99 protein-coding genes and 6 tRNA genes (2 of these 105 running past the window's edge) are annotated in these 113,489 nt (G+C 72.8%); 43 read left to right on the top strand and 62 right to left on the bottom strand.

Annotation, left to right across the window (positions count from 1 at the left end; genetic code table 11):
* On the bottom strand, positions 1-719 hold the 5' portion of the coding sequence (locus AC1C2W_RS06950; protein WP_495389458.1) for an ABC transporter permease. The gene continues 244 nt to the left of window position 1, outside the view; 719 of the gene's 963 nt are visible here — the first part of the coding sequence; its start codon is at positions 717-719; the stop codon falls past the left edge of the window.
* A gap of 68 nt (positions 720-787) precedes the next feature.
* Positions 788-2,416 (bottom strand): ABC transporter substrate-binding protein, encoded by a 1,629-nt coding sequence (locus AC1C2W_RS06945; protein ID WP_495389459.1) that lies wholly within the window; start codon positions 2,414-2,416, stop codon positions 788-790.
* 876 nt (positions 2,417-3,292) lie between these two features.
* On the opposite strand from AC1C2W_RS06945, the gene AC1C2W_RS06940 reads away from it, so the two are divergent.
* Positions 3,293-4,174, top strand: a complete 882-nt coding sequence (locus AC1C2W_RS06940; protein WP_495412722.1) for a manganese catalase — start codon at positions 3,293-3,295, stop codon at positions 4,172-4,174.
* Between the two features lie 198 nt (positions 4,175-4,372).
* On the opposite strand, the gene AC1C2W_RS06935 is transcribed toward AC1C2W_RS06940, so the two are convergent.
* Positions 4,373-5,546 (bottom strand): IS3 family transposase gene (locus AC1C2W_RS06935; RefSeq protein ID WP_495389461.1). Its coding sequence is split into 2 segments (ribosomal slippage): positions 4,373-5,263 and positions 5,265-5,546, totalling 1,173 coding nucleotides; the frame shifts between segments, so codons are not numbered across the junction.
* A gap of 182 nt (positions 5,547-5,728) precedes the next feature.
* Here AC1C2W_RS06935 and AC1C2W_RS06930 point away from each other — a divergent pair.
* Complete coding sequence (locus AC1C2W_RS06930) at positions 5,729-5,878, top strand: hypothetical protein (protein ID WP_495389462.1); 150 nt, start codon at positions 5,729-5,731, stop codon at positions 5,876-5,878.
* A 404-nt stretch (positions 5,879-6,282) separates the two neighbouring features.
* On the opposite strand, the gene AC1C2W_RS06925 is transcribed toward AC1C2W_RS06930, so the two are convergent.
* The 9 genes from AC1C2W_RS06925 to AC1C2W_RS06885 all read right to left on the bottom strand — a co-directional run bounded on the left by AC1C2W_RS06925 (position 6,283) and on the right by AC1C2W_RS06885 (position 16,471).
* Positions 6,283-7,263 (bottom strand): alpha/beta hydrolase, encoded by a 981-nt coding sequence (locus AC1C2W_RS06925; RefSeq protein ID WP_495389463.1) that lies wholly within the window; start codon positions 7,261-7,263, stop codon positions 6,283-6,285.
* The gene (locus AC1C2W_RS06920; protein WP_495389464.1) at positions 7,260-8,405 is read right to left on the bottom strand and encodes a DUF4432 family protein; all 1,146 of its coding nucleotides are present in this window, start codon (positions 8,403-8,405) and stop codon (positions 7,260-7,262) included. Before AC1C2W_RS06920 ends, AC1C2W_RS06925 begins: the two co-directional genes overlap by 4 nt.
* Positions 8,402-10,513, bottom strand: coding sequence for a hypothetical protein (locus AC1C2W_RS06915; protein ID WP_495412721.1), 2,112 nt, complete (start codon positions 10,511-10,513; stop codon positions 8,402-8,404). The genes AC1C2W_RS06920 and AC1C2W_RS06915 overlap by 4 nt, the downstream gene beginning before the upstream one ends.
* Positions 10,510-11,349 carry an SDR family oxidoreductase gene (locus tag AC1C2W_RS06910; RefSeq protein ID WP_495389466.1) on the bottom strand — a complete coding sequence of 280 codons (840 nt, stop codon included), beginning with the start codon at positions 11,347-11,349 and terminating at the stop codon, positions 10,510-10,512. The genes AC1C2W_RS06915 and AC1C2W_RS06910 overlap by 4 nt, the downstream gene beginning before the upstream one ends.
* A gap of 33 nt (positions 11,350-11,382) precedes the next feature.
* Positions 11,383-12,210, bottom strand: a complete 828-nt coding sequence (locus AC1C2W_RS06905; protein ID WP_495389467.1) for a carbohydrate ABC transporter permease — start codon at positions 12,208-12,210, stop codon at positions 11,383-11,385.
* Positions 12,210-13,139 carry a carbohydrate ABC transporter permease gene (locus tag AC1C2W_RS06900; RefSeq protein WP_495412720.1) on the bottom strand — a complete coding sequence of 310 codons (930 nt, stop codon included), beginning with the start codon at positions 13,137-13,139 and terminating at the stop codon, positions 12,210-12,212. The genes AC1C2W_RS06905 and AC1C2W_RS06900 overlap by 1 nt, the downstream gene beginning before the upstream one ends.
* Before the next feature lie 28 nt (positions 13,140-13,167).
* Positions 13,168-14,421: an ABC transporter substrate-binding protein gene (locus tag AC1C2W_RS06895; RefSeq protein WP_495412719.1), complete on the bottom strand. Its 1,254-nt coding sequence runs from the start codon at positions 14,419-14,421 to the stop codon at positions 13,168-13,170.
* Positions 14,422-14,453: 32 nt separating this feature from the next.
* Positions 14,454-15,644, bottom strand: coding sequence for a DUF5005 domain-containing protein (locus AC1C2W_RS06890; RefSeq protein ID WP_495389470.1), 1,191 nt, complete (start codon positions 15,642-15,644; stop codon positions 14,454-14,456).
* Between the two features lie 113 nt (positions 15,645-15,757).
* Positions 15,758-16,471 carry a FadR/GntR family transcriptional regulator gene (locus AC1C2W_RS06885; protein ID WP_495389471.1) on the bottom strand — a complete coding sequence of 238 codons (714 nt, stop codon included), beginning with the start codon at positions 16,469-16,471 and terminating at the stop codon, positions 15,758-15,760.
* Positions 16,472-16,734: 263 nt separating this feature from the next.
* Here AC1C2W_RS06885 and AC1C2W_RS06880 point away from each other — a divergent pair, with 263 nt between their 5' ends.
* On the top strand, positions 16,735-17,442 hold the full coding sequence (locus tag AC1C2W_RS06880) for a GNAT family N-acetyltransferase (protein ID WP_495412718.1): 708 nt from the start codon (positions 16,735-16,737) through the stop codon (positions 17,440-17,442).
* Positions 17,443-17,735: 293 nt separating this feature from the next.
* Here the strand turns inward: AC1C2W_RS06880 and AC1C2W_RS06875 are convergent, their stop codons facing one another.
* The 3 genes from AC1C2W_RS06875 to AC1C2W_RS06865 form a co-directional block, all read right to left on the bottom strand.
* On the bottom strand, positions 17,736-18,254 hold the full coding sequence (locus AC1C2W_RS06875; RefSeq protein WP_495389474.1) for a gamma carbonic anhydrase family protein: 519 nt from the start codon (positions 18,252-18,254) through the stop codon (positions 17,736-17,738).
* Between the two features lie 231 nt (positions 18,255-18,485).
* A complete protein-coding gene (locus tag AC1C2W_RS06870; protein ID WP_495389475.1) occupies positions 18,486-18,863 on the bottom strand; it encodes a DUF4395 domain-containing protein in 378 nt (125 codons plus the stop codon).
* A gap of 91 nt (positions 18,864-18,954) precedes the next feature.
* A complete protein-coding gene (locus tag AC1C2W_RS06865) occupies positions 18,955-19,380 on the bottom strand; it encodes a thioredoxin family protein (RefSeq protein WP_495412717.1) in 426 nt (141 codons plus the stop codon).
* A 267-nt stretch (positions 19,381-19,647) separates the two neighbouring features.
* On the opposite strand from AC1C2W_RS06865, the gene AC1C2W_RS06860 reads away from it, so the two are divergent.
* Together AC1C2W_RS06860 and AC1C2W_RS06855 are read left to right on the top strand one after the other, a co-directional pair.
* Positions 19,648-20,430, top strand: a complete 783-nt coding sequence (locus AC1C2W_RS06860) for a GTP pyrophosphokinase (protein ID WP_495389477.1) — start codon at positions 19,648-19,650, stop codon at positions 20,428-20,430.
* A gap of 22 nt (positions 20,431-20,452) precedes the next feature.
* Complete coding sequence (locus AC1C2W_RS06855; protein ID WP_495412716.1) at positions 20,453-20,806, top strand: nuclear transport factor 2 family protein; 354 nt, start codon at positions 20,453-20,455, stop codon at positions 20,804-20,806.
* 21 nt (positions 20,807-20,827) lie between these two features.
* Here AC1C2W_RS06855 and AC1C2W_RS06850 read toward each other — a convergent pair whose 3' ends face one another.
* The 6 genes from AC1C2W_RS06850 to AC1C2W_RS06825 all read right to left on the bottom strand — a co-directional run bounded on the left by AC1C2W_RS06850 (position 20,828) and on the right by AC1C2W_RS06825 (position 27,409).
* Complete coding sequence (locus AC1C2W_RS06850) at positions 20,828-22,639, bottom strand: sugar phosphate isomerase/epimerase and 4-hydroxyphenylpyruvate domain-containing protein (RefSeq protein WP_495389479.1); 1,812 nt, start codon at positions 22,637-22,639, stop codon at positions 20,828-20,830.
* A 24-nt stretch (positions 22,640-22,663) separates the two neighbouring features.
* On the bottom strand, positions 22,664-23,524 hold the full coding sequence (locus AC1C2W_RS06845) for a shikimate dehydrogenase (RefSeq protein ID WP_495389480.1): 861 nt from the start codon (positions 23,522-23,524) through the stop codon (positions 22,664-22,666).
* Positions 23,521-24,537 (bottom strand): phosphotriesterase family protein, encoded by a 1,017-nt coding sequence (locus AC1C2W_RS06840; RefSeq protein WP_495412715.1) that lies wholly within the window; start codon positions 24,535-24,537, stop codon positions 23,521-23,523. Before AC1C2W_RS06840 ends, AC1C2W_RS06845 begins: the two co-directional genes overlap by 4 nt.
* Entirely contained in the window at positions 24,534-25,547 is a 1,014-nt protein-coding gene (locus tag AC1C2W_RS06835; RefSeq protein ID WP_495389482.1) for a DctP family TRAP transporter solute-binding subunit, read from the bottom strand. The genes AC1C2W_RS06840 and AC1C2W_RS06835 overlap by 4 nt, the downstream gene beginning before the upstream one ends.
* A gap of 69 nt (positions 25,548-25,616) precedes the next feature.
* A complete protein-coding gene (locus tag AC1C2W_RS06830; protein ID WP_495389483.1) occupies positions 25,617-26,891 on the bottom strand; it encodes a TRAP transporter large permease in 1,275 nt (424 codons plus the stop codon).
* Complete coding sequence (locus AC1C2W_RS06825) at positions 26,888-27,409, bottom strand: TRAP transporter small permease (RefSeq protein ID WP_495412714.1); 522 nt, start codon at positions 27,407-27,409, stop codon at positions 26,888-26,890. Before AC1C2W_RS06825 ends, AC1C2W_RS06830 begins: the two co-directional genes overlap by 4 nt.
* Before the next feature lie 144 nt (positions 27,410-27,553).
* On the opposite strand from AC1C2W_RS06825, the gene AC1C2W_RS06820 reads away from it, so the two are divergent.
* The gene (locus tag AC1C2W_RS06820; protein WP_495389485.1) at positions 27,554-28,576 is read left to right on the top strand and encodes a LacI family DNA-binding transcriptional regulator; all 1,023 of its coding nucleotides are present in this window, start codon (positions 27,554-27,556) and stop codon (positions 28,574-28,576) included.
* Between the two features lie 37 nt (positions 28,577-28,613).
* Here the strand turns inward: AC1C2W_RS06820 and AC1C2W_RS06815 are convergent, their stop codons facing one another.
* Entirely contained in the window at positions 28,614-29,927 is a 1,314-nt protein-coding gene (locus AC1C2W_RS06815) for a glycerophosphodiester phosphodiesterase family protein (RefSeq protein WP_495412713.1), read from the bottom strand.
* Positions 29,928-30,333: 406 nt separating this feature from the next.
* Between AC1C2W_RS06815 and AC1C2W_RS06810 the strand changes: the two genes are divergently transcribed.
* Positions 30,334-31,296 (top strand): NAD-dependent epimerase/dehydratase family protein, encoded by a 963-nt coding sequence (locus AC1C2W_RS06810; RefSeq protein WP_495412712.1) that lies wholly within the window; start codon positions 30,334-30,336, stop codon positions 31,294-31,296.
* 728 nt (positions 31,297-32,024) lie between these two features.
* Positions 32,025-32,720, top strand: a complete 696-nt coding sequence (locus tag AC1C2W_RS06805; protein WP_495412711.1) for an NAD(P)-dependent oxidoreductase — start codon at positions 32,025-32,027, stop codon at positions 32,718-32,720.
* 77 nt (positions 32,721-32,797) lie between these two features.
* Here AC1C2W_RS06805 and AC1C2W_RS06800 read toward each other — a convergent pair whose 3' ends face one another.
* The 5 genes from AC1C2W_RS06800 to AC1C2W_RS06780 form a co-directional block, all read right to left on the bottom strand.
* Complete coding sequence (locus AC1C2W_RS06800) at positions 32,798-32,959, bottom strand: hypothetical protein (RefSeq protein WP_495412710.1); 162 nt, start codon at positions 32,957-32,959, stop codon at positions 32,798-32,800.
* A 108-nt stretch (positions 32,960-33,067) separates the two neighbouring features.
* A tRNA-Val gene (locus tag AC1C2W_RS06795) sits at positions 33,068-33,139 on the bottom strand.
* Positions 33,140-33,221: 82 nt separating this feature from the next.
* A complete protein-coding gene (locus tag AC1C2W_RS06790; protein ID WP_495412709.1) occupies positions 33,222-34,088 on the bottom strand; it encodes an aminotransferase class IV in 867 nt (288 codons plus the stop codon).
* Positions 34,089-34,121: 33 nt separating this feature from the next.
* Positions 34,122-34,721 (bottom strand): dihydrofolate reductase family protein, encoded by a 600-nt coding sequence (locus tag AC1C2W_RS06785; RefSeq protein WP_495412708.1) that lies wholly within the window; start codon positions 34,719-34,721, stop codon positions 34,122-34,124.
* Between the two features lie 30 nt (positions 34,722-34,751).
* Positions 34,752-35,900 carry a chorismate-binding protein gene (locus AC1C2W_RS06780; protein ID WP_495412707.1) on the bottom strand — a complete coding sequence of 383 codons (1,149 nt, stop codon included), beginning with the start codon at positions 35,898-35,900 and terminating at the stop codon, positions 34,752-34,754.
* 126 nt (positions 35,901-36,026) lie between these two features.
* On the opposite strand from AC1C2W_RS06780, the gene AC1C2W_RS06775 reads away from it, so the two are divergent.
* The 7 genes from AC1C2W_RS06775 to AC1C2W_RS06745 all read left to right on the top strand — a co-directional run bounded on the left by AC1C2W_RS06775 (position 36,027) and on the right by AC1C2W_RS06745 (position 37,413).
* Positions 36,027-36,099 (top strand) — tRNA-Gly (locus AC1C2W_RS06775).
* 54 nt (positions 36,100-36,153) lie between these two features.
* A tRNA-Cys gene (locus AC1C2W_RS06770) sits at positions 36,154-36,224 on the top strand.
* A gap of 8 nt (positions 36,225-36,232) precedes the next feature.
* Positions 36,233-36,307 (top strand) — tRNA-Val (locus AC1C2W_RS06765).
* A gap of 167 nt (positions 36,308-36,474) precedes the next feature.
* Positions 36,475-36,547: transfer RNA gene (locus AC1C2W_RS06760), tRNA-Gly, on the top strand.
* Positions 36,548-36,600: 53 nt separating this feature from the next.
* A tRNA-Val gene (locus AC1C2W_RS06755) sits at positions 36,601-36,672 on the top strand.
* A gap of 101 nt (positions 36,673-36,773) precedes the next feature.
* Positions 36,774-37,100, top strand: a complete 327-nt coding sequence (locus AC1C2W_RS06750; RefSeq protein WP_495412706.1) for a DUF2277 domain-containing protein — start codon at positions 36,774-36,776, stop codon at positions 37,098-37,100.
* 67 nt (positions 37,101-37,167) lie between these two features.
* Positions 37,168-37,413: a hypothetical protein gene (locus tag AC1C2W_RS06745; protein ID WP_495390997.1), complete on the top strand. Its 246-nt coding sequence runs from the start codon at positions 37,168-37,170 to the stop codon at positions 37,411-37,413.
* On the opposite strand, the gene AC1C2W_RS06740 is transcribed toward AC1C2W_RS06745, so the two are convergent.
* Positions 37,346-38,104, bottom strand: a complete 759-nt coding sequence (locus AC1C2W_RS06740; protein ID WP_495412705.1) for an alpha/beta fold hydrolase — start codon at positions 38,102-38,104, stop codon at positions 37,346-37,348. The two genes, AC1C2W_RS06745 and AC1C2W_RS06740, sit on opposite strands and share 68 nt — an antisense overlap.
* A 97-nt stretch (positions 38,105-38,201) precedes the next feature.
* Here AC1C2W_RS06740 and AC1C2W_RS06735 point away from each other — a divergent pair, with 97 nt between their 5' ends.
* On the top strand, positions 38,202-39,002 hold the full coding sequence (locus AC1C2W_RS06735; RefSeq protein WP_495412704.1) for an AraC family transcriptional regulator: 801 nt from the start codon (positions 38,202-38,204) through the stop codon (positions 39,000-39,002).
* 15 nt (positions 39,003-39,017) lie between these two features.
* Here the strand turns inward: AC1C2W_RS06735 and AC1C2W_RS06730 are convergent, their stop codons facing one another.
* Positions 39,018-39,251 carry a hypothetical protein gene (locus AC1C2W_RS06730; protein WP_495390894.1) on the bottom strand — a complete coding sequence of 78 codons (234 nt, stop codon included), beginning with the start codon at positions 39,249-39,251 and terminating at the stop codon, positions 39,018-39,020.
* Positions 39,252-39,448: 197 nt separating this feature from the next.
* Here AC1C2W_RS06730 and AC1C2W_RS06725 point away from each other — a divergent pair, with 197 nt between their 5' ends.
* Positions 39,449-41,137, top strand: a complete 1,689-nt coding sequence (locus AC1C2W_RS06725; RefSeq protein WP_495412703.1) for an alpha-amylase family protein — start codon at positions 39,449-39,451, stop codon at positions 41,135-41,137.
* A gap of 46 nt (positions 41,138-41,183) precedes the next feature.
* On the opposite strand, the gene zapE is transcribed toward AC1C2W_RS06725, so the two are convergent.
* Positions 41,184-42,254 carry a cell division protein ZapE gene (gene zapE, locus AC1C2W_RS06720; protein WP_495412873.1) on the bottom strand — a complete coding sequence of 357 codons (1,071 nt, stop codon included), beginning with the start codon at positions 42,252-42,254 and terminating at the stop codon, positions 41,184-41,186.
* 113 nt (positions 42,255-42,367) lie between these two features.
* Here zapE and AC1C2W_RS06715 point away from each other — a divergent pair, with 113 nt between their 5' ends.
* Entirely contained in the window at positions 42,368-43,174 is an 807-nt protein-coding gene (locus tag AC1C2W_RS06715; RefSeq protein ID WP_495412702.1) for a dihydrofolate reductase family protein, read from the top strand.
* Positions 43,175-43,264: 90 nt separating this feature from the next.
* Positions 43,265-43,762: a hypothetical protein gene (locus tag AC1C2W_RS06710; protein WP_495390897.1), complete on the top strand. Its 498-nt coding sequence runs from the start codon at positions 43,265-43,267 to the stop codon at positions 43,760-43,762.
* Positions 43,763-43,834: 72 nt separating this feature from the next.
* Here AC1C2W_RS06710 and cuyB read toward each other — a convergent pair whose 3' ends face one another.
* From cuyB to gnd, 4 genes are read right to left on the bottom strand one after another with little or no spacing between them, the layout of a single operon-like run.
* The gene (gene cuyB / locus AC1C2W_RS06705; protein ID WP_495390898.1) at positions 43,835-44,575 is read right to left on the bottom strand and encodes a cysteate racemase; all 741 of its coding nucleotides are present in this window, start codon (positions 44,573-44,575) and stop codon (positions 43,835-43,837) included.
* The gene (locus AC1C2W_RS06700) at positions 44,572-45,891 is read right to left on the bottom strand and encodes a carboxylate--amine ligase (protein WP_495412701.1); all 1,320 of its coding nucleotides are present in this window, start codon (positions 45,889-45,891) and stop codon (positions 44,572-44,574) included. The genes cuyB and AC1C2W_RS06700 overlap by 4 nt, the downstream gene beginning before the upstream one ends.
* On the bottom strand, positions 45,888-47,261 hold the full coding sequence (locus tag AC1C2W_RS06695) for a carboxylate--amine ligase (protein ID WP_495412700.1): 1,374 nt from the start codon (positions 47,259-47,261) through the stop codon (positions 45,888-45,890). The genes AC1C2W_RS06700 and AC1C2W_RS06695 overlap by 4 nt, the downstream gene beginning before the upstream one ends.
* Complete coding sequence (gnd, locus tag AC1C2W_RS06690; protein ID WP_495412699.1) at positions 47,258-48,694, bottom strand: NADP-dependent phosphogluconate dehydrogenase; 1,437 nt, start codon at positions 48,692-48,694, stop codon at positions 47,258-47,260. The genes AC1C2W_RS06695 and gnd overlap by 4 nt, the downstream gene beginning before the upstream one ends.
* Positions 48,695-48,900: 206 nt before the next feature.
* On the opposite strand from gnd, the gene AC1C2W_RS06685 reads away from it, so the two are divergent.
* The 4 genes from AC1C2W_RS06685 to AC1C2W_RS06670 all read left to right on the top strand — a co-directional run bounded on the left by AC1C2W_RS06685 (position 48,901) and on the right by AC1C2W_RS06670 (position 54,484).
* Positions 48,901-49,557, top strand: a complete 657-nt coding sequence (locus AC1C2W_RS06685) for a DUF3000 domain-containing protein (protein WP_495390902.1) — start codon at positions 48,901-48,903, stop codon at positions 49,555-49,557.
* Positions 49,554-50,783, top strand: coding sequence for an HRDC domain-containing protein (locus AC1C2W_RS06680; RefSeq protein ID WP_495390903.1), 1,230 nt, complete (start codon positions 49,554-49,556; stop codon positions 50,781-50,783). The genes AC1C2W_RS06685 and AC1C2W_RS06680 overlap by 4 nt, the downstream gene beginning before the upstream one ends.
* Positions 50,784-51,048: 265 nt before the next feature.
* On the top strand, positions 51,049-52,326 hold the full coding sequence (locus AC1C2W_RS06675; protein ID WP_495390904.1) for a thiolase family protein: 1,278 nt from the start codon (positions 51,049-51,051) through the stop codon (positions 52,324-52,326).
* 4 nt (positions 52,327-52,330) lie between these two features.
* Positions 52,331-54,484 (top strand): 3-hydroxyacyl-CoA dehydrogenase NAD-binding domain-containing protein, encoded by a 2,154-nt coding sequence (locus tag AC1C2W_RS06670; RefSeq protein ID WP_495412698.1) that lies wholly within the window; start codon positions 52,331-52,333, stop codon positions 54,482-54,484.
* Between the two features lie 142 nt (positions 54,485-54,626).
* Here AC1C2W_RS06670 and AC1C2W_RS06665 read toward each other — a convergent pair whose 3' ends face one another.
* Positions 54,627-56,015, bottom strand: coding sequence for a pyridoxal phosphate-dependent decarboxylase family protein (locus AC1C2W_RS06665; protein ID WP_495390906.1), 1,389 nt, complete (start codon positions 56,013-56,015; stop codon positions 54,627-54,629).
* A gap of 179 nt (positions 56,016-56,194) precedes the next feature.
* On the opposite strand from AC1C2W_RS06665, the gene AC1C2W_RS06660 reads away from it, so the two are divergent.
* Entirely contained in the window at positions 56,195-57,307 is a 1,113-nt protein-coding gene (locus tag AC1C2W_RS06660; RefSeq protein ID WP_495390999.1) for a carboxylate-amine ligase, read from the top strand.
* 247 nt (positions 57,308-57,554) lie between these two features.
* On the opposite strand, the gene AC1C2W_RS06655 is transcribed toward AC1C2W_RS06660, so the two are convergent.
* The 4 genes from AC1C2W_RS06655 to dxs all read right to left on the bottom strand — a co-directional run bounded on the left by AC1C2W_RS06655 (position 57,555) and on the right by dxs (position 63,568).
* Positions 57,555-58,307 carry a PIG-L deacetylase family protein gene (locus AC1C2W_RS06655; RefSeq protein WP_495390907.1) on the bottom strand — a complete coding sequence of 251 codons (753 nt, stop codon included), beginning with the start codon at positions 58,305-58,307 and terminating at the stop codon, positions 57,555-57,557.
* A 115-nt stretch (positions 58,308-58,422) separates the two neighbouring features.
* Positions 58,423-59,283: a pyruvate formate-lyase-activating protein gene (gene pflA, locus AC1C2W_RS06650; RefSeq protein ID WP_495412697.1), complete on the bottom strand. Its 861-nt coding sequence runs from the start codon at positions 59,281-59,283 to the stop codon at positions 58,423-58,425.
* 1 nt (position 59,284) lies between these two features.
* Positions 59,285-61,555, bottom strand: coding sequence for a formate C-acetyltransferase (gene pflB, locus AC1C2W_RS06645; protein ID WP_495412696.1), 2,271 nt, complete (start codon positions 61,553-61,555; stop codon positions 59,285-59,287).
* Between the two features lie 120 nt (positions 61,556-61,675).
* Positions 61,676-63,568: a 1-deoxy-D-xylulose-5-phosphate synthase gene (dxs, locus tag AC1C2W_RS06640; RefSeq protein WP_495390910.1), complete on the bottom strand. Its 1,893-nt coding sequence runs from the start codon at positions 63,566-63,568 to the stop codon at positions 61,676-61,678.
* Positions 63,569-63,643: 75 nt separating this feature from the next.
* Between dxs and guaB1 the strand changes: the two genes are divergently transcribed.
* The 4 genes from guaB1 to AC1C2W_RS06620 all read left to right on the top strand — a co-directional run bounded on the left by guaB1 (position 63,644) and on the right by AC1C2W_RS06620 (position 67,377).
* Positions 63,644-65,101, top strand: coding sequence for a GMP reductase (gene guaB1 / locus AC1C2W_RS06635; protein ID WP_495390911.1), 1,458 nt, complete (start codon positions 63,644-63,646; stop codon positions 65,099-65,101).
* A 57-nt stretch (positions 65,102-65,158) separates the two neighbouring features.
* Complete coding sequence (locus tag AC1C2W_RS06630; RefSeq protein ID WP_495412695.1) at positions 65,159-65,860, top strand: NUDIX hydrolase; 702 nt, start codon at positions 65,159-65,161, stop codon at positions 65,858-65,860.
* Positions 65,861-65,973: 113 nt separating this feature from the next.
* Positions 65,974-66,894, top strand: a complete 921-nt coding sequence (locus AC1C2W_RS06625) for a phosphotransferase (RefSeq protein ID WP_495412694.1) — start codon at positions 65,974-65,976, stop codon at positions 66,892-66,894.
* 84 nt (positions 66,895-66,978) lie between these two features.
* Positions 66,979-67,377 carry an SRPBCC family protein gene (locus tag AC1C2W_RS06620; protein ID WP_495390914.1) on the top strand — a complete coding sequence of 133 codons (399 nt, stop codon included), beginning with the start codon at positions 66,979-66,981 and terminating at the stop codon, positions 67,375-67,377.
* A gap of 82 nt (positions 67,378-67,459) precedes the next feature.
* Here the strand turns inward: AC1C2W_RS06620 and AC1C2W_RS06615 are convergent, their stop codons facing one another.
* On the bottom strand, positions 67,460-68,137 hold the full coding sequence (locus tag AC1C2W_RS06615; RefSeq protein ID WP_495412693.1) for a TetR/AcrR family transcriptional regulator: 678 nt from the start codon (positions 68,135-68,137) through the stop codon (positions 67,460-67,462).
* A gap of 74 nt (positions 68,138-68,211) precedes the next feature.
* On the opposite strand from AC1C2W_RS06615, the gene AC1C2W_RS06610 reads away from it, so the two are divergent.
* Positions 68,212-69,072: an alpha/beta fold hydrolase gene (locus tag AC1C2W_RS06610; protein WP_495412692.1), complete on the top strand. Its 861-nt coding sequence runs from the start codon at positions 68,212-68,214 to the stop codon at positions 69,070-69,072.
* 266 nt (positions 69,073-69,338) lie between these two features.
* Here AC1C2W_RS06610 and AC1C2W_RS06605 read toward each other — a convergent pair whose 3' ends face one another.
* Together AC1C2W_RS06605 and AC1C2W_RS06600 are read right to left on the bottom strand one after the other, a co-directional pair.
* On the bottom strand, positions 69,339-69,755 hold the full coding sequence (locus AC1C2W_RS06605; RefSeq protein ID WP_495412872.1) for a helix-turn-helix domain-containing protein: 417 nt from the start codon (positions 69,753-69,755) through the stop codon (positions 69,339-69,341).
* A 540-nt stretch (positions 69,756-70,295) separates the two neighbouring features.
* The gene (locus AC1C2W_RS06600; RefSeq protein WP_495412691.1) at positions 70,296-71,447 is read right to left on the bottom strand and encodes a hypothetical protein; all 1,152 of its coding nucleotides are present in this window, start codon (positions 71,445-71,447) and stop codon (positions 70,296-70,298) included.
* Between the two features lie 514 nt (positions 71,448-71,961).
* Here AC1C2W_RS06600 and AC1C2W_RS06595 point away from each other — a divergent pair.
* Together AC1C2W_RS06595 and AC1C2W_RS06590 are read left to right on the top strand one after the other, a co-directional pair.
* Positions 71,962-72,960: a hypothetical protein gene (locus AC1C2W_RS06595; protein ID WP_495412690.1), complete on the top strand. Its 999-nt coding sequence runs from the start codon at positions 71,962-71,964 to the stop codon at positions 72,958-72,960.
* Between the two features lie 101 nt (positions 72,961-73,061).
* Complete coding sequence (locus AC1C2W_RS06590) at positions 73,062-76,814, top strand: YobI family P-loop NTPase (protein WP_495412689.1); 3,753 nt, start codon at positions 73,062-73,064, stop codon at positions 76,812-76,814.
* 215 nt (positions 76,815-77,029) lie between these two features.
* Here the strand turns inward: AC1C2W_RS06590 and acnA are convergent, their stop codons facing one another.
* Positions 77,030-79,801: an aconitate hydratase AcnA gene (acnA, locus tag AC1C2W_RS06585; RefSeq protein WP_495412688.1), complete on the bottom strand. Its 2,772-nt coding sequence runs from the start codon at positions 79,799-79,801 to the stop codon at positions 77,030-77,032.
* 253 nt (positions 79,802-80,054) lie between these two features.
* On the opposite strand from acnA, the gene AC1C2W_RS06580 reads away from it, so the two are divergent.
* Positions 80,055-80,816, top strand: coding sequence for a DUF5701 family protein (locus AC1C2W_RS06580; protein ID WP_495412687.1), 762 nt, complete (start codon positions 80,055-80,057; stop codon positions 80,814-80,816).
* 53 nt (positions 80,817-80,869) lie between these two features.
* Here AC1C2W_RS06580 and AC1C2W_RS06575 read toward each other — a convergent pair whose 3' ends face one another.
* Together AC1C2W_RS06575 and AC1C2W_RS06570 are read right to left on the bottom strand one after the other, a co-directional pair.
* On the bottom strand, positions 80,870-82,171 hold the full coding sequence (locus AC1C2W_RS06575; RefSeq protein ID WP_495390919.1) for a class I SAM-dependent RNA methyltransferase: 1,302 nt from the start codon (positions 82,169-82,171) through the stop codon (positions 80,870-80,872).
* 43 nt (positions 82,172-82,214) lie between these two features.
* Positions 82,215-84,215 (bottom strand): APC family permease, encoded by a 2,001-nt coding sequence (locus AC1C2W_RS06570; RefSeq protein ID WP_495412686.1) that lies wholly within the window; start codon positions 84,213-84,215, stop codon positions 82,215-82,217.
* A 115-nt stretch (positions 84,216-84,330) separates the two neighbouring features.
* On the opposite strand from AC1C2W_RS06570, the gene AC1C2W_RS06565 reads away from it, so the two are divergent.
* Together AC1C2W_RS06565 and AC1C2W_RS06560 are read left to right on the top strand one after the other, a co-directional pair.
* Positions 84,331-84,984 carry a potassium channel family protein gene (locus AC1C2W_RS06565; protein ID WP_495391000.1) on the top strand — a complete coding sequence of 218 codons (654 nt, stop codon included), beginning with the start codon at positions 84,331-84,333 and terminating at the stop codon, positions 84,982-84,984.
* On the top strand, positions 84,984-85,775 hold the full coding sequence (locus AC1C2W_RS06560) for a potassium channel family protein (RefSeq protein WP_495390921.1): 792 nt from the start codon (positions 84,984-84,986) through the stop codon (positions 85,773-85,775). Before AC1C2W_RS06565 ends, AC1C2W_RS06560 begins: the two co-directional genes overlap by 1 nt.
* On the opposite strand, the gene AC1C2W_RS06555 is transcribed toward AC1C2W_RS06560, so the two are convergent.
* The 4 genes from AC1C2W_RS06555 to dut all read right to left on the bottom strand — a co-directional run bounded on the left by AC1C2W_RS06555 (position 85,763) and on the right by dut (position 88,445).
* Entirely contained in the window at positions 85,763-86,536 is a 774-nt protein-coding gene (locus tag AC1C2W_RS06555) for a DUF3159 domain-containing protein (protein ID WP_495390922.1), read from the bottom strand. The genes AC1C2W_RS06560 and AC1C2W_RS06555 overlap by 13 nt on opposite strands.
* A gap of 65 nt (positions 86,537-86,601) precedes the next feature.
* Positions 86,602-86,970 (bottom strand): OB-fold nucleic acid binding domain-containing protein, encoded by a 369-nt coding sequence (locus AC1C2W_RS06550; RefSeq protein ID WP_495390923.1) that lies wholly within the window; start codon positions 86,968-86,970, stop codon positions 86,602-86,604.
* Between the two features lie 46 nt (positions 86,971-87,016).
* A complete protein-coding gene (locus AC1C2W_RS06545) occupies positions 87,017-87,790 on the bottom strand; it encodes a DUF3710 domain-containing protein (protein ID WP_495390924.1) in 774 nt (257 codons plus the stop codon).
* Between the two features lie 154 nt (positions 87,791-87,944).
* Positions 87,945-88,445, bottom strand: coding sequence for a dUTP diphosphatase (gene dut / locus AC1C2W_RS06540; protein WP_495390925.1), 501 nt, complete (start codon positions 88,443-88,445; stop codon positions 87,945-87,947).
* A gap of 52 nt (positions 88,446-88,497) precedes the next feature.
* Between dut and AC1C2W_RS06535 the strand changes: the two genes are divergently transcribed.
* Positions 88,498-88,968 carry a DUF3093 domain-containing protein gene (locus AC1C2W_RS06535; RefSeq protein ID WP_495390926.1) on the top strand — a complete coding sequence of 157 codons (471 nt, stop codon included), beginning with the start codon at positions 88,498-88,500 and terminating at the stop codon, positions 88,966-88,968.
* A 136-nt stretch (positions 88,969-89,104) separates the two neighbouring features.
* Here the strand turns inward: AC1C2W_RS06535 and AC1C2W_RS06530 are convergent, their stop codons facing one another.
* From AC1C2W_RS06530 to AC1C2W_RS06520, 3 genes are all read right to left on the bottom strand, one after another.
* Positions 89,105-89,404, bottom strand: coding sequence for a DUF4193 domain-containing protein (locus tag AC1C2W_RS06530; protein WP_495390927.1), 300 nt, complete (start codon positions 89,402-89,404; stop codon positions 89,105-89,107).
* A 274-nt stretch (positions 89,405-89,678) separates the two neighbouring features.
* Positions 89,679-90,518 carry an inositol monophosphatase family protein gene (locus tag AC1C2W_RS06525; RefSeq protein ID WP_495412871.1) on the bottom strand — a complete coding sequence of 280 codons (840 nt, stop codon included), beginning with the start codon at positions 90,516-90,518 and terminating at the stop codon, positions 89,679-89,681.
* Between the two features lie 53 nt (positions 90,519-90,571).
* A complete protein-coding gene (locus AC1C2W_RS06520) occupies positions 90,572-91,234 on the bottom strand; it encodes a trimeric intracellular cation channel family protein (RefSeq protein ID WP_495412685.1) in 663 nt (220 codons plus the stop codon).
* 161 nt (positions 91,235-91,395) lie between these two features.
* Here AC1C2W_RS06520 and sepH point away from each other — a divergent pair, with 161 nt between their 5' ends.
* A complete protein-coding gene (sepH, locus tag AC1C2W_RS06515; RefSeq protein ID WP_495412684.1) occupies positions 91,396-92,634 on the top strand; it encodes a septation protein SepH in 1,239 nt (412 codons plus the stop codon).
* Positions 92,635-92,780: 146 nt separating this feature from the next.
* Here sepH and AC1C2W_RS06510 read toward each other — a convergent pair whose 3' ends face one another.
* From AC1C2W_RS06510 to AC1C2W_RS06490, 5 genes are all read right to left on the bottom strand, one after another.
* The gene (locus AC1C2W_RS06510; protein ID WP_495390930.1) at positions 92,781-93,455 is read right to left on the bottom strand and encodes a thymidine kinase; all 675 of its coding nucleotides are present in this window, start codon (positions 93,453-93,455) and stop codon (positions 92,781-92,783) included.
* 66 nt (positions 93,456-93,521) lie between these two features.
* On the bottom strand, positions 93,522-94,157 hold the full coding sequence (locus AC1C2W_RS06505) for a DinB family protein (RefSeq protein WP_495390931.1): 636 nt from the start codon (positions 94,155-94,157) through the stop codon (positions 93,522-93,524).
* A 53-nt stretch (positions 94,158-94,210) separates the two neighbouring features.
* A complete protein-coding gene (locus AC1C2W_RS06500; RefSeq protein ID WP_495390932.1) occupies positions 94,211-95,431 on the bottom strand; it encodes an alkaline phosphatase family protein in 1,221 nt (406 codons plus the stop codon).
* Positions 95,428-96,027 (bottom strand): DUF5998 family protein, encoded by a 600-nt coding sequence (locus tag AC1C2W_RS06495; RefSeq protein ID WP_495390933.1) that lies wholly within the window; start codon positions 96,025-96,027, stop codon positions 95,428-95,430. The genes AC1C2W_RS06500 and AC1C2W_RS06495 overlap by 4 nt, the downstream gene beginning before the upstream one ends.
* A gap of 83 nt (positions 96,028-96,110) precedes the next feature.
* A complete protein-coding gene (locus AC1C2W_RS06490; protein WP_495412683.1) occupies positions 96,111-98,882 on the bottom strand; it encodes a GNAT family N-acetyltransferase in 2,772 nt (923 codons plus the stop codon).
* Positions 98,883-99,034: 152 nt separating this feature from the next.
* Between AC1C2W_RS06490 and AC1C2W_RS06485 the strand changes: the two genes are divergently transcribed.
* Positions 99,035-101,518 carry a DNA gyrase/topoisomerase IV subunit A gene (locus tag AC1C2W_RS06485; protein ID WP_495412682.1) on the top strand — a complete coding sequence of 828 codons (2,484 nt, stop codon included), beginning with the start codon at positions 99,035-99,037 and terminating at the stop codon, positions 101,516-101,518.
* Between the two features lie 15 nt (positions 101,519-101,533).
* Here AC1C2W_RS06485 and AC1C2W_RS06480 read toward each other — a convergent pair whose 3' ends face one another.
* Positions 101,534-101,902 carry a DoxX family protein gene (locus tag AC1C2W_RS06480; protein WP_495390936.1) on the bottom strand — a complete coding sequence of 123 codons (369 nt, stop codon included), beginning with the start codon at positions 101,900-101,902 and terminating at the stop codon, positions 101,534-101,536.
* A gap of 242 nt (positions 101,903-102,144) precedes the next feature.
* Here AC1C2W_RS06480 and sigJ point away from each other — a divergent pair, with 242 nt between their 5' ends.
* The gene (sigJ, locus tag AC1C2W_RS06475) at positions 102,145-103,089 is read left to right on the top strand and encodes an RNA polymerase sigma factor SigJ (protein WP_495390937.1); all 945 of its coding nucleotides are present in this window, start codon (positions 102,145-102,147) and stop codon (positions 103,087-103,089) included.
* Positions 103,090-103,111: 22 nt separating this feature from the next.
* Here the strand turns inward: sigJ and AC1C2W_RS06470 are convergent, their stop codons facing one another.
* Entirely contained in the window at positions 103,112-103,813 is a 702-nt protein-coding gene (locus tag AC1C2W_RS06470; protein ID WP_495412681.1) for an alpha/beta fold hydrolase, read from the bottom strand.
* 83 nt (positions 103,814-103,896) lie between these two features.
* Between AC1C2W_RS06470 and AC1C2W_RS06465 the strand changes: the two genes are divergently transcribed.
* Both AC1C2W_RS06465 and AC1C2W_RS06460 read left to right on the top strand, forming a co-directional pair.
* The gene (locus AC1C2W_RS06465) at positions 103,897-104,226 is read left to right on the top strand and encodes a GNAT family N-acetyltransferase (RefSeq protein ID WP_495412680.1); all 330 of its coding nucleotides are present in this window, start codon (positions 103,897-103,899) and stop codon (positions 104,224-104,226) included.
* The gene (locus AC1C2W_RS06460; protein ID WP_495412679.1) at positions 104,208-104,351 is read left to right on the top strand and encodes a GNAT family N-acetyltransferase; all 144 of its coding nucleotides are present in this window, start codon (positions 104,208-104,210) and stop codon (positions 104,349-104,351) included. The genes AC1C2W_RS06465 and AC1C2W_RS06460 overlap by 19 nt, the downstream gene beginning before the upstream one ends.
* Before the next feature lie 9 nt (positions 104,352-104,360).
* On the opposite strand, the gene AC1C2W_RS06455 is transcribed toward AC1C2W_RS06460, so the two are convergent.
* Both AC1C2W_RS06455 and AC1C2W_RS06450 read right to left on the bottom strand, forming a co-directional pair.
* On the bottom strand, positions 104,361-105,062 hold the full coding sequence (locus tag AC1C2W_RS06455; RefSeq protein WP_495412678.1) for a lysoplasmalogenase family protein: 702 nt from the start codon (positions 105,060-105,062) through the stop codon (positions 104,361-104,363).
* Between the two features lie 67 nt (positions 105,063-105,129).
* Positions 105,130-106,272: a GNAT family N-acetyltransferase gene (locus AC1C2W_RS06450; protein WP_495390941.1), complete on the bottom strand. Its 1,143-nt coding sequence runs from the start codon at positions 106,270-106,272 to the stop codon at positions 105,130-105,132.
* Positions 106,273-106,467: 195 nt separating this feature from the next.
* Here AC1C2W_RS06450 and AC1C2W_RS06445 point away from each other — a divergent pair, with 195 nt between their 5' ends.
* Positions 106,468-107,361 (top strand): SMP-30/gluconolactonase/LRE family protein, encoded by an 894-nt coding sequence (locus AC1C2W_RS06445; protein WP_495390942.1) that lies wholly within the window; start codon positions 106,468-106,470, stop codon positions 107,359-107,361.
* A 75-nt stretch (positions 107,362-107,436) separates the two neighbouring features.
* Positions 107,437-111,009, top strand: a complete 3,573-nt coding sequence (metH, locus tag AC1C2W_RS06440) for a methionine synthase (protein ID WP_495412677.1) — start codon at positions 107,437-107,439, stop codon at positions 111,007-111,009.
* 383 nt (positions 111,010-111,392) lie between these two features.
* On the opposite strand, the gene AC1C2W_RS06435 is transcribed toward metH, so the two are convergent.
* Positions 111,393-112,601 carry a serine hydrolase domain-containing protein gene (locus tag AC1C2W_RS06435; protein WP_495412676.1) on the bottom strand — a complete coding sequence of 403 codons (1,209 nt, stop codon included), beginning with the start codon at positions 112,599-112,601 and terminating at the stop codon, positions 111,393-111,395.
* A gap of 215 nt (positions 112,602-112,816) precedes the next feature.
* Here AC1C2W_RS06435 and AC1C2W_RS06430 point away from each other — a divergent pair, with 215 nt between their 5' ends.
* Positions 112,817-113,489: the 5' portion of a sensor histidine kinase gene (locus AC1C2W_RS06430; RefSeq protein WP_495412675.1), read on the top strand. The gene runs 557 nt beyond the window's last position; the window shows 673 of its 1,230 coding nt (coding positions 1-673); its start codon is at positions 112,817-112,819; the stop codon falls past the right edge of the window.

Raw genomic sequence — 113,489 nt, 5'->3', positions numbered from 1 at the left:
ACCGCCATCGGCAGCACGTGCCGGAGCGTGACGGTCTGCCGGTCGACGCCGCGCAGACGGGCGGCCAGGACGCTGTCCGACGAGCGCGCCTCGACCAGCGCGGTGTTCAGGTGCAGCATCATCCAGGGCACCTGGCCGAGGCCCACGGCGACGGCCGGCAGCAGCAGATGCGTGGCGACCGAGGCCGGGGTCAGGGGGTCGCCCGGGGCGGTGAGCCCGCCCGCGGGCAGCCAGCGCAGCGCCAGCGAAAACACGAGCATGAGCCCGAGGCCGGTCACCCAGGCGGGCAGGGCGGACAGCGTCCAGGCGGCCCCCCGGAGCACGGCGGCCGCCACGCCGTGCGGCCTGCGGGCGGCGGCCACCGCCATCGGCGCCGCGATCGACATGCCGATGACCAGGCCGGCGCCCATGAGCAGCAGCGTCCAGGGCAGCCGCGCGACGAGGACGTCCAGGACGGGGCTGCGCAGCGTGGTGGAGTCCCCGGCGTCCCCGCTGAGAAGGCCCTGCCACCACCCGAGCCAGCCCTGCCACCAGGTGCCGCCGTCGAGCAGGGCGGCGATCGCCGTGCGGGTGGCTCCGCCGGCGAACTCCTCCCGGGCACCGAGGAACCCCGTGGCGGCGGTGGCGGGGGCCAAGGAAGCCAGGAGGAACACGAGCGCGCTGACGCCGCCGAGCAGGGGCACGGACCATGCGAGGCGACGGGCGGTGACCTGCATCATGGTGCGCCTTCGCGACGCGACCCTTGGCGTGGCGCTCGACTCGGCCCTGGGCGCGCGGGCGGTCGTCGTCACGACTGCCCTGTCCACTGGTCGACGTTCCACCAGGGGCCCCACGCGACGCCGTGCTCGTGGGGCTCGACGACGTGCTCCACCCCGGCGTACCGGTCCAGGCCGGACGCGACGTAGGTGTGGTCGAGCACGGCGAGCGCGAGGAGCGGCGGGTCGTCGTGCAGCAGCTGCTGCACCTGCTGGTACATGGCGGCGCGGCTCGTCGGGTCCGGGGTGGTCCTCGCCGCGTCCAGCAGCGCGTCCACGTCGGGGTTGGCGTAGCCGGACGGGTTCGAGTACGGGTCGTCCGGGTCGTAGGCCGCGTAGTCCGAGTGGAGCAGGGAGTAGACCTGCGTGTCCGGGTCGTAGGGCTGGTCCCCTCCCCCGAGGACGAAGGCCTTGTCGTTCATCTGCGCCGCCGCGGTCGGCCGGTCGACGGCCTCGACGTCGACGGTGACCCCGATCTTCTCCAGGTCGGACGCGACGGCCATCGCCAGGTCGCGGCGCAGCGTGTCCTCCGCGAAGTACATCAGCGAGAACTGCAGCGGCTCGCCGTCCTTGGCGCGCACCCCGTCGGCGTCCTTCGCCCACCCGGCGGTGTCGAGGAGACGCTCCGCCTCCTGGGGCTCGTAGGCGTAGGAGACCGAGGCGTCGTAGGCCTCGCCCTGGGCGGGGGTGAAGGGGGTGGCGATCGGCGTCCCGTAGCCGCGGAGGATGCCGTCGACCATGTTCTGTCGATCGACGGCCAGGTTGAGCGCGTACCGCACGCTCGGGTCGGTGAAGGCCTCCACCCCCGGCGGGAGGGTGATGCCGCGGTAGTCGGCGGTCTCGTTCGTGTACACGGTCAGGTTCTCGTCGCCGTCGAGCGTCTGCGCGGCGCGGGGTGAGACCTGCGCGCCGTCGAACTCCCCCGCCACGAGCCGCTGGACCCGCGCGTTCTCGTCCGGCACGAAGGCGATGACGATGCGCTCCACCGCGGGGCTCTGCCCCTCGGGCCAGTGCTCCTCGTTCGCGGTGAGGACCAGCGAGTCCCCGTGCCGCCACTCGTCGAGCCGGTAGGGGCCGCTCCCGACGGGCTCCTGGTTCAGCGAGGAGTCCACGATCGTCCCGGACAGCTTCTCGCTCGGGGCGATACCGACGGTCAGGGTGCTGGGGAACGGCGCGTAGGGCTCGCTGAGCGTGAACTCGACCGTGGTGTCGTCCAGTGCCTCGACGTCGTCCACGAGATCGAAGGTCCCGGCGAGCGGCGACCCGTACTTCGGGTCGACGACGGCCCGGTAGGTCGCCGCGACGTCGTCCGCCGTGAGGTCGGTCCCGTCGTGGAACTGCACGCCCTCGCGGATCGTCACCGTCCAGCGGGTGAGGTCGGCGTCGGGCACCGGTTCGCCCGCGGCGAGGTCCGGCTCGATCACCCCCTCCGGGTCGATGTCGTACAGGCCGTCGTAGATCTTCGACGTGATCCCGAACATGTAGTCGAGAGGGTTGAGCGACTCGTACTCGTTCGTCTCGGCCAGCCGCAGCGTCGACCCGTCCCCTCCCGACGCGGCCTCGCCGCGAGGACCGTTCGGCGCGGCCGGGTTGGTGCAGGCGCCAGCCGCCAGGACGAGCGCAGCGGCCAGGGCGGTGACGGGCAGCCGTGGTGGTCGCATTCTGGGTGGGTCCTCACACTCGGTCGGGGTCGATCCGACGACTGACCCCGGGGGCCGTGAGCAGATGGGTCGAGCGCTCCGTCCAGGCCTTCGACGGTAAGCGAGGGCGGAGGCTCGCGCACTTGCGCCCGGCTGGGGCGCCCGTCGGTGACGTACAGGACGTCGGCCAGGCTGCAACGGAGTCGGCGTGCGCGACGTCGACCCACCAGCGCGACGTGCCGCGGCGCGGCGCGGCGGAGCCCACGAGGTAGCCGCCCGAATCTCTGGGCGTCCCTGACGGGGTTTCGAAACATCCAGAACCCGATTCTGAGCGACTCCAGAATAGGAGAGTTCTGACGAGCCGGGCGTTGTTGTCGGTATATTCGACGGATGCCGGATGAGCCCGCACCTGAACAACGGGCTTCCGCTGCCAGCAGCGACTGGGCCGTGGGTCACGGCATGACTACCCGCACGCGCCGGGTGCTGGTGACGAGTGCTGGCCGTGCCCTCCCGGCATGTGCCGAGGTCTTCTGCGAAGCGGGCCGGCACACCGTCGCCAATCCGCCGTCAGATGCGCCGTCACGGACTCATCCTCTGTCTCACACCTCTACATCGTTCCGAGGCGCCCGGGTGCAACATCGGTTCTTGTTGATCCTCGACAGGTCGGCGAGGCGGCGCAGAACTGATCGTTTGTGCACGTTGAGCCAGTGCAGGCCGGCCCAACTGCGGGACGTGGCGCAGCGGCGAGCTCGGGTGCCGAGGACGCAGGGTTGGCCGTCTGCCGGGTGCGGGCGGAATGGGTCCGGGTGAGGGTGGTGGTGTTCGCGTCGAGAAGTGGCGTGCACCCCTAGACCAAGGTCGGGAGTGCTCGTGCGCGCTCTCGGACGGGAGCGATCCATGTTCTTTCATCGCCAAGCGTTGCAGCACCAGGCCAAGCCCGAGAAGCCGGACGCCGTGTATGCCCGCAAGCTGCAGGAGGTGCTGGGCGGGCAGTACGGCGAGATCACCGTCGCGATGCAGTACGGCTTCCAGTCGTGGAACGTCCACCTGCCGGGCAAGTACCGCGACCTGCTGTTCGGCATCGGGGCCGAGGAGTTCGGGCACGTCGAGATGCTCGCCACGATGATCTCGCAGCTGCTCGAGAAGGCGCCCATGGGAGCCGTCGAGGGCGCCGTGCAGGACGACCCGACCGTCGCCGCGATCGTCGGCGGCACCGACCCGCAGCAGGCGATCGTCGCCGGCGCGGGAGCCCGCCCCGTGGACTCGAACGGCAACCCGTGGTCCGCAGGCTACGTGACGGCCAGCGGCAACCTGCTCGCCGACTTCACGGCCAACGCGAATGCGGAGATGCAGGGGCGTCTGCAGGTCGCCCGGTTGTACCACATGACCGACGACCCAGGAGTCAAGGACCTCCTGTCGTTCCTGCTCGCGAGGGACACAATGCACCAGAACCAGTGGCTCGCCGCCGCGCAGGAGCTGCGCGACGAGGGCGTCGAGGAACTGCCCGTGCCCAGCACGTTCCCCCTCGGCAAGGAGGACCGCGACGTGGCCTACCAGTACATCAACTTCTCCGACGGCGAGCACGCGTCCGAGGGGCGATGGGCGAGCGGCCCGACACCGGACGGCAAGGGCGAGTTCGAGTACGTGGCCGAGCCGCCCGCGGGCGTGCCGATGCCGCCTCCCACCAAGCCGGACGAGCGGCTGCACGGGACGACCGGCAAGCCGTCGGGTCTGGAGAAGGCTGCCGGCATCGTCAAGGACGCGTTCCACAAGGAGTAAGGACTACCACCACGCCCGGGTCCGGCCGGGGACTGCTTGCCGTGAGGAGGCGGGGTGTCGTCGCTCGCCGCTGCGGGCTGTGAGCTGTCGACGTTGCCCTTGCCCTCGCCCGCACGGTCGAGCAGATCCCCGGCCCACCACGCTGCCCGGCAGGTGGCTGTACGAGGGGTCTGCTGCACGGATAGGTGACAGCGGATCTCAGGCGGCGAGTGCGACCTGAGTGGTCATGATGGCTTCGTACTCGATGGGGGTCAATCGTCCGAGACGCTGCTGGCGGCGGCGGCGGTAGGTCCGTTCGATCCAGGCGACGATCCGGATGCGCAACTCGTCCCGGGTGGTCCAGCGACGCCGGTCCAGGACGTTTTTCTGCAGCAGCGAGAAGAACGACTCCATCGCCGCGTTGTCGCCCGCGGACGCGACCTGCCCCATGGACCCGACCAGGCCGTGGGCACGCAGCGCGGCGAGGAATTTCCTGGAGCGAAATTGCGATCCGCGGTCCGAGTGCACGATGCATCCGGCCACCTCGGCGCCCTCGGCGCGGCGCCGGGCGCCGGCGTTCTCGAGCGCTTGGACGGCCAGGCGCGACTTCATGCGGTCGCTGATGGAGTAGCCCACGATCCGGCCCGAGTACACGTCCTTGATTACGCACAGGTAGACCTTGCCCTGCGCCGTGGGGTGCTCGGTGATGTCCGTGAGCCACAGCTCGTTCGGAGCCGAGGTAGTGAAGTCCCGCCGCACGAGGTCGTCGTGCGCGGGAGGGCCCGGCTTTTTGCCGCCCTTGGACCCGCGCTTCTTGCCGAACACGCTCCACCAGCGCCCGTCGCGGCACAGCCGCCACATCGTGCGGTCGCACGCGCGGCGGCCGGCGTCGCGGGCCTCGTCGGCCAGCAGCCGGTAACCGTACTCCGGGTCGTCGGTGTGGGCGTCGAACAGGGCATTCGCGAGATGCGCCCGCCCGAGCTCTCGGTCGGTGATCGGGTTGGCGAGCCACCGGTAGTACGGCGCTCTGGCGAGGTTGAGCACCCGGCAGGTCACCGCGACGGGGATACCGTCGGCGGCGAGCTCACGGACCAGCGGATAGCTCATTTCCCGGCAGGTGCGCCTGGGCGAAGTACGCCGCCGCGCGGCGCAGCACCTCGTTCTCCTGCTCCAGCAGCCGCACACGCTTCCTGGCTTCGCGCAGCTCGGCCGACTCCGACGCGGTCACGCCGGGCTTGGAGCCGTCCTCGACATCGGCGGCGGCCTGCAGCCAGTTGCGCAGGCACGACTCGCTGATGCCGAAGTCTTTCCTGACCTGCTTGATCGGGGCCTCGCCCTTGCGGGCGATCGCCACGACGTCGTCGCGGAACTCCTTGGGATGGGGTCTGGGCACGGGACACATCCTTCCAGCAGCACCCGCAGGCACCACAGGTCAGGTGTCACCTATCCGTGCAGCAGACCCCGGGTCGCGCACCGGGCCAAGGCAGGCGATGTGCACTAAGCGCGCATTCTGTGGCAGAGTCCTTCGCCACAGCGGCACCGCAAGGGCGCCGCTCGATAGCAACGGAGGTCACTATGCCCGCATGGCTCATCCTCATCCTGGTCGGTGTCGTGCTCCTGATCCTGGGGCTCGCAGTCCAGGCCGCTCAGTTCCTCATCTGGGTCGGTGTCGCTGTCCTCGTCATCAGCCTCGTCCTCGGGCTGGTCCGCCGCAGTCGCACCTGATCCCGTGGCCACCCCGCGCCACGCCAGGCAGGCTTCGAGGCCCACACCTCGATCCACAGGGAGCCCGCCGCCGTCCTCGCCAGCCTCCATCGTCCGCCCGGAGGCCCAGTCGCAGGGGTAGCGCGGTCAGCCCACGGCCCGCAGCGGGGCACACGGCGCCCGGGGACCGCTCGTCGAGCGGTCCCCGGGCGCGCCGGGTTGAACACGTTGAGCTCAGGAATGAGCCTGGCGGCCATCCCGTCGCGCCCCGGCGGAAAACCTCTCCTGTGAGATCCCGTGCTCGTCCGTAAGGTCCCACAACTCCGCGTCGGACACTCCCATTTCGCCAGTCACTCGCGCATCCTCACACCTCGATCGTCGGGGCCAGACGCGCTGCTCGGTGACCAGCCCGGACTGCCACGACGTCAGTCGAGCAGGCGCGGCGCCGAGAGCGCCCGGGCGACGAAGGACCGCACCTCGGCAGCGAGTTCCTCGTCCTCGGGCGCGTCTCCCCCGAACCCGCCGTGCGGCATCCCCTCGAACACGTGCAGCTCGGCCTCGACGCCCGCGGCCCGCAGCCGACGGTGCATGCGCACGGTGTTGGACAGGAACAGGTCCCGCGTGCCCGTCTGCAGGAACGTGGGCGGGAAGCCGGCGAGGGCGCCGAACAGCGGCGAGAGGTACGGGTGCGCGAGGTCTGCGCCCGCGGCGTACAGGGCGTTGACCTCGCGCAGGCTCGCCAGGGCGAGGTCGTGCGGGGCGTTGGTGACGAACGAGTCCCCCGACTCGGTGAGGTCGACCTCGGGCGTCAGCAGCACGAGGGCGCCCGGCATCGCCAGCCCCTCGTCCCGGGCGCGCAACAGCAGCGCGGCCGCCAGGTTGCCGCCCGCCGACCCGCCGGCCACGACGACGTCGCCCGGGTCACGCTCGGTCAGCAGCGCCCGGTAGACGGCGATGGCGTCGTCGAGGGCGGCCGGGTACGGGTGCAGGGGCGGCATCCGGTAGTCAACGCCCCACGCGACGAGCCCGGTGCGGACCGCTGTGGTGGCCGCCGACGCACGGCACACCTCCCCGGCGCCGTACAACAGCCCGCCGCCGTGCAGGTCCAGCACCACCGGACCGTCCGGGTCCGCGCCGTCGGGACGCTGGAGGTACGTCGTCACGCCCGCGACGTCGCGCTCCCGTGTCGTCACCGGTAGGCCGTCGCGCACCACGGCGGTGCGGAACCATTCGTCCACCTCGGCCACGAGCCGCAGCCAGCCGTCGCGGTCGCCCGGCGCGGGGTACGAACGCGGCTCCGCAGGCCGGTTCGCGGCCAGCCCGGCGAGGTAGCTGCGTGCCTCGACGCTCACGCTGACGGGCAGCACCGTGCCCGGGGCGGCGTCCGGGACCGCCCGGCCGGTCACCGCTCGTCCTCGGCGTCCGCGCCCCCGTCGGCACGGACGCCGACCCGCACGCCGCACTCCCACGACTCCCCCGGCGCCAGCACCGGCGCGCCGCCGTGCGGCAGGCCGCGCTCCGGGCCCACCAGCGGCGCGTTGGCCGGCTCGACCCCGAGCACCCACGAGCCCGCCGCGGGCCACAGCCACGAGTACAGGCGCGGCATCGTGTCCGCGCGCCACTCGACCACGACCTCCGGCGCCCCCGTCGCATCTGCTCCCACCGAAGGTCCCGACGACGCCCCCGCCGGCAGCCCCGTCGGGCCCACGACCGCACGCGCAAGGCCACGGTCGGGCCGAACCCGCGGGTGCTCGGCGACGACGGGCACCGCCCCGGGTGCCGGCCCGGGGAACGTCACCGCGTCCCGGCCGGGCGGGAGCGGCTCCGCGGGCACCGGCTCGTCCGCGTCCGCCCGCAGCCGCGAGCCGGGCACCAGCACCGCCGCGCCGAGATTCACGTGGTAGAGCAGCGGCACGCCGACCGGAGCGTCGCCGACGTTGAGGACCACGTCACGCACCTCCACCCAGGGGCGTCCGGTGGCCACGACGATCTCCCGGCCCACCACCACCCGCGCGCCGTACAGCGTCGTGTGCGCGACGGTGCCGGACACGTGCACCTCCAGCTCGCCGCCCGCGTCGCCGTCGGCGCCGCCAGCACCGTCAGCGCCGTCAGCGCCGTCATCGCCGTCAGCGGACCGCTCGCGCCACCACCGCACGTCGTGGGCCGGCGTCAGGTGGTGGGTACCGTGCTGGCCGGCCTCGCCGCGCGGCGGCCCGATGTTGTCCGGCCCGCAGGTGGCGAGCAGCCCGCCCAGAAAGCGGTCCTCCCAGCCCCGCCCCGCGCCGGGGTCGCCCGGGTGCGGCGAGCGCCAGGCGATCGGCACGCCCGCCCACCAGGCTGCGCCGAGGTCCAGGCCCCGGTCGGGCAGCACGTCGACCGAGAGCCCGCCGGCCACCCGCACGACGAGCGCCCGCTCGCCCCCGGCCGTGACCGCCTCGTCCACGGACGCGAGCGCGTCGGGCAGGGCGGCGCGCCCGTCGTCGAGCAGGCGCGCCCAGCCGGCGGCGCGGTCCCCGCCCCCGCCGCTCGCGCGATCCCGCACGCTCATCGCTCCCGCACCTCCCCGCCCACGACGTCGTACGTGCGCCCCTGCACGACGAGCCCCTCCAGCCGGGCGTCCGGGTCGAGGTCGCCGACGCACCCACCGGCCGTGACCGTGCCGTCGAGGGCGACGTCGACGCCGAACACGCCCGCGAGCACCAGCTCGCACCACGCGCCCGCCGACGAGCAGGACCAGTCGATGAGGTACGGCGGCTGCGGGGGCGTCTTGCGCGCGCCGCCCGCGACGGGCTCGACCGCCTCCTCGACGAAGTGCGCCTGCCCGGGCGGGCCCTGGTTGGCGGTGCGGGCCAGGCCGGGCAGCCACTCGAGCACCGCCTCGGGGTGCCCGAGGGCGATCGCGGCCCGCGCCGAGTCGGCCGGCCACGCCGGGTACGCCCCGTTCCACTGGTGGTCGGCGCGCACGGACCAGCCGGCGTCGTCGTCGAACGGCGACAGCGCGCGCATCCACGACGGCGTGCGCAGCTCGCGGACGAAGAACTCGACCATCGCGTCGCGCTGCGCGGCCGGGACGTCGGCCGCGATGGTGGTGCCGACGGTCGCGAAGTCGTAGCAGTGCCGGGTGGCCACGAGCGACCCGTCGGGCTGCCGGGCGTGGAAGAAGCCCTCGCCCGGCACCGCGAGGTCGAGCACCCTGGGCAGCAGGTCCGCGGCCTCCGCGCGCAGCCGCGCGGCGTCGTCGTGGCGCCCCTGCAGCTCGCTGATCCGCGCGGCCGTGCGCAGGTTCCACACGTTGGCGGCGTTGAGGCTGGCCACCTCGTGCACGTAGGAGCTCACGCACTCGAGCAGGTTGTCGACGTCGCCGTAGTCGGCCAGCCCGGACCCGGAGGCCGAGCGCAGCCCGTGCCACGCCGTGGCCCACGCCCGCACCTCGTCGCCCATGGTCGACGTGCGCCCGTCGGGCGTGGTCACCTCGGCGTCCAGCAGCTGGTGGTCGCCGTGCAGGCGCAGGTAGTCGTGCACCAGCCGGGTCATGGCGTAGTGGTTCACCGAGTACCAGTAGCCGACGGGCCCGCCGGTGAGCCACTCGGTGCCGAAGTGCTTCTCGATGTCCAGGCCCACCCAGTGCTCCACCTGACGCCGCATCACCTGCGGGTCGAGCAGCGCGTGCACCATCGAGCTCAGGGAGTAGTCCCAGATGAACGTGGTGGTCTGCCAGTAGCGCGGCATGAGGGTGTCGTAGGTGCGCCCGAGGACGGACGCCGGGTTGTCGCGGCGGAACCACAGCACGCCGACGGCGCCCCACCAGTACAGGCGGCGTAGCGCGTCGTCGGTCGTGACGAGGCGCGGCAGGCAGCCGCCGAACTCGTCGTTGCCGGGCGTGAACAGCGCCTCGATCTCGGCGTCCCAGGTGCGCCTTGAGGCCTCGACGGCGCCGGGCACGTCGGCCGCGACGCGGTCGAAGGCGGCCGCCGCCTCGTCCGCGGTCCGCGCGATCGTGTGCACGTAGGCCAGCCGCACGGTGCCGCCCGCCGGGACCTCGCGCACCAGCTCGGCCACGCGCGGCGAGCCCCCGTCGTCGACGTCGGCGCCGTCCTCGTCGACCAGCCCCTGCACGCTGACCGCCGACCCGTCCTCGGGCCGGCCCACCCGCCGGGCGCCCTTGCGCCCGAGACCGTTCGTCGCCTGCGGCGGGGCGCCCGCCAGCCAGGGCTCGCCCGCGCAGGTCACGGTGGAGTCGAGCCACGCGCCGAGGCGCAGCCGCCGCGCTTCGCCGGTGGTGTCCGTGACCTCGACCCGCACGGCCACGCCCGGCTCCCCCGGCGGGCACACGGCCACGGTGCGCACGTCCCAGCCGTCCACGACGGTGCGCCGCTCCACCCGGTCGGGCCGCCACCGCACCTCCACCGGCCGCCCGAACGACCGCACCAGGCGCCCGCCCAGGTACAGCTGGCCGCTGATGCTGTCGCCCTGCGAGACGGGCGGCACGTTGAGCGAGCGGACGGCCAGGACGTCGTGGTCCACCTGGGCGGTGGCCCAGTGGTTCGTCAGCCCGGGCGGGTTGATCATGTCGTCGAACCGGTCGGTGACCAGGTCGGACGCGAGGTCCTCGACGGTCGGGACGGTGCGCGCGGTGGCGGGGGCGGCGGTGCTCATGCCGGCTCCTCGGGGAGCGCGGCGGCCAGGCGGGCGCTGAGCCCGCCGTCGACCTTGAGGTCCGCGCCGGTGACGAACGACGCCCGGTCGGAGAGCAGGAACTCGACCACCTCGGCGACCTCGCGCGGCGTGGCGACGCGGCCGAGCGCGTGCGCCCGACCCCACTCGGCCACGACGTCCTCCGCGGGCCGGTCGCCCGCGAAGAGGCCGGCGGCCCAGCGCAGCATCGGGGTGTCGACCGACCCGGGGCTCACGCTGTTCACGCGGATCCCCTCGGCGGCGTGGTCCACCGCCATCGCCCGGGCCAGCCCCAGCAGCGCCGTCTTGCTGGCGGTGTAGGCGGCCACGCCGGTCTGGGTGGCGTACGCCTGGGCCGAGGAGACGACGACGATCGCGCCGCCGCCGTTCGCCCGCACCAGCGGCACCATCGTGCGGCAGGTGTGGAACGCGCCGCCCACGTTCACGTTCATCACCTCGGCATACGTGCCGGGGTCGGTCTGGTCGACGGTGCCGTAGCGCTGCACGCCGGCCGCGCAGACGACGGCGTCGAGCGCGCCGTGGTCGGCGCCGACGACGCGCGCAGCCTCGTCGAGCGCCCCCGGGTCGGACACGTCCAGCGCGAGGCCGACGAAGCTGCCGGGCCCGGACGCGTGCCGCGCGGCGGCGGCGTCGAGCGCGTCGCCGTCCCGGTCGATCCCGACGACGGTGGCGCCGAGCTCCACGAGCAGGTCGGTGACGCCGCCGCCGATGCCGGCCCCGGCCCCGGTCACGACGGCGGTCCGGCCGGTCCAGGGGTCCGCGGCCCGCCCGGGTACGGCGGTGGTGAGGTCGGGCATGGTGGTGCTCCTCCGGCGGGTTGTGGTTGCGGGTCAGTACTGGCCGAGCGCGAGCCCACGGGTGAACGCGCGCTGGGCGAGCAGGAACAGGACGACGGTGGGAATGGAGACGATCAGACCACCGGCGAGCACGGTCGGCATCGTCGACCCTCCGTACGTGCTCTGCAGCGCGGACAGCGCCGTCATCACGGGCCGGGTCTCGGCGGACTGGGTGAGCGTGAGGCCCAGCAGCAGGTCGTTCCAGATGAGCGTGGACTGCAGGATGAAGATCGCCACGAGGGCGGGCACCGCCATGGGCAGGTAGATGCGCCAGAAGATCCGCCACGTCGAGGCGCCGTCCACCACGGCGGCCTCGAACACGTGATGCGCCACCCCCGAGAAGAAGTTGCGCATGACGAACGCCGCGAACGGAACCGAGATCACGGTGTAGACGAGGATCATCCCCGTGCGCGTGTCGTACAGGCCCGTCTCCACGTAGCCGAGGAACAGCGGCATCAGCAGCATCTGCATCGGGAACACCGTGGACGCGAAGATCACGACGAACCACACGAACCCGTGCTGCAGGCGCAGCGCGACGATCGCGAACCCGGCGGCGGCGCCGACGATCACCGCGATAGCGGGCGCCACGATCGCGTACAGGGCCGTGGACGCGATGCCCGCGGAGATGTCGCCGCGGGTCCACGCGGCGGCGGCGTTCTCCCACAGTCCGTCGAGCCCCGCGGGGCTCCACACGGACAGCACGCCGTACTGGTCGTTGGTCTTCGCGGCGTTGACGACCATGAGGTAGACGGGCGCGAGCCAGATCAGGCCCAGCACCACCAGGACGGTCTTGCGGACGCGGTCCGCCGTCACGGCTCTCATCACGACTCCCGGGCGCCCGACAGCTGTCGGCGCAGGTAGAGGACGGACGCCGCGACCGTGACCACGGTGAGGAACACCGCGACGGCGGCCCCCAATCCGTAGTCGTTCTCGACGAACGTGTCCTTGTACATGGTCAGGGCGAGCGTCTCGGACGAGATCCCGGGGCCGCCCTTCGTCATCGCCCAGATGATGTCGAACTGCTTGAGCGACCCGACGATCGACAGGCCCACGACGACGGTGGTCAGCGGCGTGAGCATCGGCCACGTCATGGTGCGGAACATCGTCCAACCCGACGCGCCGTCGAGCCGCGCGGCCTCCAGCGGCTCCTTGGGGATCGACTGCAGGCCGATCGTGAACAGCAGGGCGTTGACGCCGGCGCCCTGCCAGGTGGCCGCGCCGATCATGACGATCGTGTTCAGCGGGGCGTCGAGCAGCCAGCGCGGCGGGTCGGTCACGCCGAACAGGCCGAGCGCCTCGTCGAGGGCGCCGCCCGTCTGCAGCACGAACGTCCAGATGACACCCACCGCCACCCCGGAGATCGCGTACGGCAGCAGGAACGGCAGCCGGTACCAGAACGACCCCTTGAGGCCGTAGGCGAGGACGGCGATCAGCAGACCCAGGCCCACCGGCAGCACCAGGGTGCCGACCACCCACAGCAGGGTGTTGCGCAGCGAGCCCAGGAACCCGGCGTCGGTGAGCATCTCGGTGTACTTGGCCAGGCCCACCAGCTCGGGGTCGCCGAGCCCGTTGTACTCCGTGAGGCTCAGGTACGACGTCCAGACGAACGGCAGGTACAGCAGCAGCGCCACGACCAGCACGGCTGGCAGCGCGAACCCGCGCGCCGACCAGCGGTACGGGGCGCGCGTCCTGCGGTCCGGGCGTGCTGCGCTCGCCGGCGGCCGCGGGGGCGCGACGGTGGCGGCGGTCATGGGGACTCTCCTTTCTCCGCGCGCCGCATCAGCCCTGCTCGGCCCAGTACGTGTCGGCCTCGTCCTGGAGTCGCTGCAGCCCCTCGCCCGGCTCGGGCGCGTTGGTGACGAAGTCCCCGAAGATCTCCGTGGACAGCGTGTAGACGGGCAGCGGGTTCGCCTCGAGGTAGCGCTGCTGGACGGTGAGGTCGCCCGCGTCGACCTGGTCCACCAGGTTCTGCAGCTCGGGGTCCTCGACCTTCACATGCGGGTTGAACGAGGGCTCGCCCCGGTCGCCCGCCCAGGCCTCCTGCGCCTCGTCGGTCATCCACCAGGAGCTGTACTCGAGCGCAGCCTCCTCGTTCTCGGAGCCCGCGCCCACGCACAGCGGGCCGGTCTCGAGCACCATCTGGCCGTCCGACGCGGGGTTCATGCCCGGCATCGGGAAGATGCCGTAGTCCTCGCCGGACTTCGCCCCGACGTCGGTGAGCTGGCCGGTGAGGAACGTGCCGAAGTAGGCCATAGCCACGTCGCCGTTCTTCAGCATCGTCTGCGGGTCGGTGGTGATGCCCGGGTCGTTGAAGTAGCCGGCGTCGATCATCGACTTCCACTGGTCCATCACCTCGACCACCTCGGGGTCGAGGTACGAGGCGTCACCCGTCTGCAGGCCCTGGTAGACCTCCGGCGCGTTGCCGGCGAGGAGCGCCTGGAACCAGACGAACTCGAAGATGATGTTCATCTGGTGGAACGGCGTCACGCCGTCGGCCTGCAGCGTCTTCGCCGCCGTCATCAGCTCGTCGAAGGTGGTCGGCACCTCGAGGTCGTGCTCCGCGAAGACCTTTTTGTTGTAGTACATCGCCCAGTAGGCGACGTTGAGCGGCACGCAGTACTGCTCGCCGTCCACGGTGTAGTTGTCCTTCAGCCCCTCGGGCACGAGGCCGTCCGCCTCGGCCTGGGCCCACAGGTCGGTCGTCTCGGCGACCATGCCCTGGTCGACCAGCTCCGCCAGGGCCGGCCCTGTGTGCCAGGTGAACAGGTCGGGCACCTTCTTGGTGCGGAACGACTGCTTGATGAAGCTGTCGTACGCGGTGGAGTCCGAGTAGCCGGTGAACTCGAGCGTGCGCCCGTCGGCCGCCGACGTCTCGTTCATCGCGTCGAAGCTGGGCTCCCACGCGGCCTTGTCGGTGAAGAAGCCGAGCGTGACGTCGCCGCCCTCGCCGCCACCGTCGTCGTTGGAACAGGCCGCCAGGCCGAGGGCCAGGGCCGCCGCCGTGGCGCCGGCCAGGATCCGGGAACGCTTCATGGGTCTCACTCCGTCGTGATGGGGGTCGTGGGTCAGTGCCTGACGTCGAGCGTGATCTCGACGAACCGGGGCCGATAGATCGAGACGTCCGCGTACAGGTCGTCCGGATCCACCGAGTTGACGTTGTAGGTCACCAGGAGGGTGTCGTCGTCGCGCAGCTCCGGGTGCTCGTGGGCGTTGTAGGCGATGACGTCCGGGTCGCCGTACGTGCCGGCCGCCCCGACCTCGGGCATCCGGTGGATCGTCGTGCCGCCCGTGAACGGGCCGGTCGGCGAGCACGAGACGTACGCCTTGATCTCGTCGCTGAAGGGCACCGAGGTGTCCTGCGTGACCAGCAGCCAGCCGTCGTGGAACGGCGTCACGCTGTACTCGTTAGCGACGCCCGGCAGCACCCGCGCGGACGCGGACTCCTCCCGCACCCAGCGCTCGCCGTCCCAGTAGCGCCAGCGGTCGGTGTCCGCGAGGTCGCCGCCGAGCACGGTGGCGACGTGCATGAACTTCTCGCCGCCCTGGTCCTCGACGCCGTAGACGAGCACGTGTCCGCCCGAGCGCTGGTACCAGGAGGCCCACTGGATGCCGGCTGACGACGGCAGCGGGTCGATCGACGAGACCTGCCAGGTGTCGGTGTCTAGCGTCGCCACCGACGACCCGCTCCACCCCCAGTCCCAGGTGCCCTCGCCGAAGCGGGCGAACTCGAGCACGCCCACCTGTAGGTCGCCGGGGCGCGTGGTCAGGCCCGCGCCGAACCAGTGCCACGCGCCGTCCGGCTCGGGGCCCACGACGGACTCGGGAGCGTCGGGCGTGCCGCCCGTCACGGTCGACAGGTCGTCGCCGTCCTGCAGCACGATCGAGTTGTTGAGGAAGGGCGCGGTCTCCGGCCGGCTGCCGTCGGCGTGGACCGGGCCCAGGAACGTGTCGGAGAAGATCCACGCGAGCGAGCCGTCGCGCAGCGGCACCGAGTAGGTGCTGTCCGCGCCGGTCCAGCCGGCACCCGTGTCGGCGTAGGCGGTGAACATGTCGCCGAGCGGCGACGCCACCCCGGCCGTCGCCTCGACGCTCGCGCCGGCGAGGGAGCAGCCGTCCCGGCCGGCGGGCACCTGCCGCCCCTCGACCGGGGGCTTGGCGGTGGCGGCGGTCGCGCCGGCGCTCAGCACCAGCGCGCCGGCCACCGCCGCGGCGGCCAGGCGCCCCGTGCGGCTGGGTGCAGTTCTCGTTGTCGTCATCGTCCTCACTCCGTCGTGATCGCGTGGCAGGTCGTGCGCGCGCCGTGGGCGCTTGCGGGCAGATCTTGGGCAGTCGCAGCCCCGTACCCCGACCGGGAGCCGGGGCACCCGGTCTAGGGCTTGTCTAGGGCCGTTGGTTCCTCGATGGCGCCCACGACCTCGGTCAGGTGCGCGTGCATGAGGTCGGCGGCCGCGTCGGGCCGCCCCTCGGTCACGAGCCGGACCAGCTCGGCGTGCTCCTCGAAGTCCGACTCGGGGTCGCCGTGCAGGGCGAGGATCCGCCGCTGGTCCTCGGCGTGCAGGAGCAGGATCACGTCGAGCACCTCGGACAGGATCGTGTTGCCGGCGGCGTCGGCGATCGCCCGGTGCAGGTCGATGTTGACCCGCCACAGGCGGTCGGACCCGTTCTCCAGGCAGTCGCGCGCCTCGGCCAGGAGCACCGCCAGCCGGGTGAGGGCGACGGGCTCACGGACGACCGCCGCCTGCCGCGCGATCGCGGGCTCGATCACCGCGCGGGCCCGGACGAGCTCGACCAGCCGCCCCCGGTCGGCGGGCGGCGCGACCGCGTTCGCCAGGACGCTGCGGTGGTAGTTCTCCCCCACGTAGATGCCGGACCCGTGGCGGAACGACAGAACTCCCAGGCCCTCGAGTCGCCGCAACGCCTCGCGCATCGTGGGCACGGCGACGCCGAACCGCGCCGCCAGTTCGCGCTGCGGGCCGATGCGGTCGCCCGCGACGAGCCCTTCGTCCCCGATCATCCGGATCACCGCGTCGGCGAGGCTCCCGCTGAGCGTGGGGCGTGCGACGTGCCCCGACTCCGTCGTCATGAGAAGTGATCTAATCACTTACCGAGACGGATGTGAAGCCCGATCCGGAGCCCCACGCGCTCGCTGACCCTCACCGAGACGCAGCTGGCGAAGCTCGGCGAGGCCCTCGCCCCGTGGTTCGCCCGCTGGGCCACGCTGCGCGAGCACCTCGGGCTGCGGGCGCCGCTCACCCGCCGCGTCGCCGCCCGGAATCCCCCGGCCCACCGGAGCGTTCACGCAGGGCGCCCACCCGCGCACGCAACGACAGCACCCCAGGAGGCCCCGTGAGCATCACCCCCGACCTGTCCGTGGACGAGGTCCTCGACAACCCGCAATGGTCGTCGCTCACGGGCGCGCACGCGCACCTGGCGGAGGGCAACGAGCTGGTGCTGCGTTACCCGGTCGACGTGTCGCCCTTCGCCGCCGTCCGCTCGTGGGACGACCCCGAGGTGTGGGACGCGATCGTCGACGTCGCGGGCCGCGGCGCCGACTTCCCGGGCCCGCCGGCCGACGTGACGCTGCCCGCGGGCTGGGAGCGCCTCTTCCTGGTCGAGGGCGTGCAGCTCGTCGAGACGGACCGCCTGCGCACCGGCCCGGACACCGAGGCCGTCGAGCTGGGCGCCGACGACGTGCCGGACATGCTCGACCTCGTCGAGCGGTCGCGGCCGGGCCCGTTCCTGCCCCGCACGTACCTCATGGGCCGCTACGTCGGGATCCGGCGCGGCGGCCGCCTGGTGGCGATGGCCGGCGAGCGGCTGCACCCCGCGGGCTGGACCGAGATCAGCGCCGTGACCACCGACCCGGACCACCGCGGCCAGGGCCTGGCAACCCGCCTCGTGCTCGACGTCGCCCACCACGTCCGCGAGCGCGGCGACCGGCCGATGCTGCATGCGGCCGGCAGCAACACCCACGCGATCCGGCTCTACGAGAACCTCGGCTTCCGGCTGCGCAGCCGCACCACCTTCGGCGCGGTGCGCACGCCGGAGGCCTGAGACCGGCGTCCTTCCCGGAGAGCGGGCGTACCGCTCAGAACGCGTACCGGCTCACGTCCTCCGGGTGGATGACCAGGCGGGCCTGGTCCTCGGCCAGGATGCCGGCGGCGCGGGTGGGGTCGTCGAGGTCCCAGGAGCGGGCAGCCAGGCGAGAGGCAGGTCGTGGGCTCCGTCGAGCTCGACCTGGACGCTGCCCGCGACCGACACCCAGCTGGCGTCGGCGCTCATGTCGGTGCTCGTCCGGGTCCTCCCGGTCGGCGTCGGATCAGAGCGCGAGCACGTCGAACGACGGTTCAGCCGACCGACCGGCGGTGGCGCTCGGCGAGCTCCTGGTACTCGATCGCGTTGCGGCGCACGCGTTCGGCGCCCTCGGGGTCGAGCTCCCCGCGGTCCTTCGCCGGGACGCCGACGGCGAGGTGCCCGGCCGGAATCTCCTGGCCCTCGCGCACGAGCGCGCCGGCCGCGACGAACGCGCCCTCCCCGACGACGGAGTTGTTGAGCAGGGTGGCGCCCATCCCGATGAGGCTGCCGTCGCGCACGGTGGCGCCGTGAACGATCGCTCCGTGCCCGACGCCCACCCCCGCGCCGATCGTCGTGGGGACGCCGGAGTCGGTGTGCACCACGCAGTTGTCCTGGAGGTTGGACCCCTCGCCGAGCTCGATCGTGTCCATGTCGCCGCGCAGTACCGCGCCGTAGAACACGCTCGCGCGCGGCCCGATGCGGACGCGGCCGATGACCGTCGCCGTCGGAGCGACCCACGCCGTGGGGTCGATCTCAGGGGTATGACCGTCGAAAGGGAGCACCGTCGCCATGCCCGGGACCCTATACGTTCCGCGTGGGTGCGTACCGACGTCGCGAATTCTGCGCTTCGCAGCCCGTGACGCGAAGTGGTCACTACGTCGCCGAGGCGCGGTCGAGGGCCCGGCGGCCGGGGATGGCCGCGTCGAGCTCACGCATGTACTCCTCCTGCCGGCGTCATTCATGCTGGACGGGAAGGCGACGCGCGGGAACGAAGGTCGTCCCTGAGCGCCACCTGGCGGCCGTCAACGCGGCGGGGTCCGCAGGCGCGGGCCCAGCAGGTACAGCTCGCAGCCGAGGCACAGGCCCACGACGGCGTTGAGCGCGGCTGCGACGAACGCGATCGCCGCGGCCCACGGCACGGCGGCGAGCACGCCGGCCAGCCCGAGCACGACGCCCACACCGGCGACGACCAGTCCGACGAGCTGCGCGAAGCGCGGCGGGCGCGGGTCCTCGAGCTCCGCGGGCGGGGCGAGCCGGGGGCGCACCAGCGTGCGGAACAGCCAGCCCTGCACGGTGCCCTGCGCGCCGCGCACGGCGCCGAGCAGGAACCCGGCGGCCACGACGGCGAGCAGCACGAGGCCGGCCGTGGTGGCGCCGAGCAGCACGACCACGGCGAGCATCGGCTGCTCCTCAGGGACGGGGTTTCGACAGGCTCAACCAGCAGGTCCGGGTTTCGACAGGCTCAACCAGCAGGTCCGGGTTTCGACAGGCTCAACCAGCAGGGACGACGCCGTCGAGCGCGCGGCGCGCCTGGGCGGGCGACATGCCGCCGCCGCTGCGGGCGGCCTGGGCTCCGGCGGCGTCGAGCACCAGCACGGTCGGGGTGGTCAGGACGGTGAGCTCGCGCACGAGGTCGAGGTGCTCCTCGACGTCGAGCTCGTGGTGCACCACGCCGGGCTCCCGCCCGGCGAGGGTACCCAGCACGCGGGCGGTCGACCGACAGGAGGCGCACACCTCGGCGGAGAGCTGCACGAAGGTCGCGCGCTCCCCGAGCACGATGCCGCGGGCGGCCCAGTCGACCGCGGGCTGCCCGCGGTCCGGCGCGGTGCGCACCCGGCCCTGGCGCGAGCACCACCACGCGCCGAGCACGACGGTGAGCAGCACGAGCGCGCCCAGCTCGATCAACCGAGTCTCCACTGCACTCCCCCTCGCATCGCCCGGGCGGCTCCCGGGGGACATCCTCGCGCCCAACGGCGCCGACGTCGACGGGGTGGTCGGATCGCGGACAGCCCATCGACAGGCAGGCGCGGGCACCGTCTGCCCCGTCACCGGGCGCGACGGGTTGACGACGATGTCGAGCAGCCGGAACCGCATCGGGCCACCCGCTCCTCGGCAGCCGGCGCCGTGGATCCGACCGGATCAATCGGGAATGTTAGGGCGCCGATTCCGTCTACGGTGGACGTCGTGAGCCAGAACGCGGGTCCCGACCCCGAGCACCACTCCCCCGAGGCAGCCGAGATCCGGGCACTGGTCGACCAGCTTCGCCGCCTGGTGCTGACCTACAAGTTCGGCATCGACGAGGTCATGACCAAGATCTCGATCCTGCGCGACGAGTTCCGGCACATGCAGAACTACAACCCCGTCGAGCACGTGAGCTCGCGCCTCAAGTCGCTCGAGTCGATCGTCGCGAAGTCCCGCCGCAAGGGCATCCCGCTGACTCCGGACGGCGTGCGCGAGCACATGTTCGACGTCGCCGGCGTGCGCGTCACCTGCAGCTTCGTCTCCGACATCTACCGGGTGCGGGACATGCTGGTGGCCCAGGCCGACCTCACCGTCCTGGAGGAGCGCGACTACATCGCGCACCCCAAGCCCAACGGCTACAAGTCGCTGCACCTCATCGTGCAGGTCCCGGTGTACCTCTCGGACCGGGTCGAGCACGTGATCGTCGAGATCCAGCTGCGCACCATCGCGATGGACTTCTGGGCCAGCCTCGAGCACAAGATCTACTACAAGTACGCGCGGGACGTGCCGCGCCACCTGACCGACTCGCTCAAGCTGGCCGCCGACGTCGCCGCCTCCCTCGACAGCTCTATGGAGCGCATCCACGACGAGGTCACCGTCATCGCGGGCGCGGCCGAGCCCGTGGAGCAGCGCGACGCCCTCCTCACGCCCGAGGAGATGCTGCGCAACTTCTGGAGCACAGCCGAGGTGGAGGGCGACGCGCTGCGCGCGGCGCGCGAGGACTGACCGGTTCCGTCAGGCTGAGTGCATGCCGACCCCCGACCCGACCGACCTGCCCGACCTACCCGCACCGGTGGCCGCGCTCCTGGACGCCGCGAACCGCCACGACACGGCCGCGTTCCTGGCCACGTTCACCGACGACGGCGTCGTCGACGACTGGGGCCGCGAGTTCCCCGGCGCCGACGCGATCCGGGGCTGGAGCGATGCCGAGTTCATCGGCGTCGAGGTCACGCTCGCGGTCGCCGACGTCGCCCCTGCGGCCGGGGACCACGGCGCCGTGACGGTGCTCGCGGACGTGGGCGGCAGGGGGTTCAACGGCCCGTCCCACTTCACGTTCACCGTCGACGGCGACCGCGTGTCCCGGATGGAGGTCCGCGCCTGAGTCCCGGGCCCGCGGCGAGGGCTACGCCCGCTGCTCGCCGGCCCGGTCCATCCGGTCCTGGGCCGCGAGCAGCACCGGGGTGTTGTCGGTGGCGTAGACGTCGTAGGCCCCCACCCGCTGGACGATCTCGAAGCACAGCCGCCCGACGCGCGGGGTGTAGAAGTGCCAGAGCTCGCCGTCGTCGGCGCGGTCGAAGAGCAGCTGGTGCTCGCGCAGCGTGCCGAGCGTCTTGTCGTCGAGCCCGAACCGTGCGCGCAGGTCGTCGTAGTAGTTGTCCGGCACCGGCACCGGTCGCAGCCCCTGCTCGCGCGCCCGCCGCGCGACGGCGACGACGTCGTCGCACGCGAGGGCCACGTGGTCGGGATGGGTGACGCCGACCGGAGCGACGTTCAGCGAGATCCGCACCTCGCCGTCCGCCGAGCGCATCACCTGGCTGCGGACCAGGCCCTGCGGGCCTGCCGCCTCCGTCGCGGGCGGCGTCTGGAGGCCGAGCACGCTGGTGCAGAACAGGACGGCCCCGTCGTGCGAGTCCTGGCTGTGGGACACGTTGACGTGGTCGACCGTCCGGATCTCCTCGGGGCCCCGGGCGCGGCCGTTCTCGAACTCGGCGACCCACGCCGGCTCGTCCCCGAGGTCGCGGTCGTTGAGGAACACCTCCAGGCCGCTCGGCGCGACGAACCCCGGCATGTCCAGCTCGTCGGCCAGCGTGCGGCGCGTGGCCGGGCTCACCGCCAGGGCCCGCGCGCGGTCGCGGACCAGCGCCGCGTCCGTCACCCCGAACCCCACACCTGCCAGGTACGGCTGCTGGTCGCGCGCGTGCTGCTCGTTGAGGACGATCCGCGCGTCCCCGCCCGACCAGAGGCGCACCGGCTTCGTGCGGTGCTGGCCGCGGAACGTCATCCCGAGCTGCCCGAGCATCACCTCGACCTCGCCGGTGTCCTCCGCCTTGATCTCCACGTAGTCGTAGCCGGTGGGCACGTCGGGGTCGGCGATGCGACGGAGCGAGGGCGGGCTCCCCGGCAGCCGTGCCGCACGGTCCTCGAGCCAGACGAGCGAGCGCAGCGCGTGCTCGGCGGTCAGTCGCGTGTCGGCCTGCCGGAAGACGTCGTTGAAGACCTCCAACGACAGCGGGCCGGCGTAGCCGGCGCGCGCGACGTGCCGCACGAACCGCCCGAGGTCCCACGCCCCCTCCCCCGGGAACAGGCGGTGGTGACGGCTCCACGACAGCACGTCCATCGTCAGCGCGGGGGCGTCGGCGAGCTGGACGAAGAAGATCTTCTCCCCCGGGATCTCCTCGATCCCGGCCGGGTCGTGGCCGCGGGACAGGATGTGGAAGCTGTCGAGGCAGACGCCGACGGACTCGTGGTCGGCGCGCTCCACCACGCGCCACGAGCGCCGGTAGTCGTCGATGTACCGCCCCCAGGCCAGTGCCTCGAACGCGACGCGCACGCCGTGATCCGCCGCGAGGTCGCCCAGCCGCCGGAGCTGGTCGGCGGACACCTGGTCGGAGTCCGTGGTGGCGGTGGCCACGTTGCTGCACACGAGCAGCAGGTCGATGCCGAGCCTCTGCATGGTCGTGAAGCGCTCGCGGGCGCGGCGCAGGTTCTCCTCGAGGAGCTCCGGCGTGACACCCTCGAAGTCGCGGAACGGCTGGTAGAGGTCGAGGCTCAGCCCCAGCCTGTCGGCGAGCGCCCGGATCTCCTCGGGGCTCCGGTCGCTGACCACGAGGTCGGGCTCGAAGATCTCCACCCCGTCGAAGCCCGCGTCGGCGCAGGCGTAGAGCTTGTCCTCCAGGCTTCCGCTGAGACACACCGTGGCGATCGACTTACGCATGCCGGTTCTCCGTTCAGGGGCGGGTCAGGGCTGGGGCCGGGGCGCGACGAGCTGGGTGAAGTGGGCGCGCATGCGCGCCTCGTCGGGCTCGAGCCCGGTGATGAGCCGCAGGCTGTCCACCGCCTGCCCGACGGCCATCGCGCCCCCGTCGAGGGTGGCGAGCCCACGGGCGCGAGCGCGCCGCACCAGCTCCGTCTCCAAGGGCCGGTAGACGACCTCGGCCACCCAGGCGCCGGGGTCGAGCCGGTCCACGTCGAACGCGACGCCCGGATGGGTGGCCATCCCGACCGGCGTCACGTGCACGACGCCGTCGACGCGGGGCAGCCAGCCCTCCGTCGAGCCGCCGCCGGCGACGAGCCTGCCGTCGGACGCCTCGGCGAACCGGGCGAGGAGGGCGTCGACGGCCGCGGGCACGACGTCGTGCACGACGACGCGGTCGAAGCCCATGTCGACCAGGCCGGCCGCGGTCGCGAGCCCGGCACCGCCGGCTCCGACCTGCAGCACGGTGCCGGTGACCGGCCGCCCGACGAGGAACCGCTCGAGCGCCGCGCGGAAGCCGGAGCAGTCGGTGTTGTGCGCGGTCCGCCCTTCGGCGCCGAAGAGGACGAGGTTGGCCGACCCCAGCCGCCGCACGGTGGGGCTGAGGCGCGCCACGTGCTCGAGGACGGCCTGCTTGTACGGGTGCGTCACGTTTGCCGCATGGAACCCGGCGTCCTCGAGCCGCTGCAGCTCGACCGCGAGGTCGGCGTCGGGGCGGTCGATGAGGTCGACGGTCCGGTACTCGTAGTCGAGGCCGAGCATGCGCGCCTCCGCCATGTGCAGCGCTGGCGACAACGACGGCCCGATACCGTGCCCGAGGAGCGCCACCCGGTAGCGGGAGCTCATGGTGCGCCGGCAGAGTCGCCGGCTAGGATCCGTCGCGCGTTGCCGACCGTCATGGTCGCGACGTCCTGCGGGTCGACCCCGGCGGCCACGAGCCGCGGGACGACGTGTCGCGGCACGCGGTCATGGGTCCACGACGGGGCGTGCTCGCGCCGCCAGGACGGCGGCGTCACCCGGCTGAAGAACGCGCTGTCCTGCGAGAGGACGAGCTGGCCGGCGTACCCCCGGCGCAGCAGCGCGACGAGCGTGTCGAACCGCGCGTCGTCGTCGCCGGTGTGCGTCATCCCGAACCGGTCCATGCCGAGCGTCACGCCGGTGTCGAGCAGGGCGAGCAGGTAGTCCAGGTCGGTGCTGTCTCCGCTGTGCCCGATCACCGTGCGGCTCGGGTCGACTCCTCGACCCGCGAGGAAACGCACCTGGTCGAGCCCGCCCCGGACGGCGGGCTCGCTGTGCGTGACGACCGGGACGCCCGTCTCCCGGTGGACGAGCGCCGCGGCCTCCCACGCGCGGGTCACGTCGTCGGTGAACCCCGGCCGCCCCGTCACCACCTTGATCACGCCCGCACGCACCGCCGTGCCGCGGATGCCGGTCGTGACGTCGCGACGGAACATCTCGGCGAGCGGGTCCGGCCCGTCGACGAGCCTCCCCGGGCCCTGCGCCCGCAGCGCGAGCGGCAGCGCGTCGTCCGTATACCAACCGGTGGCCGCGACGACCCGGACCCGGGTCCGCTCCGCGACCCGGCCCACGAGGGACACGTCGCGACCGAGTCCGGGCACCGTGAGGTCGACGAGGGTGCGCACCCCGAGCTTGTACAGCTCGTCCAGGCCCGACGCGGCCGCCGCGACGGCCGCGTCGGCGTCCCACTCGGGATGCGGGTAGTCGGCGTCGAGCTCCGGCGCCCGCACGAAGACGTGCTCGTGGGTCAGGGTCCAGCCCAGCTCGGCGCCCGGGACGTCGCCCCGATAGGTCGGCACCAGGCCCGTCCCGACGCCGGCCGTGGCGGCCGGCAAGGTCATGACGCCGAGCCTCGCATCGCCTCGTAGACGGCCAGCGACTCGGCGTCGAGGTTCTCCTGGAACCAGGAGTCGGCCTGCTGCGCGAACGCCTCCCGGTCGACGTCGTCGACGATCTCGATCGCGCCGTCCTGCTCCCAGCGGTCGAGGATCTCCTGCTCCGCCTCCTCGACGCACCCCGGCATCTGCTCCACCGCCGCGGCCACCGCGTCGTCGAGGGCGGCGCGCTGCTCGTCGCTCAGCTCGTCGTAGGAGGGCGCCGCGACGATGAGGTTGGAGTTCTGCTGGTGGCTCGACATGCTCAGCACGTCCTGCACCTCGACGAGGTTGCTCGCGTCGATGTTGGTGAGCGGGTTCTCCTGCCCGTCGACGACCCCCTGCTGCAGGGCCAGGTACAGCTCCTCGTAAGCGACCTCCGTGGCCTGCGCCCCGAGCGCCTGGGCGTTGAGCAGGTACTGCGCGGAGCCGGGGAACCGCACGCGCAGGCCCTCGAGGTCGGCCGGCTCGCGGATCGCGGCGTTCGCCGTGAACTGGCGCGCGCCCGCCGACCACGCCCCGAGGATCGACACGCCGCCGGAGGCCTCCTTGAAGTCCTCGACCAGCGTGTCGGCGGAGCCGTCGGCGAAGAACTTGTCGAGGTGCGCGGCGTCGTCGAACCCGAACGCCGCGTCGAGCACGCCGGCCGGCTCGTACACCGCCGCCAGGGCGGACGCGCCCTGGATGTCGATGTCGACGTCTCCCGACTGCACGGACGCGATGCGGTCGGCGTCCCCGCCCAGCTGGCTGTTCGGGTAGATCTCGACCGTGAGGCCGACGTCGGCGGCCTCCGCCTCGTCCTTGATGACCTGCGCACCGCAGGTGTGCTGCGGCTGGTCCTCGGTGTAGCTGTGGGCGAGCGTCAGGGTGACGTCGCTTTCCTCGGGCTCGCCACCGCCGTCGCTGCACGCGGTGAGAGCGCCCCACGGCAGCGCGACGGCGACGACGGCCACGGTAGCGCGGCAGGTGCGGTTCATGGGAGGTCCTTTCGGTCGCTGCCGGACGTCGTCGTCGGCAGGTCGGACGGGTCGGGAAGGAGCAGCGGCTCAGAGGCCGAGCTGTGCGGGCAACCAGGTAGCGATGCCCGGGACGAAGATCACCGCCAGGCAGCAGGCGACCAGTGGGATGGTGAAGGGCAGCGCACCGCGGAACACCTCGCCGACGGGCACGTGCTGCGTCGAGCTCAGCACGTAGAGCACCGTGCCGACCGGCGGCGTGAGCAGGCCGATCATCAGCGACAGGATCATCACGACGCCCAGCACGATGGGGTCCACCCCGAGCTGCACGGCGATGGGCATGAGGATCGGCACCACCAGCACGAGGGTGGCCGTCGCGTCGACCACCGTGCCCAGCACCAGCATGAGCAGCATGACGAGGAGCAGGAACACCGTGCCGTCCTGCGTGAGGCCGAGCACCAGCTCCGACAGCGCCTGCGGCACACGCTCCCTGGCGAGGACGTACCCGAGCAGGGCCGCCGAGGCGACGATCAGCATGATGGCCGCGGTGGTCAGCGCAGTCTCGACGAGGATCCGCGGCAGGTCCCGCACCTTGAGCGTGCCGTAGACGAAGCCGAGCAGGATCATGTACGCCGCGCCGACGGCGGCCGCCTCAGTCGGCGTGAAGAGTCCGCCCAGGATCCCGCCGAGGATGACCACGGGGGCCAGGATCGGCAGGATCACCCGCTTGCTGGCCCGGGCGAGCCGCACCCGGGAGAACCCGACGTGCTCGATCCCCCGGCTGCGGCGCACGAGGACGAAGACGACCACGCACAGGCCGGCGGCCATGATCAGCGCCGGGATCACCGAGGCCGCGAAGAGCGCGCCCGTCGAGACGGAGGCCTGGCCCGCGAAGATCACCGCGGGGATGCTGGGCGGCATCACGGGGGCGATGAGCGCCGCGGCGCCGACCACGCCCAGCGCGAACCGCCGCGAGTACCCGTGCCTGAGCATGGGCGGGATCTCGACCTTGCTGAGGGCTGCGGCGTCCGCCACCGCGGAGCCGCTCATCCACGCGAACCCGAGGCTCACCCCGACGCTCACGTAGCCCAGGCCGCCGCGCACCTTGCCCATCAGGGCGAGCGCGAAGTCGAAGAGGCGGTCGGCGATGCCGGCATGGTTCGCGACCACGCCCAGGAGGATGAAGAGCGGCACCGCGAGCAGCACGAAGTTCCCGGTCGCGTTCGCGACCAGCCGCATCGGGAGCCCGAGCGACTGTCCCTCGATGAGCAGGTATCCCAGCCCCGGGCCGAGGAACGCGAACGCGACCGGCACCCGCAGCGCCAGGAGCAGGAGGATCGCCACCAGGAGGAGAAGGACGGTCATGCCTGCACCTTCCCCGCCGGGGTCATCGCCGCGGGCTCGTCGTACCGGGCGGGCACCGTGCCTCGGGCGATCCCGACGGCGCGGGCGAGCGCCCGGATGGTGGTGCTCACCAGGCCGACGAGGGTGATCGCGTACACCCACGACATCGGTAGGCCGAGCGCGGGAGACGTCAGGAACCCGGCCGACGACACCAGCTCCCAGCAGGCCCAGGCGAAGGCCGCGGCGATCAGGGCCACCAGCAGCATCGCGAGCACGTGGATGCACCGGACGACCGTGGCGTTCGGGATGCTGTCGACGAGCTGCAGGGCGATGTGCCCGTCGCGCGTCACGAGCACGCCCGCCGCGCCGAAGGTGAGCCAGATCAGCCCGAACTCCGCCAGCTCGCCGGTCCACACCACGTTCGGCACGGGCAGGTAGCGCTGCAGCGCCTGGTACAGCACGAGCCCGAAGATCATCGCCAGGGCCAGGCATGCGATGCCGAGCTCCAGTGCGGTCAGGATCCGGACCACGCGCTTCATGGAGTGCTCACGTCCACCGTGACGTGCCCCTTCCGGTCTGTCGCGCCACGCGTCGTCGGGTGGCGGGGTGTCGCACGCCGTCGTGCGACTCTCGTCCTCGCGGCAACCATATGAATCGGCCGACAATAGTGGCAAGCAGTTGCCATGGTTGCCATCGCGTGGCTTGATACGAGGGTGGAGCCGACCATCTACGACGTCGCCGATGCGGCCGGCGTGGCCGCGTCGACCGTCTCGCGCGCCTTCACCAAGCCCGGCCGCGTCAACGAGGCCACGCGCCAGCGGATCCTGGTCGCGGCGTCCGAGCTCGGGTACCAGCACCGGCCGCAGAGCCGCGCGCTCGCGGGCGGCCGACACCGCACCATCGCGATGGTGCTGTCCGACATCACGAACCCGCACTTCTTCGAGCTGATCCGCGGCGCCGAGCAGCGCGTCAAGGCGGCCGACGCGACGCTCGTCATCGTCAACGCGGAGGAGTCGCAGCGGATCGAGGAGAGCCAGGTCCGGGACCTGGCTCCCACCGTCGACGGCTTCGTCCTCGCGTCGAGCCGCCTTCAGGACGAGGATCTGCTGGTGCTGGCCGGGCACCACCGCGTCGTGCTGCTCAACCGCGAGGTGCCGGGGCTGGCGAGCGTCGCCCTCGACACGACGTCGGGCTGCCGCCAGATCCTCCAACACCTCGCCTCGCTGGGGCACCGGAGCATGACCTACTGCGCCGGACCGCCCGGGTCGTGGATGGGCGCCACCCGCTGGGCGGCGCTCAGCGCCGGCGCCGAGGAGCACGGCCTGACCGCCCACAGGGTCGGCCCGTACACCCCGAACGTCGCCAACGGCGGCGCCGCGGCCGACGGCGCCCTGCGCACCGACGCGACCGCTTTCGTCGCGCACAACGACCTGCTCGCGATCGGCATCGCCCGCCGCCTGGCGCAGCGCGGCGTCCGGATCCCCGACGACGTGAGCGTGGTCGGCTTCGACGACATCTTCGCCGCGGAGTACGTGCACCCCTCGCTGACCACCCTCGGCGGCCCCGGCTCGCACGCCGGCCGCCTCGCGGTCGAGCTGCTCATCGACCAGTTCGCCGGCCGCGCCGCGCGCGAGGCGGAGCAGATCCGGCTCCCCACCGAGCTGGTGCTCCGGGAATCCTCCGGCCCCGTGCCCGGCGGGCGCTGACGCCGGCGAGCACCGGGACCGGGGTGAACCGGGCCGCTCAGCGCACCGTCAGCGGCGCCGTGACCGCGCCGATCGAGACGAGCACGCCCCGGCCGTCGTAGAGGTAGGCGTGCTCGGTTCCGCTGTTGCCGAGCACGGCGCCGTCCCGTCCGTTGTACGTCGCGTCCTCACGATCGGTGCCCGGGCCGACGTAGACCCGGTACGTGCTGCCGGGCTCGATGACGGCGCCGTCGGCGATACGCAGCTCGGCGTTGCCGTAGTCGCGCACCAGGTACCCGGTGAGGTCGACCGGCCGGTCGGTGGTGTTGCGTAGGACGACGTGCTCGCCCTTCTCGGGCTGCAGGTCGTCACCGGAAGCGTTGGCGACGACCTCGTCGACGACGACGGCCTGCCGCCCGAACAGGTTCTTCCCCTTGATCACGGCACGCGCGACGTCCGGGGTGTTCGTGAACAGCGAGTCGTACCCCTGGTCCACGGCCTGCTCGAGCAGCACGGGATCGTCGTCCACGCCGCCGGTCACCTTCAACCCGAACGACTGGGCCCGCTCGATCTCGGACGCCTGCGTCACCGCCGGGTCGCCCGCGATGCCGTCGGCCCACGTGGCCAGCTCCGCGAGCATCGCGTCGTCGGCGTACAGGTATGCCTGGCCGGACGCGAGCGCGAACAGCGGCACCTCGGGCAGCAGGGCGTCCAGCGAGCGCAGCGCGGGCTCGCTGAACGACTGCACCCAGATCAGCGGGGCGCCGTTCTTGGCCCTGCGGTCCCGGGTGTAGTCCCACCGCTCCAGCACCCCGGCGAAGTTCTCGACGATGCCCGGGTAGAGGCCCGGGTTCTTGAGCTCCGGCGCGAGCCCGGCCCGCCCCTTGTTGAACGCGAACCACTCGTCCACCGTGAGGATCTTCTCCCCCGCGTGCTCCGGGTCCCACCAGGAGCACGCGTCCAGCTGCTTGATCTCGGCGAGCGTGAAGTCGTGGACGTTCCACGGAGCCCGGTCGGGGAAGACGTCCTCGACGTTCGTGTTCCGGGCGAGGGTGTCGTCGTGGATCACCACCAGCTCGCCGTCCTTCGTCTGGGCGACGTCGCCCTCCAGGACGTCAGCGCCGTCGGCGAGCGCCTGCCGGTAGGCGGCGATCGTCTCCTCCGGAGCCTTCTTCGACGCCCCGCGGTGCGCCCAGACGGTCGGTCGTCCCGGCTTCTGGTGCGCAGCGGCCACCTGCTCGACCGAGGTGGGCGCCGCGGCGGAGGTGGGCGCCGGGGCGGCTGCCGCGGTCGCGGTCACCGCCGTCACGGCGGTGGCGAGGGCGATCCCGATCGCCGTGCGGTGCTCGCGCAGGAATCGACTGACGCTCATGATGTCTCCGGTCCTTCCAGGGGCTGGTCCGGCGCGGCGTAAAGGCGCCGGACACCGGCTTGCCAGTGACCCTGGGCGAGAGAACCGACGGATACCGTCACGTGCCGTGAACGGGGCCCGAACTGCCGATGAAGAGAAGCCATCGAGGCCGACAAGGCTCCCCTTGAACAGCGCGCCTCGGCCGTGACCGGGAAGGCCAATGCCCCCGGCGGCCCGACACCACCCGGTTCGTCACGCACTCCTGTGTGTCACGTTCGTAGGCGGCCTCGCCTCTGAGCGCCCCCGGATGGGACAGGGTCGAACGATCGGCCACGTCACAGAAGCGCCGGCTGCCTCGTCAGAGATGTGACCGAACGCCGACGACGGAGGGCTGCACCATGACCCGACACCACACCACGGGCGCCCGATGAGGGTGGTCGTCGCGGGAGCGACCGGCGCGATCGGGCTCGTGCTCACCCGCCAGCTCCTGGCCGCCGGGCACGAGGTCTTCGGACTCACCCGCCGCGCGGACCGGGCCGAGTCGCTGCGTGCGATTGGTGCCGAGGTCGTGGTCGTCGACGTCATGGACCGCCGGTCGCTCCTGACCGGGCTCGACGGCGCCCGCGCGGATGCCGTGATCCACCAAGCGACCGCCCTCGCCCGGACCCCCATGAGGCATCGCGACCTCGACGGAACCAACGCGCTGCGCACCCAAGGCACGGCGAACCTGCTCGCCGCCGCCCGCCAGCTCGGCGCCCGCCGGTTCGTCACCCAGTCCTTTCTCTTCGGCTACGGCTACCGCGACCACGGCGACACACCGGTCACCGAGGACGCCCCGTTCGGAGGACCCGGACGCGGAGCGTTCGACCGCCACCTGTCGGCGATGCGCTCCAACGAGGACCAGGTGCTCGGCGCGAGCGACCTCGAGGGCATCGCCCTGCGCTACGGCATGTTCTACGGCGACGACCCGTCCACCCTGAGCCTGTTCGACCAGGCCGACCGGCACCTGCTCCCGGCACCACGACACGGCGGCACGATCTCGCTGGTGCACCTCGAGGACGCCGCCGCTGCCGCGGTCGCCGCCCTGCACCAGGGCCGCCCAGGAAAGGCCTACAACATCGCCGACGACCGCCCGACGGAATGGACTGCCTACTTCACCGCCGTGGCGGCCGCCGGCGGCGCGCCCCCGCCACGCCTCGTCCCGAACTGGGCGTTCCGTCTCTCGCCATACCTCGGCACCCTGATGGTCCGCTCCAACCTGGCCCTCGACACGCGCAAGGCGAAGCAGGAGCTCGACTGGGCACCTCGATACCCGACCATCGACGACGGGCTGGCGGCGATCGCCGAGCGGCGGCAACACGGGGGAACCGGGACCAAGGGGCCGGCCTGACGAGGTTCGGCGACACCCGGTCACGCCCGTGGCGTTCCCCGAGTCCACCCGGAGCATCCGGGAGGGGGTCGTGTCGTCGATCGACGCCGACCCGGATCCACGACACCAGGGCGTGGCAAATCCGACGTGCGGCGTGCTGCCGACGAGACGGTCCGGGCCACCGGTCCGGATCGCGCGATCGGAGCACCCGCCGATGTCACAGCAGCAGTCGGTGTCTCGTCCTGTTGGTGTCGCCACGACCAGGAGAGCGCGTCGTCGTGGTGCTCGTCGACCGCCGTCCAGGTCTCGCCCGTCGGCTCGGCGAACGGGAACGATCGTGGACGAGAGGAATGCCATGACGCCGCAGAAGTCGTCGCTGCCGACACCGAGGTCCTCTCGGCGAGTGCGGTGCAGAACCCCGAGCCCGACGCGCTCGCCTCCCATCGCGGAGCTCGCCAATCCCTTTGCCGGCGGCCCCCGAGCGCCCTTGTCCGTCCACGTGGTCTTCGATCGCGACGTCGGGCACCGCAGATTCTCGCCGAGGTCGGGGCATCGCCGGGTAGCTGGACGTCGCCGCGATCTACCCCGGCCAGACCTCTCAGCGGCTTGCGGCGGTCAAGCGCAGGTACGACCCCGGATCTCTTCGCACACCACCACAACATCCAGCCGTAGAAGCCCGCAGACAAGCAAGCCCTCCGCCAGCTCGACCCTTGTTGCCCACGCGGAGAGCCATGCGAAAGGACGTCATCATGCGCATCACAGTTTTCGGTGCCAATGGATCCACCGGTCGTCTGCTCACCGGACAGGCCCTTGCGGCCGGGCATCGGGTCACCGCTGTGACCCGGCAGCCGGATTCGTTTCCGTTGCACCATGAGCGGCTCGACGTCGTGGGTGCCGACATACTCGATCTGATAGCTGTCGAGGCCCTCGTGATGCAGCGAGATGCGGTGCTGTCGACGGTCGGGGTCCCCGCCAGGAGGGGGCCGATCAGCACCTATTCGCGTGGCGTGGCCAACATCGTCGCGGCGATGGAGCTGCATCAGGTGCGTCGGCTCGTCGTCGTCAGCTCCAGCGGAGTCGACCCGCACAGGTACCCCGACGCGGGAATCCTGTTCAACCGCGTCCTGCTCCCGTACGTGACGCGGGTACTGGGCAAGACGCTCTACGACGACATGCGGCGGATGGAGTCGCTGCTGCGTGCGAGCGATCTGGACTGGACCGTCGTGCGTCCGAGCGGGCTCTACAACCTCCCGACGGTGACCGACTACACCCTCGTCGAGGGACACGCCGACGGCAGGTTCACCGCCCGCGCCGACCTGGCCGCGGCCATGCTGGCCCTGCTGGGCAACGATCGCTACGTCCGCAAGGCCGTCGGTGTCATCACCACAGCCGACAACCCTTCGCTGTTCCGGTGGATCCGGCGCGAAGCGGCGGCCAAGCAGTGAGCCGCCGACCCTGGGATGCCGACGCGATCGAGTCCGGGGAACATGCGGACGCACCACAGCCGGACGATCCTTCGGGCTCAGGTGCGACCCGAACCGAGGAGTTCGCCGAGCTGCGGCCGCTGCTGTTCTCGATCGCCTACCGGATCATCGGCAGCGTCTCCGACGCCGTACTGCGGCCGCTTCCCCTCCAGCTTCACGAGGACTAGCTCGCCGACGTCGTAGGTCTTCTCGGTGCTCATGATCTGGCTCCCTTGCTCTGGGAAGCCTGTCGCACGTAGGTTGCACGCCCTAGAACGACGAAGGCCCCCGGCCAACGTTCCGCTGGTCAGGGGGCCTTCTGTCACGGGTGGGCGATACTGGGTTCGAACCAGTGACCTCTTCGGTGTGAACGAAGCGCGCTACCACTGCGCCAATCGCCCGACGCGTGGACGATATTAGCCACAGAACGGGCGTGACTCAAACCAGCCGCACCGGATGTGGCGCAGCGACCCTGCGTGACCGTCACGGATCCAGGCGCTCGCGGCACAGCCGCTCGAAGAGCTCGCGCGCGGCGCGGGAGACCTCGCCGACCGCGACGTCGGCGCCGTCGAGCCACACGACCGGCTGCACGTTGCGGCCTGAGGACGTGAGCACCAGCTGCGCCCGGCCCTCGGTCACCTCGTCGAGCACGGTGAACGGCAGCTCCCCCTCCTTGGCCTCGCGCACGGGCAGCCCCTCCTCCGCGGCCCACTCGAGGGTGAGGGCGCGCGTGATGCCGGCCAGACAGCCCGAGTCCAGCGTGGGGGTGATCAGCTCGCCGTCGCGCTCCACGAAGACGTTCGAGCCGGTGCCCTCGCACAGGTCGCCCACCGTGTTGGGCAGGATCGACTCGTCGCCGCCCTTGCGCACGGCGTCCGCGAGCGCCACGACGTTCTCCGCGTACGACGTCGTCTTGAGGCCGGCGACGGCCGAGCGCTCGTTGCGCGGCCACGGCGACCTGGCCGAGCGGGAGGTGGGCGCCATCGTGCCCGCCTGCGCCGCCACGACGACCGTTTGCGGCGCGTCCACGCGCCCGGAGCCCAGGGGGCCTACGCCGGCCGTCACGGTGATCCGCAGCCGGCCGTCGAACGGCCCGTCGAGGCGCACGGCCTCGGCGAGGGCGGCACCGACGCCGTCGCGCACCTTCTGCTCGTCGGGGGCCGCGAGGCCGAGGCCCCGCGCCGACCGCGCAAGGCGGGCCAGGTGCCGGGTCAGCGCGAACACCTGGCCCTCGAAGACGGTGCACGTCTCGAACACGCCGTCCCCGACCGTGATGCCGTGGTCGACGGCGCTCAGCGCCGCCTCCCCCTGCCCGACGAGGCGCCCTTCCGCCCAGATCACCAGACTCATGGGGGCCAGTCTGCACCGGAAGCGCGGCCCGCGTCAGCGGCGCAGCACGAGGTGCGTCACCTCCGGCGTGATACGCCCTCCGGCGGCGCGCAGCGTGCGCGGGCCCACGCCGTCGAACAACCGGACACCGTCGACATCCACGACCACGGGCGCCACGTGCAGGCGCAGCTCGTCGATCAGGTCGGCGGCGAGGAGCTGGTTGACGGTCGACGCGCCGCCCGCCACCGAGACGTCCCGCTCGCCCGCGGCCTCGCGCGCCCGGTCCATGGCCTCGTGCGGGCCGCCGGTGACGAAGTGGAAGGCGGTGCCGCCGTCCATCTCGATCGGGTCGCGCGCGTGGTGGGTGAGCACGAAGACGGGCGCGTGGTACGGCGGGTCCTCGCCCCACCAGCCGCGCCAGCCGAGGTCCCACTCCCCACGGCCGGGGGTAAACATGTTGCGGCCCATGATGTAGGCCCCCGCCGTAGTGATCGCGGCGAGCTCGGCCTGGTGGTCGTCGGAGTGCTCGAACATCCAGGCGTGCAGCTGCTCCCCGCCCCCGACGCCGTCGCCGAACGGCTGCTCCAGCGACTGGTTCAGCCCAGCCGAGATCCCGTCGAGCGAGATCCCGATGTCGCATGTCACTTGTGTCATGCCGGGTGGGACGGTCGCGCCGCCCGGGACTCATCGGTCCCGCGCAACATCGGCGCCGAAGGACGCCAGTCCGACCAGCCGCTCGGCCTTGAGCTCGGTCTCTGCCCATTCGCGGACCGCGTTGCTCCCCCACGTGATCCCGGCCCCGGTGCCGAACCGCAGCACGCCCCCGCCGGGCTCGTCGGCCCACCAGAACGTGCGGATGCCGACGGCGAGCTCGGCGCGCCCTGCGTCGCCGTCCACCCAACCGACGGCGCCGCAGTACGGCCCGCGCGGGGCCGGCTCCAGCTCGGCGATGATCCGCAGCGCCGAGGACTTCGGCGCCCCGGACACCGACCCCGGCGGGAAGGTGGCCGCCAGCACGCGCGCCCACCGGCCCGGCCCGTCGTCGTCCAGCCGTCCCCGGACGCGGGACACGAGGTGCACCAGCCCGGGGTGCTCCTCGACGGCGAGGAGGTCCGTCACGTCCACCGTGCCCGGGCGGCACACCCGCTGCAGGTCGTTGCGCACGAGGTCGGTGATCATGACGTTCTCGGCGCGGTCCTTCCCCGTGAGCCCGGCGACGGTCCGTGCCGTGCCCTTGATCGGCCCCGAGCCGAGGACGGTCCCGCTGCCGGGGACGTCCTCGATCGACAGGTAGAGCTCCGGCGAGGCGCTGACCACCCAGACGGGGTCGAGGCCGGTCGCCGCCGGGACGTGGACGGCCGCCGCGTGCGGGGCCGGGTTGCCGAGGGCCAGCCGCGTGGCGAGGGCCGCCGCGTCAGGCTCGACGACGGCCCCGCCCAGCGATGTCGCGACCGACAGCGGCGCCGACATCACGCGGCACACGTTCACCTGGTACACGTCGCCCTGGCGCACATGCTCACGGACGGCCTCGACGGCCTGCACGTAGGCGCCGCGGTCGAGCGAGGTGCGCCAGCTCGACGGCGCCGGGCCGCGCCACGGCTCGCCGGCCGTGGGCACAGGCGGGGCGGCCGGTGCGACGTCGGCGAACCGCCACGCACGCGCCCGGCCTCCGCCCCGCGCGCTCCCGTCACGGCCCAGGTCGGCCTCGAAGTCGACGACGACGAACCAGGTCCCCTCGTCGAGCCGCTCCGGCTGCTCCGCCACGTCGACGCACTCGACGGCGCGCGTCGCGCGTCGTCCGGCGAAGGTGGCCCAGGATGTCGGCTCGTGCACAGGAGCACGGTAGTGGTAGTCCCGCCGACACCCCCCGGAGGGCGATTGGACGGACCCGTACCGGTCCACTAATGTTTGGGGCGCGCCAGAACGGCGGGCACCGCGAGGTGCCCTGGTCTTGGTCGCGCGGATGTGGCTCAGTTGGTAGAGCATCACCTTGCCAAGGTGAGGGTCGCGGGTTCGAATCCCGTCATCCGCTCGGAGGCCCACTCTCTGATCGACTCACCACGAGCGTCGGGAGAGCACGTCTCAAGGTGGGTTGGCCGAGAGGCGAGGCAGCGGCCTGCAAAGCCGTATACACGGGTTCGAATCCCGTACCCACCTCGTAGCACGGGCGATTGGCGCAGCGGTAGCGCGCTTCCCTGACACGGAAGAGGTCACTGGTTCGATCCCAGTATCGCCCACCAGCAGACGAAGGCCCCGGACCAAACGGTCTGGGGCCTTCGTCGTCTTCCGCCCCGAGCCCCTGAACCGCGTCGCAGGTCACAGGCCCGCGATTGGACCAGCCCGCTCCGGGTCAAGTAATGTTCCCCAGGCGCCAGGAAGCCGGGGGAAACTCCCAGATCCTGGTCGTGCGGATGTAGCTCAGCTGGTAGAGCATCACCTTGCCAAGGTGAGGGTCGCGAGTTCGAATCTCGTCATCCGCTCCGAGCTCTGCACTCCCCTCACCTCGAGGGCGCGGGGAACGCAGCAGCCGGACGGGCGATTGGCGCAGCGGGAGCGCGCTTCCCTGACACGGAAGAGGTCACTGGTTCGATCCCAGTATCGCCCACCGCTCGAAGGCCGTCCCGGACCACCGGGGCGGCCTTCGTCGTCCCACGACCACCGTCCAATCGTGGCGCCCGGCAGACCAGGCGGCGTAGCGTCGAGGGCATGTGCCGCAACATCACCACGCTGCGAGGCCTCGAGCCGCCCGCCACCGACGACGAGATCCAGGCCGCTGCGGAGCAGTTCGTCCGCAAGGTGACCGGCGTCCAGCGCTCCGCGACCGACGCCACGCGCGAGCCGTGCGAGCAGGCCACGGCCGAGATCGCGGAGATCGTCACCCGGCTGCTGGGCGAGCTCCCCGCCCGTCGTCAGCCCCCGAAGACGGTGCCGCCGCTGCGGCGCGAGGAGGTCCAGGCCCGCATCGCGGCGCGCCAGGCCGCCCGCGAGGAGCACGAGCGCCAGCACGAGCTGGGCATCGCCCACACCCATTAGGCTCGCCCGCGTGGATCATGCCTCACCATCGACCCCCGACGCCGCTCTCGCCCCGGTCTCCGCGACGATGCACCGTGCCAAGGCACGAGCCCGGGCGTCGCACGTCACCGTGGGCCAGGTGCGGCACGGCGACGGCGGCGCGGTCGAGATCGACTGCTCGTGCGGGATGGTGCTGACCAACGGGCCCGACTGGTCGCTCGACGAGCACATCCGCCTGCACCGGGCCGAGGCGCGCTACGTGGCGCTCAGCGCCGTCGCCCCGGCCGGGATGCCGCGCCTCGTGCCGGTCGGCGCCGACCGCCTCCCCCGCTAGGCCGGTCCCCCGGCAACCGCGGCCCCTCGTCGAGCAGGAGCGCTGCGACCGCCTCCGGGGCCTCGTGCATCGCGTCGTGTCCCGTGGGGAGCTCGTGGACCTCCCACCCCGGATCGGCCTGGAGCCGGGCAGCGAGCTCGGCGAACGGCGTCGCCTCCTCCCACCCCGAGCAGTAGGCGAACTCCCGGCGGGGAACCTGGGCGACCGCGCCCGTGAGGCGGATGCCCTGCAGGAAGGCGCCGAGGGGATGAGGGCGGCGGCGGGGATCGCCGCCCTCCGGCGGCGAGACCGAGTAGCCGGTGGCCGCCGCGCCGCCGGCGAACAGGTCCCGGAAGTGGTCGTTCGACGCCGACCAGCACGACTCGCCGTCGCGCGGGACGAAGGCGTCGAGATACACAAGTCGTGAGATCCGGCGGTCGGCGCGGTCGGCGACCGCTGTGATCACCATCCCGCCGTAGCTGTGGCCGACCAGCGTCGCGTCGGTGATGTCGAGCCGCTCGAGGTGCCGCAGCACGTCGTCGGCGTGCGTGTCGAGGTTGGCCGTCGCGACTGTCGCGTCGTCGTCGTCCGGCCGCAGACCGGTCAGGGTGAGGGCGAGCACGGTGTGGCCGGCACGCTCCAGCAGGGGCACGACCGACTCGAACGCCCAGGCCCCCTTCCAGCCGCCGGGCACGAGAACGAACGTCGCCATGGGTGTCTCCTTCGCTCAGGACGCGGCATCGAGTCATGCCGCACGAAGGAGTCTCATCGGGTCATGACCTGGCCTGCTACCGCTAAGGTGCCAACCGATGCCCGTTCCCCGCCAACCACGCCCGGCCACCGTGACGTCACACGTGTGGCCGTCCGGCGGGCGGCATCTCTGGCCGTCCGGCGGAGCGAGCGCCGAGCAGTCGCACGCCGAGGGACACCTGGTCTTCGCCGCCTGCGGCGTGCTGGCGGTGCACACCGAGCGCGGCACGTCGATCGTTCCTACCAACCGGGTGGCCTGGACCCCCGCCGGGTTCACGCACGACCACCGCGCCCACGGCGACACGGACATGCGGATCGTCTTTCTCACGCCGTCCCTCGCCCGGCTCCTGCCGGACCGCCCCGCCGTGTTCCTCGCCTCTGACCTCGCGCGCGAGGCCCTGCTTGCTCTCACCGGGCCCCGCAACTACGTCGACGGCGAGCCCGCTTACGGCCGCGCCGCACGTGCTCGCCTCCTGCGGGTCCTCGTCGACGAGCTCCACGAGGCGCACGAACAGCCGCTGCACCTGCCGGAGCCGCACGACGACCGCCTGCAGGCCGTCGCCCGGATGCTGCGCGAGACGCCGGCCGACAATGCCACGCTGGCCGAGCTCGGGAAGACGGTCGGCGCCAGCGCCCGCACGCTCAGCCGGCTGTTCCGCCACGAGCTCGGCATGACCTTCTACGAGTGGCGCACGCAGCTGCGCGTCTATCACGCGCTGGTGCTCCTCGCCGACGGCCACGACACGACCCGCACCGCCGCCGCCTGCGGATGGGCGAACCCCAGCAGCTTCATCGCCGCGTTCACCCACGTCGTCGGGACGACTCCGGGGCGCTACCTCAGGGGTCGCCGGACGGCGTAGGACCTCGCCGGGGCGTCACAACTCGTCCGGGTCGTCCCAGGAGATCCCGCTCGACGCGCTCTCGATGGGATGCAGCTCGGCGGCCGACAGCGATGTCGGCGCCTTCGCCGCGTCCCCTCCCGGCCGCGGGTCCCGATACTCATCGCCCGCCGGACGCCGCCGGGGTGCCAGCCGTGCCTGCGAGGCGTTCGATTCGTCCAACCTGTCCACCGGCGCCTGGGGTTGTGGGCCTGTGTCTTCCGTGCTCATGTCCCCAGGTCTAGCAGCCGGCGGGCGCGGTCGCCCGCGCTTGGCACACTATTTTGCGCAAGAGAGGTTCCGGCACGCCCCGCCTCGACGCGACCTGACCGCCCTGCGAACGCCGCCTGCGGGCCGGTTCGCCACTCGACGTCTGGCTGCCGGGCGTCGAGCGGCGAACGTCAGGGTCGATGGCTAGAGTGTCGGCCGTGACCGCTGCCGACGCAGGCCTTGCCGACAGGGCGGCACCCGGACCTCCGCCACCCCTCCCCCGCAAACGGGAGCTGTGGCCCGGCCCCCAGCCGCTCGTGTGGGCACCCCGCGCCCACACCGTCGAGGTGGTGCTGCCCGGGGACGACGAGCGTCGTCCGCTGCGCCTCGTCGGCGCGCACGAGCCCGGCTACTGGCGGGCCGACGACGAGCTCGCGGTGGGCACCGACTACTTCTTCTCCATCGACGGCGGCCCGCCCGTCCCCGACCCGTGCAGCACCTGGCTGCCCCATGGCGTGCACGGGCCCTCGCGCGTCCTCGACCCCGAGTTTCCGTGGACCGACAGCGCGTGGCGGGGTCTCGACCTCAGCCTCAGCGTCCTCCTGCGCGTGGACCTCCCCACGTTCACCCCCGCGGGCACCCTCGACGCCGCCGCGGAGCGCCTCGCCGACGTGGCCGCCACGGGCGTGGCGGGCGTCGAGCTGTCCCCCGTGGCGGCGTTCGACCCGGCGGCCGGCCCGGCGGCCGGCGTGCGGCTCTTCGCCGTCCACGAGCCGCTCGGGGGGCCGCGTGCCCTGCAGCGCTTCGTCGACCGCGCGCACGCGCACGGCCTCGCCGTCGTCCTCGACGCGCCGCACCGGTGGGCGGTCGCCGACGGCCTCGGGCTGCACGCGTTCGGCCCCTATGCCACCGGCTCGCGCATCGGGCCGCGCACGGGCGCGCGGCCGGGGCCCGAGGGCTCGGACAGCCCCCGCCTCAATCTCGACGGGAGCGGGAGCCGGGGCCCCCGCGACTTCCTCGTGGCCGACGCCGAGCGGTGGCTGCGCGACTTCCACGTCGACGGCCTGCTGCTCGACGTCGAAGCCCTCGTCGACCGGTCGGCGATGCCCTTCCTCGGCGAGCTCGCCGAGGACGTCCACGCGCTCGGTGACCAGCTCAGCCGCCGCGTCGCGCTGCTCGTGGACGGGCCGGGCCGCAGCGACCGGTTGACGACCATCATCCACGACATCCTCGCCGCGCCGGGAGACGCCGACCGCGCCCAGGACCTGCGCCGGCTCGCGCAGCAGGTGTTCCCACCCACACTGGCGGCCTCCTGGCGCCCGCCGAGCCTGCGCCGCGCCCACCGTGCCACACAGCGCGCCTCGTCGGTCCTGGTGCGCGACCTGACTCGCCTGCCCGCCGCGGCACGGTCCGTGCCGTGGACGCTCGGGACGGACGACCGCCCGGGCGACAGCGGCCTCGACGACAGTCACGATGACCAGCTCGACGGCGGCGCCGAGACCGCAACGGACGACGACCGCGCCTGCCTGCTCACCTTCGCGATCCTCGCGGGGACGCCGCCGGTGCTCGACAACGAACACGTGCCCGTCCCGGTCGGCGACGCGCGGTCGCGACGGCTCGTCGACTGGACCAGGACCCTCGTGGGGCTACGGCCCGCGGCGGCACTGGATCTCGACCAGGCCGTCGAGGTCCGCACCGAGGGCACCGTGCTGCTCGGGCGGAGGGGGCGCACCGCGATCGTGCTCGTCACCGGGGCCGAGCCGGCCGCGCTCGACGTCTCGTCGCTGCCGACCGGCACGCGCGTCGTCGCGGCGTGGGACCCGGCCGGGACGAGCCTCGACGACGGCACGCTGTACCTGCCAGCCCGCGCACCCGTCGTGCTGCACACCGAGCCCGTCGCGGCCTGACCGACGCCCGGGAGGGGGCTCAGGCGGGGGGCTCAGGCGGGAGCGCTCAGGCCTCGACCAGGCGGTGCCCCTCCTCGGCCAGCGCGCCCAACCGGGAGAGCGCCCGGTAGTACTTCTTGCGGTAGCCGCCGCGCAGCATCTCCTCGGAGAACAGGTGGTGCCCGTCCCGGCCGGCGAGCAGCACCGGCACGTCCCGGTCGTACAGCCGGTCCACGAGGACGACGAGGCGCAGCGCCACATCCTGGAGCAGCACCGGCCGCACGTCGGTGAGGGCGACCAGCTCGACGCCGTCGAGCAGGGCGCCGTACCGGCTCGGGTGCACCGTGGCGAGGTGGTCGAGCAGGTCGTCGAACGCGTCGAGGACGGCCCCCGGGTGACCAGCGGCGGCGCGCGCCACGACGTCCCCCTCCAGCGGGGCGGGCTCCGTGACGACCGCACGGTGCCGATAGTCCTCGCCGTCCACCCGCAGCACCTCGAAGCGTGCCGAGAGGGCCTGGATCTCGCGCAGGAAGTCCTCCGCCGCGAAGCGGCCCTCCCCCAGCGCCTCCGGCAGGGTGTTCGACGTCGCGGCGAGGGCGACGCCGCGATCGGCCAGCTCGCGCAGCAAGCGCGACATCAGCACGGTGTCGCCCGGGTCGTCGAGCTCGAACTCGTCGATGCAGACGAGCCGGCGGGTCGCGAGCGCCTCGACGGTGGGCAGGAAGCCCAGGGCGCCCACGAGGTTCGTGTACTCGACGAACGTGCCGAACGCCGCGGACCCCTCGCCCAGCTCCTCGGTGACGGCATGAGCCAGCGACGTGAGCAGGTGCGTCTTGCCGACGCCGAAGCCGCCGTCCATGTACACGGCGGGCGCGGGACGGCGACGCCCGAGCAGCGCACGCAGGCCCGACGCCGGCGGTGAGGTGATCTCGCGGGCGACCTCCTGCAGCCGGGCCGGCACGGTGGTCTGGCTCGGGTGGGCGGGGTCGGCCCGGTAGGTCGCGAAGCGGGCCTGCGCGAAGTGGCGCGGCGGCACGAGGTCGGCGAGGAGGCGCTCCCGGGAGACCGTCGGACGCACGGAGGTCAGCGACCGCACGGGGCGGTCCTCCTGCTGCGGTCCGGGTGCGGCGTCGGGCACTGCGTCGGACCCCGCGGCGGGGGCCGGCGCACCGGCCGTGGGGGGCGTCGAGGCATCGTCCTGCGTGAGCGTCACGACCCACAAGGTTACGCCGCGTCGTTACGCTGACCGCTGTGAGATCTGCCACCGCACCGCTCGACCTGCTGCTCCCCGCGCCCGAGCGCCTGGCCCCCGACCCGGCCGAGCGGCGGCTCGCCGACCTGTACGCCGTCCCGGGAGCCGGGGCGACCGCCACGCACGTGCGGGCCAACTTCGTCAGCACGGTCGACGGCGGCGCGTGGGGCCCCGACCACCGGTCCGGGTCGATCAACGACGAGGCGGACTGGCGCGTCTTCCGGGTCCTGCGCGCAGCGGCGGACGTCGTGGTGATCGGCGCGGGCACGGCCCGGCACGAGGGCTACACGGCCCTCGAGCGCCCCTCGGGGGTCCCGGCGGCCTCCGACCGGACGCTCGAGCTCAGCCTGGTCTCCCGCTCCGGCCGCGTACCGCAGCAGCTCACCACCGGCGACCGACCGCCCCTCGTGCTGACGGGCGCGGCGGGCGCCCGCACGGCCGCGCGCACGCTGCCGGCCGACTGCGTCGTCGAGGTCGGCTCCGCCGACGACCCGGACGACGTCGACCTCCGCGCCGGACTCGCGGCGTTGGCCGACCGCGGCCTGCGCCGCGTGCTGTGCGAGGGCGGGCCCACCCTGATGGCCAGCATGCTCGCGGGCGGGCTCGTCGACGAGCTGTGCCTCACGACCAGCCCGTGCCTCGTCGGCCCGGGGCCCTCGCGGATCGTCGCGGCCTCCCCCGCCGGCGCCGCCGGGGAGCCCCCGCCCGCGGCCGGGGTGCCGGCGCCGCCGGTGCCGGCGCGCCTGGCGCACCTGCTGCACGCACCGGAATCGGGCACCCTGCTGGCGCGGTGGCTGCTGCGCTGAACCGGTCGCAGGATGAGGCGCTCGTCACGACCACGCCCGACCCGCCTCCTGCACCTCGCTCGCGGCGCCGCGTGCGACTACGGTGCTCGCATGCCGACCACCGTCGTCCTGACCGAGGACGCCCTCACCGACGCCGACGTGGCGCACATCCTGTCCCTGCACGACGCCCAGGCCGAGCGCTACCGCGTGCTCGTGCCCGCGGACACCGACCGCAACGTCGTGGCCGCGATCATCGACCACCTGTGGGTGGGCGAGCTGCGCGAGGCCGGGCACGACCTCGTCGGCAAGGAGCCGACCCCCGAGCAGGCGGTCGCCACGGCCGCCGAGCGGCTCGCGGCCTCGCTCACGGCGCTCCGCGCCGGGGGCGCGACGGCCGACGGCGAGGTCACCGAGGAGGACCCGCTGCCCGCGCTGCACACCGCCGTCGCTGCCCAGGGCGGCCCCGACGGCGTGCAGGACGTCGTGATCGTGACGTACCCGCACGTCGTGGAGGACACCTTCCGCTCCGACTGGGCGTCCCGGGCGCGCGAGGACCTGCAGGTCCCTGTACTGCACCTGTACGCCGGCACCAGCGAGATCGGCGACTGACGCCCCGCTGGTCGAGCGTGTCGAAACCGGGTTTCGACCAGCGGTTCACGTCAAGCTCGACCGGCGGTCACGTCAGCGGACTCGGTGACCCGCCCGCTCGATGGTGGCGCGCACCAGCTCGTCCATCGAGTCCAGGAACGGCTCCTCGTCCAGGAGGTCGTGGTCGACAGCCGTGACGGACAGCTCGGTGCAGCCGAGCACGACCACCGAGGCGCCCCGCTCGACCAGCCGCGCCGCCACGCCACGCAGCACGTCGGGGTCGGCGGGCCGGCCGGCCTTCACCTGGTCGTAGATCACCGTGCTGACGCGTCCCTGGTCCGCGGGCTCGGGCACGACGACCTCGACCCCGTGCGCGGCGAAGGCGTCGTCGTACACCCGCGACGCCACGGTGCCCGCCGTGGCGAGCAGCCCCACGCGCTCGAGCCCCGGCACCCGCGCGCGCGCCGCGGCCACCGTCACCTCGACGATCGAGACGAACGGCACGCTGATCGCGTCGAGCACCTGCTGCGTGAAGTAGTGCGCGGTGTTGCACGGCATGACGAGGAACTGCACGCCGAACTCCTGCAGCCGCCGTGCGTCACGCGCGAGGACCGGCCCCGGGTCGGCCGGCGAGCGGCCGAGCACGAACTCGGTGCGGTCGGGTATCGTCGCGTGGTTGAGCACGACCAGGTCCACGTGGTCCTGGTCACGCTCGGCATCGGTGCGCTGCACCACCCGCTGCAGAAAGTAGGCGGTGGCGAGCGGCCCGACTCCCCCGATGACCCCGACCGGCGGGACACCGTCGGGCACCGGCACGGGGTCCGGGGACGTCACGCGCCCTCCCGCGCCGCCAAGGCCTGCGGCCCGGTCCAGGCCAGGGCCCGGGACTCGGCGACCGGGAAGTGGCGCCCGAACTTGCGGAACTGGTTCAGCTGCGCCACCAGCAGGTAGGCCACGCGCCGCGGGTCCCACTCGTGGCGGTACCACAGCGGGTTGGACGCTCGGCGTGTCAGCTGCAGGCGGCGGGTGCGCGCCCGCACCTCCGGGTCGGCCACGTACCGGCGCATCAGGGCCCCCGGCAGCACCGTGTAAAGGTGCTCGGCCTGGACCTCCCCGTCGCCGGAGAGCGGGACGTCGGGCCCGAGCACCGCGCGCGGGTCGGGGTCCAGCCCGCGCAGGTGCTCGTGCACGTAGAACTTCACCGGGTTGGCGCCCGTCGCCGTGACGTAGTAGTTCGAGCGCCCCAGCCGGGGGTTGAGCTCGAAGAACACGTAGCGGCCGTCGCGCGGGTCGTACTTGAGGTCGAAGTTCGCCACGCCGGTCCAGCCCACGTGCTCCAGCAGGCGCCGCGCCTGCTCCACGACCTCGTGCTGCTGCCCCGTGATGATCGCGGCCGGGTTGCCGAGCGCCCCGGGGGCGTGCTCCTCGAGCAGCACGTGGCCGAACGAGGAGAACCGCACCTTGCCCTGCGCATCGCTGTAGCAGGTGAGGATCCGCATGCCCGAGTCGTCGCCCGGGATGTAGTCCTGGATCACGAACGAGCCGACGTAGCCGGCGTCGCGGATGCGCCCGAGCAGGTCGAGCAGCTCGGGGCGGCTGTCCACGAGGAAGACCTTCTTCTTCCCCGCGAACTCGACGTCGTGGTACGCGGCGGTGCTGGCCGCCTTGGCAATCACCGGGAACGTCAGCGCGCTCGTGTCCGGCTCGCCGCCCGCGGCGACGTCGTGCACCACCGTGGTGGGGTGCGCCAGGCCGAGCTCGGCGCACAGAGCCCCGAACTCCTCCTTGTCGGTGAGGCGCAGCAGCAGCTCCTCGCCGACGTAGGGCACCAGGTAGCGGTCCTCGAGCCGGTCGCGGTGCTCCACCAGGGTGCGCACCAGCCAGTCCGCGGAGCCCACGACCACCAGGTCGGCGTCCGCGTGCTGGTCGGCGATCGTGCGCAGCCGCGCGACGACCGCTTCGGGGTCGTCGATGCGCGGCTCGACGACGTTCGTGAGGATGCGCGAGTACCGCACCAGGCCCGTGGAGGCGCCGGAGACGACCACGGGTCGTACGCCGTACGCCTCGTGGAAGGCCCGGGCGAGGCTGTACGCGCCGATGTCGCCGCCGAGGACGACGGGCTGCAGCCGGCGCGAGGTCGGGTTCGTCACGGGGCCTCCTTCACTCCGGCGGCGGGTGCGGACGAGCCGGTGCCCGTCACGCTGTTCGCCGCGAAGTTCCGGCGCAGCGCGTCGAGCGGGTAGAACTCCCGGTACTTGCGCACGTGGTTGAGCATCGCGGTGAGCACGTACAGGCGGCGACGCGGGGACGCGTCCGCGCGGTACCGCAGCGGGTGCACGGTGTTCCCCGAGCGCTGCAGCCGCACGACGCGGGCGTGCAGGCCCGGGTCGAGGACGTACCTGCGCAGCAGGCTGCGCGGCACGACGGAGTAGAGCACCTCGCGGTCGGCCGTGACCGGCTCGCGCCGCACGCCGCGCACGACGTCGTCCACCAGCACCTCGGTCGGGTTCTGCCCGCCGGCGGTGAGGTAGTAGTTGTTGCGCCCGATGCGCGGGTTCTGCTCGAAGAACTTGAACACGCCGTCGCGCGGGTCGAGCTTGACGTCGAAGTTCGCGAACCCGCGCCAGCCGGTGTATTCGAGGATCCGCTGCGCGGCGTCGAGGATCTCGCCGATCGGCTCGACGATCATCGCCGACGGGTTGCCGCGGGCGGCCGGCGTGCGCTCCTCGAGGAGCACCTGCGCCGAGGCGCGCAGCGTGACCCGCCCGCTCGTGTCGGCGTAGGCCGTGACGGACCGCATCCGGGTGTCGTCGCCCGGGATGTTCTCCTGCACCAGGAACCGGCCCTTGAAACCCGCCTCCCGCAGCGAGATCATCAGCTGGTCGAGCTCGGCGGGCGTGGCGATCTCGTAGATCTTCTTCTTCCCGGCGAACCGCACGTCGTGGTAGTCGGCGCTGCTCGCGGGCTTGGCGATCACCGGGAAGTCGAACGCGACCGGCGCCGGCTCCCAGCCGGGCTCGCCCGCCGTGGCGAAGTCCTGGATCACCGTGGCGGGCGTGGGGATGCCCAGCTCGGCGCACACGGCCTGGAACTCGGCCTTGTCGGAGATCCGGTCGATGAGCGCGGCGTCCGCGAACGGCAGCACGTACCCGGCGGCCTCGAGGGCCGCGCGGTGATGCACCAGCACCCGCACCACCCAGTCCATGTTGGTGAGCAGTACCAGCTGCTCGCCGCCGCCTGCTGCCGCACGCCGGGCCGCCACGTCCTCGAGGGCCGCGACGATCTGCCCGGGCTCCGTGCCGGACAGCGCCGTGTCGATGATGCGCGAGTGCGCGATGGGGCCGGGCTCGGCGAACGCGATGACGGTGGTCCGCACGCCGTACCGCTCGTGGAACGAGCGCGCGAGCGCGTAGACGCCGATGTCGGAGCCGACGATGACCGGGTGGAACGCGACCTCGGGCGTGCTGCCCCCGGCCGTCGGGGTGGTCCCCGGGTTGACAGTGCTCACGGGTGCGGTCATGCCTCCTGCTCGGTGCGGTCAGCCGACCACTCGGTGTGGAAAGAGCCGTCGCGGTCGGTGCGCCGGTAGGTGTGGGCGCCGAAGAAGTCGCGCTGCGCCTGGATGAGGGCGGCGGGCAGGCGCTCCGCGCGCACGCCGTCGTAGTAGGCGAGCGACGACGAGAACGCCGGCGTCGGGACCCCGTTGAGGGCAGCCTGCGCCACGACCCGGCGCCAGGCGGGGAGCCCGTTACCGACCGCGCCGGTGAAGTACTCGTCCGCGAGCAGCAGGGGCAGCTCGGCGTTGCGCTCGTACGCCTCGGTGATGCGGTTGAGGAAGCGCGCGCGGATGATGCAGCCGCCGCGCCAGATGCGGGCCATCACGCCGCGGTCGACGTCCCAGCCGTACTCGGCGGAGGCGGCGGCGATCTGGTCGAAGCCCTGCGAGTACGCCACGACCTTCGACGCGTACAGGGCGAGGCGCACGTCCTCGATGAAGGCGTCGCGGTCCGTGACGTCCCACGTCCCGGCGTCGGCGGGCAGCGCCGCGCGGCCGGCCTCACGCTGCGGCACGGAGCCGGACAGGGCGCGGGCGAAGGTCGCCTCGGCGATGCCCGTGATCGGCACGCCCAGGTCCAGGCCGTTCTGCACCGTCCAGCGGCCGGTGCCCTTCTGCTCGGCCTGGTCGAGCACGATGTCGACGAACGCGGACCCGGTGGCGGCGTCGACGTGCTTCAGCACGTCCGCGGTGATCTCGATGAGGAACGACTCGAGGTCGCCGGTGTTCCAGTCGGCGAAGATCTGGCCGATCTCGGCGGCCGACGCCCCGAGCCCCTGCTTGAGGAGGTCGTAGGCCTCGGCGATGAGCTGCATGTCGGCGTACTCGATGCCGTTGTGCACCATCTTGACGAAGTGCCCGGCGCCGTCGGGGCCGACGTAGGTGCAGCACGGGGTGCCGTCCACCTTCGCGGAGATGTCCTCGAGGATGGGGCCAAGGCTCGCGTAGGACTCGCGCGTGCCGCCGGGCATGATCGACGGCCCGTTGAGGGCGCCCTCCTCGCCGCCGGACACGCCGGTGCCCACGAAGTGCAGGCCCTTCGCGCTCAGCGCCTGCTCCCGGCGGATCGTGTCGGGGAAGTGCGCGTTGCCGGCGTCGACGACGATGTCGCCCTCGTCCAGCAGCGGCACGAGCTCGTCGATCACTGCGTCGGTCGGCCCGCCCGCCTTGACCATGATCACGACCTTGCGGGGCCTCTCCAGGGAGGCGACGAAGTCGGCCATCGACTCCGACGGCACGAAGTCGCCCTCGTGGCCGGCGTCGGCGATCAGCGACTCGGTCTTGGCATACGACCGGTTGTGCACCGCAACCGTGTACCCGTGCCGCGCGAAGTTGCGGGCGAGGTTGCGGCCCATCACCGCAAGTCCGGTCACGCCGATCTGGGCACGAGCTGCCATCGTTTCCCTGCTTCCGTCGGTTCTCGGTTCGGTCGGTCGTCGGGCGGGCGGCGATCCACTCGGGCGCGCGCCCCGGCCCGGGAGCCGGGACCAGCGTAGTCGGCGCACGGCCCGAGGGGTACGGACCATCACGATCCGGACACGAGCACGGCCCCAAGCCGCGTCGTTTCGCCGCGGCAAGGCCCCGGCGCCGTACGGTGGCTGGCGTGACCGGCGATCGCACGGGCGACTCCAGGCAGGATCCCAGGCAGGTTCCCGCCCCGTTCGCGGCCGCGCTGGCGTCCCTGCGCGAGCCGCGGCTGCGCGGCGAGGTGCACCTCGCCGAGATCCCCGGACCCACTCGCGTCGCGCCGTTCTCCGTCGCCCTCGAGGGTGAGGTGCTGGAGCCCGACGGCGAGGAGGTGGCCACCGGGCGGTTCGTCGTGCTGCACGACCCCGCCGGTCAGGAGACGTGGCAGGGCACGTTCCGGGTCGTCACCCTGGTGCGCGCGACGCTCGAGCCCGAGCTCGCCGCAGACGCGCTGCTGGGCGAGGTCGCGTGGACCTGGGTCACGGAGAAGCTCACCGGCACGGACCCCGGCGCCCTCGCGGTCGGCGGCACCGTGACCCGGGTGCTCTCCCAGAGCTTCGGCGCCCTCGCGGCCACCCCCGAGGCGGCCGACCTCGAGATCCGTGCCTCGTGGACCCCGACGACCACCGAGCTCGGCGCGCATCTCGCGGTCTGGGCGGACCTCATGGCCACGGCGGGCGGGCTGCCCCCGCTGCCCGACGGCGTCACGGCGCTGCCGTCCCGCCCCGGCCCTGGGCAGGGACCGCGACCGGGCACCCGGCCACCTTCCCGACCGCATACCGTGGGGCCATGAGCTCAGCCGTGCCCCCGACCGCCACTGCCGTCGTCCCGCTCACCGAGCCCGCGGACGGCGTGGGCCGCGTGGTCGACACCCCGGCCGCGCTCGACCGCGTCGTCGAGCGGTTCGCGGACGGCGTCGGGCCGGTCGCGGCGGACGCCGAGCGGGCGTCGGGCTACCGGTACGGCCAGGCCACCTACCTCGTGCAGCTGCGCCGGGCGGGCGCGGGCACCGCGCTGATCGACCCGGTGGCCCTGCCCGACCTCACCGCCGTGGGCGAGGCCGTCGGCGACGCCGAGTGGGTGCTGCACGCGGCGTCGCAGGACCTGCCCGGCCTCGCGGAGCACGGCCTGCGGCCCGCCCGGGTCTTCGACACGGAGCTGGCCGCCCGGCTGCTGGGCCTGGAGCGTGTGGGCCTCGCCGCCGTGGTCGCCGAGCTGCTGGGCCTGGGCCTCGCCAAGGAGCACTCCGCCGTCGACTGGTCGACCCGGCCGCTGCCCGAGGACTGGCTGCGGTACGCGGCGCTCGACGTCGAGGTCCTGGTCGACGTGCGCGACCTGCTCGCCGAGCGGCTGGAGGCCGCGGGGAAGTCGGAGTGGGCCGCGCAGGAGTTCGAGGCCGAGCGCACCGCGCCGCCGCCGGCGCCGCGCGTCGACCCGTGGCGCCGCACGTCGGGCACCCACACCCTCCGCGATCGCCATCAGCTGGCGGTCGTGCGCGGCCTCTGGCACACCCGCGACGCGAGCGCCCGCGCCCGTGACGTCTCGCCGGGCCGCGTGCTGCCCGACCGGGCGATCGTCGCCGCCGCGCGCTCCCTGCCCCGCACCGTGCCCCAGCTCGTGGCCCTCCCTGAGTTCGCGGGCAAGGCCACCCGCCGCCGCGCCCCGGCCTGGCAGCGGGCGATCGACGAGGCCCTGGCGCTGAGCGAGGACCAGCTCCCCAGCCTGCGCGGCCCGCGGTCGGACGGCCCGCCGCAGCCCCGCACGTGGGCCGACCGAGACCCGGTCGCAGCCCGGCGACTGGCGAGCGCCCGCGAGCTGCTGACGTCCCTCTCGACCGAGCTCTCCGTCCCCGTGGAGAACCTGCTGCAGCCCGACGCGCTGCGCCGGCTGTGCTGGACCCCGCCGGAGCAGGCCGACGCGGCCGAGATCAGCGAGTTTCTGCGCGACCGCGGCGCACGTCCGTGGCAGATCGAGCTGGTCGCCGCGCCGCTGGAGTCCGCGCTCGCCGCCGTCTCCTGACCCGCGACCTGTCAGGGCCACGAGCACCAGAACATGCGTGTGGCCCTGACAGGTCCCCGGGCCCGGGAGCTGTCAGGGCCAGGACCACGGATACCTGGTCCTGGCCCTGACAGCTCGGTGAGACGGGGTCTCAGGATGGTCTATCCTCGTTTCCGGTACTCGCGGTAGCGTGTACCTCGGTCCCGGCCGCCGGCCGGCCGCACCACAGAGCGGCGTCGCTCGTCGGACGCCGAAGTCCCGACCATCGTCAGGGGATGGAGCTGCCATGAACAGCCGGAACCCAGCCCGCCGCGCACTGCGCGACGTCGTCTTCGTCGAGGGCGTGCGCACGCCGTTCGGCAAGGCCCGCCCCGACGGGCTCTTCGCCGAGACCCGCGCCGACGACCTCGTCGTCAAGGCGGTGCGCGAGCTGCTGCGCCGCCACCCTGAGCTGCCGGGCGAGCGCGTCGACGAGGTGGCGATCGCTGCCACCACCCAGCAGGGCGACCAGGGCCTGACCCTCGGCCGCACCGTGGGCATGCTGGCCGGCCTGCCGGCCAGCGTCCCCGGCTTCGCCATCGACCGCATGTGCGCGGGCGCCATGACGGCCGTCACCACCACCGCGGCGGGCATCGCCTTCGGCAGCGCCGACGTCGTCATCGCCGGCGGGGTCGAGCACATGGGTCACCACCCGATGGGCTTCGACGCCGACCCCAACCCGCGCTTCCTGTCGGAGAAGCTCGTGGACCCCGAGTCGCTCAACATGGGCGTCACGGCCGAGAACCTGCACGACAAGTTCCCGCACCTGACCAAGGAGCGCGCGGACGCCTACGCCGTGAACAGCCAGGCCAAGTACGCCAAGGCGCTGGCCAACGGCGACGTCGGCCCGGAGCTCGTGCCCGTGGCCGTCCGCTCGGCCGAGCTGGGCTGGGGCCTGGCCACGGAGGACGAGCTGCCCCGCCCCAGCACCACCGTCGAGGGCATCGCGAACCTCAAGACGCCGTTCCGCCCCGGCGGCCGCGTCACCGCGGGCAACGCGTCGCCGCTGACTGACGGCGCCACCGCCGCCCTGCTCTCCTCCGGCGACGTCGCGGCCGAGCTGGGCCTGCCCGTCGCGATGCGCCTGGTCGCCTCGGCCTTCGCCGGCGTCGACCCGTCGATCATGGGCTACGGCCCGGTCCCGGCCACCGAGAAGGCCCTCGCCCAGGCCGGCCTCGGCATCGACGACATCGGCCTGTTCGAGATCAACGAGGCCTTCGCGGTGCAGGTGCTCAGCTTCCTCGACCACTACGGCATCGCCGACGACGACGAGCGCGTCAACCCGTACGGCGGCGCCATCGCCGTGGGTCACCCCCTGGCGAGCTCGGGCGTGCGGCTCATGATGCAGCTCGCCCGCCAGTTCGCGAAGCACCCCGAGGTCCGCTACGGCATCACGACCATGTGCGTCGGCCTCGGCCAGGGCGGCACCGTGATCTGGGAGAACCCCCACCACGCCGACTACTCGGGCCACACGAGCACCCCGGCGACCACTCCGGCGACCACTCCGGCGAACGAGGAGAACTGAACCGATGACCGCGAACACGACCGAGAACGCAGGCGTCCGCGCCGAGCGCGTCACGCACTCCCTCGTCCGCGACGTCGAGCTCCCGGGCGGCGCGGGCACGCTCGCGCTCGTCACGCTCGACAACGGTCTCGACCACACCAAGCCCAGCACCCTGGGCCCGGAGGGCATGGCGGAGCTCACCGCGCGGCTCACCGACCTGCAGGAGCGTGCCGGCCGCGGCGAGATCGCCGCCGTCGCCGTCACGGGCAAGCCCTACTTCCTCGCCGCGGGCGCCGACCTGCTCCAGGTCTCCACGGTCACCTCGCACGAGCAGGCGCTCGAGCTGGGCCGGTCGGGCCACGCCGCCTACGAGCTGCTGCACACCATGGGCGTGCCGACCTTCGCGTTCGTCAACGGGCTGGCGCTCGGCGGCGGCCTCGAGGTCGCCCTCAACTGCGACTACCGCACCGTCGCCTCCGACGCCCCGGCGCTCGGCCTGCCCGAGACCGGCCTCGGCCTGGTGCCGGGCTGGGGCGGCGCCTACCTGGTGCCGCGTCTCGTCGGCATCGAGAAGGCCGTCGACGTCGTGCTCACCCGGCCCGCCGCGCAAAGGCCCTTCAAGCCCGCCGAGGCGGCGAAGATCGGCCTGGTCGACGAGCTCTTCGAGGCGGCCGACTTCCTCGAGCAGTCGATCCTGTGGGCCGCTCGCGTGCTGCGCGGCGATGTCGTCGTGGAGCGTCGCGAGCTCGACCCGCAGCCGGTGTGGGACGCCGTCGTCGCGGCCACGCGTCAGCGGCTCGACGCGGTCGTCGCGGGGTCGCGCCCGGCCCCCTATCGGGCGCTGGACCTGCTGGCCGCCGCTCGCACGGCGACCCGCGCGGAGGCGTTCGCGGCCGAGGACCAGGCGCTGGCGGACCTCATCATGTCCGACGAGATGCGCGCGAGCGTCTACGCGTTCCAGCTCGTCTCGGGCGGCAAGAAGCCCGTCGGGGCGCCAGACAAGTCCCTCGCCCGGCCCGTCACCCGGGTCGGGATCGTCGGCGCCGGCCTCATGGCCGCGCAGATCGCGCTGCTCGTGTCGCAGCGGCTCGGCGTGCCCGTGGTCATGCGCGACCTCGACCAGGACCGCGTCGACAAGGGGCTCGACTTCGTGCGGTCCACCGTCGAGAAGCTCGCAGGCCGGGGGCGCATGACGCCCGAGGCCGCGGCGCGCATCGTCGCGAGCGTGCACGGGACCACCGAGATCGGCGACCTCGCGTCCTGCGACGTCGTGATCGAGGCGGTCACCGAGGTCATGGGGCTCAAGAAGAAGGTCTTCGCCGAGCTCGAAGGCATCGTCTCGGAGGACGCCGTCCTCGCCACGAACACGTCCGCCCTGTCCGTCACCGAGATGGCGGCCGATCTGGCGCACCCCGAGCGCGTGGTCGGCATCCACTTCTTCAACCCGGTGGCCCAGATGCCGCTGGTCGAGGTGGTGCAGGCCACGGAGACCTCCGACGAGGCCCTGGCCACGGCGTTCGCCATCACCAAGAAGCTGCGCAAGACGGCGGTACTCGTCGCCGACCGGCCCGGCTTCGTGGTCAACCGGCTGCTCGTGCTGGTGATGGGCAAGGTCGTCGAGGCGATCGAGAACGGCACCTCCGTCGAGGTGGCCGACACGGCGCTCGCCCCGCTCGGCCTGCCGATGCCGACGTTCGAGCTCTTCGACCTGGTCGGGCCGGCCGTCGGCCTGCACGTGCTCACCTCGCTGCGCGAGGACCTGGGCGACCGCTTCCCCACCTCCCCCGGCCTGGAGAAGCTCGTGGCCGACGGGACGCGTGTGGTGCTGGACCGCCCCGCGCCCGGGCTGCCCAAGCCCGTCGACCCGGCGATCCAGGCCGCCTTCGGCGAGGCCCTCGCCGCGGGCGAGCAGGGCCGGCACGGCACCCCCGTGCTCGACGCGGCGGGCGTGCTGGACTCCGTGCTCACCGCCCTGACGGTCGAGATCGGCCACATGCTCGACGAGGGCGTCGTGGCCGGGCCGCAGCAGATCGACCTGTGCATGATCCTCGGCGCCGGGTGGGGCTTCCACACCGGCGGGATCACGCCGTATCTTGACCGCTCGGGATACTCCGAGAAGGTCCTGGGCCGCCGGATCCTGCCCGACGGCGTCGCGAACGTCCCCGAGGCCGTCGCCTGACACGCCCTCCTCGGAGACCCGAGCCGCACGGCTCACGAAGCACCGGTGGCCCTGTCCCGACGTCGGGACAGGGTCATCGGTGCGTCAGGACGCCCTCGGGACGGTCGCCGGGCGCGCCGCGACGCCCGGTCGCGCCGACGCCCTACTCCTGATCACGCACCGCGCGCCGGACCGCCTCGACGGTCCTTGCGACGTCGCCGTCGTCCGTGGACCAGTTGCTCACCGAGACGCGCAGGACGTCCCGGCCCTGCCACCGCGAGCCGGATATCCACGTGTCACCGTCAGCGAGGAGACGCGCGCCCGCGGCGCGCGTCCGGGCGTCGTCACCGAGCGCGAGGCACACCTGGGTGTAGACGACGTCGTTGACGACCCGCACCCCGTCGATGCGCGACACGCCCTCGGCGATCGCGCGGGCGTGGCGCGCGAGCCCGCCCACGAGCCCGGCCAGGCCGTCACGACCCAGCGAGCGCAGCGCGGCCCACACCGGCACGCCCCGGGCACGCCGCGAGAGCTCGGGGACCCGTTCGTACGGGTTGCCAGGACCGGGCGCGTCCACGAGGTACGCCGCGTGCACGCCGAAGGCCGCGCGAACGGACGTCGGGTCGGCGACGACGGCGACGCCGCAGTCGTAGGGCACGTTGAGGGTCTTGTGGGCATCGGTGGCCCAGGAGTCGGCGTCTGCGATCCCGCGCACGAGGTGGGCGAGGTCGGGGGTGGCGGCCGCCCAGAGACCGAAGGCGCCGTCGACGTGCACCCATGCGCCGTGGTCGTGAGCGAGGGGGATCGCCTCGGCGAAGGGGTCGAACGACCCGGAGTGCACGTTGCCGGCCTGCAGGACGACGATCGTCGGCGCCCCCGGCGGCCCGTCGAGGAGCGCGGCGGCCAGGGCGCCGGTGCGCATCCGGCCCTGGTCGTCGGCCGCCACCGCCGTCGGGGTGCCGAGTCCGAGGTAGCGCAGCGCCAGATCGACGGAGTCGTGCCGCTCTGCGCCGACCAGCACGCGCACCGGCGGTCCGCCGCTCAGACCCCGGTCGTGGACGTCCCATCCCGCACGGGCGAGCACGGCCCCGCGCGCCGCCGCCAGCCCCGTGAGGCTCGCCGTCGTCGCGCCGGTCACGAAGCCCACGTCGGAGTCCGCGGGCAGGCCGAGCGCATCGAGCACCCACCGTCCCGCCGTCTCCTCGACCGCGACGACGCCGGGCGTCGCGAAACGCATCCCGGCGTTCTGGTCCCAGGCGCTCACGAGCCAGTCGGCGCCCAGCGCCGCGGGCAGCGTGCCCCCCATGACCCAGCCGAAGAACCTGCCCGATCCGATGGCCATGAGGCCGGGCTCGACCCGCGCGACGAGCTCGTCGACCACGCCGTCGGGTGCGAGCCCCTGATCGGGCAGCGACCCGGCGAGCGTCCGGCCGACCTCGTCCGCGTCGGCGCGCGGCGGCACGGGTCGCTCCCCCACGCCGTCGAGCCACCCCCGAGCGTGGTGCGCGGCGCGATCCAGGGCGCCCTCGAAGTCCTTGCCTCTCACCGACATCGGGTGCTCCTTCGCGGCCGGTCTCGGGGAGGTTTCAGGATACCGAGGGTGCGGTAGGCACGCTCCGCGGTGCGAGGGAGGCCGGCCGAGAGGCTCGAGGCGTCCCGCGCCCCCCTTCGACGGCCGCGGGTTTCCGGCGGCCCTCAGGGACGTGTGAGACTTCCCCGGTGAAGCGGACCATGGGTGTCGAGGAGGAGTTCCTCCTCGTGGGTGACGACGGCCACCCCGTCGCGAAGGCTTCCGAGGCGCTGGACGCGTCCGAGCAGCGCGCCGGCGCGCCGGACGAGCCTCCGGCGTCGGCGGAGACCGGCGGCGGCGCGCTCGAGACCGAGTTCATGGAGGAGCAGCTCGAGACGGCGACCCACCCGCGTCAGGAGCTGGCCGACCTCGCCGCCGAGATCCGTGCCGGCCGCGCCCGCGCGCAGGCCGCCGCCGACCGGGTGGGGGCGCGGGTCGCGGCGCTCGCCACGTCGCCGCTGCCGTTCGAGGGCACCACCGTGGCCCGGCTGCGCTACCTGGAGGCGCGGGCGAGGTACGGCCTCACGGCGCGCGAGCAGCTCACCAGCGGCTGCCACGTGCACGTCGCGGTCGAGGACGACGCCGAGGCGGTCGCGGTGCTCGACCGCATCGGCCCCTGGCTGGCGGTGCTCCTCGCCCTGAGCGCGAACTCACCGTTCTGGCAGGGCGACGACTCGGGGTACGCCAGCTACCGCTCGCAGGTGTGGGCGCGCTGGCCCACCTCCGGCCCTGCCCGGGCCTTCGGCTCACCCGAGGCCTACCACGAGGCGGTCGACGCCCTGGTCGCGACCGGCACCATCCTCGACAAGAACATGGTCTACTTCGACGCCCGCCTGTCCTCGCGGTACCCCACGGTGGAGGTCCGCGTGGCGGACGTCTGCCTCGACGCCGACACGGCCACCCTGCTCGCGGCGCTCGCCCGGGGGCTCGTCGAGACCGCGGCCCGGGAGGCGGCCGAGAAGTGCGCCGCGCCGGTGCTGCGGACGGAGCTGCTGCGCACGGCCTCCTGGCGTGCCGGCCGGTCGGGGCTGTCCGACGACCTCCTCTCCCCGCACACGTGGCGGCCCGCGCCCGCGCACGACGTCGTGGGACAGCTCGTGGCGCACGTGCGTGAGGCGCTCGTGGACGCCGGCGACCTGGGCGCGGTCACCGACCTGCTCGGCGCGCTCTGGGCGTCCGGGGGCGGCGCGGCGCGCCAGCGTGCGTGGCACGCGTCGGCCGGCGGCGACCTGCGGCACGTGGTCGAGCGGGCCGTCGACGCGACGCACGCCTGAGCCCCGCGGCCCTCGAGCCTGAGGTCTCCGTGCCATGGCACCGAGGTGCTAGGACGCGGGCACGCGTCACGACCGGGCCTGCGGGCGGCTCCTGTCCGGTGTACCCAGAGCACCGGCCGTCGGGCGTCGACACACCGATGCCCTGGAGGAGCGTGGTGCTGGACCCCGAGCAGCTCGAGAAGCTCACCGTCCTGACGGGCGACGACGAGTGGGTGCTGATCCGCCGCCCGCACCAGGGGCCGTGAGCTCAGTCCTCCCAGCCCATCCGCAGCACCTCGAACGGAGTGGCGTGCGGCACGCCGAGGCGCGGGCCGGTGTCAGCCGTCATGCGGCCCAGGAACTCGGCCGGGTCGAAGCCGTCCCAGCCGAGTCCGTCCAGGTAGGCGGCGTGGGCCCGCAGCGAGGCCACCCCGGCGTCGAAGGTGTCCGTGACGTCCACCGCGTGGGCGGCGTCGGGCGACCCGGCCACCCAGACCTGGCGCACGCCGCCCCACGGCTCGAGCCCCTGCTCCTCGAGCTGGTCCCGGAAGACCCACCGGTTCCCGGCGTCGCGGACCGCGTCGACGACGGCGTGCCCGGTCGCGATGTGATCGGCCTGGTTGAGCATGCCGCCCGGAAAGGTCTCACGGTAGTTGCCCGTGATGACCACCTCGGGGCGGCGCCGGCGGATCGCCCCCGCGATCGCGCGGCGCAGCGGCAGGCCGTATTCGATCACCCCGTCCGCGAAGCCGAGGAACTCGACCTCGTCGACCCCGACGGCCCGCGCGGACGCGACCTGCTCGCCCTCCCGCACCCGCCGAGCCTCGTCGGGGTGCATGCCGTCGATGCCGGCCTCGCCGCTGGTCACCATGCAGTAGTCGACCCGCTTGCCCTGACCCGTCCAGCGCGCGACGGCCGCGGCCGCCCCGAACTCCATGTCGTCGGGGTGCGCCACCACCGCGAGCGCCGACGTCCAGTCCTCGTCCAGCGGCCGCAGCGGTGCGGGTTCCGGGGTGGTCATGGGGCCACGCTAGCGAGGGTGCGCGGCGCAGGCACGCGCGTCCTGCGTGCCCCGGTCAGCGCGTGGTCAGTGCTGGTGGTCAGTGCTGGTGGTCAGTGCTGGTGGTCAGTGCTGGTCAGTACGTCGTCAGGCCGCGGGCGCGGAAGACGTCGCGCACCGCCTCGGTCGCCTCCGCCGTGGGCGGCGGCGTGCCGGCCAGCTCGTAGGTGCGGCCCAGCTCGGCCCACTTGTCGCGGGCCATCTGGTGGAACGGCAGCACCTCGACGCGCTCGACCGTGCCGCGGCGCACCGCCTCGATGTCGGCGGCATGGCGCGCGACCGCCTCGACGGTGGCCCGGTCGTCCGTGAGGCCGGGCACGAGCACGAACCGCACCCACACCTTCACGCCGCGCTCGGCGAGGCGCCGGCCGAAGCGCAGCGTCGGCGCCAGGGGCCGCCCCGTGACCCGGCGGTAGGTGTCCTCGTCGCCGGCCTTGATGTCGAGGAGGACGAGGTCGGTGTCCTCCAGCATCGCGTCGGTCGCGTTCGCGCCGAGGAAGCCCGAGGTGTCGAGGGTCGTGTGCACGCCCAGCCCCTTCGCCCCGCGCAGCACGCGCGCGGCGAACGCGGGCTGCATGAGGACCTCGCCGCCCGAGAGGGTGAGCCCGCCGCCGGTCGCGGAGAAGATGCCGCGGTACCGCGCCACCCGGGCCAGGACCTCGTCGGCGAGCACGGGCTCGCCGTCCTTCATCGCGAGGGTGTCGGGGTTGTGGCAGTACAGGCAGCGCAGCGGGCAGCCGCTGAGGAAGACGGTCAGGCGGGTGCCCGGGCCGTCTACGGCGGTGACGAGCTCCCACGAGTGCACCGAGCCGAGCTCGCCCGAGCGCATCAGCGCGAGCCGCTCGGGGCGCTCCACCTCCGCCGTCTCGAGCCCCCGTAGTCCGGCACCGGCCCGGCGGCGGGAGGGGGCGGCCAGAAGCGCCGGGCCGGTGGTCATGTCAGAGCCCCCCGTGGAAGGTGCGCGACAGCACGTCGAGCTGCTGCTCGCGCGTCAGCCGCACGAAGTTCACCGCGTAGCCGGAGACGCGGATCGTCAGCTGCGGGTACTTCTCCGGGTGCTCCATCGCGTCCTCGAGCGTCTCGCGCACGAGGACGTTGACGTTCATGTGGTAGCCGTCGGCGCCGACCGAGGCGTCCAGCAGGCCGGCGAGGTTCGCCACCTGCTCCTCGCGCGTGCGGCCGAGCCCGGCCGGGACGACGGTGTTGGTCAGCGAGATCCCGTCCTGCGCCTGGTCGTACGGGAGCTTCGCCACGGACAGCGCCGAGGCGAGCATGCCGTGCGTGTCACGACCGTTCATCGGGTTGGCGCCCGGCGAGAACGGCTCGCCCGCACGCCGGCCGTCCGGGGTGTTCCCGGTGTTCTTGCCGTAGACCACGTTGGACGTGATCGTCAGCACCGACTGGGTCGGGACGGCGTCGCGGTAGGTACGGTGACGCCGGATCTTGGCCATGAACGACTCGACGAGCTCGACGGCGATGGCGTCCACCCGGTCGTCGTCGTTGCCGTAGGCCGGGTAGTCGCCCTCGGTCTCGTAGTCGACGACGATCCCGCGCTCGTCGTGCACCGGCGTCACTGTGGCGTACCGGACGGCAGACAACGAGTCGGCGGCGACCGACAGCCCGGCGATGCCGCAGGCCATCGTGCGCAGCACGTCCTTGTCGTGCAGGGCCATCTCGAGCCGCTCGTAGGCGTACTTGTCGTGCGACCAATGGATGCAGTTGAGCGCCTGGACGTAGGTCTCGGCCAGCCAGTCCATGGTCCGGTCGAACCGGGCGCGCACGTCGTCGTAGTCGAGCGGCAGGCCCGGCGTGACGGGCGGGAACGCGGGCGAGACCTGCTTGCCGGTGATCTCGTCCTTGCCGCCGTTGATCGCGTAGAGCAGCGTCTTGGCGAGGTTCACGCGGGCGCCGAAGAACTGCATCTGCTTGCCCACCGCCATCGGCGAGACGCAGCACGCGATCGCGGCGTCGTCGCCCCACGCCTCCCGGATCTGCTCGTCCGCCTCGTACTGCACGGCCGAGGTGTCGATCGAGACCTGGGCGCAGAAGTCCTTGAACCCGCGGGGCAGGCGCGGGCTCCAGAAGACCGTCATGTTGGGCTCGGGCGCCGGCCCCAGGTTGTACAGCGTCTGCAGGAAGCGGAAGGAGTTCTTCGTGACGAGCGGGCGCCCGTCCTCCCCCATGCCGCCGATCGTCTCGGTGACCCACGTCGGGTCGCCGGAGAACAGGGCGTCGTACTCGGGGGTGCGCAGGAAGCGGACGATGCGCAGCTTGATGACGAAGTCGTCGACGATCTCCTGCGCCTGCTCCTCGGTGAGCGCACCCGCCGCCAGGTCCCGCTCCACGTAGACGTCGAGGAACGTGGAGGTGCGTCCCAGCGACATCGCGGCGCCGTTCTGCTCCTTCACCGCGGCGAGGTAGCCGAAGTACAGCCACTGCACGGCCTCGCGGGCGGTGGTCGCCGGCCCCGAGATGTCGTACCCGTACGACGCGGCCATCTCCTTGAGCTCGCCGAGGGCGCGGATCTGCTCCGCGTGGTCCTCGCGCTCGCGCGCCACGGCCTCGCTGAACGGCTGCACGTCGAGGCCGAGCTTGTCGACCCTCTTGGCCGCGACCAGCGCGTCGACTCCGTACAGGGCCACGCGGCGGTAGTCGCCGATGATCCGGCCGCGCCCGTAGGCGTCGGGCAGGCCGGTGATGATGTGCGAACTGCGCGCGGCGCGGACGGCGGGCGGGTAGACGTCGAAGACGCCCTGGTTGTGGGTCTTGCGGTACTCGGTGAACACCTTTCGGAGGTTCTCGTCGACCGGGTAGCCGTACGTCTGCAGGGCACCCTCGACCATGCGCCAGCCGCCGTTCGGCATGATGGCGCGCTTGAGCGGGGCGTCCGTCTGCAGGCCGACGACGAGCTCGGCGTCCCTGTCGATGTAGCCCGGGCCGTGCGCGGTGATGCCCGCCGGGGTGTGCGGGTCGACGTCGTAGACGCCCTGCTCGCGCTCGGCCGGGAACATCGCCGAGAGCTTCGCCCACACGCCGGTGGTGCGCTCCGTCGGCCCCGCGAGGAACGAGTCGTCGCCGGTGTACGGCGTGTAGTTGCGCTGGATGAAGTCGCGCACGTCGATCTCGTCGCACCACGGGCCGGGGGTGAATCCCTGCCATGCGGCGGTCGTGTCACCGGCGGTCGTGGTGGGTGCCGCGTCGATCGTCATGCCTTGCTCCTCGGGGTCGGGCCAACGACCTCAAGATATCGTGAACCCCTTCACAAGCGAGGCCGAGGAGCTGTGACGTCGCAGACACACGCCTCGTCGGTCGAGACCCGGGCGGCGGCGTCAGCCGCGCGCGAGCGCCGCCAGCGCGTCGCGCACGGCGTCCTCGGCGCGCATCCGCTGCGCCGTGAGGATCTGGTCGCGGCTGGCGTGGTCGAGGAAGCGCGCCGGCAGGCCCACGTGCACGAACGGCGTGCGCACGCCCTGCTCGGCCGCCCGCTGCGCCACCATCGCGCCGATGCCGCCGTCCACCACGCCGTCCTCCAGCGTGAGCACCAGGTCGTGCTCGCCGGCCAGCTTCACCAGGGCCTCGGGCACCGGCATCACCCAGGTGGGCGCGACGACGTCGGCCGCCAGCCCGTGGGCGGCCAGCGACTCCCCCGCCGCGAGCGCCGCGGGTGCCATCGAGCCGACACCCACCACCAGCACGCGGCGCCCGTCCGGGCCGTCCGCGGCGACGGGGGCGTGGCGGGCGACGACATCCACGCCGTCGAGCCCCTCGAGCGCGGGGATCGGGTCGCCCACGGCGCCCTTGGGGTAGCGCACGACGGTCGGGGCGTCGTCCACGTCCACCGCGGCGCGCAGCGCGGCGCGCAGGGTCGGCTCGTCCCGCGGCGCCGCGAGCCGCAGGCCGGGCACGATGCGCAGCATCGCCATGTCCCACATGCCGTTGTGGCTGGCGCCGTCGTCGCCCGTGACGCCCGCCCGGTCGAGCACGAACGTCACGCCCGCCTTGTGCAGGGCCACGTCCATCAGGACCTGGTCGAACGCCCGGTTCAGGAACGTCGCGTACACGGCGACGACGGGGTGCAGCCCCGCGAACGCCATACCCGCCGCAGAGGTGGCGGCGTGCTGCTCGGCGATGCCGACGTCGAAGGTACGCGCCGGGAACTCCTGCGCGAACGGCGCGAGCCCGACGGGGTGCAGCATCGCGGCGGTGATCGCGACGACGTCGGGCCGGGCGTGCCCGATCTTGACGATCTCGTCTGCGAAGACCTTGGTCCAGCCGAACCTGCTGGGCGCGACCGGGAGGCCCGTCTCGGGATGGATCGCCCCGACCGAGTGGAACCGGTCCGCGATGTCCTCCTCGGCCGGGGTGTACCCGCGCCCCTTCTCGGTGATGGCGTGCACGATCACGGGGCCGTCGTAGGCCTTGGCCCGGCGCAGCGCGTGCTCCATCGCGGCCACGTCGTGCCCGTCGACGGGGCCCACGTACTTCAGCCCGAGGTCCTCGAACATGCCCTGCGGGGCGACGACGTCCTTGAGGCCCTTCTTCAGCCCGTGCAGCCAGTCGTAGGCGAAGCGCCCGGGGGCGCCGCTGCGGTTCAGGGTGCGCTTGCCCCAGGAGAGGAACACCTCGTAGCCGCGGGTGGTGCGCAGCGTATTGAGGTGGTTCGCCACGCCGCCGATGGTGGGCGAGTACGAGCGGCCGTTGTCGTTGACCACGATCACGAGGCGACGGCCGGCGGACGCGGCGATGTTGTTGAGCGCCTCCCAGGCCATGCCGCCGGTGAGGGCGCCGTCGCCGATGACGGCGGCCACGTGCTTGTCGGGGCGGCCCTGCACGGCGTTGGCCTTCGCGACGCCGTCGGCCCACGACAGGGCCGTCGAAGCGTGCGAGTTCTCCACCACGTCGTGCTCGGACTCCGCGCGCGACGGGTAGCCGGACATGCCGCCCGACTTCCGTAGCGCCGAGAAGTCCTGCCGCCCGGTGAGGAGCTTGTGCACGTACGACTGGTGGCCCGTGTCGAAGACCAGCGTGTCGCGCGGGGAGGCAAAGACGCGGTGCAGCGCGATCGTCAGTTCCACCACGCCCAGGTTCGGCCCGAGGTGCCCGCCCGTGCGGGACACCCGGTCCACCAGGAACGCGCGGATCTCCGCCGCGAGCTGCGTGGTCTGCTCCGGTGACAGCCGTCGGACATCCTCCGGCGAGCCGATGTTGCTCAGCAGGCTCATGCGTTCCTCTCCGTTCATAGCCACACCACAATAGGCGCTCCGCGTGAGCCGGACGCACACGGTAGTTTCGGTCTCGTGCGCTTCCTCGACGGGCAGCAGCCCACCACCGACCTCACCTACGGCGACGTCTTCCTGGTTCCGTCGCGTTCCGACGTCACCAGCCGCTTCGACGTCGACCTCGCCACGGACGACGGCACCGGCACGACGATCCCGGTGGTCGTGGCCAACATGACGGCCGTCGCGGGGCGGAGGATGTCGGAGACGGTCGCCCGCCGCGGCGGGATCGCGATCATCCCGCAGGACATCCCGGTCGACGTCATCGCGGACGTCGTGGCCGACGTGAAGGCCAAGGACCCGGTGATCGAGACGCCGGTGGTCGTGGCCCCCACGGATACCGTCTCGACCGTGCTCACCCTGCTCGGCAAGCGCTCGCACGGCGCGGCGGTCGTCGTGGCCGACGGCAAGCCCGTGGGCGTGGTGACCGAGCACGACTGCGCGGCCGTCGACCGGTTCGCCCAGGTGCACCAGGTGATGTCGGAGGACCTGGTCGCGATCGACGCCGCCCAGGTGGAGTCGGACGGCCTCGAGGCGACGTTCGAGCGGATGCACGCCGCGAAGATCCACCTGGCGCCGGTGGTGCGCGACGGCGTGCTGGCGGGCGTGCTCACCCGCAAGGGCGTCGTGCGCTCGTCCGTGTACCGCCCGGCGCTCGACGGCGCAGGCCGGCTGCGGATCGGCGCAGCCGTCGGCATCAACGGCGATGTGGCTGCCAAGACCCGCGAGCTGCTGGCCGCCGGTGTCGACGTGCTCGTCGTGGACACCGCGCACGGCCACCAGTCCAAGATGCTGGCGGCCCTCGAAGCGATCGCGGCCGTGCGGTCGGATCATCCGCAGGTACCGGTCGTCGCGGGCAACGTCGTGACGGCCGCCGGCGTGCGCGACCTCGTCGCGGCGGGCGCCGACATCCTCAAGGTGGGCGTGGGCCCGGGCGCCATGTGCACCACGCGCATGCAGACCGCCGTCGGCCGCCCGCAGTTCTCTGCCGTACAGGAGTGCGCGGCCGCCGCGCGCGAGCTCGGCAAGCACGTGTGGGCCGACGGCGGTGTGCGCCACCCGCGCGACGTCGCCCTCGCGCTGGCCGCGGGCGCGTCGCAGGTGATGATCGGCTCCTGGTTCGCCGGCACGTACGAGTCCCCCGGCGACCTGCACGACGACGGCACCGGCCGCCTCTTCAAGGACTCGTTCGGCATGGCGTCCGCACGGGCCGTGGCAGCGCGGACGGCGGGGGCAGGATCGGCCTTCGGCCGCGCCCGCAAGGCCCTGTACGAGGAGGGCATCTCGACCGGGAAGATGTACCTCGACCCGCTGCGGCCGGGCGTCGAGGACCTGCTCGACGACATCACGTCCGGCCTGCGCTCCAGCTGCACGTACGCGGGCGCCCGCACGCTCGTCGAGTTCCACGAGCGCGCCCTCGTGGGCGTCCAGTCCGCCGCCGGGTACGCCGAGGGGATGCCGGTCGCCACCAGCTGGTGACCCGCTCCTCCACCTGGTCGACCGGATGAACCGCCTGGTCGGCGATAGCCTCGGTCGGTGACCTCCGAACCGTCCGCCGCCGCGGCCCGGGCCCAGCTCGCGGCGCTGGCGGCGGACCGCACCCTCCTGTCCACCTGGGGCCCCTCCCGGGGCGACCTCGACGCCGCCTCCGCCCGCCCGGCCGCCGTGCTCGTCCTCTTCGGCGTGCTCGACGACCTCGCATCCGACCACGACGCGCGGGCCCTCGCGGTCGCCCAGGACCTCGACGTGCTGCTCCTCGAGCGCGCCGCCACCCTGCGCTCCCACGCCGGGCAGGTCGCCTTCCCGGGCGGGCGGGCGGAGGACGGCGAGTCCCCGGTCGACGCCGCCCTGCGCGAGGCGGTCGAGGAGACCGGGCTGGACTCGGGCGGCGTCGAGGTGCTCGGCACGCTCGCGGAGCTGCCGATCCCCGTGAGCAACCACCTCGTGACGCCGGTGCTGGGCTGGTGGGCGAAGCCGGCCCCGGTGCGGGTGGTCGACCACGCGGAGTCGTCGCACGTCTTCCGCGCCCCCGTGGCCGACCTGCTCGACCCCGACCACCGCGTCACGACCGTGCTGCGCCGCGCGGGCCGCACCTGGCGCGGCCCCGGCTTCGAGGCCCTTGACGCCGACGGTGTGCCCCATCTGGTGTGGGGGTTCACCGCGGGGATCCTGGATGCCGCGTTCGACCGGCTCGGGTGGACGGAACCCTGGGACCGTGGCCGCGAGCGCGAGCTCTGACCTGGTCGTCGGTACGTCGTAGGCACGTCGTAGGCACGTCGCGGACCCCGCACCAGGTGCGAAGATGGCGCGCTTGCCCGCCGCGGAGATCGACGTCGACGTCCCCCTGACCCGTGCTCTGCTCGCCGAGCAGCACCCCGACCTTCTCGCCGGGGTCGAGGCCGACGGGCTGCGCGTCGTGGCGAACGGCTGGGACAACGTCATGGTGCGCCTCGGCGACGACCTCGCGGTGCGGCTGCCCCGGCGCGCGCTGGCGGCGCCGCTCGTGGAGCACGAGCAGCAGGCCCTGCCCCGCGCTCGTCGACCGGCTGCGCGCCGCGGCCCCCGACGTCGTCGTCCCGGCGCCCCTGCGCGTGGGGCGGCCGAGCGACGCGCTCGGATACCCCTGGGCGTGGAACGTCGTGCCGTGGGTGGGTGGGGTCAGCGCCGAGAGCACCCCCGTGGCAGCCCGCACGGCGTGGGCACGCACCTTCGGCCGCATCCTCGCCGCCGTGCACGTGCCGGCTCCCGACGACGCTCCGCCGAACCCGGTACGCGGCGTCCCGCTGCTGCAGCGGGCCGAGGCGTCGGAACCCGCCGCACTCGACGAGCGCCTCCGCGCCGCGCCGGCCGAGGTGCGTGCGGGGGCGCGCCGCCTCTGGGACCGCGCCCTGGACGCGCCCGTCCACGACGGCCCGCCGGTGTGGCTGCACGGCGACCCGCACCCGGCCAACCTCGTGGTCGCCCCGGGCACCGACGGGCGGCCGGACCACCTGGCCGCCGTCGTGGACTGGGGCGACGTCACCTCCGGTGACCCCGCCTCCGACCTCGGCGCGCTCTGGCTGTGCTTCGACGCCGTCGGTCGCGCGGCCTGCCGGGCCGCGATCCAGGAGGACGCGAACGACGGACGCGGGTGGGACGACGCGACCTGGGCCCGCGCGGCGGGCTGGTCGATGCTGTACGCGACGAACATGCTCGCCCACCCGGACCTGCACCCCCGCATGGTGCCGATCGGCCGGCACGCGCTCACCGCGCTGCTGGCCACGACGGGCTGAGCCCGTCCGGAGGCCCCGGGGTCTGCCTAGTCTGGCCACCGGTAGACAGACCTGTCTGCCGGCAGGCGAGCGACGGAGGACGTCATGGGATCTGTGGTGCGGGAGATCGTCATCGAGGCCCCGCCGGAGGCGGTGTGGGCCGTCGTGGGTGACTTCGTCGAGGGCCCGATGCGCATGTCGGGAGGCGCGCTGGCGGGAAGCCGGATGCTGGCCCCCGACGTCCGGGAGCTGACCTTCGTCGACGGAACGGTCGCGCAGGAGCGACTGGTGGGGCGCGACGACACGGCCCGCCGGTTGGCCTACGCGTGGATCGGCGACCACGTGGCCCACGACAACACGTCGATGCAGGTGTTCGCCGAGGAGGGCGGGCGATCCCGGCTCGTCTGGGTCCACGACACCCTGCCGGGCGAGCTGACCGGCTGGCTGGCCGGGACGATGGATCGGACGATCCCCCTGCTGCAGCAGAACCTGGCGTCCGAGTGATCGATCTGCTGCGCGCCGAGGGGCAGTCGTACCGGGCGGACTGAGCCCATGGCCAGGGACTCGCCCGCGAGGGCGGGCCGGGCTAGGGCCGCGACGCGCCGGGCGCCGACGAGTCGTCGAAGCCGTCCGGCGTCGCCCCGGCCACGGCCAGGGCGTCCCGCACGGCCCGGCGGGCCCGGTCGTACGCCGCCGGGTCCGCCAGGAGCACCGACGTGAGGTCGGCACGGTCGAGGGCCGCGTCGATCGCGAACACGACCTGCTCGACGTCGGTGCCGCCGACGAGCTCGCCGCGGCCCATCGCGTCCCGTACGAGGCGGGCGAGATAGGCGTCCCAGTCGCGCAGCGCCGCCACGACGGCCTCCCGCACCGGGCCGGGCGCCCGCGCGTCGAGCTCGGTGGCCGCGGCCCGGAAGAAGCAGCCCCCCTCGAAGATGCGGTCGCGGGAGTAGTCCAGCCACGCCAGCACGGTGCGCCACAGCCGGGCGAGCCCCGGCTCCTCGTCCAGGGCGGGCAGCACCACCGCGGCGCGGAAGACCTCGCGCGCGTGCGCCACCACCGCGAGCTGCAGGCCCTCCTTGGAGCCGAAGAGGCCTGCGATCCCGCTCTTGTTGACGGGGACGACGGCCGCGAGGGTGCCGAAGGTCAAACCTTCGAGTCCGTCCACCGACGCGGCGTGCACGGCTCGGTCGAGGACCGCGCGACGGGTGCGGTCCCCGCGGAGCCGGCGGCCGTCGGTGGGGGCGGGGGCTGACGTGCTCATGCGGACGAGTGTACGACCGTTCGTCCGGTGATACTGTGCGAACGATCGTATAGTTTCCGATGCAGGAGGTCGCCGTGCCCTACGTCCCCACCGCCGTCAGCACGGGCTTCCGCGCGCTGTCCGCCGTCGCTCCCCCGCTCGCCGTCCGCCTGGGCGCCCGCACCTTCTGGCGCCTCGGCCCGCCGGCCCCGGTGCGCCCCGCCGACCGCGCCGTGCACGAACGCGCCGCGCGTGGCACGCTCGCCGTCGCCGGCGAGCGCGTCGTGACCTACCGCTGGGGTGACCCCGCCGCCCCGGCGGTCCTCCTCGCCCACGGGTGGAAGAGCCGGGCATCCCGGTTCGCGGGGCTCGTCACCGCCCTCGAGGGAGCTGGCCTGGGCGTCGTGTCGTTCGACGGCGTCGCCCACGGCGACTCGACCGGGCGCCGGATGTCCGCCCTCGACCACATGGCGGCGATCCGCGCCGTGCACGACGCCGAGGGCCCGTTCAGCGCCGTCGTCGGGCACTCCCTCGGCGGCCTCGCGGCCGGCCTGGCGCTCCACGACGGGTTCCCGGCCGACCGGTTCGTCTCGGTGTCCACGATGACGGGATTCGACGCCATCGCCGAGTCCTTCCTGCGGCTCGTGGGGATGCCCCCGCGCCTGCACGAGCGGTTCTGCGACCACGTCGAGCGCACGTTCCCCGGCGGCGTGCGCGACATCCGCGCCCGGATCGACCTGGTCGCGCACGCGGTCCCGGTACGCGTCCCCACGCTCTTCGTCCAGGACGACGACGACCGAATGTCGCTGCCCGACGGCGCACGCCGGCTGCACGCCGCGGTCCCCGGCAGCGAGCTCCTGGTCACCCGCCGGCTCGGCCACAACCGGATCCTCGACGACCCGGCCGTGCTCGACGCCGTCGTCGCCCACGTCACCGCCTCCGTCAGGGCCGCCTGAGACGAACCCTCTTGCTGGTGGAACCTGTCGAAACCCTCTTGCTGGTGGCTCTCGCACGACACAGCACGGCGCCCCGTCCCTCCGCGAGGAGGGACGGGGCGCCGTCGAGGGATCAGGCGACGAGCGAGCGCAGCACGTACTGCAACGTGCTGCGATAGCCCCATTCGGCGCAATCTGACCGTCCGACGGCGATGCCGAGCCATCCATCCGCACAAAACCCCAGGTCAGAAGCTCATGCCGCGGCGCGAAACGCGCGCTACCGCGCACTACGTGAAGCATCTAAGACGACGTGCTTCCATCGCGGTAGTTGAGGCGGATCTGCCCCCGAACAATCGGGACCTTGCCTCGCCTCGTACGCCCGCCAGCCAGCCACCCACCGGTCGGCTCGGACAGCTGCAGTGCCAGCACGATGGCGATGACCCGTGTCCCGAATCGAGTGGGCACGGGGACGTAGCAGCTGGCTGCTTCTCCACGGTCGACAGCAACTCCGCCGGGGCCACATCGAGCCCCCGGGCAAGCTTCACGATGACGTCGAGGGTGGGGTTGCGAACGCCGCGCTCGAGACCGCTGATGTACGTCCGATCGAGTTCGACATGGTGAGCGAACTCCTCTTGAGACGCCCAACCTCCCTCGTGGCGCAGTTCCCGGAGTCGACCGCCGAAGGCACGGCGATGCTCGGGGATAATCGTATCTCAAGCGTTTCGCTATGCTGGCTATCGGTCCCCGGACGATGAGTCACATCGACACTGCGCCGGGTCTCCACTCACACGCCCGTTCGGACTCGCCTGCGCTACTGGATCGCATCGCATGAGAGACCCACCGCCACGGCACATGACCGCCAACCCGGGAATCGAGTCCGCCACGTTCCGAGAGTTGACGCGCGAACTTACTGCCTGCGACGTGCCCGCGGCGCGAGCGCCGTCCGACGCGCTCGCCCACCCGGTCGCGAACGCACCCCGACTCGATGGTGCTCTCTCACCCCGGTCCCGCAGTGGGCACCGTCCAGTACCGCCATCGGTGCTCAAGGACCTCCCTGAGGCGGGAGCTTCTAAAGCACTCGGTGCGCCACCCCTCTCCCCGGCACAGGTCGATCGGATCGTCGCCATCCTCCGAATGGCGCGGCCAGCAGTATCCGCTGGGTCGCTCGCGGCTCAGGCGGCACCACCACGAGCACCTCACCGGTGATTGAGCCGATAGCACCCACGTCAGGCGCTTCGGCTCGATCAGCCCTCCGAACGCTCCGCGAATGCCGCTGCTTCGTCCCGCAGAGCCTCCAGCACCTCCACGTTCCGGCGCATGGTGTCGTGATCGATCGACGGAGTCAGCCTGCGCACCCGTTCGAGCACCTCGGCGTCGGAGAGCTGATCGAGCCACTGGCTGACCTGCGGTGCTTGAGGAGCGCCATCCAATTGGCTGAGCCACTCGGGGACGTCCATCCGAGCTGACGCGGCACCGAGGCGCTCCTTGTACCTCATCTCGGAGGTAGTCATCGAACCGTCGATGAGCGCTCGGCGCTCGTCTGCATGACCGTCCGCGATTTCGTAGTGCGCGGGCAGGGCCGGCTCCATCGGCTCGGCTCCGGTGATGAGACGAGGGACGGCCTGGGCCCTAACCCAGTCGGCGATCTCAGCGAGCTCTGTCATGAGGACCGGCCAACGGTCGGTGCCGGGCCGGTTCAGGCCGATTGACGGGAAGAGCGTCACCGGCACGCGCTCGCCCATCGGCGTCTCGGCGATGACGTCGTCGACCCGCAGCGGCTCCTCGGGGCGCTGCGCGACGTCGCGCAGCGACAGACGCGTCTGATCATCGCGGTACATCGTGACCAGCCGCACCGCGGTCACCACCGGCGTGCGGTGCTTCGCGTGGTTGGTGTGCAGTACGAGCCTCGCCAGCGGGTGCTGTGCAGGATCCTTCGTGCGCTGGAACGGCTGCAGCTGCTCGAGCCGCCGGACAAGCTCCGTGCCGGCCTGCAGCGACGCCGGTCCGTTCTTGGCCTTCTTCCTGGTCCACTCGGCAAAGGCGTCGAAGTTCTCCGCGGCCGGGATGTCGACGAGTCTGGCCGCTCTCTCCGCGAGGGGCGCGCCCTCCATGAACTCGACCTCGGCGAACAGCGCGTGCTCGAGAGCCGCGCGGAGCGCGACGAGGGCGTCGGCGACCAGGAGCGGGATCTTGCGCGGCACCGGCGCGACGCGATCGACGACGGTTCGACTGAGGTCTCCGGCAGGCTCTTCGCGCAGCCCGAAGATCCCGTCCGGCTGGCGCTGGTACTCGTACAGGACGTCCGTGAGCCGGCCGATGATCTCGTCAGCGTGCGCAAGCGTCGCCGCCACACCGAGGTGCCGGTCTGGCAGCCACTGGTAGGTCGAGTCCTTCACGCTCGGATCGTATGCGCGACATCCGACGCACGGCGGTGATCCGACCGGTCGACCAGAAGGGCACCGGTCTCTGCGACCTGCCCGCCAACTAGGAGTACACGCTCATCAGCTGGAACGGCGAGACCTCTCGACAGCGGTCACATCGAGGGTGTCCCGACGACTGAGGGCATCTACGTGACCGACACGTTGTTCGCAGCGGAGGGCGGGATCGACGAGATCGCGTCGACGGACGTCGATGCCATTGCCGACGAGCACTCCGCGATTGCGTCAAGGCGGGCGAGAAGGTCGCAAGCTTCGTCTTCTTACAGCGGGCGACCGAGGACCCCCGACCGGGGCCCCCGGTGGGCATCCACCGGGGGCCTCGCCCGCAGGGGTCACGCCCCCACTCGATCGTGCCCCCGAAGAGCCCGCGCCACAGCTCCCCCCGGTCGGAGGTAGGTAACGACAAGCTTGATCGGGAGGTTTCAGAGCGATGCCGACGATGGCCTGAGCCCGGCCCTGACAAACTGGGGTCATGGAAGATGCTCCGCCAGATGCGGATGGCCCGACCGCTGACCCCAGCCTCGCAGCACTCGTCGCCTCGGCCTCGCGCTGGATGGGCAAGGCTCTGGCCGGATGGGTCGACGACGACCCGGAGACCGTCGGACTCCTCGCCCCGATCGCCGTCGAGCACCTGGGCAAGGCCGTCCTGTGGTCAAGGAACCCGGCGCTGCTGGTGCCGCTGGCGAGCAACGCGGAGGCATCGCTGCAGATCTTGGTCTCCAGGCCTACCCTCGCGAACCCGAAGCTGCGGACTATCGGGCTCGGCGTACTCCTAGACCGCCTCGAGCGCTCCCTGGGCACCTTCCCACTGTCGACCGACGAGAAGAAGCGGCTGACCGACAGCCGCAACGGGTCGGTCCACGTTGGGGCCATGGGCCAGCCCGCACACGTTATCCGCGACGCCCTGCGAATGTGCTCGGTGCTGCTGGAGGACATCGGCGCGGACCCCGGGTCCTTCTTCGGCGACCAGCACAGTACCGCTGTCGGCATCCTCGACGCGCAGCGGACTGAACTCGAAGACAGAGTCCTCGCCAAGGAGGCGCGCGCGTTGAAGCGGGTGACCGACCTCGAGGCACAACTGGGCACCATGGCCTTCGCCGAGGCCGCCGCGGCGCTCGAAGCAGAGGCCAAGGACGCGTTTGACTCCCGGATGCTCGAGGCGGCGATCGATCACCTGTGTCCGGTCTGCAAGCGGACGGGCAGACTTGGCGGTTTCCTCGATGCAGAGGGCGACGTTGATTGGGACGTGGAGAAGGTCGACGATACATACGAGGCCTACCCGATCGGGTTCTGGAGGATGCACTTCACACCGATGGCGTTCGGCTGCAACGTATGCAAGTTCAGCGTTGACCGCCACGACGAGCTCGCTTCAGCGAAGCTGCCAGCAGAGGCGTACGAGATCACCCCAGACGACCTCGATGACGACTTCGACCTCGACGAGCACATCCGCTCATCGGACGAGCCTGACTGACCTACGACGTCTCTATCTCGGTGCGTCGTTCGACACCCTGACCGTGGCGAACGCTCACTTCACCCGCTCAGCGCGTCGCCAGGCCACGCCATACTGGCAGCGTGACGGAGACCACTGGGGCCGATGACGGCCCAAGCAAGACGAACGCGAAGCCGCAGCTTGCCCCGGGGACGCGTCTAACCTTGCGCTCCCTGGCCCCTGAGTATCTTCCGGACCACAACGTGTACTTCCAGCACCTCGAGGAGGCAGTCGAGGATCCCAAGAACAGGAACATCGCCCTCACCGGCCGCTACGGCTCTGGAAAATCGAGCGTGCTCGACGAGTTCCAGAAGAAGCACCAGAGCACGACCATCCGAGTCAGCATCAACACCCTCGGGCCGGACGAAGACGACGAGGATCTGACGAACCGGATCCAGAAGGAACTCGTCAAGCAACTCATCTATCGGGCGGAGCCGGGCAAGCTGCGGCGCTCCAGGTTCGCTCGCAGCCGGCCGCTGACCCCCTGGCGCGCGCTCGTCCAGGCCGGTATTACCACCGCCGTCGGGCTGACACTTCTCTGGCTGGTAGGTCTGCGCCCGGCGCAGACCTGGTTCGGGCCGACCACTGACCAGGCCCTCGAGAACTGGCTCACTGCGCTTTTCGTCGTGCTCGTGTGGATAGTGGTATGGGGCGTGCGGTGGGTCATCGGCGATCGCATCGTGTCAGAGGTCGCAACCGCGGGAACGATGATCACGCTGGGCGAAAAGGCGACGACCTACTTCGACGGGTTCCTCGACGAGATCGTCACGTTTTTCGATGCCGTCAACCCGAAGTACGTGATCTTCGAGGATCTAGACAGGTTCGATGATCCGAAGATCTTCGACTCGCTCCGAGAGCTCAACACCCTCATCAACGAGTCTTCGCACTGGAAGAGCAAGGATCATCCCCTCCGTTTTATCTATGCGATCAAGGACAGCCTGTTCGAACAGCTGGGAGCAGAATCCGATCGTGAGGACCCGAAGCGCCCGGCGAAGGACGAACCAGATCCCACCACGAGGGGAGCCGCCGCAGACACTTCCGCTGCGAGGACCGGGGCTAAGGAGACTGAGAAAAGGGCGCACGCCGCCGACCTCGCAAAGGCTGCGGTGGAAAGGGCGAACCGGACCAAGTTCTTCGAGATCGTGATCCCGATAGTGCCGTTCATCACGCACCGCAACGCACGCGATCACCTCATCGCCGCACTGACTCGTCTCGATCTGCCTGATGACCTCGTGTCACGGCCTCTGCTCGACCTCGTCGCGCGCCATGCCACGGACATGCGGCTCCTGATCAACATCTGCAACGAATTCGTCGTGTTCGCCGAGAAGCTCCTGTGGGTCGAGACCCCCGCTCCGGGCATGACGGCCGACGACCTGTTCGCCCTCGTCGCCTACAAGAACTTCCACCTGGCCGACTTCGAGGCCATCCCCCAGCGCAGCAGCACCCTCGACATCCTCGAGCAGCACCGTCGCGACCTGGTCAGGACCACGATCGAGGACCTGCAGAGGAAGAGGCGCGAGCGAGTCCACACGGAAGAGCAACGGCGAAGCCGCGACGAGACCGCGAAGACGCTGGGGGCGCGACTCCGGAGCATCACGGAAGCTCTGCCCGCTCGCGGTGGCTTGGCATACAATTCATTCGACGTTGGCGGGGAGGAGTTCCTTATCAGCGCGATCGAGGACGAAGTCTTCTGGCGTCGAGTTTCCACATCGGGGACTCTGTCGGTGGTCGGCAACCCCAATTACAAGGTTGAGTTCAGCGGAGAAGGGCTCGCCCTCGTGTTCCCCGAAGCAGCCGACCCCGAGTGGTGGGCTGCTCCCGGTGCAGCAGAACTCGAACGGCAGATTAAGCAGATCGACGAGGACGTCGCGTCTCTTCGCGGGGCGGACTTCGATCGCCTCGCCCGGTATGAGCGGTTCCCGAGCGGGTCCACGCCGTTCTCCGATCGGATCACGAACACTCTAAAGTCCGATCTGGCGCGGGACCTGGTCCGTCGAGGCTTCATCAACAGGAACTACGCCGAGTACTCCGCGGTCTTCTACGGAAGCTTCATCGGCGTCGATGTCGCGTTCTTCTACAACCACAGCGTCCAGCCGAACGAGATGTACCTCGACCACGAGTTCACGACCGAGAACGCTGTGAGGAACCTGCTCGAACAGGTCCCGGCGGACTTCACGAGCACGGTCAGCGCGTTCAACATCCAGGTGGCCACGTACCTTGTCACGGAGCGCCCTGACGACGCGGAGTCGCTCGTCGCGTTCGTGATCGCCGATCGCAGCAAGGATTCGCAGACGTTCCTCGACGCGTTCCTCAACGCTGCCGACGCTCCGCGGGAGCGACTGATCGAGCTGCTCGCTGCCCATCCGTGGTCCGGCTTGTTCAACTACCTCACCAGTTACCCCGGCTTGCCCGACGAGACGACTCGGACCCGCTTGGTGGATGCGGCGCTCCTCGGTGCGCATCCCGCCGACTTCTACGAGGTCGACGAGACGACTCAGGCCTGGCTCAAGGCCCACTACCGCGAGCTGAGCGCCTTCAACGCGCCCCAGCCTCGTGAGCGAGCGGATCACATCTACTCGTTCGCGGAGGAAGCGCGCATCACGGTCACCAAGCTGGACGACATCGCCCCTCCCCTCCGGGCCCGCATCGTCAAAGCCCAGAGGTACGAGATCACCACGGCAAACCTGCGGCTCGCACTGCGCACGACCGCCGATCCCACGCTGGACGAGGTCCGCAAGCGAGACGTCGTCTGGGACTACGTCCGATCGAGCATGAACGCGTACCTCACCGCGGTGCGCAGCGACGACGCCATCGAGCACGTGGTGCAGTCGGAACCCGTGCTCGTCGAGATCCTCAACGAGCAGTACGAGACCTGGACGGGAGAACAGCTCCGGCAAGTCCTCGAAGCCAGCTCGCCCTCCGCCGCACTCGACGACTTGGCCTTCGTGTCGTCGCCCGATGCCTGGCCGGTGATTGTCGACGCCTCCCGCTTGCAGCCCACCGTGGCGAACGTCTGGCGATACGCGCAGGACCATGGCATCGATGAGCACATGGCTCGTTTCCTCGTACCTGCAGGGACGGATCCGATCGAGCTGCGTGACGTCGACGAGACCGACGCAGAAGACAGGCACAAGCTCGCGATCATGATCCTCAACGCGTCAGGCCTCATCCCCGCGAGACCTCGTGTCCGACTGGTCGATGGACTGGACCTCACTGAGTACATCGACGTCGTGGATCTCGTCCCCGCCGCCGACGACCTGTTGGCGCGTGCGCTGGAAGCCGACCTCGTGGATGACTCTGCTGAATGCTTCAGTCACTTCGCCCAGGCTGGGTGGGCCGCGGTCTCTGAAGCCTTCGGCGTGTCGAAGAAGGTCAGGGAGTTCTTCAGCCCGACGCTGCTGAACGGATTCGCCGCGGATCTCGTCAGGAGCCCGCAGACTCCCGACGATCTACGGCGCGCGGTCGTCGAGAACCTTCAGGACTACGTGGACGACGGCGACAGTGATGGGCTCGCCGCCGCAGGTCAGTACGCGCGAGCCAACCGGATCCGGCTCCCCCTCGACCAGGTCCGGCGCATCGCCCATGCGACGCAGAACCCCGATCTGGTCGTCGGACAGTTGGTGCACCTCAGGGACGCCTCACCAGATGCCGTGATCGACGTGCTGGCACTGCTCGGCGCTCCGTACAACCAGCTGCTCGACGGAGTCGGATCAGAGTTCGACCTCCCCTCCGGGTCGTCCAACAACACGCTGTTCCAGCGTCTCCAGTCCAAGGGCAAGGTGGAGATCGCCTCGCACGGTCGGCGCGGAGGAAGGAAGGTCCGGGTCCTCGCGTGACCGCCCGGGGAGCCCAGGCCTGCTCCGGCCGTCGCCGTCCGAGGCCGCGCCTGCGGGTGGGCTCCCCTCCGAACAGTCCCTCCGGCCACCACTGAACGACACGACACGAGCGCGCCCCGCCAGGCAGAAGCCTGACGGGGCGCGTTCTGTGGGACTCTAGAGCCGCTACCGAAGCATGCGCCTGGAGCAGCCCGACAGCCTCATATCCGAGCAGATCACTTGCTACCGACAAGTTGCCGAAGCACGTACTGCAGGATGCCGCCGTTGCGGTAGTAGTCCGCCTCACCCGGGGTGTCGATGCGCACCACGGCGTCGAACTCGACGACCGAGCCGTCGCCCGTGGTGGCCGTGACCTTGACCGTCTCCGGGGTGTCGCCGTCGTTCAGGGCGGCGATGCCTGCGACGTCGAACGTCTCGGTGCCGTCCAGTCCCAGCGTCTCGGCGTTCTGGCCCGCCGGGAACTGCAGCGGCAGCACGCCCATGCCGATGAGGTTGGAGCGGTGGATGCGCTCGAACGACTCGGTGATGACGGCCTTGACACCCAGCAGCGCGGTGCCCTTGGCGGCCCAGTCGCGCGACGAGCCGGAGCCGTACTCCTTGCCGCCCAGCACGACGAGCGGGGTGCCCTGCGCCGCGTAGTCCTGCGCCGCGTCGTAGATGGTGTCCTGGGCGTTCTTCACGAAGTTGAACGTGAAGCCGCCCTCGACGCCGTCCAGCAGCTGGTTCTTGAGGCGGATGTTCGCGAACGTGCCGCGGATCATGACCTCGTGGTTGCCGCGGCGGGAGCCGTAGGAGTTGAAGTCACGACGACCCACGCCGTGCTCGGCCAGGTACACCCCGGCCGGGCTGTCCGCCTTGATGGAGCCGGCGGGCGAGATGTGGTCGGTCGTGACGGAGTCGCCCAGCTTGGCGAGCACGCGGGCGCCCGAGATGTCCGCCACCGGCGCGGGCTCGGCGCCCATGCCCTCGAAGTACGGGGGCTTGCGCACGTAGGTGGACTCGGGGTCCCAGGAGAACGTGTCGCCCTCCGGGGTCTCCAGCGCGCGCCACCGGTCGTCGCCGGTGAACACGTCGGCGTAGTCCTTGGTGAACATGCCGCGGTCGATCGACGAGTCGATCGTCGCCTGGACCTCCTCCGGCGTCGGCCAGATGTCCGCGAGGAAGATCGGGTTTCCGGCCTCGTCACGACCCAGCGGGTCGGACTCGAAGTCGAACTCCATGGTGCCCGCCAGCGCGTACGCGATGACCAGCGGCGGCGACGCGAGGTAGTTCATCTTCACGTCGGGGTTGATGCGCCCCTCGAAGTTGCGGTTGCCCGACAGGACCGAGACGACGGACAGGTCGTGCTCGCCCACCGCCTCGGAGATCTTCTCGTCGAGCGGGCCGGAGTTGCCGATGCAGGTACCGCAGCCGTAGCCGACCAGGTGGAAGCCGAGCTTCTCCAGGTACGGCCACATGCCGGCCTTCTCGTAGTAGTTCGTCACGACCTGCGAGCCGGGCGCCATCGAGGTCTTGACCCACGGCTTGGACGCGAGGCCCTTCTCGACGGCCTTCTTCGCCAGGAGCCCCGCCGCGAGCATGACCGACGGGTTCGAGGTGTTGGTGCACGACGTGATCGACGCGATCGCGACCGCGCCGTGGAACAGGTCGAACTGCTTGCCCTCGCTGTCCGTGACGGGCACCGTGCGGTGGCCGTTGGCGTGGATCGCGGGCGAGTCGGAGGCCGGGAACGACTCCTTCTCGGCCTCATCGACGGCGTCGGTGACCTCGGGCGCGTAGGCCGGCAGGTCGCGGCGGAACGCGGCCTTGGCGTTCGACAGCTCGATGCGGTCCTGCGGGCGCTTCGGGCCGGCGATCGACGGCACGACGGTGCCGAGGTCCAGCTCGAGGTACTCGGAGAACTTCGGCTGGACGTAGCCGTCGGAGGTCGGGTCGAGCCACAGACCCTGCTCCTTGGCGTACGCCTCGACGAGCGCGACCTGCTCGTCGCTGCGGCCGGTCAGGCGCAGGTAGTCGAGGGTGACGTCGTCGATCGGGAAGATCGCGGCGGTGGAGCCGAACTCGGGGCTCATGTTGCCGATGGTGGCGCGGTTCGCCAGCGGCACCTGGGCGACGCCGGCACCGTAGAACTCGACGAACTTCCCGACGACGCCGTGCTGGCGCAGGATCTGGGTGATCGTGAGCACGACGTCGGTCGCGGTGACCCCCGCCGGGATGGAGCCCGACAGCTTGAAGCCGACGACGCGCGGGATGAGCATCGAGACGGGCTGGCCCAGCATGGCCGCCTCGGCCTCGATACCGCCGACGCCCCAGCCCAGCACGCCGAGGCCGTTGACCATCGTGGTGTGCGAGTCGGTGCCGACGCAGGTGTCGGGGTAGGCGCGCAGCACCTTCTGCCCGTCGACCTCCACCTCGCGCGTCATGACCGTGCGCGCCAGGTACTCGATGTTGACCTGGTGCACGATGCCGGTGCCCGGGGGGACGACCTTGAAGTCGTCGAACGCCGTCTGGCCCCAGCGCAGGAACTGGTAGCGCTCGTGGTTGCGCTGGTACTCGAACTCGACGTTGCGCTGGAACGCGTCGGCGCGGCCTGCGACGTCGATCTGCACCGAGTGGTCGATGACCATCTCGGCGGGGGCGAGCGGGTTGATCTGCGACGGGTCGCCGCCCAGCTCGGCGACGGCCTCGCGCATCGTGGCGAGGTCGACGACGCAGGGCACGCCCGTGAAGTCCTGCATGATCACGCGGGCGGGCGTGAACTGGATCTCGGTGTCGGGCTGTGCGTCCGGGTCCCAGGACGCGACGGCGCGCACGTGGTCGGCGGTGATGTTGGCGCCGTCCTCGGTGCGCAGGAGGTTCTCGGCGAGGATCTTCAGGGAGTACGGGAGGCGCTCGGCGCCCTCGACGGCGGAGAGGCGGAAGATCTCATAGGCGTTCCCGCCGACCTCCAGCGATCCCTTCGATCCGAACGTGTCCACGCTGCTCACTACGGCTCCTTCTGCGGGGCTGACCGGCGGCAGGACCGTGCGCTCTGCGACGCGACGGTTCCGACGCCGTGATTCTGGGGGCTCCGCCCAGCGTACGCCGGGCGCCTGATCAGCATAGCTCATATATCTTGACATCAAGATATCTCGTGACAGGCCCCGGCCGGACCAGGTACCGCCCATTTCCGTACGGCGAACGGGAACAAGACCGGCGGCCCGGGCGTTGCGCTGCTGCCCTCGACCGGAAGGACGCCCGATGCCGTCACCCGCCCCGTCGACCGCCACCACCTCCGCCACGCCGTCCGCCAGCTCAGCCAGCTCAGCCAGCTCAGCCACGCAGCCGCCCGCCCTCGCACCGATCACGGAGCAGGCCGAGAGGCTGATCGCTCTCGGCGTCGTGGCTCCCGACGGCGGTGGTCCCGGCGGCCTGTCCCCCGCCGAGCTCCGCGACGCCGCGTCGGCCCTCGAGGCCACCGCCCCGGCGGGCTCCCTGCTCGTCGTGCATCCGCGCCTGCTGCCGCCGTCGCGCCTCGCGCCCCACCTGCGCCTGCCCTCGAGCGACCGCGGCACGCCGGTCGAGCGCGAGGGCTTCGTCGTCGTGGACATGCCGGACGTGGACGACTTCGCGCCCACGGGTGGCGTCGACGTGCCCGACGCCGACGTCTACGCGGTCACCCGCCTCGTCCGCGGCGACGACCTGGCGAACTGGTCACCCGAGGAGGCCGAGCCCGAGGTCGCGGCCCGGGGCCGCAGCCCGCTCACGCTGACCGAGGGCGTGCACTGGGTGCTGCAGTCCCCCGACGCTCTCACCCGGAACCACTGCTTCATGACGATCGGCTCCCGCCTGCGGCGCGCGAACGGGAGCTACGACGCCCGCACGCCCGCGATCTGGATCTCGAACGGCACGGGACGCGACGGGAGCGCGCGCCGCGGCGCGCCCAAGGTCGGCTGGTGCTGGTGGCGCAACCGCCACACGTGGCTCGGCTTCGCCTCCACCGCCGGCCGCGTCACCCGCTGAGCGCGACCGCGGCACGCGGCGCGACGGCAGCGCACGGGTTCGGCGCAGGAGGCTCACCGTTCGAGGACGGCCACACACTCCACGTGGTGCGTCATGGGAAACAGGTCGAACGCGCGCAGACCGGTCAGCTCGTAGCCGTGCCCAGCGAAGTAGGCGATGTCGCGGGCCAGCGCCGCGGGGTCGCAGGCGGCGTAGACGACGCGGCGCGGCGCCCGCTCGGCGATCCCGTCGACGACGGCCCGGCCCGCACCCACGCGCGGCGGGTCGAGCACGACGACGTCGGCGTTCCCGACGCCCCCGGCGGCGTCGCCCAGCACCTCGTCGACCGCGCCGAGGTGCAGCTCCACCTGTGGCAGGTCGTGCGCGTTGCGACGCGCGTCCTTGACGGCCCCGGGGTCGCCCTCGACCGCGACGACGCGGCCCGAGCCGCCGACGGCGGCCGCGAGCGGCAGGCTGAACAGGCCGGCACCCGCGTACAGGTCGAGCACCGTCTCGCCGGAGGCGTCCGCCCGGCCGCCGAGCACGGCGTCCAGCACGGCACCCGTGAGGAGGTCGGGCGCCGCCCGGTGCACCTGCCAGAAGCCGTCGGCGGCCACGCGGTACCGGTGCTCGGCGCCGCCCGCCCGCACGGTCTCGATCACGGCGCGGCGGGCGTTGGGCCGCGTGTCGGCGCGGCCGCGGCGCCACGGCGCGTCGTCGACCAGCAGCATCGGCTCGGTCCCGCCCTCGGGCGCGACGAGTTCCAGCCGGGCGCCCGGGCGCCACCGGCGCGTCCACACCCCTTCGGCGTCGGCGAGCGCCGCGACGGCGTCGGTGGCCAGCGGCATGCCCGCCAGGGGCACGATGTCGTGCGAGCGGAACCGGCGCATGCCCACCCGGCCCTCGGCGTCGGCGACCAGGTCGATGCGGGTGCGGTAGCCCAGGCCGCCGCGCTCGACGTCGCCCGGCGCCGCCTCGACCTCGACCTCGCGCTCGATCCGGGCCAGCCGCCGCAGCTGCTCCTCGACGACCCCGGCCTTCCAGCGCCACTGCGCGGGCAGCGCCACGTGAGCGAGCTCACCGCCGCCCACACCGCCCGGACCGGCCTCGGGCCACGCCGACGGCACCCGGTCGGGCGACGCGTCGAGCACCTCGACGGCGTCCGCCCGCCAGAACCGCGACCCGGTCTCGGTGACGCGGGCGCGCACGCGCTCGCCCGGCAGGGTGTGCCGCACGAAGACGACGCGGCCGTCGAGCCTGGCCACGCAGTGCCCGCCGTGGGCGACGGGCCCGATCTCGAGCTCGACCTCGCGGCCCACCTCCGGGTCGGGGGCGGTCGGTCGAGGGCGCGGCGCAGAACGGCGGGGGCGAGGCATGGTCACTATTCTCCCCCGGGCGGCCCCGCAGTCAGAACCGCGGTCAGAACAGGGGGCCGCGCGGCGGCGACGCCGTGCCCTCCAGGCCCGTCTGCCCGGCCGAGGACGACAGCTGCCACGGCACCGACGCCACCACGACGCCGGGGGTGAACAGCAGCCGCCCCTTGAGCCGCAGCGCCGACTGGTTGTGCAGCGCCTGCTCCCACCAGTGCCCGACCACGTACTCGGGGATGTACACGACCACCAGGTCGCGCGGGGAGTCGCGCCGCACGGAGCGCACGTACTTGAGCACCGGGCGCGTGATCTCGCGGAACGGGGAGTCGAGCACCCGCAGCGGCACGGGCAGGTCGAGCGCCTCCCACTTGGCGCGCAGGTCGGCGATCTCCTCCGCGTCCACGCCCACGGTCACGGCCTCCAGCACCGACGGCCGCGACGCCCGCGCGTAGGCGAGCGCCCGCATCGTCGGCTTGTGGATCTTGGAGACCAGCACGATGGCGTGCACGCGGCTGGGCAGGGCGCGCGAGCCCGCCACGTCGTCGAGCTCCAGCTCGGCGCGCACCCGCGCGTAGTGCGCCGAGATGGCGCGCATGAGGCCGAACAGCACCGCCATCGCGAGGATGGTGATCCACGCGCCGTGCGTGAACTTCGTGGCGAGCACGATGACGAGCACGGTGGCCGTCATGACGAACCCGACCCCGTTGACCACGCGCGACCGCTGCATCCGCGAGCGCTCCCGGGGGTCGGGCTCCTTGCGCAGCGCCCGCGTCCAGTGCCGCAGCATGCCGAGCTGGGAGAGCGTGAACGAGACGAACACGCCCACGATGTACAGCTGGATCAGCCGCGTCACCTGGGCGTCGAAGGCCAGGATGAGCACGATCGCGGCGACGGCGAGCGTGATGATCCCGTTGGAGAACGCGAGCCTGTCCCCGCGCGTGTGCAGCTGGCGCGGCAGGAAGCCGTCCTTGGCCAGGATCGAACCGAGCACCGGAAAGCCGTTGAACGCGGTGTTGGCCGCGAGCACCAAGATCAGCCCGGTGACGATCGAGATGGCCACGAACGCGGGGGTGAAACCCTGGAACACGGCCTCGGCGAGCTGGCTGATCACCGGGTGCTGGTTGTAGTCCTCCGGCAGCGGCCGCCCGCCGGAGGTCAGCTGGTCGTGTGCGTCCTCGACGTACTTCACGCCGGTGGCCTGCGCCAGCAGGAGGATCGAGAACATCATCGTGGCGGAGATGCCGCCCAGCAGCGCGAGCGTCGTGGCGGCGTTGCGCGACTTCGGCTTGCGGAACGCCGGGACGCCGTTGCTGATGGCCTCGACGCCGGTGAGGGCCGCGCAGCCGGACGCGAAGGCCCGCGCCAGCAGGAAGGCGCCCGCCAGCCCGGTGAGCCCCTGGTCGAAACCCGCCTCGGGGGCGATCTCGAACCCGGCGCTCTCCGCGAGCGGGAGGTCGCCGGCGAAGTACCGGATCGCGCCGACCACGGCGAGCAGGCCGATGAGCGCCATGAAGCAGTACGTCGGGACGGCGAAGAACGTGCCCGACTCGCGCACGCCGCGCAGGTTCATCACCGTGAGCACCACGACGACGGCCACGGCGAACAGCGCCTCGTGCCCGCGCAGGAACGGCAGCGCCGACGCCGCGTACTGGGCTCCCGAGGAGATCGACACGGCCACGGTGAGCACGTAGTCCACCAGGAGGGCCGACGCGACGCCGATGCCGGCCGTCGGCCCGAGATTCGTCGTCGCGACCTCGTAGTCGCCGCCGCCCGAGGGGTACGCGCGCACGTTCTGCCGGTAGGAGGACACCACCACCAGCAGCACGACGACCACGCCCAGCCCGACCCACGGGGAGACCGTCGTCGCGGCGATGCCGGCGACGGCCAGGGTCAGGAGGATCTCGTCCGGCGCGTACGCCACCGACGACAGCGCGTCCGAGGCGAAGACGGGCAGCGCGACGCGTTTGGGCAGGAGCGTGCGGCCCAGGTTCTCGCTGCGCACGGGGCGTCCGAGAAGGAGCCGTTTGGCAGCGTCCGCGATGTCCGACACGTCGAGCAATGCTATGCCCAGCCGGGCACCCCGGCGCGGCCCGGCCCCGCGGGGATCCGACGTGAGGACCGGCGCCCTCGCGAGGTATAGCGTTTCGCTCGTGCACTTCGTCATCATGGGCTGCGGCCGCGTCGGGTCGACCCTCGCGCAGACGATCGAGTCCCGGGGTCATTCCGTGGCCGTCGTCGACCAGAACCCCGAGTCGTTCCGCCGCCTCCCGGCCGGCTTCTCCGGGCAGAAGGTCACCGGGGTGGGCTTCGACCGCGACACCCTGGTCCAGGCCGGCATCGAGGACACCTACGCCTTCGCGGCGGTGTCCGACGGCGACAACTCGAACGTCCTCGCGGCGCGCGTCGCGCGCGAGACGTACGGCGTCGAGAACGTCGTGGCCCGCATCTACGACCCACAGCGGGCGGAGATCTACCAGCGGCTCGGCATCCCGACCGTCGCGACGGTGCGGTGGACGGCCGACCAGGTACTGCGCCGGATGCTCCCCCTGGGCGCGACCGACGAGTACCGCGACCCGTCCGGGCGGGTGCGCCTCGCCCAGGTCGACTACCACCCCGGCTGGGCCGGCGTCGCGGTGCACCGCATCGAGTCGGCCACCGGGGCGCGCGTGGCATTCCTGTCCCGCTACACCGACGGCGTCCTGGCCACCCCCGCCACCGTGCTGCAGGAGAACGACGAGCTCCACGTCCTCATGCGCACCGATGACGCGGCCGCCGTCGAACGGGTCCTGACCCACGAGCCCCTGCAGCAGGACAGCTGATGCGGGTCGTCGTCGCCGGCGCCGGATCGGTCGGCCGGTCGATCGCTCGCGAGTTGCTCTCGCACGACCACGAGGTCGTGCTCATCGACAAGAACCCCACGGCGATGCGGGTGGCGCAGGTGCCGGAGGCGGACTGGCTGCTCGCCGACGCGTGCGAGCTGTCCTCGCTCGAGGCCGCCGATGTCACCAGCGCGGACGTCGTCGTGGGGGCCACGGGAGACGACAAGGCCAACCTCGTGTTCTCACTGCTGTGCAAGACGGAGTTCGGGGTGCCGCGCACGGTCGCGCGCGTCAACAACCCGAAGAACGAGTGGATGTTCGACGGCTCGTGGGGCGTCGACGTCGCGGTCTCGACCCCGCGCATCATGACGGCCATGGTCGAGGAGGCCGTGGCCGTGGGCGACCTGGTGCGGATCTTCACGTTCCACCAGTCCGGGGCCGACATCGTCGAGATGACGCTCCCGACCGACTCCCCGCTCGTGGGATCCCGCGTCGGCGCGGTCCTGTGGCCCGCGGACACCGTACTCGCGTGCGTCGTGCGCGGCTCGCAGCCGCTCGCGCCCACCATGGACGACACGCTCGAGGCCGGCGACGAGCTGGTGCTCGTCATGGGCAGCCAGGTGGACGAGCAGGCACTCCAGCGGCTCCTGCGGCACGGTGCCCCGGACGTGCCCGTCGTCCCCGCCATCGAGGACGCGCGGCCCGTCGAGGACGGAGCACCGCTCGTCGGGCCAGAGCAGCTCGCACCCGGGCGGGACGCACCCGGGCGGGACGACGCTCAGGAGAGCTGAGCCCCGGGCGACGGTGCGGGGGACGGCCGCGTCTCGTGCGCCCCGCGCACCACGACCCACGTGAGCCAGAGCACGAGGCCCCAGAGCGGGACGCCCAGCACCAGGTGGGCCGTGCCCAGCCAGCCGATGTCGCCCGCGAAGTACAGCGGCACCTTCACGGCCAGGCGCACGGCGAACAGGCCGGCCCAGAACCAGGTGGCGATCGCGTAGCGGCGCACGAGGGCCGGGTCCTTGCGCCACGCGACCATCCCTGCGAAGGGGCTCGGCGTGGGCTCCTCGACCTGGGCTCCCGGCGAGTCGTCGGCGGCGGGCCGGTCGTCGGGATCGGCGGCTCGCCCGCCGTCCCCGCGGGCGCGGTCGGCCGCGACATCGGCGAACCCCGACCGGACGGACTCGACCACGAGGCCGACGACGGGCCAGCGCACCGCGAGGGAGACGAGGATCGCGACGAGGTAGGCGGCGTTGGTCCACAGTCCCCACGCGTAGAAGTCCTCCGCCTCGCCGGAACGCCACGCCCAGAACACGCCCACGCCGATGCCGAGGAGGCCACCGAGGGCCTGGGTCACCGGGGTGCGCTGGGCGAGGCGGGCGACGACCGCGACGAGCGCCGCCGCGACCGACGCGCCGAGCGCCCAGCTCAGGTCGGACGTGATGACGTAGACGACCACGAAGACCAGCCCGGGGGCCACGGCCTCGATGACGCCGCGGACGCCACCCACGGCCTGGGCGAACGAGAACGACTCGCCCGTCACGGCGCGCACGCCGCGACCCTCCGCGGCGCCGGGGGTCGCGCCCGTCCCCTCGCCCGCCGGGCGTGACCCGCCGCTCACTCGCCGGCCCGCGCGCGCAGTTCGTACCGCGGGTTGAACATGGTGCGCCGGCCGTCGACGTCGGACACCATCCCGTCGACGCGGATGCGCCTGCCGGGGTCGATGCCGGCGATCGACCGGCGGCCGAGCCACACCAGATCGAGGGACCCGGAGCCGTCGAACAGCTCGGCCTCGACCGTCGGGACACCCTCGCGCGGCCGCAGGACCACGGAGCGAAGCACGCCCGCCACGCTCGCCCGGCGCCGGTCGCCGAGCTCGGAGACGGCGGTGCAGTCGCGGTGCGTGGCGGCCTCGTGCCGCTCCTCGTCCGCGGCGACCTCGTCGGCCGACGCCAGCGCGTGCTGGACGGCGGTGCGCAGTGACATCAGTGCTCCATGCTCGTGATCGGCCGGTGACCCATGTCGTGGATCCTCAGCGGATCTCGGTGATCTCGGGCCCGCGGGTCAGCGGGTCGAAGGAGGGAGTCTCCGGGGCCGCGTCCTCCGGACCGCCCGAGGGAGCGCCCGTGGGGCCGTCGCCCTGGCGGGCGTTCTTGGGCAACGTCAGCGTGAGCAGGTCGCGGGGCGGACGCGGGTTGGCGTCCCGCACGACGACGACGTTGGCGAACACCGACTCGAGCGCCTTGGCCGCCTCGGCGTCGACCGCCGCCCGCCCCGACAGGACGCCGCGCAGGAACCAGCGCGGCCCGTCGAAGCCGATGAAGCGGGCGGGGCGCACGGCCGGCTGGCCCTCGGGCCCGGTCGCGGGGATGCGCGCGATCAGCTCGCGCCCGAAAGGCCCCGGCACGTCGTCCACGGTGCCGCCCTGGCGGGTGATGGACGAGCCGATCTCGGCGCGCACCTCGTCCCAGATGCCCTCCGTCCGGGGGGCGGCGAAGGCCTGCAACTGGAGGCCCGAGCCGCCGAGGGTCGCCGACACCCCAGTGACCTTCTGGGTCTTCTTGTCGACCTCCATGCGCAGCTCGAGGCCGGGCAGCACGGGTAGCCAGATCGCGCCGAGGTCGACGCGAGGGCCCATGCCCGTCACCTGAGAGGAGTCGAAGGGCCCACGGTCGGGGCGCCCGGCCGCGTCGGCCGCGTTGGCGCCGGAACCGACGCTCGAGTCGGCGGCCGAAGCGTCCTCGGCCGGCGTCTCGCCGGCGTCGTCGGCACCCTTCTTCGACGCGTTGCGCCGGAACAGCCCCACGGAGGATCTCCTTCTCGTCGTCCCAGATCGGTTGTGGCTCGATGACGGCTCGATGGTGGCCTGGTCGCGCCCAGCCGTGCTCGGGCGGTGCTCTGCCCGCACCTCCCACAGTAGACCGGTTCGGCGACGCCTCCGGTCCGTATCGGCGCCGCCGTCAGCGCCCGGCAAAACCGCCGCTCGACCCCAGGCCGCCCGCGCCCCGGTGCGAGCCCGGCAGCGTCGTCGCGACGAGGAACCGCGCGTGCTCCACGCGCTGCACCACGAGCTGGGCGACCCGGTCGCCGCGGCGCAGGTGCACCGGCTCGGTGACGTCGGTATTGAGGAGGATCACCTTGATCTCGCCGCGGTAGCCCGCGTCGATCGTCCCGGGGGCGTTCACCACGGTGACGCCGTGCTTGGCGGCCAGGCCCGAGCGCGGGTGCACGAAGGCCGCGTACCCGTCGGGCAGCGCGATCGCGACGCCCGTCGGGACCGTGACGCGCCCCTGCGGCGGGATCTCGACGTCGACCGTGGTCACCAGGTCGGCGCCCGCGTCCCCGGGGTGCGCGTACGCGGGGGTCGGGACGGCGTCGTCGAGCAGGGTCACGAGCACGTCCACGGTGCTGCCGTCGCCGCTCGAGTGATCGCTCACGGGCTGGCTGGAGGTGTCAGGCACCCGGGAAGCGTAGCCGACCCGGGGCGCACCGCGACCCTGGGATGATGGGGCCATGAGCGAGCCCCAGCCCGAGATCTCCCCTGTCACCGAACCGGCCTTCCGCGAGCGGCTCTCCCCCGGGCCGGCGGCCTGGTGCGGCGCCGTCGGGCTCGGCGTGATCGCGGCCGTGGCGCTGTGGCCCATGGCCCACGCGGTCGCCGTGGTCGTCGGCGCCCTGGTCGCCGCCGGGACGCTCACGGCGCTGATCGCGACCGCACCGGTGGTCGAGGTCGCCGGTGGTCGCCTGCGTGCCGGGAAGGCGCGGGTACCGCTCGACGTCCTGGGCGAGGTCACGACCCTGGCGAACGCCGACGAGATGCGCACCGCGCTCGGCCCCGCGCTCGACGCGCGGGCGTTCGTGTGCCTGCGCGCCTGGGCGCGCACCGGCGTGCAGGTCGAGCTCGACGACCCGCTCGACCCGACGCCGTACTGGCTCGTCTCGACGCGGCGGCCGCAGGAGCTCGCCGCCGCGCTCGCCCGCTGATCGACCCCGCATCGAGACCGCAACGACACCGCTCCCGACCCCGTACCCGGGGACGACGAAGGCCGTCACGTCCTTGACGTGACGGCCTGTGTCGTCCGTGGTGCTGGCGTGGTCGCCGACCGAAGGGGTGGGCTCGTCAGGCGGCGCACTCCGTGCAGACCATCTGCCCCTTCTTCTCGTAGGCCAGCTGGCTGCGGTGGTGGACGAGGAAGCAGCTCGTGCAGGTGAACTCGTCGGCCTGGCGGGGAAGGACGCGGACCGCGAGCTCCTCGCCGGACAGGTCGGCGCCAGGCAGCTCGAAGCCTTCCGCGGCCTCCGTCTCGTCCTCGTCGACGACACCCGACGACTTGTCGGAACGACGCGCCTGGAGCTCCTGGATCGAGTCCTGCTCCACGTCCTCGTCGTTCTTGCGGGGGGCGTCGTAGTCGGTTGCCATCTGTGGGGTCACGCTCCGTGGTCTCGGTATCGGTACGCGCTGATAATGCTCGGTGACCGGGTTTTGTTCCCGGTCGGCCCACGGATTGTGCACCATTTCGCGCGGACGCGCGACACCGCAGGCTGTTCCCCGCGTCACAGTGCCGCCATCGGCCTCTGACCTGCAACGACGCGGCCGGGAATGCCGTGTTCGCCCGCAGCGAGATGCGCCGGCTGACACGATTTTCGCCCCGGCCCAGATCGTCCCCGCGGGCGGCGAACCTCGCCAGCCGGCGTCAGTGCGCCGCGACGCCCTCCGGGCCGTCCGCGCCGGCCTCCTCGAGCACGCGCACGAGCTCGCCGACGATCGGCGCGGCGCCCGCGACCGTCATCGTCGAGCTCGGCCCGCGCCCGTGCAGACCGCCCACGACGGCACCCGCCTCCGCCGCCACGAGCCCGCCCGCGGCGACGTCCCACGGGTTGAGCCCCCGCTCGTAGTAGAGGTCGAGCGCGCCCTCCGCCAGGAGGCACAGGTCGATCGCCGCGGCGCCCAGCCGGCGGATGTCGCGCACCCGCGGCAGCACGCTCGCAAGGACCTGCGCCTGGTGCGCCCGGCGCCCGGCCTCGTACCCGAACCCGGTGCCCACCAGGGACGTTGCGAGCGCCGACGGCCGGTTGACCTGCAGCGTGCGCCCGTCGCGCTCCGCACCGCCGCCCCGGGCGGCCGTCCAGGTGCGCCCGTCCACGACCGAGTGCACGCAGCCCGCGAGGGCCGTCCAGCGCTCCGGGTCGGGCGGACCCGCGACGACCGCGACGGAGACGGCGTAGGAGCTCACCCCGTACAGGTAGTTCACGGTGCCGTCGATCGGGTCGAGCACCCAGGTGAGGCCCGACGTCCCGGGGACGTCGTCCCCCTCCTCGCCGAGGATCGCGTCGTCGGGCCGCTCGGCGGCGAGCCGCGCGCGCAGCAGCTCCTCCGACGCCCGGTCCATCGCCGTGACCGGGTCGACCGCGCTCGACTTCGTCGCGGCGACCTCGACCCGCTCCGGGCGCCCGTCGCGCACCAGCGCCCCGGCCTCGCGGGCCAGGCTGCGCGCGAGGTCGCGTAGCGCCTCGACGTCGATCGTCGCTTCGATCCCGGTGTCGTCGTTGTCGTCGCTGGTCGGGGCGCCCGCTCGTTGTTCCACGCCTACATCCTGCCTGACCCTCGCCCCCACCGGGCGGTCCAGCCAGGGCCGGCGGGCGGCACCGTCCACCCACGGGCGAGGGACAACAGCCGGAAGCCGAAAACCAGAGCCACCACCCCGAGCGCCGTCCAGAGCTGGAGCGCGTCCAGCTTCCACAGCGCGGCCGTGATACCCGCCCCGACCAGCGCCGGCACGGCGTACAGCTGACGGCCGGCGAAGACCAGCGGCACCTCGCCCACGAGCACGTCGCGCAGGACCCCGCCGCCCACCGCCGTGAGGACGCCCACCACGACGGAGGCGAGGACACCCACCCCGAGCTCGAGCGACTTCGTGGTGCCCTGCAGCACGAACAGCGCGAGGGCCGCGGCGTCGAGCACCAGGACCGACCGGCGCATGCGCTCCAGGCCTGGATGGAAGAAGAAGATGATCACGCCCGCCGCGAGCGCCGCGGTGACGAGCCGCCAGCTCGCGATGCCGACCGGCGGGGTGTCGCCGATGAGGACGTCGCGCAGGATCCCGCCGCCGAGGCCGGTGACCCACGCGAGGACGAGCACCCCGAACGCGTCGAACCGCTTGCGCACAGCGGCGAGCCCGCCGGAGACCGCGGCGACGAACACCGCGACGAGCTCGAGCAGGGAGACCGGCCCGGAGGCGAACGCGTCCACGGGACGTCATCCTCCCAGGCTCACGGCGGCCGGGCCCGCGCAGCGCGTCAATCGGCGGCACACCGACGCGCCTGCGTCCCGCGTCCCTATGCCGGTGGCACTCTCGAACAGGCGGAGGCGCGGGAGCTGCGACCCGCAGGTGTGACCCTGAGGGAGGAAGCATGGCCGAGCTGGAGCTCGTGAGGCTGCACGAGGACGGTGAGCGGCTGGTTCTGCGCGGACCCGACGGCGCCCAGAGCACGCTGCCCGTCACGGACGCGCTGCGTGCCGCGGTGCGCAGGGACCGCCCGCGCACGGAGGCGCTGCGCGCCCAGGCCCCGACGACCATGCGCCCGCGCGACATGCAGGTACGCCTGCGCGCGGGCGCGTCGGCCGAGGAGCTGGCGGAGGAGTCCGGCCTGTCCGTCGAGCACGTGCAGCGCTACGAGTGGCCCGTCGTGGCCGAGCGCGAGTACGCCGTCGGGCAGGTGCGGGCGCACCGGCTCCCGGGCGACGACGAGACGACGACGCTGGGCGAGGTCGCCGACACGCGGCTCGCCGCGCGCGGGGTGCCCACCGCGGAGGCCCGCTGGTCCGCCCGGCGGGAGGGCACCGCGCCGTGGGTCGTCGAGGTGCGGTTCTCCGCCGGCGACCGCGACCGATCCGCTCGCTGGACGTACGACCCCAAGGGGCGCGTCGTCACGCCGCTCGACGACGAGGCACGCTGGCTCGGCCAGCCGGACGACCCCGTCTCGCCCGACGTGCTCGGCGTGCCCTCCGCAAACGGCCGGGGCGGGTACCCCGGCCCGGGCGCACGGGCCTCCTCGCCGCGCCGGCATGTCGGGGACGACACCACGGCCCTCCTGCTCGACGACCTCGCGGGCCGACGCGGACAGCGTTCGGCCGACCGTCCCCGCTCCCCTGCCGCATCCCGCGACCACGACGACCGCAGCGAGGCGATACCGGAGGTGCCCCTCGGCTTCGTCACCGCACCGTCCCCCGGCCGCCCGACCGCCCCTGCCGGGGGCACCGACGAGACCGAGGGGACGGCCGAACCCTCCGGGGCGAGCGTCGTCGACCTCGGGTCGCGCCGTGCGGGCCTGCGCACCTCACCCCCGGAACGGTCCGGCCATCCCGCGGGCGGACGAAGCCCCGTGCCCTCCACGCTCCCCCCGTCCGACGACGGCGACGGTCGCCCCGCGGGCGTCACCGAGCGCGAGGCGCGCGAGCCGAGCTCGGACGACGTCGTCGACGACGCGCCGCCGCCCAGCGGTCCTCCCGGCCAGGGAGCACAGGGGCCGCAGCCGGCCGCGCCGGCGCCGCGCAACGACAAGCCCGTACGCCGGGCCGGGCGCAAGGGCCGGGCGCAGGTGCCCAGCTGGGACGAGATCGTCTTCGGCGGCGGCCGCCCCTCGTCCTGAACGGCCCGCCCGCTGGTTGAGCTTTTCGGAACCCGCTGGTTGAACTTGTCGAAACCCGCTGGTTGAGCAGGTTTCGACAGGCTTAACCAGCGTGCGTGCTGGTCGACCAGGTTTCGACCCTTCGACAAGCTCAGGACGGCGCACGCTCAACCGGCGGCGTGACCCAGGTCCAGCTGGCCGGTGGTCGCCGACCGCCGCCTGGCGTCCGAGGCGGTCATGCGTCGCATGTGGTGGCGCCGGCACAGCACCTCGTAGGAGACGGGGCCGCCGTCGGGCGCGCCGGCCTCGCCGGCCAGGACGTCGCCCACCACCACCTGGTCGCCCTCGACCACCATGACGCCGCCCACGGTGCGCGCATTGTGCGTGGCCCGGGCGCCGCACCAGCACAGCGACCGGACCTGTAGCTCCTCGACGCGGTCGGCCAGCTCGATGAAACGCGCCGCCCCGGGGAAGAGCCGGGTGCGGAAGTCGGTGGTGATCCCGAAGGCGAACACGTCGAGCTCGACCTCGTCGACCAGGCGGGCCAGCTGCTCGACCTGCGCCGGGGAGTAGAACTGCGCCTCGTCGCACACGAGGTAGTCCACGAGCCGGCCGGCCTGCCGCTCGGCGACCACGACGTCCCAGAAGTCCGTGCCGTCGGTGACCTCCCGGGCGTCGACCTCGAGCCCCAGGCGCGAGGACAGGCGCGCCGCGCCGGCGCGGTCGTCCCGCGTGAAGATCAGCCCGGAGCGGCCGCGCGCCGCGTGGTTGTGGTCGGTCTGCAGGGCCAGCGTCGACTTGCCGCTGTCCATGGTCCCGGAGAAGAAGACGAGCTCGGCCATGGGCCAGATCCTGTCAGACGCCGGGCCCAGGTCGGCACATCAGTCGGCACGTCGCTGCCGGGCGCATCACTGACCTACGCGGCCGTCGACGCGCTCGCGCAGGAGGTCGGCGTGGCCGCAGTGCCGCGCGTACTCCTCGATGTGGCTCAGCAGCAGCTCGCGGAGCTGCAGCGCGCCGCCGGGCTCGGCGCCGAGGTCGGACAGACCCGCGTTCGTGGCGCCCAGGTCGTCGATGCCGGCCACCATCCGGTCCGTCTCGGCCATCTCGGCCCGCCACCGCCGGAAGGCCTCCTCGACGACGGACGGGTCGGCGACGGCGCCGTCCCAGTCGCCGTCGCGGTTCTGCTCGCTGCGGTAGAGCCACGGCGCGTCCTCGCCGGCCATGATGCGGCGCACGTGCCGCTCGTCCTCGGTGAGGTGCCGCACCAGCCCCAGCAGGGACATCGTGGACGGCGGCACGGACCGGCGGGCGAGCTGCTCGGCGTCCAGGTCGGCGCACTTCAGCTCGATCGTGAGCCGGTTGGCGCGCAGGGACTCGAGCAGGATGTCGCGCTCGTCGACCAGCTCCGCGTCGGACTCGCGAGGGTCGTCGTCCGGGTCCACCCACATGTCCGCGTAGACGGTCGCCCGCGTCCACCGGGACGTCGTCGGCTCGGGGGTCTGCTCGCTGGTCTTCCCACTGGTCTCCTGGCTCGGCTCCATCCGGGCATCGTGCCATCGGCACCCCGTCGCACGCCAGAGAATCTGGGCGGCCCCTACGCCTGCGCGAGGAGCACCGGCACCACCATCTCGGTGGGCGTCAGCGACCCGTGCACCCCGGGCATCTCCCGCGCCGCCGCGGGGTGCAGGCGCGAGTCGACCACCGTCGCCGCCCCGCGGGCCGCGACCAGGACGTCGCCGACGGCGGGCAGCACGTGGTCGGCCATCGGACCCAGCCAGCCCGCGGCGACCGCGTCGTCGCGAAGCGTCACGAGCGCGTCGTCGCCCAGCACGCCCGCCCAGCGGGCGGCGACGTCACGAGGGTCGGCGCCGGGGTCCACGTACACGTGCACCGCGCGCGGTTCGCCGCCCAGCAGGGCGACGTCGCGCGCGAGCTCCGGGGAGGACGCCACGTCGTGCTGGTGCGCCGGGTCCGCCGTGATCTGCCCGTGGTCGGCCGTGACGAGCACCAGGGTGCCGCGCGGTACGGACCGCACCAGCCGGCGCAGCTCGGCGTCCGTCGCCTCGAGCGCGTCCCCCCACTGCCACGATCCCGGTCCGAACCGGTGCCCGGTCTTGTCCACCGCGCCGTGGTACAGGTACACCACGCCGGGCTCGCGCAGCTCGCGCACCGCGGCGTCCACCTGCTCGCCGAGGCTCTCGGCCGCGACGTACCGGGGGCCGCGCAGCGCCGCGCGCGTCATCCCCGACCGGGCGAACTTGGCCGGACCCGGCGACACGACCCGCACCCCCCGCGCGACGAGCGTCTCCAGGACGGTCGGCTCCCGCTGCAGCGCCTCCGGCTCCGCCCGCAGCGGGCCGGAGAGCTTGGCGCCCGGGCGGTAGGGGTCGGACTGCTCCGTCCAGGAGACCGTCGTGGCGAGACCGCCCGTGTCCGGGTTGCGCTGCGTGTACCCGAGCAGCCCGGTGCGCCCCGGCGAGGTGCCCGTGCCGAACGTCGCGAGCGCGGCCGCCGTCGTCGACGGGAAGCTGGAGCGCACCGACCTGCCGTCCGCCTGGAGCGAGCGCAGGAAGGGGGCGTGCCCGCCGCGCTCGGCGAGGTTGGCCTGCCCCAGCCCGTCCACCAGCACCACGACCACCCGCTGCAGCCTGCGCGGCAGCCCGAGCGTGCCGCGACAGTCCGCCGAGCGGAGGCCGGTGGCCGTCGTGAGGTCCACCCCCAGGGCGCCCGCCACCCCGGGCAGGACTGCCGCGAGCGAGCCCGTGCCGTACGACGGCGCCAGCAGGCCGTCCGGCAGCGCGACCGAGGTCGTCATCGGGCGGCGCGCCCGCTCACCCCGGTGGCGGCGGACAGCGCGCGCGAGAAGGAGGTCGCCCGGCGCAACGCGTCGCGGCCCTCCGCCGCGCCGCTGACCCGCACGACGACGTCGTCCGGCGTGAGCTGGCCGGTGAGGCCGTGGTCCGCCTCGCAGGCCGGGTCCGGGCACTGCACCGGCTCGAGGTCGATGCGGGACACGGCGCCCCAGCCGATCGCGAGCGTCAGCTCCGAGGCACTGTCGCCGGGAGCGTGCTGGGCGGGCTCGTCCACGACGTGGGTGAGGGCCACCGAACGGATCTCGCTCAACGGCACGGCCTCCGTGGTCGCCGCGGCCGACGACGGGTGGGCGGCGTCGCCCTCGTGGTCGTCGACGTGCGCGGTCACCAGTCGCGTGGGGGTGAGCGCCAGCACCGTCAGGTGCCGGCGCACGGTGTCGTCGAAAGTGGTCTCGGCCTGCACGAGGTGAGCGAGCACGTCCTCGTCGGCGATCGCGACGTCCAGGACGTCCTCCACGAGGTCCGGGTAGTACCCGGCCCGGCGTACGTGGACGGACAGGTCAGCACGGAGGTTCTCAGAGGCGGTGGCATGCGGCACCCGCGCATTCTCCCACCGCTGCGGCCGCCGTGGCCACCGTCGTCCCCAGGCCCGTCGTCAGGCCGTCGACGCCCGGATCACCGTCAGGCCGGCAGCGCCCGGCGCGGGGCGTCCGCGCGCTGCGGCACGGAGCGCAGCCGCACGCCGGCGTGCAGCACGCTGACCCCCTCGGAGCCCGCCACCACCGGGTACAGCTCCAGCGACGCGAGCTCCGGCAGGTCGTCCGCCAGCACCGACACGCGCGCCAGCACGTCCTCGAGCGCGTCGATGTCGGCGGGCGGCGCGCCCCCGTACCCGAAGAGCCGCGGCACGGCACGGACGGTGCGGACCATCGCCGCGACGTCCACGTCGGTGAGCGGCGGGATGCCGTAGGCGACGTCGTCCAGCAGGTCGGTCGCGTCGCCGGCGAGCCCGAACGAGACCTTGGGGCCGAAGAGCGGGTCCTCACCCGAGCGGATCACGCACGGGACGCCGGCCGGGGCCATCGCCTGCACCTCCATCGCCGGGTCGGCCTCCCCCAGCACCCCGGTGGCGACCTCCCGCATGCGCTGCACGTCCGCCCGCAGCTCCGCCGCGTCCGCGATGTCGAGGCGCACGCCGCCGAGGTCCGTGCGGTGCCGCAGCGCGGTCGAGGCCGTCTTCAGCGCTACGGGCCAGCCGAGCTCGTCGGCCGCCGCCACGGCCTCGTCGGCCGTCCGCACCGTCCGCGAGCGCCACAGGCGCAGGCCGTAGCACGCGAGCAGCCGGGCGGTCTCGTCCTGCGTGAGGGTGCGCCCGTCGGCCGCGGCCGGGTCCCCGCCCTCCGGGGCGAGCCAGCCCTCCACGAGCCGGCGGGCGCCGCGGGCGTCGATGCCGTCGGGCCGCACGTGCGTGCCGCGGTCCTCCGTGCGCCACCGCGCGTAGGTGACCACCTTGCCGAGCGCCGTGACGGCGTCCTCGGGCGTGGAGAACGCGGGGATGCGCACCGACGTGCCGTCGGGGCCCGTCGCCGCGAGCTCGTCCGGCAGCCCGCTGAGCCCGAGCATGGAGGCCACGGTCGTGCGGCCAGTGCGCGCCGCCGCCTCGGCGACGGCGCGCGCCACCGCGCCCGTGCGAGGCACCACCACCGGCACGTCGACGGCGACCACCACGTCGCAGGCGCCCGGCGCGTACAGCGCGCCCGTCACCTGGGCGATCTGCTCGTCCGTCGCGTCCGGCGGCAGGAAGTCGGACGACGCGGCGACGACGAGCCCCGCCGCGGCCGCGGCCTCAGCCACGAGGGCTGCGAGGGCGGCCGAGGAGGCGAGGATCCCGACGCGCTCGCCGGTCGGCAGGGGCTGGTGCGCCAGCACCTGCGCGACGTCCATCAGCTGGTGCGTGTTCTCCGCCCGGATCACGCCGGACTGGCGCAGCATCTCGTCGAGCAGCCGGCGCGGGGCCTGCGTGGCACGCACGGCGTGGCCTGGCGGCACGACCTGACCGGAGCGCCCCGCCACGACCACCACGACGGGCTTGACCGCGGCCAGCCGGCGCGCGATCCGGGAGAACTTGCGCGGGTTGCCGATGGACTCCAGGTACAGGCAGACGACCGCGGAGCGCGGGTCGTCGTGCCAGTACTGCATGAGGTCGTTGCCGGAGACGTCGGCGCGGTGGCCGGCGGACAGGAGCGCCGAGACGCCGAGCCCGCGCCGGGCCAGCGTCGCGGTGAGCGTGACGGCGGCGGGTGCCGACTGGCAGAACATCCCGACCACCCCGGGGCGCGGCGGGCGGACGGCGAGGCTGGCGTGCAGCCGGGCCCCGGGCGTGGTGGTGAGCAGGCCGAAGGACGCCGGCCCGACGACGCGCATCCCGCCGGCGTGCGCGGCGCGCACCAGCTCGCGCTGGCGCGCCAGCCCGTCGGGCCCCGTCTCCGCGTACCCGGCGGAGAGCACGACCACGCCCCGCGCCCCGCGATCCGCCAGCCGGCGCACCGCCTCGACCGCCTCCGACGGGGGGACGGCGAGCAGCGCGAGGTCGACCTCGGCCACCTGGTCCCAGGACTCCACGGCCGCCACGCCCGGCGCCGCCGGGACCGCGCCGGGCGCGCGAAGCACCGTCAGCTCGGTGTCCCCCGGGTCGGCCACCGCGGCGTCGACGACGCGCTGCGCGAGGTGGTGCTCGGTCGTCGGCGGCGCCGACCCGGCGGGGCCGGGCCCCACCAGCAGCACCCGGCGCGCCGTCAGCAGCGCCTGCATCGAGCGGGCCTCGGCGCGGTGCTCGCGGTCGGCCATGACCTCGCGCGACCGCTCGGTGGGGTCCAGGTCGAAGGCGACCATGACCACGCCGTCGTCCAGGTGCTGGCTGATCGCGTACCCGGCGTCGCGGAACACGGCCAGCATGGAGGAGTTCTGCGGCAGCACGTCGGCGGTGAAGCGCCGCACGCCGCGCTCGCGGGCGGCGGCCGCCACGTGCTCCAGCAGCACCGAGCCCAGGCCCTTGCCCTGCATCGCGTCCGCGATGTTGAACGCGACCTCCGCCTCGGTGTCGGAGACCTTGTCGTACCGCGCGACGCCGAGCACGTCCTCGCGCGGCCGCCCCTCGTCGTCGACCCCGGGGCGCACGGCGATGAGCGCGACGCGGTCGTGGTGGTCCAGGTGCGTGAGCCGGTTCAGCTCCCGCTCGGTGAGCCGCCGCACCGGCGCGAAGAAGCGGAAGTATGCGGAGCGCTCCGACTGCGCCTCCTGGAACCGCTGGATCGCGTCGGCGTCCTCGGGACGCAGGGGTCGCAGGTGCATCGTGGAGCCGTCGCGCAGCACGACGTCCGCCTCCCACGCGAGCGGGTATGCGGGCACCTCGGAGCCGGGGGTCCGATCGGCGGGCTGGTCGGGTCCGTCCACCCGTGCAGGCTATCCGGGCCCTGGGACAGGGGCCGCCCGCCGCGCCTGCGCGGCCTTGTGGGCGCCGGCGACTAGAGTCTGGTGCCGTCCCGACGACCGGTCGACCGCCCGTAGACCGAACCCGCATCAGCCGACCTCAGGAGCCGCACCGCATGGCGCGCAAGAGCAGCAGCGCATCCGTCACCGACGAGCCGTTCGACGAGAAGATCGTCGACATCGACGTCGCGGCGGAGATGGAGGCGTCCTTCCTCGAGTACGCGTACTCCGTCATCTACTCCCGCGCGCTGCCCGACGCCCGCGACGGGCTCAAGCCCGTGCACCGCCGGATCCTGTACATGATGGCCGACATGGGCCTGCGGCCCGACCGCGCGCACGTGAAGTCCTCCCGCGTCGTCGGCGAGGTCATGGGCAAGCTGCACCCGCACGGCGACACCGCGATCTACGACGCGCTCGTGCGCCTCGCCCAGGACTTCTCCATGCGCCTGCCGCTGGTCGACGGGCACGGCAACTTCGGCTCGCTCGACGACGGCCCCGCCGCCCCCCGGTACACGGAGGCACGCCTCGCCCCGCCGTCGATGGCCATGACGGCGGGCCTGGACGAGGACGTCGTCGACTTCGTCCCGAACTACGACAACAAGCTCACCCAGCCGGCGGTGCTGCCGTCCGCGGTACCGAACCTGCTGGTCAACGGCGCGTCGGGCATCGCGGTGGGGATGGCCACCAACATGGCCCCGCACAACCTCGTCGAGGTCGTGGCCGCGGCGCAGCACCTGGTCTCCCACCCCGAGGCCACGCTCGAGGACGTCGTGCGCTTCGTGCCCGGGCCCGACCTGCCCTCGGGCGGCAAGATCGTTGGCCTGGACGGCGTCCGCGACGCCTACCGCACCGGGCGCGGATCGTTCCGCACGCGGGCGACGGTGCGGGTCGAGAACGTCACCCCGCGCCGCAAGGGGCTCGTCGTCACGGAGCTCCCCTACGGGGTGGGCCCTGAGAAGGTGATCGAGAAGATCGCCGACGGCGTGAAGGCCAAGAAGATCCAGGGCGTCACGAACGTCCAGGACCTCACCGACCGCAGCCACGGCCTGCGCCTGGTCGTCGAGGTCAAGACGGGCTTCGACCCGGACGCGGTGCTGGAGCAGCTCTACCGCACCACCCCGCTCGAGGACTCGTTCGGCATCAACAACGTGGCGCTCGTCGACGGCCAGCCGCGCACGCTCGGGCTGCTCGAGCTGCTGCGCGTGTGGGTGGGCCACCGCATCAACGTCGTGCGCCGCCGCACGGAGTACCGGCTCGCCAAGCGCCAGGAGCGCCTGCACCTGGTCGAGGGGCTGTTGCTGGCGATCGTCGACATCGACGAGGTCATCCAGGTGATCCGCACCTCCGACGACGTGGGCGGCGCCCGCGAGCGCCTGATGAGCGTCTTCGACCTCTCGGAGCCGCAGGCCACCTACATCCTCGACCTCCAGCTGCGCCGCCTTACCAAGTTCTCCCGGATCGAGCTCGAGAAGGAGCAGTCCGAGCTGGAGCGCGAGATCGCCGAGCTCAAGGAGATCCTCGCGGACGACGCCCGCCTGCGCGCCGTGGTGAAGGCCGAGATGGCCGAGGTCGCGTCGACCTACGGGACGCCGCGCCGCACCGTGCTGCTCGACTCCGCGGGCGGCGCCACCGCCCCGGCCGCGACCAACGGCAGGAGCAAGGCGCCCGCGATCTCGCTCGAGATCGCCGACTCCCCGACGCGGGCGCTGCTGTCCGCCACGGGGCTGCTCGCGCGCACGTCGGGAGACACCCCCGACGCCCCGGTGGAGCGGGCCGGCCGGCGCCACGCCCACGACGCGCTGCGCAGCGACGTCGCCACGTCCACCCGCGGCGATATCGGCCTCGTCACGACGGCGGGCCGGCTGCTGCGCGTATCCGTCCTCGACCTGCCCGCGCTCCCCCCGGTCGACGGGCCGCCGTCGCTGTCCGGGGGCATCCCGGTCAGCGAGCTGGTCGCGCTGGCGCCGGGCGAGTCCGCGCTCGCCATCGCGTCACTCGACCCGGACGCCCCGACCCTCGCCCTCGGCACCGCGAACGGCATCGTCAAGCGCGTCCTGGCCGGTGACGTGCCCGCCAACCGGGACGAGTGGGACGTCGTCTCCCTCAAGGAGGGCGACCGGGTGGTGGGCGCGGCCCCGGTGGGCGACGACGACGAGCTGGTCTTCGTCGCCTCCGACGCCAGCCTGCTCCACTTCGACGCGTCGAACGTGCGCCCGCAGGGCCGGTCCGCCGCCGGCATGGCCGGAATCCGCCTGACCGCCGGGGAAAAGGTGGTCTTCTTCGGCGTCGCGCGGGCCGCCACCCGCGACCTGCACATGGTGGTGACCGTCGCCGGCACGTCGGGCGCGCTGCCGGGGACGGGCGGCGGGTCGGCCAAGGTCACGCCGTACGAGCTGTACCCCGGCAAGGGCCGCGGCACCGGTGGGGTGCGCGCGCACCGCTTCCTCAAGGGCGAGGACGGTCTCGTCCTGGCCTGGGTGGGCGAGGGCCCGGCCCGCGGCGTCGGCTCCGCCGGGCAGCCCGTCGAGCTGCCCGACAGCACCGACCGTCGGGACGGGTCGGGCCAGCCGCTCGCCGCGCCGGTCACCGCCGTCGGCTGACCGGGGCGGCGGCGGTCACACCACCGTGGCCAGGAGCGACCCCGCCGCGAGGGGCAGGAAGAGGCACGACGTGGCGAAGAACTGCGTCGACCAGTCCTCGACGCGGACGTGGCTGAAGATGGCGCAGATCCAGAACAGGATCAGCCCGGTGGCCGCGGCCGTCCCGACGTACGGCACGCCGAGGACGCCCGCGAGCAGGCCGGCCGCCCCCGCGAGCTTCAGCGTCCCGATGGGGAAGACCGCCCATGACTCCGGGACGCCGATCGTGGCGAGGTTCTTCCGCAGGCCCGGCACGATCCTCCGGGGGCGCGCCACCCACAGCACGCCGGAGATCGCGTTCATCACGACGGTCGCGAGCACGACCGCCAACCCCCAGGTCGTCACGAGGCGGCGCCTTCGTCACGCGAGGAGACGCCGGCGCGTCCGCCCCGGTCCGTCGTCCTGTGCTGGGACATCATGTGGTCTTCCTGTCTCTCGGGCTCGACGCCGGCCTTCCACCAGAAGGCGGCTCGATGGTCCGACGACGTGACCACGAGAAATGTGAGGTGGCGCGCCGACCTCACAGGTCGTCGCGGTGTCTCGTCGGTACGGGTACGGGCTGATGCCACCGAAGGAGATGCCGAGACATGACCACTCCGACCGAGCCGGGACGCGACCAGCCGGATCCCGCCCTGAGGGCGGTCATGAGCGAACGGCGCCAGCTGGTCGCCGTCGCCTACCGGCTCCTCGGCTCTCTGGCCGACGCCGAGGACGTCGTCCAGGAGACCTACGCCCGCTGGTACGGCCTGGCGCCCGAGCAGCGGCAGGCCATCAGGTCGCCCGGCGCCTGGCTGACCAAGGTCGCCAGCCGCATCTGCCTCGACGTGCTCGGCTCTGCACGGGCACGGCGCGAGCACTACGTGGGCGAATGGATCCCGGAGCCGCTGCCCGGCCGCGCCGTCTGGGACGACGAACGGCCCGGCGCCGCGACGCACGACCCGGCCGACCGTGCCACCCTCGACGAGTCGATCACGATGGCATTTCTCGTGGTGCTCGAGTCGATGACGCCGGCCGAGCGGGTGTCGTTCGTCCTGCACGACGTCTACGGCTATCCGTTCGCCGAGGTGTCCGAGATCGTCGGCCGTTCACCGGCCGCCTGCCGCCAGCTGGCCACGTCGGCGCGCCGCCGCATCCGCGGCTCTCGGGCGCCCGCCACCCCGGCGACGCAGCGGGCCGCCGTCGTCCGCGACTTCAAGAAGGCGTGGGAAGCCCAGGACATCGGCGCCCTCGTCGGCCTGCTCGACCCCGACGCCGTCGCGGTCGCCGACGGCGGCGGGCGTGCCAGCGCCGCGCTCCGCCCGATCGTGGGGCGCGAGCAGATCGCGCGCTACGCCCTCGAGATCGCCGGCAGGGTGCCCGGCCTGACGCTCGTGGAGCGCACGGTCAACGGCCTGCCCGGCCTGGTGGCCCAGCGCGGCGGCGTCACCGTCACGGTGGCGGCCTTCGACGTCGCGGACGACCGGATCACGCGCATCTGGACGGTGCGCAACCCCGAGAAGCTCCGGCCGTGGACGACGGGAGCACCCGCGTGACGGCGTCGACGCCGCCCCGGACCTAGCCGATCGCCGCGGTGATCGCCGCGCCCAGGTCCCCCGGCCGCGTGAACATGGGCCAGTGGCCCGTGGGCAGGTCGACGATCTCGTAGTCGTGCAGCCGCGAGAGCTCGGCGACGAACGGGTGCCCCTCGGACATGAGGCCGCGCAGCACCTCGCCCGGCATCTCCGACGCGATGACGGTCGACGGGATGTCGAGTCGGCGCTCGTCGTCGCTCAGCCGGTGCGCCTCGCGGACCGTACCGCCCGGCTGGGTGGTGGACCCGGCCAGGACGTCGGCTCGGATCTCGTCGGTCATGTCGCGCAGCGAGTCCTCCTCGAACTCGCTCCAGTCGAGCGGCACCTCGACGACGTCGGCCGGCAGGTCGGCGTTCATCGCCTGCCCGTCCGCCACCGGGCCCGAGTCCACGTACACGACGTGCGCGACCCGCTCCGGCCTCGCGTCGGACGCCGCGTACACGAGACCGCCGGAGGCCGAGTGGCCCACCAGCGCGACCGGCGCGCCACCCGGCACGGCGTCGATCGCCTCGACGACGGCGGCGACGTGGTCGGCGAGGTGGATGCCGGACCGGTCCTCGTCGGGCGATCCCATGCCCGGCAGCGTGATCGGGTGCACCGTGTGCCCCGCCGCGGTGAGGGACGGGACGACCCCGTCCCACGCCGAGCCGTTCAGCCAGAACCCGGGTACCAGGATGATGTCCATGCCCGCGAGCCTAGGTGTGACCACCGACACTCTCCGGGGAAATCCCGGGGGAACCACGGCCCGGACCTGCTTGGATGGCCGCCATGCCCGACCCCGACCTCCCCGACGGCTACGAGTTCTCCGCCGACCCGACCCGGATCGACGCCGCCCGCGTGCACGAGCTCCTGGCCACGCACGCCTCCTGGGCCGCCGGCCGCACGCGCGAGAAGCTGGACAGGGCGCTCGCCGGGTCCCGCAGCTACGGCGTGCTCCTGGGCGCCACGGGCGAGCTGGTCGCCTACGCCCGGCTCGTCACCGACGGGGCCATCTTCGCCTGGCTCGCGGACGTCGTCGTCGACCCGGCCCACCCGGCCTGGGCCTCGGCACGGCCGTCGTCGCCGGGGCGGTCGCGGACGTGGAGCCGCTCGGCCTGAAGCGGGTGCTACTCAAGGCCTCCGACGAGGGCCGCGGCATCTACGAGCGCCTGGGTTTCACCCCGGTGCCCGAGCCAGGGACCTGGATGGAGCACCGCAGCGCGCGCCCCAGCACCCTCGCCTGACGCGCAGGTTCAGCGGCGCGCGAGCACTCCCGCGACGATCAGCGCCTGCCCGGCGACGTAGGTGAGCATCACCCAGAACCCGGATGCCGGCGGCGCGAACCAGTCGGTGAACGCGCCGAGGGCGATCATCGCGTCCGACGCGAGGAAGACCGCCCCGCCGACCCCGGCGAGCGGGTGCACCCCGGTGGCGAGCACGGCCATCACGACCAGGCACAGCCCGTACACCACGACGGCCGCGAGCAGCACACCGGGCGCCCCCGCGGCGCACGCCACGACGAGGGCCGCGGCGGCCACCACGTACGGCAGCAGCAGGAGGGGCCGCCCGGCGAGACTCTCGCGCCGGTACGGCCAGTAGGCGACCGCGTAGACGACCTGCGCGGCCAGGAAGAGCCCGACCATCACGAGGAACGCCGCGTCGCCGTCGAATGCCGCGGGGAGCGTGTCCCCGAGCCAGGAGAACGCGAGCGCCGCCAGCACCAGCCGGACCAGCCGGGACCGTGGCGCCGGCACGGCGCACCAGAGGGTCACGGCGAGCAGCGGCATCAGGCACCCCTGCGTGACGCGCGCCCAGGTGCTCGCCTCGGCGGCCTGGGCGGCGAGGTGCAGCACGGTGAGCATGGCCAGCGTGACCGCGGCGGCGCGCGAGGTGGCGGTGGGCAGGAGCCGGTGCGGCGATGCGTGGAGCAGCCCGGGATGAACGGCGTCGGTCACGCGAGGCAGCCTAGGCCCCACCCGGCCCCTGCCGAAACCTCCGGACGGGGTGATCCGGGGCCGGCGCTCAGAGCTCGATCGTGAGCAGCCGCGAGCCGTGCCGCTTGACGTATCCCAGGCTCGCGTACAGCCCGTGCGCGCCGCTCGGGTTCTGGGTGTCCACGTCGAGCGCCGCGGCCGCCATCCCGTCGTCGGCGAAGGCGCGCATGCCCGCCGCGAGCAGCGCGACGGCGACCTTGCGGCCCCGGTACGCGCGGCGGACCCCGAGGATCTCCGTGTAGCCGAACGGGTACCCGCGCACCGCGAAGTCCTCGGTGTAGCGCGCCGCCACGTGGTAGCCCGCGACGAGGGGCAGGCCCTCGCGGAGCGCGGCGGCCGTGTCCGCGTCGGTGGCCGGATCGGCCAGCAGCGCGGCCACGTCGGGGGCGGCGTCGACGACCGCGAACGACCACTCGGGGGCGTACGTGCTGCGCGCGGAACCCCACTGCTCGGGCGTCTGCGGCTCGCTCCCCCAGTGGTCCCGGAAGGCGTCGTTGTGCGCGAGCCGGGTGGGCTCGTCGAGCTCGTCGCGCAGCGGGACGAGGCGCAGGCCGCCGTCCAGCTCCACGGTGGGCAGGGGGCGCGCGACCAGGTCGCGCAGGTCGCGCTCCAGGTCCGAGTAGAAGCGCCGGGGCGTGAAGCCCCCGCGCTCGTGCAGGCGGACCTTCGCCGCCGGCGCGTCGTCCTCCAGGAAGGCGGCGAGCCGCGCAGGGAGCTCCCGGCCCGACCTCGTGCCCGAGGCCGCCAGCACCTGGCGGCCCCGCGCCACCTGCCAGGCGAACAGCTCGCGCCCGATGCCCTCGCCGCGGCGGGCCGGGTGCACCCCGCCCCACAGGAACGCCCGCACGCGGCTCACGTCGCCGGGCATCGTCTCGACGTACCCGTAGGCACGCAGCGCGCCGTCGTCGTCGAACCCGAGGACGGAGTCGGTGTCGAAGTGCCGCCAGGGGGCCTCGAGGATCTCGACGAGCTCCCCGAGCGCCTCCCGGTACGGCTCGTGGTCGGCCTCCGCGACCGTGTTCCGCAGCTCCAGCAGGGCGGGTGCGTCGGCGCGCGTGGCCGGGCGCCACGTCAGCCCGCCGGCGACGAGCGGCGGCAGGACGGACGGCGCGGCGGCGCGCTCCGCGATCGGCGCGAGGGCCGGGACATCGGTCTGGGCAGGGGTCGACATGCCTCTCACGCTAGGCCCGGCACCGCGCCGTGCGCACGGAGATTTTCGGCCCGCCCGGCGGCCGCCACACCGCGGGTCGGGCGCCCTGCGCGCCCTTTTGCCCGCCCCTGGCGCTGTGTGGCGCGGTGCAGCGTCCTGTACCGTGCAGCGTCCTGACCAGCCGAGGGGCCTCGGCCCCCACCTCCGGAGCGTGTGATGACCGACCTGACGCCCGCCGTGCTCGAACGCCTCGACGAGCGCTTCGACGCCGTGAACGGCGACGCGCGCCTCGAACGGATCTGGACCGGCGGGCGGTGGACGGAGGGTCCCGTCTACGTGCCCGCCGGCCGGTACCTGCTGTTCAGCGACATCCCGAACGACCGCGTGCTGCGCTGGGACGAGACCGACGGCTCGGTGAGCGTCTTCGAGTCCCCGGCCGGGTACTCCAACGGCCGTACGCTCGACCGCCAGGGGCGCGTCGTCACCTGCCAGCAGGGCATGCGACGGGTGGTGCGCACCGAGCACGACGGCTCGACGACGGTGCTCGCCGACCGGTGGGACGGCAAGCGGCTCAACAGCCCCAACGACGTCGTGGTGTCGCGCGACGACGCCGTGTGGTTCACCGACCCGCCGTACGGCATCACGAGCGACTACGAGGGCGAGCGCGCGGAGCCGGAGATCGACGGGTGCCACGTGTACCGGGTCGACCCCGGCACCGCCGAGGTGGCCGCCGTCGCGACCGACTTCGTGCGCCCCAACGGGCTGGCCCTCTCGGCCGACGGGAGCCGCCTGTTCGTCGCGGACACGCACCGTCAGCACGTGCGGGTGCTCGACGTCGACGGCGCGCGGCTCGCGGGCGGGGAGGTCTTCGCGGACCTCGACGGCCGGCCGGACGGCGTGCGGCTCGACACCACGGGCCGGGTCTGGGTGGCCGCCGGCGAGGCGATCCACGTCTTCGACCCCGACGGCACCCTCGTCGGCCGGGTCCTGGTGCCCGAGGAGGTGTCGAACCTCGCGTTCGGCGGCCGCAAGGGCAACCGGCTGTTCGTCACCGCCACCACCTCGGTGTACTCCATCCTGCTGAACGTCAACGGCGTGCCCACGCTCTGATCCCGCCCCCCGCGTGGGTGGACGCCCCCTGGACAGACCGGTGGCACGCCCCGCGCCCGCGGCTACGCTGCACGGGTGACGACCACGCTCGACCTCGCTGCCGCCGACTCCCGCGCCTCCGCCCTGGGCGAGGCCCTGCGCACGCGCGTCGTCGTCGCCGACGGCGCGATGGGCACGATGATCCAGGCCGCGGACCCGACCCTGGAGGACTACGAGGGGCACGAGGGCTGCAACGAGGTCCTCAACGTCTCCCGCCCGGACATCATCGCGAGCGTGCACGACGCCTACCTCGAGGTCGGCGTGGACGCGATCGAGACCAACACGTTCGGCGCCAACTGGTCCAACCTGTCCGACTACGGGATCGACGACCGCATCCGCGAGCTGGCCCGCGCCGGGGCGACCCTCGCCCGCGGACGCGCCGACGCGTTCGCCACCGACGACCACCCGCGCTGGGTGCTCGGCTCGATGGGCCCGGGCACCAAGCTGCCCAGCCTCGGGCACACCACCTACGCGCACCTGCGCACCACGTTCGCCGAGCAGGCGGCCGGGCTCCTCGAGGGCGGCGCAGACGCCCTCCTGGTCGAGACCAGCCAGGACCTGCTGCAGACCAAGGCCGCCGTCACGGGCTGCCACGACGCGCTGGCCGAACTCGGCCGGACGGTGCCCGTCATCGCGTCGGTGACGGTCGAGACCACCGGCACGATGCTCATGGGCTCGGAGATCGGCGCCGCGCTCACCGCGCTGCAGGCGATCGGCGTCGACGCCATCGGGCTGAACTGCGCCACCGGACCGGAGCAGATGAGCGAGCACCTGCGCCACCTCGCGCAGCACTCCGAGGTGCCGGTCACGTGCATGCCCAACGCCGGCCTGCCCGAGCTCGGCCCGGACGGCGCGGTCTACCCCCTGTCCCCCGCCGAGCTCGCCGCCGCGCACACGCAGTTCGTGGGCGAGTTCGGGCTGGGGCTCGTGGGCGGCTGCTGCGGCACGACGCCGGAGCACCTGCGCCAGGTGGTCGAGGCGGTTCGCGGCAAGGCGCTGCCCGAGCGGCACCCCGTGCGGGAGAACGGCGTCGCGTCCCTGTACGCGCACACGGACCTGCGCCAGGACACGTCGTACCTCGCGATCGGCGAGCGCACCAACGCCAACGGCTCCAAGGCGTTCCGCGAGGCGCTGCTCGAGGGCCGGTGGGACGACATCGTCGACATCGCCCGCGCCCAGACCCGCGACGGGGCGCACCTGCTGGACGTCTGCGTCGACTACGTGGGGCGCGACGGCGTGGCGGACGTGCGCGAGGTGGTGTCGCGGCTCGCGTCGGCGTCCACGCTGCCGCTCGTCATCGACTCCACGGAGCCGGCCGTGCTGCAGGCCGGCCTGGAGCTCGTGGGCGGGCGCGCCGTCGTGAACTCGGTGAACTTCGAGGACGGCGACGGACCCACGTCCCGGTTCGCGCGGATCATGCCGCTGGTGCGCGAGCACGGCACCGCCGTCGTCGCCCTGACGATCGACGAGGAGGGCCAGGCCCGCACCGCCGACCACAAGGTCGCGATCGCGACCCGCCTGATCGAGCAGCTCACGGGCGACTGGGGCATGCGCGTCGACGACATCATCGTCGACGCCCTCACGTTCCCCATCGCCACCGGGCAGGAGGAGACGCGGCGCGACGCCATCGAGACGATCGCGGCCATCACGGAGATCACCCGGCGCTTCCCCGGCGTGCACACCACGCTCGGGGTCTCCAACGTGTCGTTCGGGCTCAACCCGGCGGCGCGCGCCGTGCTCAACTCCGTCTTCCTGCACGAGGCGACCCAGGCGGGGCTCGACTCCGCGATCGTGCACGCCGCGAAGATCCTGCCGCGCACCGCGATCCCCGACGAGCAGTGGGAGGCCGCCGAGGACCTCGTGTGGGACCGGCGCCGCTACGACGACGAGGGCAACCTCACCCACGACCCGCTGTCGCACCTGCTCGAGCTCTTCTCGGGCGTCGACGCCACGGCGCTGCGCGACCAGCGCGCCGCCGAGCTCGCCGCCCTGCCCGTGAGCGAGCGGCTCGAGCGCCGGATCATCGACGGCGCGCGCAAGGGTCTCGAGGACGACATCGACGAGGCGCTGGCGAACGGCACGAAGGCGCTCGACATCGTCAACACCCACCTGTTGGGCGGCATGAAGGTGGTGGGCGAGCTCTTCGGCTCCGGGCAGATGCAGCTGCCGTTCGTGCTGCAGTCCGCCGAGGTGATGAAGTCCGCCGTCGCCCTCCTCGAGCCGCACATGGAGAAGGTCGAGGGCGACACCGCCACCAAGGGCACCATCGTGCTCGCCACCGTGCGCGGCGACGTGCACGACATCGGCAAGAACCTCGTGGACATCATCCTCACCAACAACGGCTACACGGTGGTGAACATCGGCATCAAGCAGCCGGTGGCGGCCATGATCGAGGCCGCGCAGGAGCACGACGCCGACGTCATCGGCATGTCGGGCCTGCTCGTGAAGTCGACCGTGGTGATGAAGGAGAACCTCGCCGAGCTCGCCTCGCGCGGGCACGCCGACCGGTGGCCCGTGCTCCTGGGCGGCGCGGCGCTGACCCGCGCCTTCGTCGAGGACGACCTCGCGTCGGCGTTCCCCGGCACCGTCCGGTACGCCAAGGACGCTTTCGAGGGGCTGCGGCTCATGGAGCCGCTCGTGGCCGTCGCGCGCGGCGCCGACCCGGAGTCCGTGGGGCTGCCCGCGCTGCGCAAGCGTCGCCACGCGCTGGTCGAGCTCGTCGAGACCCCCGAGGCCGACCTGCCCGCGCGCTCCGACGTCGCCGCCGACAACCCCGTGCCCGACCCGCCCTTCTGGGGCACGCGCGTCGTCAAGGGCGTCCAGCTCGCCGACTACGCGGCGTTCCTCGACGAGCGCGCCACGTTCATGGGGCAGTGGGGGCTCAAGCCGGGCCGTGGCGACGATGGGCAGAGCTACGAGGAGCTCGTCGAGACCGAGGGCCGCCCGCGCCTGGCCGAGTGGCTGGAGCGCATCCGCACCGACCAGATCATGGACCCCACGGTCGTCTACGGCTACTTCCCCGTGTGGTCCGACGGCGACGACATCGTGGTCGCGCACCACGACGGCCCGGACGGCGGCTCCGGCGGCGAGCCGGGCACCGAGCGCCTGCGGTTCCACTTCCCCCGCCAGCGCCGCGACCGGCACCTGTGCCTGGCCGACTTCGTGCGGCCGCGGTCGTTCGTCGAGGAGACGGGCCGGTTCGACGTGCTGCCCGTGCAGCTCGTGACCGTCGGCGACACGGTGTCGGGCCACACGGCGAAGCTGTTCGAGGCGAACAGGTACCGCGAGTACATGGAGTTGCACGGCCTGTCCGTGCAGCTCACCGAGGCGCTGGCGGAGTTCTGGCACTCCCGCGTGCGCGACGAGCTCGGCTTCGCGGCCGAGGAGCCCGACGACGTCGAGGGGCTGTTCAAGCTCAAGTACCGCGGCGCCCGGATGTCCCTCGGCTACCCCGCGTGCCCCGACATGGAGGACCGCCGCAAGGTCGTGGAGCTACTGCGCCCCGAGCGCGTGGGCGTCATCCTCTCCGACGAGCTGCAGCTGCATCCGGAGCAGTCCACCGACGCATTTATCCTGCATCATCCCGACGCGAAATATTACAGCGTGTGAGACAGGTATCTAGAAGGGATCCTGGACATCGGCTCGACGTGGCCGTCGATCGATGCGCAACTAATCAATAACGAGCGGCAGTCTCGAACACTGGCTTGCCATCTCCGTCGCATCCCGTCCGAACCACGAGCGATACTCGCCCGCCGACGATGCTTCCCAGGGTTCGACGGTACGCCGATGGCGACAAGCTCGTGCGGGTGAACGTCGGACCCTCACGGCACCCTGGCCGCACGCTCGGCCCAACCCAGAGCCCGGCTTTCGACCGGGAGCGCGACCTCGCGCGGCGTGACGCGCACTCGTGGCACGACTGCATGCAGCGGATCCGCCCACCCTGTCAGCGGTCCGCCCGGCGAGCGGACCGCTGACAGGCTCAGACACGTTCCTCAGTCGCAGAACGCCGCGTCGACGGTCTCGGTGACGGCCCGGTAGGTGTCCAGGAGCCGCTCCTCGTCGGTCGGGTCGCCGAACCCCCACGGGAGGGAGGTGACGGCCACGGTGAAGGCGGTGCCGTCGTCCGCCACGCCGTTGCGGGTCTCGTACCCGTGGATGTCGCCGCCGTGACCCCAGACGACCCCGCCGCAGCTGAGCGGGTAGCTCTGGATGCCCAGGCCGTAGGCCGATCCGGGCCACAGCTCGTCGTCGGCCGGCACGCTCTTCTTCATCTCGGCGATGCTCTCGTCCTCCAGCAGGCGGCCGTCGAGCACGGCGCGGAAGAACTCGTTGAGGTCGCTCGGGCTCGCCACGACTGCGCCGGCCGCCCAGCCGAAGGACGGGTCGAGGGTGGACACGTCGGCAGGCTCCCCGCCGCCCTCCCCTGTCTCGTCCCCGTGGTAGCCGTGCGGGTGGTCGCCGCGGAGCTCCTGCTCGCCCACCCCGGGGAAGTAGGTGTGCTCGAGGGCGAGCGGCTCGATGATGCGGTCGGTGACGACCTCGAACAGCGGCCGCTCGGTCAGCCGCTCGACGACGACGCCCAGGAGGAGGTAGTTCGTGTTGCTGTACTCCCAGCTCTCGCCCGGTGCGAAGCGGGCCGGCTCGGCGAGGGCGAGGTCGAGAAGATCGCGGGGTGACCTGTACGCATGCTGGACGCTCTCGAGGTCGGCGGCGATCCCGGCCGTGTAGTCGGGCAGGCCGCTGGTGTGCTGCAGCAGCTGGCGCACCGTGATGTCCTTCCCGTCGATGCCGTCGCCGTGGACGAGGCCGGGAAGGTAGGTCTCGATCGGCTCGTCGAGCTCGACGAGCCCCTCCTCCACGAACTGCATCACGACGACTGCGGTGTAGGTCTTCGTGTTGCTGCCGGCGCGGACCTCGCCGTCGACGGGGACGGGCCCGCCGGTGTCGAGGTCCCCGACGCCCGAGACCAGGTCGTCGTGGTCGCCGTGGGGAGACGTGATCGAGGCGAGGGCGGCCGGGAAGCCGGTCTCGACCAGTCCGTCCAGCCTCTCCTGCACGACCTGATGCGTGGCGGAGGGCTCGTGCGGGGCGACGCTCGGGTCGCTCGTCGCGACGTCTGCCCAGATGCCGGCGGTGGCCGCGCCGGCGACGACGAGGCCGACGGCGCCGATCGTCAGGGTTCGGGTGGTCCTGGTCAACATGTGCTTCCCCTTCTCGACACGTCCGGGGCCGGACGTGCCTCCACCCCACCCGGCTGCGGCCGCCGTGACACCCTCCGGGCAGACGGGATCGGGACTGTCCTTGCGGAGGGGGCGCCGCCTCGACGACGCGACGACGCTGGGGGCATGACCGCACCACGTGCTCGACGCCCTCGTGCTCGAGCTGGAAGGACCTCGACCTGAAGGACAATGACTCCGTGACGCCGCCCCCTCGCCCGCGCCCCCTCCAGGACCGGCTCGGGCAAGCGGTGCCCGTCGTGGTGACCGCCCTGGTGGGGATCGGCCATCTGGTGGCCTACGCCGTGCTCGCCGCTCGGCCCGCGACCGACGCCGACGCCGACGCCGACGCGATCCTGGACGGCTGGCTCCCCGCTCTCCCGGTGCTGGCGCAAGCCGCCGCCCTCCTGGCGCGACACCGCGCTCCTCTGATCACGCTCGGCGTCGTCGCCGGCCTCGACGCCCTCGTGCTCGCGATGTCGTCGGGCGAGCTGGGCACGGGGGCTCCGGGCGTGATGTTCGCGGCGTACGCCGCCGCCCGTGCCCGGGACCGACCGTGGCGGTACCGGGTGGTGCTGCTCGTCGCTCTGGTCGCGACGGTCGCGGAGGGCATCGCACTGCAGTCGAGCACCGAGATCGCCGCGCCGCTGACGATCCCCTACGCCCTGCTGCGCGGCATCCTGGTGTTCGGTACGCCGGTCCTCGTCGCCGAGATCGTCACCGGCCGCGAGCGCCTGGTCGAGGCGCTGCGCGAGCGGGCCGAGGCGGCCGAGCGCGAACGCGAGCTCCGGGCGTCGGAGGCCGTGCAGCGGGAGCGGTCGCTCATGGCCCGCGAGCTGCACGACATCGCCGGGCACCACCTCAGCGGCATCG

It is taken from the genome of Isoptericola sp. Y581, from assembly GCF_059445475.1.
Note: the sequence above shows the minus strand (reverse complement) of the source record. Positions and strands in the feature narration are given on the sequence as shown.

Bases quoted from the DNA above. Each gene is read 5' to 3' on its own strand.
- AC1C2W_RS06680 (WP_495390903.1), top strand. From the start codon at position 49,554: ATGAGCTCAGCCGTGCCCCCGACCGCCACTGCCGTCGTCCCGCTCACC.
- AC1C2W_RS06510 (WP_495390930.1), bottom strand. From the start codon at position 93,455: ATGGCCGAGCTCGTCTTCTTCTCCGGGACCATGGACAGCGGCAAGTCG.
- AC1C2W_RS06845 (WP_495389480.1), bottom strand. From the start codon at position 23,524: ATGAGCTCCCGCTACCGGGTGGCGCTCCTCGGGCACGGTATCGGGCCG.
- AC1C2W_RS06675 (WP_495390904.1), top strand. From the start codon at position 51,049: ATGAACAGCCGGAACCCAGCCCGCCGCGCACTGCGCGACGTCGTCTTC.
- AC1C2W_RS06695 (WP_495412700.1), bottom strand. From the start codon at position 47,261: ATGACCGCACCCGTGAGCACTGTCAACCCGGGGACCACCCCGACGGCC.
- AC1C2W_RS06855 (WP_495412716.1), top strand. From the start codon at position 20,453: ATGCCGACCCCCGACCCGACCGACCTGCCCGACCTACCCGCACCGGTG.
- AC1C2W_RS06920 (WP_495389464.1), bottom strand. From the start codon at position 8,405: ATGAGCGTGCGGGATCGCGCGAGCGGCGGGGGCGGGGACCGCGCCGCC.
- AC1C2W_RS06790 (WP_495412709.1), bottom strand. From the start codon at position 34,088: ATGAGTCTGGTGATCTGGGCGGAAGGGCGCCTCGTCGGGCAGGGGGAG.
- AC1C2W_RS06800 (WP_495412710.1), bottom strand. From the start codon at position 32,959: ATGAGCACCGAGAAGACCTACGACGTCGGCGAGCTAGTCCTCGTGAAG.
- AC1C2W_RS06885 (WP_495389471.1), bottom strand. From the start codon at position 16,471: ATGACGACGGAGTCGGGGCACGTCGCACGCCCCACGCTCAGCGGGAGC.
- AC1C2W_RS06815 (WP_495412713.1), bottom strand. From the start codon at position 29,927: ATGAGCGTCAGTCGATTCCTGCGCGAGCACCGCACGGCGATCGGGATC.
- AC1C2W_RS06665 (WP_495390906.1), bottom strand. From the start codon at position 56,015: ATGTCGGTGAGAGGCAAGGACTTCGAGGGCGCCCTGGATCGCGCCGCG.
- AC1C2W_RS06465 (WP_495412680.1), top strand. From the start codon at position 103,897: ATGCCCGACCCCGACCTCCCCGACGGCTACGAGTTCTCCGCCGACCCG.
- AC1C2W_RS06910 (WP_495389466.1), bottom strand. From the start codon at position 11,349: ATGCCCGACCTCACCACCGCCGTACCCGGGCGGGCCGCGGACCCCTGG.
- AC1C2W_RS06915 (WP_495412721.1), bottom strand. From the start codon at position 10,513: ATGAGCACCGCCGCCCCCGCCACCGCGCGCACCGTCCCGACCGTCGAG.
- AC1C2W_RS06825 (WP_495412714.1), bottom strand. From the start codon at position 27,409: ATGAAGCGCGTGGTCCGGATCCTGACCGCACTGGAGCTCGGCATCGCA.
- gnd (WP_495412699.1), bottom strand. From the start codon at position 48,694: ATGGCAGCTCGTGCCCAGATCGGCGTGACCGGACTTGCGGTGATGGGC.
- AC1C2W_RS06505 (WP_495390931.1), bottom strand. From the start codon at position 94,157: ATGGAGCCGAGCCAGGAGACCAGTGGGAAGACCAGCGAGCAGACCCCC.
- sigJ (WP_495390937.1), top strand. From the start codon at position 102,145: ATGACCACTCCGACCGAGCCGGGACGCGACCAGCCGGATCCCGCCCTG.
- AC1C2W_RS06850 (WP_495389479.1), bottom strand. From the start codon at position 22,639: ATGCGTAAGTCGATCGCCACGGTGTGTCTCAGCGGAAGCCTGGAGGAC.
- pflA (WP_495412697.1), bottom strand. From the start codon at position 59,283: ATGACCACCGGCCCGGCGCTTCTGGCCGCCCCCTCCCGCCGCCGGGCC.
- AC1C2W_RS06575 (WP_495390919.1), bottom strand. From the start codon at position 82,171: ATGCCTCGCCCCCGCCGTTCTGCGCCGCGCCCTCGACCGACCGCCCCC.
- AC1C2W_RS06820 (WP_495389485.1), top strand. From the start codon at position 27,554: ATGGTTGCCATCGCGTGGCTTGATACGAGGGTGGAGCCGACCATCTAC.
- AC1C2W_RS06785 (WP_495412708.1), bottom strand. From the start codon at position 34,721: ATGACACAAGTGACATGCGACATCGGGATCTCGCTCGACGGGATCTCG.
- AC1C2W_RS06810 (WP_495412712.1), top strand. From the start codon at position 30,334: ATGAGGGTGGTCGTCGCGGGAGCGACCGGCGCGATCGGGCTCGTGCTC.
- AC1C2W_RS06445 (WP_495390942.1), top strand. From the start codon at position 106,468: ATGACCGACCTGACGCCCGCCGTGCTCGAACGCCTCGACGAGCGCTTC.
- sepH (WP_495412684.1), top strand. From the start codon at position 91,396: ATGGCCGAGCTGGAGCTCGTGAGGCTGCACGAGGACGGTGAGCGGCTG.
- AC1C2W_RS06435 (WP_495412676.1), bottom strand. From the start codon at position 112,601: ATGTTGACCAGGACCACCCGAACCCTGACGATCGGCGCCGTCGGCCTC.
- AC1C2W_RS06735 (WP_495412704.1), top strand. From the start codon at position 38,202: ATGCCCGTTCCCCGCCAACCACGCCCGGCCACCGTGACGTCACACGTG.
- AC1C2W_RS06740 (WP_495412705.1), bottom strand. From the start codon at position 38,104: ATGGCGACGTTCGTTCTCGTGCCCGGCGGCTGGAAGGGGGCCTGGGCG.
- AC1C2W_RS06595 (WP_495412690.1), top strand. From the start codon at position 71,962: ATGGAAGATGCTCCGCCAGATGCGGATGGCCCGACCGCTGACCCCAGC.
- AC1C2W_RS06900 (WP_495412720.1), bottom strand. From the start codon at position 13,139: ATGACCGCCGCCACCGTCGCGCCCCCGCGGCCGCCGGCGAGCGCAGCA.
- AC1C2W_RS06485 (WP_495412682.1), top strand. From the start codon at position 99,035: ATGGCGCGCAAGAGCAGCAGCGCATCCGTCACCGACGAGCCGTTCGAC.
- pflB (WP_495412696.1), bottom strand. From the start codon at position 61,555: ATGACGATCGACGCGGCACCCACCACGACCGCCGGTGACACGACCGCC.
- dxs (WP_495390910.1), bottom strand. From the start codon at position 63,568: ATGAGCCTGCTGAGCAACATCGGCTCGCCGGAGGATGTCCGACGGCTG.
- AC1C2W_RS06840 (WP_495412715.1), bottom strand. From the start codon at position 24,537: ATGACCTTGCCGGCCGCCACGGCCGGCGTCGGGACGGGCCTGGTGCCG.
- AC1C2W_RS06870 (WP_495389475.1), bottom strand. From the start codon at position 18,863: ATGCTCGCCGTGGTCGTGCTGCTCGGCGCCACCACGGCCGGCCTCGTG.
- AC1C2W_RS06530 (WP_495390927.1), bottom strand. From the start codon at position 89,404: ATGGCAACCGACTACGACGCCCCCCGCAAGAACGACGAGGACGTGGAG.
- AC1C2W_RS06940 (WP_495412722.1), top strand. From the start codon at position 3,293: ATGTTCTTTCATCGCCAAGCGTTGCAGCACCAGGCCAAGCCCGAGAAG.
- AC1C2W_RS06805 (WP_495412711.1), top strand. From the start codon at position 32,025: ATGCGCATCACAGTTTTCGGTGCCAATGGATCCACCGGTCGTCTGCTC.
- AC1C2W_RS06500 (WP_495390932.1), bottom strand. From the start codon at position 95,431: ATGACGACCTCGGTCGCGCTGCCGGACGGCCTGCTGGCGCCGTCGTAC.
- AC1C2W_RS06930 (WP_495389462.1), top strand. From the start codon at position 5,729: ATGCCCGCATGGCTCATCCTCATCCTGGTCGGTGTCGTGCTCCTGATC.
- AC1C2W_RS06890 (WP_495389470.1), bottom strand. From the start codon at position 15,644: ATGACGACAACGAGAACTGCACCCAGCCGCACGGGGCGCCTGGCCGCC.
- AC1C2W_RS06945 (WP_495389459.1), bottom strand. From the start codon at position 2,416: ATGCGACCACCACGGCTGCCCGTCACCGCCCTGGCCGCTGCGCTCGTC.
- AC1C2W_RS06565 (WP_495391000.1), top strand. From the start codon at position 84,331: ATGGGCTGCGGCCGCGTCGGGTCGACCCTCGCGCAGACGATCGAGTCC.
- AC1C2W_RS06730 (WP_495390894.1), bottom strand. From the start codon at position 39,251: ATGAGCACGGAAGACACAGGCCCACAACCCCAGGCGCCGGTGGACAGG.
- AC1C2W_RS06905 (WP_495389467.1), bottom strand. From the start codon at position 12,210: ATGAGAGCCGTGACGGCGGACCGCGTCCGCAAGACCGTCCTGGTGGTG.
- AC1C2W_RS06875 (WP_495389474.1), bottom strand. From the start codon at position 18,254: ATGGCGACGGTGCTCCCTTTCGACGGTCATACCCCTGAGATCGACCCC.
- AC1C2W_RS06670 (WP_495412698.1), top strand. From the start codon at position 52,331: ATGACCGCGAACACGACCGAGAACGCAGGCGTCCGCGCCGAGCGCGTC.
- AC1C2W_RS06560 (WP_495390921.1), top strand. From the start codon at position 84,984: ATGCGGGTCGTCGTCGCCGGCGCCGGATCGGTCGGCCGGTCGATCGCT.
- AC1C2W_RS06550 (WP_495390923.1), bottom strand. From the start codon at position 86,970: ATGTCACTGCGCACCGCCGTCCAGCACGCGCTGGCGTCGGCCGACGAG.
- AC1C2W_RS06580 (WP_495412687.1), top strand. From the start codon at position 80,055: ATGCCGTCACCCGCCCCGTCGACCGCCACCACCTCCGCCACGCCGTCC.
- AC1C2W_RS06750 (WP_495412706.1), top strand. From the start codon at position 36,774: ATGTGCCGCAACATCACCACGCTGCGAGGCCTCGAGCCGCCCGCCACC.
- AC1C2W_RS06660 (WP_495390999.1), top strand. From the start codon at position 56,195: ATGGGTGTCGAGGAGGAGTTCCTCCTCGTGGGTGACGACGGCCACCCC.
- AC1C2W_RS06830 (WP_495389483.1), bottom strand. From the start codon at position 26,891: ATGACCGTCCTTCTCCTCCTGGTGGCGATCCTCCTGCTCCTGGCGCTG.
- AC1C2W_RS06745 (WP_495390997.1), top strand. From the start codon at position 37,168: ATGCACCGTGCCAAGGCACGAGCCCGGGCGTCGCACGTCACCGTGGGC.
- AC1C2W_RS06895 (WP_495412719.1), bottom strand. From the start codon at position 14,421: ATGAAGCGTTCCCGGATCCTGGCCGGCGCCACGGCGGCGGCCCTGGCC.
- AC1C2W_RS06615 (WP_495412693.1), bottom strand. From the start codon at position 68,137: ATGAGCACGTCAGCCCCCGCCCCCACCGACGGCCGCCGGCTCCGCGGG.
- AC1C2W_RS06835 (WP_495389482.1), bottom strand. From the start codon at position 25,547: ATGAACCGCACCTGCCGCGCTACCGTGGCCGTCGTCGCCGTCGCGCTG.
- AC1C2W_RS06535 (WP_495390926.1), top strand. From the start codon at position 88,498: ATGAGCGAGCCCCAGCCCGAGATCTCCCCTGTCACCGAACCGGCCTTC.
- AC1C2W_RS06710 (WP_495390897.1), top strand. From the start codon at position 43,265: ATGCCGACCACCGTCGTCCTGACCGAGGACGCCCTCACCGACGCCGAC.
- AC1C2W_RS06620 (WP_495390914.1), top strand. From the start codon at position 66,979: ATGGGATCTGTGGTGCGGGAGATCGTCATCGAGGCCCCGCCGGAGGCG.
- AC1C2W_RS06450 (WP_495390941.1), bottom strand. From the start codon at position 106,272: ATGTCGACCCCTGCCCAGACCGATGTCCCGGCCCTCGCGCCGATCGCG.
- AC1C2W_RS06655 (WP_495390907.1), bottom strand. From the start codon at position 58,307: ATGACCACCCCGGAACCCGCACCGCTGCGGCCGCTGGACGAGGACTGG.
- AC1C2W_RS06470 (WP_495412681.1), bottom strand. From the start codon at position 103,813: ATGGACATCATCCTGGTACCCGGGTTCTGGCTGAACGGCTCGGCGTGG.